The organism is Pseudomonas lactucae (genome assembly GCF_016937615.1).
GTDB lineage: Bacteria > Pseudomonadota > Gammaproteobacteria > Pseudomonadales > Pseudomonadaceae > Aquipseudomonas > Aquipseudomonas lactucae.
In genome coordinates, this window is record NZ_JAFHKI010000006.1 from 1 (window position 1) to 115,343 (window position 115,343).

Below are 115,343 nucleotides of genomic sequence, written 5' to 3' on the forward strand. Positions count from 1 at the left end.
CCCTAAACTTGGCTCAGCAATCGTTGGTTATTCTTTGATTTCTCGCGGAGTAACTTGTGATGCTGATAATCTTGTTGACTATCAGTCTGACTCCACAAGCACCCACACGAATTGCTTGATTCAGTTGTTAAAGAGCGGTTGGTTAAGATGTTTCGTCTCAACCGAGGCGCGCATTCTACAGCAGCCTCATTTGCTGTCAAGTGGTTATTTTCAGAAGCTTTCGAAGATTTCTTCAACAACTTCAACCACTTGCGCTTTCGATCTCTCGTCAGCGGGAGGCGAATTCTACAGCGTTACACGCCGCTGTCAACACCTCTTTTTCAACTTCCTTTTGGCTTCGATGAACTGAGCAACTTGCTGTCGAAAACTACTTAACTCATTGTTTACCAAGGAGTTTTCCGTTTCGACTGCGCCGGAAGTGGGGCGAATTATAGGCTTCCAGAATCTGTGGTCAAGCGTTAATTACGCTTTTGTTGCGGAAGGCGCTTTTTTCGTAATGAGACGAGGAATTCGGCGCATCAAGGACGGTATACGCAGCACCAGCAGCAGCGCACCTATAGAAGCATAGATAGCCCACTCCTTCAGATCAGCCCGCACAATCCACAGCATGTGCAGCAACCCAAGCCCCAGAATCACATAGACCAGGCGATGCAACTTCTTCCATCGACTGCCCAGCCGTCGCTGGCTATAACGGTTAGACGTGACGGCCAACACCAATAACGACAAGAAACCCAATGCACCCACAATAATGTAGGGCCGCTTGCGCAGCTCCACGCCCAACTGCGACCAATCAAGCCCCAGGACGAATACGCAATAGGCCGCCAAGTGCAGCACCACATAGGCAAAGCACCACAAGCCAAGCTGTCGGCGCACTGCGATCCACCCCGCCCAGCCGCTCAACTTCTGCAACGGCGTCATACATAAGGTGATCAGCAACAGAATCAACGTGCCCAAGCCCAATCGATCAACCAATACTTTGCCTGGGTCAGGTCCCAAGGCAAAACTCCACGCTTCATATAGCCACAACAACGGCCACAGGGCGGCGGCGATAAAGACACCAATGCGCCAGATGGGGTAACGCATCAATAGTTCTTCCGCAGATCGAGACCGGTATAGAGAGAGGCGACTTCATCCGAGTAGCCGTTGAACATCTGCGTCTCGCGTACATTGGGGCTGAATAGGCCGCTCGGCAAACGACGTTCCCGCGCCTGAGTCCAGCGTGGGTGATCGACCGTAGGGTTCACGTTCGCATAGAACCCGTATTCATCCGCCGCAATGCTCTGCCAGGTGGTTTTAGGCTGCTCACTGACAAGACTGATCCGCACGATGGACTTTACGCTCTTGAACCCATACTTCCACGGCACGACCAGCCGCAACGGCGCGCCGTTCTGATTGGGCAACTCCCGCCCATACATGCCAACCGCCAAAATCGCCAGCGGGTTCATCGCTTCATCCAGACGCAACCCTTCTACATAAGGCCAGTCGATCAAGCCGAAACTCGAACGCTGTCCCGGCATGCTCTTAGGATCCTGGAGCGTTTCAAAACGGATGTACTTGGCCTTGGAGGTCGGTTCGACCTGCTTGAGCAAGGCGGAGATTGGAAAACCCATCCACGGAATAACCATCGACCAGGCCTCGACACAACGCAACCGGTAGATCCGCTCTTCCAACTGATAGGGCTTCATGAAGTCTTCCAAGGCATAACGCCCAGGCTTTGCGACCTCTCCATCAATCACCACACTCCAGGGTTCAGTCTTGAGTGAGCCCGCATTTTTCGCCGGGTCGCCCTTGTCCGTGCCGAACTCATAGAAGTTATTGTAGTGGGTTGCATCCTTGAACGGCGTGATCGCCTCATCCTTGACCGTCACCGCCTGCCATTTCGTTGTGGGCAGTTTCTCGGCAAACCAATTCGGCGCCTTGCCCCGCTCAACATCGGCATAACGCGCAGCCTCGTCTGCACTGGCCCAGCGCGGCAAGCTGCTGGCAGCAATACCGGCAAGCGCACCACCGAGCAAGCTGCGGCGAGAAAGATAGAAGGATTCAGGTGTGACATCCGATTCGTGGCAATCGGACGCTTTGGGCAATTTGATTAACATGGCAACTCCGCAGCATTGGAGGACAGGTGCATCAATAGACTGCGGAGTATGGGGGAAATTACATTAAGGCAATGTTTTGTCCCGGCGCAGATGCAGCAAATATTGAATCGGCCCGGAAGCGGCATAGACAAGGAATGCCAGCAGCAGAATGCGCGGCGGATCACTGAACACCACGGCGAACACCAACACCACCACCAGGATCGCCACGAACGGCACCCGCCCCTTGAGGTCGAGCTCCTTGAAGCTGTTGTACTTGATGTTGCTGACCATCAGCATGCCAGCCGCCGCCACCATCAAGGCCACCAGGAATGACATTTTCGACCCCTGGATGCCGTAGTCACTGAATGCCCAGACGATACCCGCCACCACTCCTGCAGCCGCAGGGCTGGCAAGACCAATGAAGTAACGTTTGTCGGCAGTGCCCACCTGAGTATTGAAGCGCGCCAAGCGCAAGGCAGCACCCGCCACATAGATGAAGGCAACCATCCAACCCACCTTGCCCATATCACCCAATGCCCAGGCAAACGCCAGCAATGCGGGTGCAACACCAAACGCCACCATGTCCGACAGCGAGTCGTACTCGGCACCGAAAGCACTTTGGGTATTGGTCATGCGCGCCACACGACCATCCAGGCCATCAAGCACCATGGCCACGAAGATGGCGATGGCGGCAAAGCCGAAATACTTGCTGGCACTCGCCGCATCACCCGCCGCGAGCGCGCTCTGGGCACTCATGGAGTTGATGATGGAATAGAACCCGGCAAACAGGTTCGCCGTGGTGAACAGGTTGGGCAAAAGATAGATGCCACGATGCCGGACCTTGCGGCCTTCCGCGTCATGCCCTTCTTCGACATGCTCATCGATCGGCAGCAGGCTTTCGGCGTCAGAAGCCTGGTTTGGCTCTTCGGGACGTTCGCTCATGGACTTTACCTTGCAACGGTTTGAAAAAGTTCGACAAATACATGCGGTGCGCGTTCGCCCGCAAACGATGCAGCTTTATACCAGAACCCGCCTTGCAAACGAAAAAACGCGGCCTAAGCCGCGTTTTCTGTTGATGCGTACGACTTAGTTTTTGGCTTTGTCGACGATCTTGTTGGCACCGATCCACGGCATCATGGAGCGCAGTTGCTCGCCGATCACTTCGATACCGTGAGCAGCGTTGTTACGACGCTTGGCGGTCATCGAAGGGTAGCCGGTAGCGCCTTCGCTGATGAACATTTTGGCGTATTCGCCGTCCTGAATACGTTTCAGGGCGTTGCGCATGGCCTGACGGGACTCGGCGTTGATCACTTCCGGGCCAGTCACGTACTCGCCGTACTCGGCGTTGTTGGAGATCGAGTAGTTCATGTTGGCGATACCGCCTTCGTACATGAGGTCAACGATCAGTTTCAGTTCGTGCAAGCATTCGAAGTAGGCCATTTCCGGCGCGTAGCCAGCTTCAACCAGGTTTCGAAACCGGCTTTTACCAGTTCAACGGTACCGCCGCACAGAACGGCTTGTTCGCCGAACAGGTCGGTTTCAGTCTCGTCCTTGAAGGTGGTTTCGATGATGCCGGTACGACCGCCACCGACGCCAGCAGCGTAGGACAGTGCCACGTTCTTGGCGTTGCCCGATGCGTCCTGGTAGATCGCGATCAGGTCAGGGATACCGCCGCCTTTGACGAACTCGGAACGCACGGTGTGACCTGGCGCTTTCGGCGCGATCATGATCACGTCGAGGTCAGCGCGTGGCACTACCTGGTTGTAGTGAATCGCGAAACCGTGGGAGAAGGCCAGAGTGGCGCCCTTCTTGATGTTCGGCTCGATTTCGTTCTTGTACAGCGCGGACTGGAACTCGTCCGGGGTCAGGATCATGACCAGGTCGGCAGCCGCAACCGCGGACGCCACGTCGGTCACTTTCAGGCCATGGGCTTCAGCCTTGGCAACGGTGGCCGAGCCTTTGCGCAGACCAACAGTCACGTCAACACCGGAGTCTTTCAGGTTGCACGCTTGCGCATGACCCTGGGAACCGTAGCCGATGATGGCGACTTTCTTGCCCTGGATGATCGACAGGTCACAATCTTTATCGTAATAAACTTTCATGAGGTTCCTCTATATATCCAGGCCATCAGGCCATTCACTAATTTGGGTTAGATGCTGAGTACTTTGTCGCCACGGGCAATGCCGGTGACACCACTGCGTACGGTTTCCAGAATCGAGGCCGTCCCGATCGACTGGATGAAGCTGTCCAGCTTGTCGCTTGTACCGGTCAGTTGCACGGTATAAACGCTGGCGCTCACATCGACGATCTGCCCGCGATAGATGTCGGTGGTGCGTTTGATCTCGGCACGCTGGGCCCCCGTGGCCTTGACCTTGACCAGCATCAGCTCGCGCTCGATGTGAGCGCTTTCCGACAGGTCGACCAGCTTGACCACTTCGATCAGCTTGTTGAGGTTCTTGGTGATCTGCTCGATCACCTCATCGTGACCCACGGTGGTCAACGTCAGGCGCGACAGGGTCGGGTCTTCGGTCGGGGCCACGGTCAGGCTCTCGATGTTGTAGTTGCGTTGCGAAAACAGGCCGACAACACGAGACAGAGCGCCGGGTTCGTTCTCCAGAAGCAGGGAGATAATGTGCCGCATGATTAAGTACGCTCCGTCTTGTTCAGCCACATGTCGCGCATAGAGCCGTCTTTGATCTGCATCGGGTAGACGTGCTCGCTGGTATCCACCTTGATATCGATGAACACCAGGCGGTCCTTCATGGCGAACGCCTCTTCCATCTTCGGCTTGAGATCTTTCAGATCGGTGATGCGAATGCCGACATGGCCATAGGCTTCAACCAACTTGATGAAATCCGGCAACGATTCCATATAGGAATGGGAGTGACGGCTACCGTAGCTCATGTCCTGCCATTGACGAACCATGCCCAGCACGCCGTTGTTCAAGCAGACGATCTTCACCGGAAGACCGTACTGCAGGCACGTCGACAGTTCCTGAATGTTCATCTGGATACTGCCTTCACCGGTAACGCACGCAACATCGGCGTCCGGGAAACTCAGTTTCACACCCATGGCCGCAGGGAAACCAAAGCCCATCGTGCCCAGGCCGCCGGAGTTGATCCAGCGGTTAGGCTTATCGAACTTGTAGTACTGCGCGGCGAACATCTGGTGCTGGCCCACGTCGGAGGTCACAAAGGCGTCGCCCTTGGTCACTTCGCACAGGGTCTCGATTACGGTTTGCGGCTTGATGATGCTGCCGTCGCCCTTGTCGTAAGGGAACAGGCCACGATCACCGCGCCATTCGTCGATCTGCTTCCACCAGCTGGCAACGGATTCCTTGTTCGGTGTTTCGCCGATGTCCTTGAGCGCGGCGACCATTTCGGTCAATACGCTTTCCACTGGACCCACAATCGGCACATCGGCCTTGATGGTCTTGGAGATAGACGCCGGGTCGATGTCGATGTGAATGATCTTGGCATTCGGGCAAAACTTGCTCGCGCCGTTGATCACACGGTCATCAAACCGCGCGCCCACGGCCAGGATCACGTCGGCGTGGTGCATGGCCAGGTTGGCGGTATAGCTGCCGTGCATGCCGAGCATGCCGACGAACTGGCGGTCCGTACCCGGGAATGCGCCGAGGCCCATCAGGGTATTCGTTACCGGCAGGTTGAGCAGCTTGGCCAGTTCGGTCAGCGGCGCGGAACCACCGCCCAGAATCACGCCACCGCCCGAGTACAGCACTGGACGCTTGGCTGCCAGAAGCATTTCCGCCGCCTTGCGAATTTGCCCCGAGTGCCCGCGGACAGCCGGGCTGTAGGAACGCAGCTTGGCCTTCTTAGGGAAGACGTATTCGAACTTTTCCGCCGGGTTGGTCATGTCTTTCGGGATATCGACCACCACCGGGCCCGGGCGACCGGACTGTGCGAGGTAGAACGCCTTTTTCATGACTTCCGGGATTTCCGAGGCGTGCTTGATCATGAAGCTGTGTTTCACGATCGGCCGGGAGATACCGATCATGTCGGTTTCCTGGAATGCATCGGTACCGACCATGGTGCTAGGCACCTGGCCAGAGATGATTACCATCGGGATGGAGTCCATATACGCAGTCGCGATGCCGGTAATGGCATTGGTTGCGCCTGGGCCGGAGGTGACCAGTACCACGCCGGCTTTACCGGTGGCGCGGGCGTAGCCGTCAGCCATATGGGTCGCGGCCTGTTCGTGGCGAACCAGGATGTGGGTAACAGCCGGTTCCTTGAACAGTGCGTCGTAAACATGCAGCAGAGCACCACCTGGGTACCCGTAGATATAATCGACGCCTTCGTCACGCAAAAAGCGGACGAGCATCTCACCGCCAGATAAAAGCTCCACGTTGTTCACCTCTAAAACGCCAGAATACCGTCCGTTGAAAACCGACGGGTCTTAATAGGTTTACTTCTCAACAGAGCATGAGCGACGGTGGTCGCCGACTACGTCAGCACTGACTGAGCAAGTATTGGGATCGTCCCAAGTGTTGCGGGCTTTTCCCACCCAGCGCGAGGTAACGCGTTGCGGGTGTAACAGGTCGGCGCGGATATGCGCCTCATGATCTGCTGAGCGGGCCTGCTTCTGGCAGTCCCGATACAGCGGACTTTGGATTCTTCTGTTTCAGGCCGTTCAAGTCAAGCAATAATTGCGCTTTTTTCCAACTAAGCGCATGAGAACGTAGAAGAAAGGGCTTTGAGGAGGGATAAAACTCGCCTGAATGTCGTCAAGCGGTAGAAATGTGCGCAAGACTGCCGAAAAAACCGGCAGTCAGGCAATTAACGAGCGTCGACAATCAGTTGGTCGAACTTTTTCAGCGCATTGCGCAATCCAAGGCTCTCACGTGGCCGGTCGGCGTAGACCATTTCCGCCATTTCGAGAATCCCCGAGGCATTCGGCAACGGTAGGTCCTGTTCGAGGATCTGCTTCATGCGTGCCAGGAAGATCCATTGCAGCCACTGGTGAAAGTCCAGGGTGTCCACCGAAAACGGCTCGACACTACTGAGCGCCTCGGTGCTGGGGGGCACTTCGTCCCACCAGCCCTGCACGCGCAATTCGCGCTCGATCAACAATAACTGTTCGGCTATCGCGGGCAACCGTGAATCCATCAGAGGTTGACCTTGGCTTTTTGACGAGCCTGGGCGGCGCCGGCTGCATCGCCCTGGGCGGCGCGCGCATCACCGATCAACGCCCACAGGCTGGCTTGCAGATCGGGGCGACCGTTGGCCAGTGAAAGGCCACGACGGGCAAACTGCTCGGCCTGCGGTGCGTCCCCTTGGGCCATGCGAACCTGGGCCAGGCGATACAGCACTTGCGGTTCACGCGGCGCAACACGCTGCGCACGTTCAAGACTTGAGGAGGCGCCGTTCAAATCACCTCCCGCCTGTTGTTGCTGAGCGGTGGTGAGCAAGGCCAGTACCGGACCGTCCAGTTGCTCGTCAGCCGACAGGCCACCGGCGCTGGATGCCGATGGAATGCCGCTGGGCGTCGACGGCATGCTGTAGCTGCCCTGATTGACCGGCGCCGTCTGAGTCGGTGTCGCGTCGATTGGCCCGGAGCTGCTCGGCCCAGGCGTCCATGGCTCAGCGCTGATCGGTGCCGACGCGGCAGCGCCAGCACCCGGCACCATCACCACCACGCCCGAATCCTGCGGCATGGCCTGAGGCTTGGCCTGTGCCGGACGATTGGTCACGGTCTGGCGGAAACCGCCATTGGCCGAAATCCGATCGCTATTGGAGACGGCCGTGCTCGAATCCACCACAGGAATGGAGCCGCGCTGCACGCTGGAGCAACCGCTGAGCAAAGCCAGAGCTGTAATCGCTGGAATACACCACTTGTTCACTTGAAACCCTCTTTGCTTAATTCATCCAGCCCTTGACCCAATCCATCACCGATTCCGCGTCAGCCGGGGCACCGCCCCCGCACGCAGCACCGGGTGGTGGTTCGCTGCCGCGAATATACGGCATCTGTACCGCGCCCGGACAGTTGGCATCGGAGCCTTGACCGGTGTGCGGGTCAATCCAGGCCTGCACGATATTGTCCGGCTGCGGCATGTTCAACGGCAACGGATCGGCCTTGCGCATAAAACTGGTCCAGACCTGCAGTGCACCGGTAGCGCCGGTAAACGGCGTCTTGCCATTGTCATCACGGCCCAGCCACACCACCGCCAGCACGTCCTGACCGAAACCGGCGAACCAGCTGTCACGTGAGTCGTTACTGGTACCGGTCTTGCCCGCCAACGTCAGGTTGGAAGGCAGCACTTTATAGACAGAGCTGCCAGTACCTTCGCGCATCACGCGCTGCATGGCGTTCTGGATCAGGTAGATGGAGCCCGCATCGAAACGCTGTTGAATCTGGAAAGGGTAGCGTTTAAGCGGCTCACCCTCGGCCGTCAGCACACTCCGGATCCCACGCATCGGTGTGTTGAAACCACCGTTGGCGAGGGTCTGGTACATGGTCGCGACTTCCATCGGCGTCATTGCACCGGCGCCCAACAGGATTGACGGGAAGGCCGGGAACTCGCGGGTGATACCCAGTCGCGCCAGCGTCTTGAGCACATTCGGCACGCCCACTTCCAACCCCAGTCGAGAGGTGGAAATGTTGTAGGAATGCGCCAGGCCCTGGTACAGGAACACCGTGCCATGGGAGCGACGATCGAAGTTCTGTGGCGTCCACACCTGGCCATCACTACCCTTGACCGACAGCGGGTCGTCCGACAGCCAACTGGTGAGCGTGTATTTGCTCGGTTTCTCGAGAGCCGTCAGGTAAACCGCAGGCTTGACCAGCGAGCCAATCGGCCGCACCGCATCCAGTGCACGGTTGAAACCGGCGAAGCTTGCCTGGCGACTGCCGATCATGGCCTGGACTTCACCGGTCTCCGGGTTGGTCACCACCATCGCCGCTTCCACTTCGTCCGAGCCTTTGCGGCCGGTCAGGCGCTTGAAGGTGTCGTTGACTGAAGCCTCTGCCTTCATCTGCAGGATCGGGTCGAAGCTGGTGAAGATCCGCAGCCCCTCTTCGGTCAAGTCTTCGTCGCGATAGTCTTCACGCAGCTGGCGCTTCACCAGATCGATAAAGCCTGGGAAGGAACTGTCCGCCAACTTGCCGCGCGTGGTCACGCCCAGCGGCATTTTCTTCGCGGCTGCGACCTGTTCAGCCGTGGCAACGCCCTGCTGCTCCAGCACATCGAGCACCAGGTTGCGGCGCTCCAGCGCACGCTCAGGGTTGCGACGCGGATTGTAGTAGGAAGGCCCCTTGACCATGCCCACCAGCAAGGCGACCTGATGCAGCTTCAATTCAGACAGCGGCTGACCGAAGAAAAACTGGCTGGCCAGGCCGAAACCGTGCACCGCACGCTGGCCATCCTGGCCGACGAATACCTCATTGAGGTACGCCTCGAGGATCTCCTGTTTGCTGTAGTGCAACTCCAGCAACATGGCCATCATGGCTTCGGTGAGCTTGCGGGTCAGGCTGCGCTCATTGGTCAGGTAGAAGTTCTTCACCAACTGCTGGGTCAGCGTACTGCCGCCCTGAGTCATCTTGCCGCCTGAGGTGTTCACCCAAATGGCGCGGGCAATCGACTTCGGCGAAACGCCCCAATGGCTGTAGAAATCCCGGTCTTCCACCGCAACCAGGGTTTCCAGCAGGTACGGCGGCACCTGATCGAGCTTGATCAGGATGCGATCTTCAAGGTTTTTCGGATAAATACCGCCGATCATCAACGGTTCGAGGCGCACCACCGGCAGCTTCGAGCCGTTGAGGGACGACAGTTCGGCCACATAGTCACCGGAAAAGCGCACGCGTACCGGCTGGGCTTTTTCCAGGCCTTCATAAAACTGGAAGCCACGCGTGTTCAGGTCGACGGTATTACCGCTGACGGCTGCCGCACCCGGGCCATTGCTCACGGGTTCGCGGCGGTAGCCCAAGGCGTCGAGTTCGGTGAGAAAATCATCCTTGCTCAGCTTCTGGCCGGTGAACAACTCCAGCGGGCGTGCATACACCTTGGCCGGAATGGTCCAGCGCTTGCCGGAGAATTTTTCCTGGACTACGGCGTCGAGGTACACCGCGACGCCTGCGAGCACCACAAGGCCCACGAGGCCGAGCTTGAGCGCCCAGCCAAGCCACGGACGCAGGCCACTGGAGGGAGGTTTTTTACGGGAGCGGGGAGATCGGGTTCGAGTCATGGCGGCGGATTATACGCACTTTATTGATGATCAACATGAGCCGGACAGCGGTTTGCACGACCGGCCATAGCGGCCATAATGCCCGCCATGATTTTCCCCAGACTCTGAAGGATCGCCCGTGAGCCAGTCCCTGATCGCAGCCCTGCAAAACCCGGCTTTATATCCTCATCCGGTTGAAGCGTTCCAAGTCATCGAAACCCATATTTCCTGGGTGGTCCTGACCGGTCCTTATGCCTATAAGCTGAAGAAACCGGTGAACTTCGGTTTCCTGGACTTCACTGATCTGGAAAAACGCGGTCACTTCTGCCACGAAGAGCTGCGCCTCAACCAGCGCCTGACCCAGGATTTGTATCTGGAAGTATTGCCGATCACCGGCACGGCCGAAGCGCCTCAACTGGGAGGCGAAGGGCCGGTTATCGAGTACGCACTGAAGATGCGTCAGTTTCCGCAAAGCCAACTGCTCAGTACCTTGCAAGCCAATGGCGAACTGACCAGTGCGCACATTGACGAGATGGCCAAGCAAATCGCGCACTTCCACCTCACCGCGCCGAAAGTCCCGCAGGACCATCCCGCCGGCACCCCGGACGAAGTGATGGCCCCGGTAAGGCAGAACTTCGAGCAGATCCGCCCGTTCCTCAGCGACAAGGCCGACCTGGCGCAACTGGAAGCCTTGCAAGCCTGGGCTGAGAGCAGCTTCGAACGCCTCAAACCGTTGCTGGCGCAGCGCAAGGTCGACGGTTTCACCCGCGAGTGCCACGGTGATATCCACCTCGGTAACGCCACGTTGATTGACGGCCAGGTGGTGATCTTCGACTGCATCGAGTTCAACGAGCCTTTCCGCTTCACCGACGTGTATGCCGATACCGGCTTCCTGGCCATGGACCTGGAAGACCGCGGGCTCAAGTCCCTGGCCCGTCGCTTCATCAGTCAGTACCTGGAGCTGACCGGTGACTATCAGGGTCTTGAATTGCTGAACTTCTATAAAGCCTACCGTGCACTCGTGCGCGCCAAGGTCGCGCTGTTCAGCATGCCGAGCGAAGCCAGCCCGGTGCAACGCGCCACGACGCTGCGCCAGTACCGCAACTACGCCAACCTGGCGGAAAGCTATAGCACCATCCCGTCGCGCTTCCTGGCGATAACCCACGGGGTTTCGGCGGTGGGCAAAAGCCACGTCGCCATGCGTCTGGTAGAAGCACTGGGTGCCGTGCGCCTGCGCTCAGATGTGGAGCGCAAGCGCCTGTTCGGTGAGCAGCAGGTGGAAAATACACCACAAGCCGGCATCTATGCCGCCGATGCCAGCGCACGCACCTACGCACGCCTGAACGAAATTGCCGACACCGTGCTGCGCGCCGGCTACCCGGTGGTACTGGATGCCACGTTCCTCAAACACGCACAGCGCGACGCCGCAGCCAAAGTGGCCGAGGCCACCGGTGCGCCCTTCCTGATCTTCGATTGCAATGCGCCACACGCCGTGATTACCAGTTGGCTGGCGCAACGTCAGGCGGATAAAAACGATCCGTCTGACGCCACCTTGAGCGTTATCGAAGAACAGCACGCCAATCGCGATCCCCTGACGGCCGAAGAACTGCTACTGAGCAAACGCGTCGAAACCAATCAGAGCGGTACCCTCGATGCATTGGTCGCGCAAATTCGCCAGCGCATGCCGGGCCTGTAAGAAAAATTTCTTGGTCGTGTCGTCTACTGGGCGCACGACCCAGCAATAGTGGCACTATAATGGCGTCATAAATCCAACAGGAGTTCGTCATCATGAGTCACCCCAAGCTTCTTGATACCCCGCTCTACTCGCTCCTGCACAAAGACGATATCCGAGGCTTCAACAAGGAGCGCCCGAACGACGTCACCATCGACATGCGCGGGGGCGATTTTCGCGGGCTGGACCTGCGCGAATTGAATGCCGCAGGTGTGGATTTCACGGATGCCTATTTCCGTTCCGCCGATTTGCGCGGGCTGGATTTGCGCGACTGCTCGCTGGAAGGCGCCAGCCTGGCCCATGCACAGATTTCCGGTACCTACTTCCCGGCTGAATTGACTGCCGATGAGATTCTCATGTCGGTCAATTTCGGGACTCGCCTGCGCTACCGCACCAAGTAACCCCTACGCTCCATCCCCAGGCCTCGCCAGGCATGCCTGGGGCACGCGCGTGAGTACGTCAAAAACTTTCGCGCCATTCTTATAAGCTTTTGAACCGTTTCCGAGCAAAGAACTACACTTTTCCTACTGAGCGCTACACTCCTGTTCAGGTCTGCTGGTCACGATACCCACCGCACCATTCGGCCGTTGCAAGGAGGCTTGATGAACGATGAGCTGCAACACCTGAAAAACCTCGGCAAGACGTCAGCACAGTGGCTGCACGCGGTGGGCATCCACAGTGCGTCCGATTTGCGTCGGTTGGGAGCGGTCGATGCTTATCGAGCCGTAAGGAGTCGCGGGTTCCGAGCCTCGAAAGTGCTGTTGTATGCAATCGAAGGGGCATTGATGGACGTGCATTGGAACGACATTCCAGCCGAACGCAAAGAGGCGCTGAATCGCCAACTGGACGCCATTTCGGCGCGCCAGAAAAATTAACTGAGCCTGCACGCTCAATGTTCATGGGACTTTCAAACGAACGTTTGAGAAAAAACCCGACTCATTCAAACCAAAGATTGACTCACAAATGAGAATCGTTATGATTATCACAACTGGTCGCGAGATCAGCCGATAACTGGAAGACCATTGGTTCGGACTCTCAGATTATCTCCTCATCAGGCTAATCACGGTTATTTGACCCGGCTCTTGCCGGGTCTTTTTTTATCCATGGCAAGCTGTCCGTAGAAAGCGGTTCAATTTCAACGCGCAATGATCAACGGATGCCCCCGCTCCGGATGTGGCTGCACCAACACATCCAGGCCGAATACGGCTTTAAGGGGCTCAGGCCGCAACACCTGTGCCGGTGTGTCCAGGGCATGGGGGCGCCCGTGGTCCAATAGCAAAATGCGATCGCAGTAACGCGCCGCCAGATTCAGATCATGGAGAATCACCAGTACCGCCGCCCCCCGATCGGCAAAGGTGCGGATTGCCTGCAAGGTCGTATGTTGATGCAAAGGATCCAGCATCGACGTCGGCTCATCCAGCAGCAGCGTTTGCCCTGCTTCGCCCGGCCATAGCTGCGCCAGCACCCGCGCCAGGTGCACGCGCTGGCGCTCACCGCCGGACAACGCCAGATAACTGCGGCCACTCAAGTGCGCCACATCCGCCGCCTGCAGGGCTGCCTCTATAATCTCGTCATCGCGCACTCGCCCGGTTCGGTGAGGCAGGCGGCCCATGCCGACCACCTCTTCGACACGAAACCCGAAGTCCAGCGTCGAGGTTTGCGGCAACACCGCCAGTCGCTGTGCGCGCTGCGATCCGCTCCAGTCTTTCAGCGCACGCTTATCCAGACGCACCGAGCCTTCATCAGGAGGCAACTCACCGCATAACGCACCCAGCAACGTACTTTTGCCTGCACCATTGGGCCCGAGCACGCCGAGCACTTCTCCTGGCAGCAACTCAAGGGTGATATCCGCCAAGACCGTCTTGTGACTGCGGCGAATCTGTAGCGCTTGGACGCTCAGCATCAGGCTCGCCCTCGCAACAGCAGGTAAAGAAAAAACGGCGCGCCAATAAAGGCTGTGACGATACCGATCGGTAATTCCGCCGGCGCCAAGGCCAGGCGCGCAACCAGATCGGCAAACAGCAGCAGGCTCGCGCCCGCCAGCACCGATGCCGGCAACAGCACGCGATGATCGGGCCCAGCCAGCAGTCGCACCAAATGCGGCACCACCAGCCCGACGAAACCAATCATGCCCGCCGCCGCCACCGCAGCGCCCACTCCCAATGCGGTGCAAAACATCAGTTCGCGCTTGAGCCCTTCGACATCGATCCCCAGGTGACAGGCCTCGGACTCGCCGAGCAACAGCGCATTCAACGCCTTGGACCGGCGCGGCAACCACAGCGCCACCCCCGCACTCACCAGCAGCAGCGGCCACAACCGCGAATAACTCGCGCCGTTGAGGCTGCCCAGGTTCCAGAACGTCAAGGTCCGCAGGGTGGCGTCGTCGGCCAGGTAGGTAAACAGTCCCACCGCGGAGCCGGCCAGCGCGGTGAGCGCGATGCCGGCGAGCAACATCGTCGCCACATTTGTCTGGCCCTTATGCCGCCCCAGGCGATAGACCAGCGCCGTGACGCCCAGACCACCGAGAAAAGCGCACAGCGACAGCAGATACGGCCCGAACGCCTCCGGCAACCCACCGAAAAACGAACCGCCAACGATGGCAATGGCAGCCCCCAAAGCAGCGCCACTGGACACCCCCACCAACCCAGGGTCTGCCAGCGGATTGCGAAACAATCCCTGCATGGCCACGCCCGACAGCGCCAGCACGCCACCCACCGCCAAGCCGAGCAACGTACGCGGCAAACGAATTTGCCCCAGGATCAGTTCAGCCTGTTCCAGCCCCTGCGCCTCGATGGGCACGCCCAGCAAACGCAAGCCCGCCTTCAGCGTATCAAGCAATGGCAGGCTCACGGGGCCCAGCGCCAACGAGAGCCATGTAGCCAGCACACACAACAGCGCCAGCCCGATAAACAGCGTCTTCGGTTTAACCAGAGTGGTCATGGGGCAGGCTTAGCCTGGGCCGGATAAAAACCGGCGGATAACGTTACAAGGCGCTGCGGCAGGCGCGGCCCCAAGCCTCCCACCAACAAGGTCGGGTCCAGCTCGAACACCCGCCCGCTCCTGGCCGCCGGCGTCGAAGCAAGGATCGGGTTTTCCTTGAACAACGCCGTGCGCGCGGCATCGCCTGTGAGCGCACGGTCGGCGAACACCAGCACATCCGGGCTCAGGCCGGCCAGCGACTCCACGGAAAACGGTTTGTAGCCCGTGTGTGTCGCCAGGTTATGTCCGCCCGCCTGCCGCAGTACCCAGTCGCCAGCCGTGTCCTTGCCGGCGATCAACGGTTTGCCGCGGGCGTGGCCGATCAGTAGCAGCACACCCGGAGCTTTCTGCGTGGATTGGGCCTTGGCGACCCAGCGCTGTTGTTCAGCAAGCGCCTGTTCATATCCGGTAAACAATTGGTTGGCCTTGGGCTCGTCTCCGAGCAGCTTGCCCAAGTGCTGAAGGTTGCCTTTCAGCGTCGGCAAATCCGGCTGCGCCGAGAACATCTCCACCCGCACGCCCGCGTTGCGAACCTGCGCCAGCACCGGCGGGGGGCCCATTTCTTCGGTGCCTACCAGTACCTCAGGGCGTAGGCTCATAATGCCTTCGGCCGACAATTGCCGCTGATACCCGATACTCGGCAACGCCTTGAGGGACACCGGGTACTGACTGGTCGTGTCCACCCCCACCAGCTTCGATTCACCACCCAGTTCAGTGACCCATTCCGACAGCGCCCCACCGGCGCTTACCCAGCGCTGTGGCAGTTCGGCGGCTTGCGCCCACGGGTTGACCAGCAGTCCGACAACAAGCGCAATAACGCTGGTACTCAGGCGCATAACAGGGTTTCCTTCCAGGTGCATGGGCTTTTGAGCGCTCACGGATGTGACAGAAAATCCCTGCCAGGCATCGAACTGAGCACCCGGTCAGCAAACGGGCGAAGCCGGCATTTGATAATTGTTTGCATTTGAACGTCAAGGCACTTAAGGATTGTAATGAAGTTTCTCTGCCCTTCCGACGAGCTCACACCCGACAGCAGCCGTGGTTTTGATATCGACGGCTGCAAGCTGTTGGCCGTGCGCCGCAACGGCGTTGCCTACTTCTATATCAACCGCTGTCCCCATCGCGGCATCGCGCTGGAATGGCAACCTGATCGTTTCCTCGACGACAGCGCCAGCCTGATCCAGTGTGCCACGCATGGTGCGCTGTTCCTGATCGAAAGCGGCGAATGCATCGCAGGCCCGTGCGCCGGTCAGAGCCTCGTTGCCCTGCCCGGCCGCGAAGATGAACAGGGCCTGTGGGTGGCGATCTAGTCGAGCCGCACGTCCAATCGACGGTCGATGCAAATCTCGTTCGACGTTACGCGTGCGCCATACGCCAGCACTTGCACACCAGCAGCCTTGGCCTCGCGCAGGGCGGCGGCGTAGGCGGCATCGATCTCCACTGCCGGGCGCACTGCATCAATCCCCGACAGATTGACGCAATACAGTTGCACCGCTCGCACACCGTCACGCGCCAGATGCGCCAACTCCCGCAAATGCTTGGCGCCACGCTGGGTCACCGCATCGGGGAAAGCGGCAACACTGGAACCGTCAAAACCCAGGGTGACGCTTTTGACTTCGACATACGCCGCACCGTCCGGGTATTCCAGGCGAAAATCGATCCGACTTTTTTCCTGGCCGTAAGGCACCTCTCGCTTCAACGCAGTGAAACCATTGAGCTCCGTAATGACGCCGGCGCGTAATGCTTCTTCAACCAGCTGGTTGGCGCGTGCCGTGTTGACGCACGCCAGCCGGCCCTGGGGCGTTTCGGCGATTTCCCAGGTACCGGGCAACTTGCGCTTGGGGTCACTGGAACGGCTGAACCACACCTGCCCGCCTTCCACCATGCAATTGAGCATGGAGCCGGTGTTGGGGCAGTGTATGGTCAGCAACTCGCCGGTAACGGTTTCGATATCGGTCAGAAAACGCTTGTAACGGCGGATCAACCGGCCTTCTTCGAGGGGAGGATAAAAGTGCATCAGCTTGCCAGCTCCGCAAGCCACGGGCGATACGTTCCACCGCCTCCTGTAGTCGATCCAGGTTTTGGGTGTAGGCAAAACGCACATGATGCCCGGCTTTATAGCGGCCAAAATCCAGCCCGGGGGTGAAGGCCACATGCTGCGTTTCCAGGAAGTGCCTGCAGAACGCGAAGGCATCACCGCCGAATGCGCTGATATCGGCGTACAAATAGAAGGCGCCTTCGGGCTCAACGGCGATGCCGAAGCCCAGCTCGCGCAGAGCCGGCAGCAAGAAATCACGACGGCGGCCAAATTCGGCGCGGCGCTCCTCCAGAATGCTCAAGGTCTGCGGGGTGAAACACGCCAGCGCCGCATACTGGGCCATGCTGGGTGCGCTGATGTAGAGGTTCTGCGCCAGCTTCTCCAGCTCGCTGACGGCTGCCGGTGGCGCCACCAGCCACCCCAGGCGCCAGCCGGTCATGCCGAAATACTTGGAAAAACTGCTCAAGACGAAGGCTTCATCGTCCACTTCCAACACGCTGGCCGCGTCGGTGCCGTAAGTGAGGCCGTGGTAGATTTCGTCCACCACCAGATGCCCATTGCGCGCCTTGAGTGCACTCGACAGCTGCGCCAACTCATCGCGCGTGAGGATTGTCCCGGTAGGGTTGGCCGGAGAGGCCACCAGCGCGCCCACGCTGTCCTGGTCCCAGTGCTTGGCGACCAGATCGGCAGTCAGTTGGTAACGCACCTCGGGGCCCACCGGCACCAGTTGCGCAGCACCTTCCACCAAGCGCAAAAAGTGCCGGTTACACGGGTAGCCCGGGTCTGCCAGCAGCCAGTGCTTGCCGGGATCCACCAACAGGCTGCTGGCCAATAGCAAGGCGCCGGAGCCGCCGGGGGTGATCAGGATTCGCTCGGGATCGATGTTCAAGCCGTAGCGCTGCTCGTAGAGACCGCTGATCGCTTCGCGCAACTCCGGCACTCCACGGGCCGCGGTGTAGCGGGTCTTGCCATCGGCCAGCGCCGCCTGGCCGGCCTGGATGATCGGTTCGGCGGTGGTAAAATCCGGCTCGCCGATTTCCAGATGGATCACATCATGGCCCGCAGCCTGCAGCTCATTGGCCCGTGCCAGCAACGCCATGACATGAAAAGGTTCGATGGCGCGACTGCGCGCACTGTAGGGCTGAGCCATTGGCCTTCCTTAACGGTAAGAACAAAATCAGGATTCTACCGAACCCGCGCGGTAAAACATGCTCTATTGCCTACCCGGCCGGCTTTGCGGTCCGGGCAAGCACCGACAAAACGACTAAAATCAACATTCGAGACGCGACATACCCAGTCACGACGGGCTGCTGCAGTTTGCAACCCCGACGCGACAGGCTCGACAACCGGGAGTGGCGCACCCCGAATCTATCTGGTAAGTTCGCCCGCTTGCAGCCGCAGGGCCGGCAGGTGTCGGTGACGTTGCAATCCTGCGCAATGGATTAGAAGAGTGAGAGGCGGTCTATTCATGTCCACCCAAGACAAGCAAAACATCAGCGGCTTCGAACCTTACGTAGAGACGAAAGGTGAGGAGTACATGGGCGAGCCCATGCGCGCGCATTTCACCAAGATCCTGAACAAGTGGAAACAGGACTTGATGCAGGAAGTTGACCGCACCGTTGATCACATGAAGGACGAAGCAGCCAATTTTCCTGATCCGGCCGACCGTGCCAGCCAGGAGGAAGAATTCGCCCTCGAACTGCGCGCCCGTGATCGCGAGCGCAAGCTGATCAAGAAGATCGACAAGACCCTGCAACTGATCAAGGACGAAGAATACGGCTGGTGCGAATCCTGCGGCGTCGAGATCGGTATCCGCCGTCTGGAAGCCCGCCCGACCGCGGACCTGTGCGTAGACTGCAAGACCTTGGCCGAAATCAAGGAAAAACAGGTCGGCAAATAATCCCGCCGGGCTGAACGAATGGAGCGTGCGAACGCTCCATTTTTGTTTCTGGCGTTCAGCGATTTTCCAGTAATATCCGGCCCATGACAGCCTCTACCTATATCGGGCGTTTCGCCCCCACGCCCAGCGGCCACTTGCACTTCGGCTCGCTGGTTGCCGCCCTCGCCTCCTACCTTGACGCCCGCGCCAACAACGGCCGCTGGCTGATGCGCATGGAAGACCTCGACCCTCCCCGTGAAGAGCCCGGCGCCCAGGCGGCGATCCTTCATGCCTTGGAAAGCTATGGCTTCGAATGGGACGGGGAAGTGGTCCGACAAAGCGAGCGGCATGATGCCTACGCCAATGTGTTGAACGACCTGTTCAACCATGGCCTGGCCTACGCCTGCACCTGTTCACGCAAACAGCTGGAGCCTTACCACGGCATCTACCCGGGCTTGTGCCGCAATGCCGGTCACGATCAGCAGGATACCGCCATCCGGTTGCGCGTACCGGAACTCGAATACCACTTTACCGACCGCGTACAGGGCGTATTCCGACAGCACCTGGGGCGTGACGCCGGCGATTTCATCATCCGTCGCCGCGACGGGCTCTACGCCTACCAGTTGGCCGTGGTACTCGACGATGCCTGGCAAGGTGTGACCGATATCGTGCGCGGCGCCGACCTGCTCGACTCCACCCCGCGCCAGTTGTATCTGCAAGAACTGCTGGGCCTGCGCCAACCGCGCTACCTGCATGTACCGTTGATCGTCCAGCCGGACGGTAACAAGTTGGGCAAATCCTACCGCTCGCCGCCGCTGATGCCGGAGCAGGCAACGCCGCTGCTGGTCAGGGCACTGCGCGCCCTCGGCCAGCAGCCCGGCACCGAGCTGCTTCACGCCAGCCCGCGGGAACTGCTGGATTGGGGCATCCGGCACTGGGATGCCGCGCAGATACCGCGCACACTCACGCTGGCCGAAGCGCAATTGAGCTGAAGGCGCTTGCAGCTTGCCGGGCATCCGTTACCATCGCCGCAGTTTTTTAATCAGAGGCCAACATGTACATCTATCGATTGGTCCTGCTGCTGGTCGTCGGGATCTACCTGTTTTCCCCCGCCATCATGGATTGGTGGATCGACGCCACGGGCGCCTGGTATCGCCCCTATCTGCTGTGGCTGATCCTGATCGTCGTGACTTTCATCCTGCAGAGCCAAAAAGATGCCGATGAGCTTTAGCCTCACCCAGATGCTGCTGATCAGCGCCGCCTACCTGGCTGCGTTGTTCGGGGTGGCCTGGATCAGTGAGCGTGGAATGATTCCACGGGCGATCATTCGCCATCCGTTGACCTACACCTTGTCCCTCGGCGTGTACGCCAGTGCCTGGGCCTTCTATGGCACGGTGGGCCTGGCCTATCAGTACGGCTACGGTTTCCTGTCCAGCTACCTCGGCGTGTCCGGCGCTTTTTTGCTGGCGCCGGTGTTGCTGTACCCGATCCTGAAAATCACCCGTACCTACCAATTGTCATCCCTGGCGGACCTGTTCGCCTTCCGCTTTCGCAGCACTTGGGCCGGGGCGCTGACCACCGTATTCATGCTGATTGGCGTGCTGCCCTTGCTGGCCCTGCAAATCCAGGCCGTGGCCGACTCGATCAGCATTCTTACCCGCGAGCCGGTGCAGCACCGCGTCGCCCTGGCCTTCTGTGCGCTGATCACCTTATTCACGATTTTCTTCGGCTCGCGCCATATCGCCACCCGCGAGAAACACGAAGGCCTGGTGTTTGCGATTGCCTTTGAGTCAGTGATCAAGCTAATCGCCATTGGCGGCGTCGGCCTGTATGCGCTGTACGGCGTGTTCGACGGCCCGCAACAGCTGGAACTGTGGCTGCTGCAAAACCAGACCGCCCTCGCCGCCTTGCATACGCCCTTGCAGGAAGGCCCGTGGCGCACCCTGCTGCTGGTGTTCTTCGCCTCGGCAATCGTGATGCCGCACATGTATCACATGACATTTACCGAAAACCTCAACCCGCGCGCGCTGGTCAGTGCCAGCTGGGGCTTGCCGCTGTTCCTGCTGCTGATGAGCCTGGCGGTGCCGCTGATCCTGTGGGCCGGCCTGAAACTGGGCGCCACCACCAACCCCGAATACTTCACCCTCGGTATCGGCATTGCCGCCAATAGCCCGGCCCTGGCGCTGCTGGCGTACGTCGGCGGTTTATCGGCAGCCAGCGGACTGATCATCGTCACCACCCTGGCGCTGTCGGGCATGGCGCTCAACCACCTGGTGCTGCCGCTGTACCAGCCCCCGGCCGAAGGCAATATCTACCGCTGGTTGAAATGGACGCGCCGCGCGCTGATCGTCGCGATCATCATGGCCGGCTATGGCTTCTACCTGCTGCTGGGTGCCGGACAAGACCTGGCCAACCTCGGCATCGTCGCGTTTGTCGCAACCTTGCAGTTCCTGCCGGGGGTGTTGTCGGTGCTGTACTGGCCGACCGCCAATCGTCGGGGTTTCATCGCCGGGCTGCTGGCGGGGATCCTGGTGTGGGTCGTGACCATGCTGCTACCGCTGGTCGGTAACCTGCAGGGCTTCTACATCCCACTGCTGAACATGATTTATGTGCTGGACGACACCAGTTGGCACATGGCTGCAATTGCCTCGCTGGCCGCCAACGTACTGATGTTCACCCTGATTTCGTTGTTCACCAACGCCAGCCCCGAGGAAACCAGCGCCGCCGAGGCCTGCGCCGTGGATAACGTACGCCGTCCGCAACGCCGTGAACTGCATGCCGCCTCACCCCAGGAGTTCGCCACGCAACTGGCCAAGCCGCTGGGCGCCAAGGCCGCACAAAAGGAAGTCGAACAAGCGCTGCGCGATCTGTACCTGCCCTTTGACGAGCGCCGCCCTTACGCACTGCGCCGCCTGCGTGACCGAATCGAAGCCAACTTGTCCGGTTTGATGGGCCCCAGCGTGTCCCAGGACATGGTGGAAACCTTTCTGCCCTACAAGGCCGGCGGCGAAAACTACGTGACCGAAGACATCCATTTCATCGAGAGCCGGCTGGAGGACTACCACTCGCGCCTCACCGGGCTTGCCGCCGAACTCGACGCCCTGCGCCGCTACCATCGCCAGACGCTGCAGGAATTGCCGATGGGGGTGTGCTCCCTGGCCAAGGATCAGGAGATCCTGATGTGGAACAAGGCCATGGAAGAACTCACCGGCATCGCCGCGCAACGGGTGGTTGGGTCGCGCCTGAATACCTTGGGCGACCCTTGGAAAGAATTGTTGCAAGGTTTCATCAACCTGCCCGACGAACATTTGCACAAGCAGCACCTGGCACTCGACGGCCAGACCCGCTGGCTCAACCTGCACAAAGCCGCGATCGACGAACCCCTGGCCCCCGGTAACAGCGGCCTGGTGTTACTGGTCGAAGACCTGACCGAAACCCAGATGCTCGAAGACAAACTGGTGCACTCCGAGCGCCTGGCCAGTATCGGACGCCTGGCGGCGGGCGTGGCCCACGAGATCGGCAACCCGATTACCGGCATTGCCTGCCTGGCGCAAAATCTGCGCGAGGAGCGTGAAGAGGACGGTGAAATCATCGAAATCAGCGGGCAGATCCTCGAACAGACCAAGCGCGTGTCGCGCATCGTGCAGTCGCTGATGAGTTTTGCCCACGCCGGCGCCCATCAAAATCTCGATGAGGCGGTGTGCCTGGCCGAAGTGGCGCAGGATGCCATCGGGCTGCTGGCCTTGAACCGACGTAATTTCGAAGTACAGTTCTTTAACCTGTGCGATCCCGACCATTGGGTCGACGGTGATTCGCAACGCCTTGCCCAAGTGCTGATCAACCTGCTTTCCAATGCCCGCGACGCGACGCCGGCCGGTGGCGCGGTACGTGTCAAGACCGAGGGTTTCGAGCATACGGTCGATCTGATCGTCGAAGATGAAGGTAGCGGTATTCCACAGAACATCATGGACCGACTGTTCGAACCTTTCTTCACCACCAAGGATCCAGGTGAAGGTACCGGTCTGGGCCTTGCACTGGTCTATTCCATCGTTGAAGAGCATTATGGACAAATCACCATCGACAGCCCGGCTGACACCGAAAGCCAACGCGGCACCCGTATTCGGGTGACCTTGCCGCGTCATGTCGAAGCGACGTCCGCTGTGAACTGAGACCGTCGAGAGAATTGAATCAATGCCGCACATTTTGATCGTCGAAGACGAAACCATTATCCGCTCTGCCTTGCGTCGCCTGCTTGAACGTAACCAGTACCAGGTCAGCGAGGCCGGCTCGGTGCAGGAAGCACAAGAGCGTTTCAGCATTCCCACGTTCGACCTGATTGTCAGTGACCTGCGCCTGCCCGGTGCGCCTGGCACCGAGTTGATCAAGCTTGGCCAGGGCACGCCGGTGCTGATCATGACCAGCTACGCCAGCCTGCGCTCGGCGGTGGACTCCATGAAGATGGGTGCGGTGGACTACATCGCCAAGCCGTTCGACCACGACGAGATGCTTCAGGCCGTGGCGCGTATCCTGCGTGACCGTCAGTCGGCCAGCAGCGCACCGGCCGAACAACGTCCCGCCGGTAAAACCGCCAGCGCAGCCGACAAGCCGGGCGTCGACAACAGCAACGGCGAGATTGGCATCATCGGCTCCTGCCCGCCGATGCAGGACCTGTACGGCAAGATCCGCAAAGTGGCGCCAACCGATTCCAATGTGCTGATCCAGGGTGAATCCGGCACCGGCAAGGAACTGGTGGCTCGCGCGCTGCATAATCTGTCCAAGCGCGCCAAGGCACCGATGATCTCGGTGAACTGTGCGGCGATTCCCGAATCCCTGATCGAGTCCGAACTGTTCGGCCACGAGAAAGGCGCGTTTACCGGTGCCAGCGCCGGGCGTGCGGGCCTGGTGGAAGCGGCGGACGGCGGTACGTTGTTTCTCGATGAAATCGGCGAGTTGCCGCTGGAAGCGCAGGCACGATTGCTGCGCGTGTTGCAGGAAGGCGAGATTCGCCGCGTGGGCTCGGTGCAATCGCAGAAGGTCGATGTTCGCCTGATCGCGGCCACCCACCGCGACCTCAAGAGCCTGGCCAAGATCGGCCAGTTCCGTGAAGACTTGTATTACCGTCTACACGTGATCGCCCTCAAGCTGCCGGCCCTGCGTGAACGTGGCGCCGACGTCAACGAGATCGCCCACGCGTTCCTGCTGCGCCAGAGCGCACGTATCAACCGTACCGACCTGAAATTCGCCCCGGACGCCGAGCAGGCAATCCGACATTACTCGTGGCCGGGTAACGTGCGGGAACTGGAGAATGCGGTCGAGCGCGCGGTGATCCTGTCCGAGAGCCCGGAGATTTCCGCCGAGCTGCTGGGTATCGATATCGAACTCAGTGACCTGGAGGACGACGATTTCATCGGCCTGGCCCCGCAACAGGGCGGTAGCAATACCAGCCATGAGCCGACCGAGGATCTGTCACTGGAGGACTACTTCCAGCATTTTGTCCTGGAGCATCAGGACCATATGACCGAAACCGAACTGGCGCGCAAACTGGGCGTGAGCCGTAAATGCCTGTGGGAGCGCCGTCAGCGCCTGGGTATCCCACGGCGCAAGACCGGTGTGGCCAGCGAAAGCTGAGGGCGCGCGCCCACAGATAACACCCACAGATGTGAAAAAACTGTTACCGCTGATTTTTTGCGTAACAAAAGCCGGGGCTTACGGTAACGAACCCCCGGCTTTTTTTCGCCCGTCAAAAAGCCGAATCCGCCTCAACCCCCCGGTTTTATTGGGCGACACAAAAGTTGGCACGCACCCTGCTATATGCTTAGTACAAAAACAATAACAAGCTTTGTACAAGACAATAAAAATAAGACGAATCGACTCACGCATAACAAAAACAACACGGCGGAGGCGCAGCTAACTGATTCTTTTGGAGAGGCGTTGCATTTGGGGCTTGCCCCGCAACCAGGCCGAGAACAACAAAAACTGCCCTAAGGCAGAGCCTGAACTGGTTGGATCGTAGATCAGCAACACAGCGACCAAAGCAATCCGTTTGCTCTTGACTCTCGATTGAGAGTGCCATGAAGGTCAAAGCTCATGGCGAGGGCGATCAACAAAAACAAGAAGCCCGAAACCAATAATAAAAATAGAGCACGCAACTACTTCTGGGGGAGCTTCGGCTCCCCTTGTAGTTTCCGATAGATCCTCACAGGATTTGCCGCTCAAAGGCTTATGGCGCAAAGCCTGCAGCTTGTTCCTACACCATCCCCCGACTAAATGCTAGAATCCCGGCCCATCATGCGGTCATTCTTCGTTATGGCCGAACATTCCTTCAAACAGTGCATCCCATGCTGAAGAAGTTGTTCCAGTCATTCCGTTCGCCCTTGCGTCGTACGCAACACAAACGCAGCACGCCTGAAGTGCTCAACAGCAGCCAGCATTCGCTGCAACGCGCTCAATTCAGCCGTTATGCCGTGAATATCGTCGAGCGTTTGCAGAACGCCGGTTATCAGGCCTATCTGGTAGGCGGTTGCGTACGCGACATGTTGCTCAATATCACCCCCAAGGATTTCGACGTCGCCACCAGTGCCACGCCCGAGCAGGTGCGCGCCGAGTTTCGCAATGCGCGCATCATCGGCCGGCGTTTCAAGCTGGTGCACATCCACTTCGGTCGCGAAATCATTGAAGTCGCAACGTTCCGCGCCGGCCATCCGCAAAACGATGAAGAGGAAGACACCAATCAGTCTTCCCGCAACGAAAGCGGACGCATCCTGCGCGACAACGTCTATGGCACCCTGGAAGAAGACGCGCAGCGCCGTGACTTCACCATTAACGCCCTGTATTACGACCCGGTCAGCGAGCGCATCCTCGATTACGCCAACGGCGTGCACGACATCCGCAACAACCTGATCCGCCTGATCGGCGACCCGACGCAGCGTTACCAGGAAGACCCGGTACGCATGCTGCGGGCCGTGCGTTTCGCCGCCAAGCTGAACTTCGGTATCGAGAAACACACCGCTGCGCCGATTCGCGAACTGGCGCCGATGCTGCGCGAGATTCCTTCGGCGCGCCTGTTCGAAGAAGTGCTCAAGCTGTTCCTCTCGGGCTACGCCGCCGATACCTTCGAGATGCTCGTCGACCTGCAGTTGTTCGACCCGTTGTTCCCGGCCAGCGCCGAAGCACTGGAACACAACCCGACCTATACCCATACGTTGATCAGCGAGGCATTGATCAACACCGATTTGCGCATCAAGCAGAATAAACCGGTGACTCCGGCGTTCCTGTTTGCCGCGCTGTTGTGGCCCGCCCTGCCAAAACGTGTGCTGCGTTTGCAGGACCGTGGCATGCCACCGATCCCGGCCATGCAGGAAGCCGCTCACGAGCTGATCGCCGAACAGTGCCAGCGCATTGCGATACCCAAGCGCTTCACCATGCCGATCCGCGAGATCTGGGACATGCAGGAACGCCTGCCGCGCCGCAGCGGCAAGCGCGCCGACCTGCTGCTGGACAACCCGCGCTTTCGTGCCGGCTACGACTTCCTGCTGCTGCGCGAAAGCGCCGGCGAGCAGACCGACGGCCTGGGCGAATGGTGGACTGATTACCAGGACGCCAATGACAGCGGACGTCGCGAGATGATTCGTGAGCTGGGCAGCAAGGGTGAAGGAACCGGCGAAGGGCCGAAAAAACGTCGACGCAGTGGCACCAAGCGCAAACGCAGCGCAGCCGATGCCTCGGGCGCCGCAGGCGAATAAACGTGGAACGCATCTACATCGGCATGGGCAGCAATCTGGCCGCCCCGGAGCAACAATTGCGCAGCGCTCTCCAAGCGCTGGCGCAATTGCCCGGCACGACCCTCGCTGGCGTGTCCGCCTTTTACCAAAGTGACTCCCTGCTCCCGGGCCAACCGCGCTACACCAACGCGGTCGCCGCCCTGGACAGCAGCCTTGCGCCACTAGCGCTGCTGGATGCGCTGCAAGCGATCGAAAACGACCAAGGCCGCGAGCGCCTGGAACGTTGGGGCCCACGCACGCTTGACTTGGACATCCTGCTGTTTGGCGATCACCTGATCGATGAACCGCGCCTGAAGGTTCCCCACTATCAGATGCACTTGCGTGCGTTCGTGCTCTATCCGCTGGCCGAACTGGCGCCTGCGGCATTGCAACTGCCCGACGGCAACCGCCTCAGTGCCCTGCTTGAAGCCTGCCCGTTTGTCGGCCTGGAACGGCTCCCTGTTGCTGAATCGCATCAGTAACAGCGGTAACACCGTTATCGTAACAATGCGGTAACACATCCAATTGACTTCCCGTGTCCTCCTCACGACTATAGGCGTCCCGCTGCCGCCAACCGGCGCTAAAGGGCGCAATCAGGCCTTATAAGCACTGCTTTCAAGACAGTGCGCCTGTATAAACAAAGACTCACGCGCGTTACTCGCTGTTTCCAAGCGCCTGAACGAGGACCCTTTTCATGCCAGACATTACCCTGACCACCTTGCAGAGCCTCAAGCTCAAAGGTGAAAAAATCACCATGCTGACCTGCTACGACGCCACCTTCGCCCACGCCTGCTGCCAGGCCGGGGTTGAAGTGTTGTTGGTGGGCGACTCCCTGGGCATGGTTCTTCAAGGGAATGACAGCACCCTGCCCGTGACCACTGATGAACTCGCCTACCACACCGCCAGCGTCAAGCGCGGTAACGAGGGCGCCTTCATCATCGCCGACCTGCCGTTCATGGGTTATGCCACGCTCGAACAGACCTTTCTGAACGCCGGCAAACTGATGCAGGCCGGCGCGCACATGATCAAAGTCGAAGGGGCCGTATGGCTCGCCGAATCGATCCGCCTGCTGGCGGAACGCGGCGTGCCGGTATGCGCGCACATGGGCCTTACGCCCCAGTCGGTGAACATCCTCGGCGGTTACAAGGTGCAAGGTCGCAATGAAGCCCAGGCGCGCCAGATGCGCGCCGATGCCATCGCCCTGGAGCAAGCGGGCGTGGCGATGATCCTGCTTGAATGCGTGCCCAGCGAACTGGCTGCCGAAATCACCCAGGCCGTGAAAGTGCCGGTGATCGGTATCGGCGCAGGCGCGGACACCGATGGCCAGGTGCTGGTATTGCACGACATGCTCGGCCTGTCGATCACCGGCCGCGTGCCCAAGTTCGTGAAGAACTTCATGGCTGGCCAGGACAGCATTCATGCCGCCTTGAGTGCTTATGTCAGCGAAGTCAAAGCCGTTACTTTCCCAGGTGTCGAACACGGATTCTCTGCATGAACACCGTAAAAACCGTACGCGAACTACGCTCGGCCGTCGCCCACGCCCGCAAGGCCGGCAAACGCATCGGCTTCGTGCCCACCATGGGCAACCTGCACAGCGGCCACGCCACGCTGGTGACCAAGGCCGCACAACAGGCGGACTTCGTCGTGGCCAGCATCTTCGTCAACCCGCTGCAATTCGGCGCGGGCGAAGACCTGGACAAATACCCCCGCACCTTGGCCGCCGACCAGGAAAAACTCCTGCAGGCCGGCTGTAACCTGTTATTCGCCCCCACCGTCGAGGAAATGTACCCCGGCGGCATGACCGGCCAGACCCGCGTCAGCGTCCCGCACCTGTCGGAAGGCTTGTGCGGCGCCAGCCGTCCGGGGCACTTCGAAGGCGTGGCCACGGTGGTCAGCAAGCTGTTCAATATGGTCCAGCCCGACATGGCCGTTTTTGGCCAGAAAGACTACCAGCAACTGGCGGTGATCCGCGCCATGGTCCACGACCTCAACATGCCGATCCAGATCATCGGCGAACCCACCGTGCGTGCCGCGGATGGCCTCGCGCTGTCATCGCGCAACGGCTACCTCACCGAGGAGCAACGCGCCATCGCGCCGGTGCTGTACCGCGCGCTCAGCCAGATGGCGACTGCGATCAAAGACGGTGACCGCGATTTTGCCGGGCTGCGTGCCGAACAGATCCGCCAGATCGAAGCTGCCGGCTTGCGCATTGACTACCTGGAAGTCCGCCAAGGCGTGCACCTGCAGCCGGCCACGGCCGAAGATCGAGACATCGTGATTCTGGTCGCGGCATATCTGGGCGCCACTCGCCTCATCGACAACCTGCATCTGAACCTCAAATAACCCCCGCTGAACAGCCCGCCTGTTGCCCTTCACGCTGTGCCGGTATAAAAAAGTACCGGCCACAACGCAGACAAAGCCAAGACATATCGACACGCTAGGTTTAATGTAATCGCCCGGCGCTAAGGTTAGCGCTGTCTGGAACCCAATCCTTGATATAAGACTGGATGTTCCGGGCTTTGAAGTGTCCTAAAGGCAGTCCCCGTAATAAAAGGAAACCCGCAGCGATGGCGTACTACCGCACCCCTCATGACGTTACCGCTCTGCCTGCCTGGCAAGCGCTTAACCAACACCGCCAAGCCATGCAGGATTTCAGCATGCGCGACGCGTTCAATGCCGATCCCCAGCGCTTTTCCCAGTTCACCTTGAGCAGCTGCGGACTTTTCCTCGATTACTCGAAAAACCTCATCACCGGCGAAACCCGCGACCTGCTGGTGGGCTTGGCCAAGGAAGTGGGTCTCAAAGACGCAATCGACTCGCTGTACGCCGGCGAGCCGGTTAACTCGTCCGAAGGCCGCCCTGCCCTGCACACCGCCTTGCGCCGCCCGGTGGGCGACAAGCTGTCGGTAAACGGCGTGAACATCATGCCGGACGTGCACAAGGTGCTGAACCAGATCACTGATCTGGTCGGCCGCATCCACGACGGCCTGTGGCGTGGCTACACCGAGAAGCCAATCACCGACGTGGTGAACATCGGCATCGGTGGCTCGTTCCTCGGCCCGGAGCTGGTCTCCGAAGCGCTGTTGTCCTACGCCCATAAAGGCGTGCGCTGCCACTACCTGGCGAACATCGATGGCAGCGAGTTCCACGAGCTGACCATGAAGCTGCGCGCCGAGACCACGCTGTTTATCGTCTCGTCGAAATCCTTCAACACCCTGGAAACCCTGAAGAACGCCCAGGCCGCACGTGCCTGGTACCTGGCCCAGGGTGGCTCGGAAGCCGAGCTGTACCGCCACTTCATCGCCGTATCGAGCAACAATGCGGCGGCCGTGGCGTTCGGTATCCGCGAAGAAAACATCTTCCCGATGTGGGACTGGGTCGGCGGCCGTTACTCGCTGTGGTCGGCCATCGGCTTACCCATCGCGCTGGCTATCGGCATGTCCAACTTCAAGGAACTGCTGTCCGGTGCCTATACCATGGACCAGCATTTCCAGAACGCGCCGTTCGAGCAGAACATGCCGGTGCTGCTGGGCCTGCTGGGCGTGTGGTACGGCAACTTCTGGGGTGCGCAGAGCCACGCGATCCTGCCGTACGACCACTACCTGCGTAACATCACCAAGCACTTGCAGCAGTTGGACATGGAATCCAACGGCAAGAGCGTGCGCCAGGACGGCAAGCCCGTATCCACCGACACCGGCCCGGTGATCTGGGGGGGCGTGGGCTGCAACGGTCAGCACGCCTACCACCAGTTGCTGCACCAGGGCACCCAACTGATCCCGGCGGACTTCATCGTGCCGATCGTCAGCTTCAACCCAGTGTCCGACCACCATCAGTGGCTGTATGCCAACTGCCTGTCCCAGAGCCAGGCGCTGATGCTCGGCAAAACCCGCAGCGAAGCCGAAGCCGAACTGCGCGACAAGGGCATCGCTGAAGAAGACGTGCAGAAGCTGGCCCCGCACAAAGTGATCCCGGGCAACCGTCCAAGCAACACTCTCGTAGTGGAGCGCATCAGCCCGCGTCGCCTGGGCGCGCTGGTGGCGATGTATGAGCACAAAGTGTTCGTGCAGAGCGTGATCTGGGGCATCAACGCCTTCGACCAATGGGGCGTGGAGCTGGGCAAGGAGCTGGGCAAGGGCGTGTACAACCGCCTGACCGGCGCTGAAGAAACCCTGGCCGAAGACGCTTCGACCCAGGGCCTGATCAACTACTTCCGCGGTCGTCACCGCGGCTGATACCGGTAACGCAAGGCCAACGTCCGTTTGGACGTTGGTCTTGAACCCGCCTGCCACAGGGTGCATCTTTATCACTTGTCGCAAAAACAAGAATAAGGAACGCTCATGTTCGATATCAGCACGTTTCCTACCGCCGATGCCGTCCGCAGGGCTGCGCAACTCAGTCAAGAGGACTACCAGCGCCTCTATCGTCAATCCATTGAGCAACCCGATACGTTCTGGGCCGAACAGGCCAAGGGCTTTCTCGACTGGATCACACCCTGGCATACCGTGCATCGCTCGGATATCAACACCGGCGCCGCCCAATGGTTTGCCGGCGGCCAACTGAACGTCAGCTATAACTGCATCGACCGTCACCTGGCGCAACGCGCCGATCAGCCGGCCTTCATCTGGGAGGGCGATGATCCGACAAAATCCTCCACAATCACCTACCGCCAACTGCACCAGAACGTCTGCCGCCTGGCCAATGTGCTGAAAAGCCGTGGCGTGAAGAAGGGCGACCGCGTGTGCATCTACATGCCGATGATCCCGGAAGCCGCCTACGCCATGCTCGCCTGCACGCGAATTGGCGCGGTGCATTCGGTGGTGTTCGGGGGCTTCTCGCCGGACGCCCTGCGCGACCGTATCCTGGACGCCGATTGCCGCACCGTGATTACCGCCGATGAAGGCGTACGTGGCGGCAGGCCGGTGGCCTTGAAACAGAATGTCGACAAGGCGCTGGCCAGTTGCCCGAACGTCAGCACGGTGCTGGTGGTGGAGCGCACTGGCGCGGCCGTGAACTGGCGAGAAGGCCGAGATATCAAGTACCAGCAAGCGCTGGACGCCGTCGGCAACGACTGCCCGTCCGAGCCGATGGACGCCGAAGACCCGCTGTTCATTCTGTACACCTCGGGCAGCACCGGTAAACCCAAGGGCGTGCTGCACACCACCGGCGGCTATCTGCTGCAGGCGGCGATGACCTTCAAGTACGTGCTCGATTACCGTGATGGCGAAGTGTTCTGGTGCACCGCCGATGTGGGCTGGGTTACTGGCCACAGCTATATCGTCTACGGCCCGCTGGCCAATGGCGCGACGTCGTTGATGTTCGAAGGCGTGCCGAGCTACCCCGACAGCTCACGTTTCTGGCAGGTGATCGACAAGCATCAGGTGAATATCTTCTACACCGCGCCAACCGCCTTGCGCGCCTTGATGCGCGAGGGCCATGGCCCGCTGGAGAACACCTCCCGCGCGAGCCTGAGGCTCTTAGGCAGTGTGGGCGAACCGATCAACCCGGAAGCCTGGGACTGGTATTTCAACGCCGTAGGCGAGCAGCGCTGCCCGATTGTGGATACCTGGTGGCAGACCGAAACCGGCGGCATCATGCTCAGCCCCCTGGTCAGCGCCCAGCGGATAAAACCGGGTTGCGCCACCCAGCCGATGTTTGGCGTGCAACCGGTGCTGCTCGACGAGCAAGGCAAGGTCATCACCGGAGCAGGCAGCGGCGTACTCGCCATTAAATCAAGCTGGCCGGGGCAGATCCGCAGTGTCTACGGTGATCCGCAACGCATGATCGACACCTATTTCAAACCCTATCCCGGCTACTACTTCACCGGTGACGGCGCCCGCCGCGACGAGGACGGTGACTACTGGATCACCGGGCGCATCGATGACGTGATCAACGTGTCCGGCCACCGCATCGGCACCGCCGAGGTGGAAAGCGCATTGGTCCTGCATGATCTGGTCGCCGAGGCCGCAGTGGTGGGCTACCCGCACGATGTCAAAGGCCAGGGCATCTACGCCTTTGTCACGCCGATGAACGGCGTGGAGCCCAGCGATGAACTGAAAAAACACCTGTTGGAGTTGGTCAGCAAGGAAATTGGCAGCTTTGCCAAGCCGGAACTGATCCAATGGGCACCGGCCCTGCCGAAAACCCGCTCTGGCAAAATCATGCGCAGGATTTTGCGCAAGATCGCCTGCAACGAACTGGACAGCCTCGGCGACACCTCGACCCTGGCCGACCCCAGCGTGGTGGACGGCCTGATCGACAAACGCCTGAACCGCTAGGAACCCTCAAGTCGCCATGGAATTTATCCGCAGCCGTATCGAAACCCAGTTGATGAGCCTCACCGGTTTGTCGCTGGGCCAACTGGACCTGGAAAACCCCAAGGGCGATCCAGGCCTGTTCGGACCGAATTCGGTCAGTTGGCAGGTCCATGGCGACTTCAGCAGCATGCTCATCGGCGGTATCAGCGCCTTGATGCTGCAAGCCTTGCACCCACTGGCCCTGGCAGGCGTGTGGGACCACTCGAATTTTCGCCAGGACATGCTCGGGCGCCTGCGCCGCACCTCGCAATTCATTTCCGGCACCACCTTCGGCTCGCGTAAAGACGCCGACTGGCTGATCGAAAAAGTGCGCACCATTCACCTGCAGGTGGTCGGCCACGCGCCTGACGGACGGCCGTATGCGGCCAGCGATCCCGAGCTGTTGACCTGGGTGCATGTGGCGGAGGTGAGCAACTTTCTCGCCGCTCACCTGCGCTATCGCAACCCGCGCCTCTCTGGTCACGACCAGGACCGTTACTACAGCGAAATCGCCGTGGTGGCAGAACGCCTGGGCGCGCGGCATGTGCCACGTTCACGGCAGGAAATTTCTGATTACCTGGCGCGCATCCGCCCGCAATTGCTGTGCGACGAGCGCAGCCGCGAAGTACTTCGGCTGCTGCTCAATGCGCCCTCCCCCAGCACCTTGGCCAGCCCTTTGGCGCGCTGATGATGCAAGCCGGGATCGACCTGCTGCCGGACTGGGCCAGCGCGATGCTTGAGCAACACCAAAGCCCGCTGCAACGCCAAGTGATCCGCGCCGGGGTCAGGCGTAGTGCGCCGCTCCTGCGCTGGGCGATGCGCAACGGCTCGGTACAACGCGCGCACCGGCGGATGGGGTTGATATAGGCAGCGCCTCCATAGCTGTTAAACTCCGCGGCCTTATTGCTCTCACTTACCCAGCAAGGCGCGCTCCATGTCTTCCCTGAATCAGCGCTGCGCGCCGCCCTCGATCAACGCCAAGACCTGATCAACGAACTGCATGCCCAAGGCACCGACTGCTACCGGTTGTTCCACGGCAGCCAGGAAGGCGCCGGCGGCCTGACCATCGACCGTTACGGCCCGCAGTTGCTGGTGCAAAGCTTCCACCAGTCGCTGGAAACCGCCGATCTGCTGGACCTGCATCAACTGATCAATCAGTACATGGGCCTGGAGCTGCTGCTGGTGTACAACGACCGCTCTCGCGGCAACTCACGCATCGACCGCGAAGATTCGATATACCGCGCCGAACCGGCTGCGCTGGAAGATCTGATCGGTCACGAATGGGGTCTGAACTACCGTGTGCGCGGGCGGCATGCCGGGCAAGACCCGCTGCTGTTTCTGGACCTGCGCAATACCCGTGGCTGGGTCAAGGACCACAGCGCCGGCAAAAGCGTACTTAACCTGTTCGCCTATACCTGTGGTGTGGGCCTGAGCGCCGCCGCCGGTGGCGCACGTGAAGTGTGTAATCTGGATTTTGCCGAGGGCAACCTGGCGGTCGGTCGCGAGAATGGCCTGCTCAATCCATCGTTTCCCACCATGCAGTTCGTTCAGTCCGACTATTTTCCGGCCATTCGCCAATTGGCCGGCCTGCCGATCACCCAGCGCCGCGGGCAAAAATTGCCGAGCTATCCACGCCTGGAGCAGCGTCAATACGACCTGGTATTGCTCGACCCACCGGCGTGGGCCAAGAGCGCATTCGGCACCGTCGACTTGTTGCGCGACTACCAGAGCCTGCTCAAGCCCGCGCTCCTCGCCACGGCCGACAATGGCGTGCTGATCTGCTGTAACAACCTGGCAAAGGTCAGCATGGAGGATTGGCGTGAACAGGTGCTGCGCTGTGCGGAAAAAGCCGGACGCCCGGTACGCGACTGGAAGATCATGACACCCGGCGCGGATTTCCCATCCCAGGATCAACAGCCGCCGTTGAAGACGTTGATACTCCAACTGTAAGTAACTTCCGAAAGCCCCTGCTCTTCGGAACCGAAAACCCGTGCCATACTCCAAGGCACTCCTGTTCGACATAGATGGCGCCGCCCCATGCCCAAAGGATTGATCCGCGCCGTTGGCGCCCTGTTGACCGCCCTTGCCTTGTACAGCTTGCTGGGCTTCTTGATTCTGCCGGGCATTGCCCTTCGTATCGCCAACCAACAGTTGGCCCATTACGCCACGGTGCCGGCACGGATCGAGCGCATCGAACTCAACCCGTTCAGCCTGGAAGTGACAGCATGGGGCTTGAAGATCGGCGACCCTGGCAAGGAACAGGTGGGTTTCGAGCGCCTCTACGCCAACTTGCAGATCGACAGCCTGTGGACCCGCGCACTGCACCTGGCCGATGTACAACTGGACCAGCCCAAGACCGAACTGCTGTTCGACAAATCAGGCCAACTGAACCTTGCGCAGTTGTTCAAACTGCCGCCGAGTGAGCCCACTCCGGCCGACCCCGAGGCCAAACCGTTCCCGCTGCGCGTCGATAACATCAAGCTGGCGGGCGGCTACGTGCACTTTCAGGATTTGCGTCCCAGCGAGCCCATCGAGTTTCTCTACGACAAGCTCGACTTTGAACTGAAAAACCTCAGCACCCTGCCTGAGGACAATGCCGACATGACCCTGGTCGCAGCTGGCCCCGAAGGCGGGCAGATTGACTGGAAAGGCAATTTCAGCCTGATACCCATCACCTCAAAAGGCACCCTTAAAGTCACCGACGGCAAGATGAAAGCCTGGTGGCCCTATGTGCGTGACGCACTGCCCCTGGTGCTCGAAGACGGCGTGCTCAATTTCAGCACCGATTACACCTTCAGCCTGGCCAAGGAAACCGAACTGAACCTGACCAACACCGCCGCCAGCATCGCGCCATTTGCCATCAAGGCGCCGGACGGACGTCCATTGGTGCGCCTGGAGCGCCTGGATGTCAGCGAGACCACGGTAGACCTGGCCAAGCAGCACGTGGTGGTCGGCAAAATCCGCAGCAACAAGCTGGAAACCTGGGCCGCCCGTGAAGCCGATGGGCAGTTGGACTGGCAGAAACTGTTCGCCGGCCAACCGAGCAAACCGAGCAAGGCGCCAGCGACCGCACCGGCAACCGCCGACTCCCCCAAGCCTGCACCCGCAGCGCCAAGCAAACCCTGGCAGGTACTGCTCAAGGATGTGCAACTGCGCAACTATCAGGTTCACCTGGCTGACCGTCAGGCCAAACCGGCCGTCGCGCTGGAACTGGGCCCGCTGAACGTCGATATGCAGAACTTCGACAGCCTCAACGCAAGCCCCTTTACACTCAAGGTCGACAGCGGCCTGGGCAAGCAAGGCAAGATCCAGGCGGCTGGCGAGGTCAACCTCAACCCCGTCAGCGCCAGGCTGAAAGTGAATACCAAGGACATCGACCTGCGGGTCGCCCAGTCCTACATCAGCCCGTTCATCCGCCTGGAACTGCGTAGCGGCATGCTCGGCAGCGATCTTGATGTGAACCTCAAGAGTACCGAGCCGTTGGCATTGCAGATCACCGGCCGCGCACAAGTCGACCAACTGCATACCCTCGACACCCTCAAGACCCGTGACTTCGTCAAATGGCAGCGCCTGATGATCGAAGGGCTGAACTACCAGCACGGCGACAGCCTGTCGATCGCCAAGGTCAGCCTGCTGCAGCCTTATGCGCGTTTCATGATCAACGATGACCGCACCACCAACGTCGACGATTTGCTGATACCGCAGCCGGCCGACAGTGGCGCCAAGCCACCGGCGCAAAAGACCGCAAGCAAAGAAAAACCGCTGGGCATTCTTATCGGGCAGATCGCAATCAATGACGGCTCGGCCAACTTCGCCGACTTCAGCCTTACCCCCAACTTCGCTACCGCGATTCAGCAGCTCAACGGGCAAATCGGCACGATTGACAGCCGCCAGGCCAAACCTGCAAGCGTGGATATCAAGGGCAAGGTGGACCGCTACGCGCCAGTCACTATCAAGGGCAGCGTGAACCCATTCGATCCGATGGCAGCCCTGAACATCGCGACCAGCTTCAAACGGGTCGAGCTGACCACCCTGACCCCTTACTCAGGTAAGTTCGCCGGGTTCCGTATCCGCAAGGGCCGGCTCAACCTCGACTTGCACTACGTGATCACCAAGGGCCAGTTGAAGGCCGAAAATAAAGTGGTGGTCGAGCAGCTGCAACTGGGTGAAAAAGTCGACAGCGCCGATGCCGTGGATTTACCGATTCGCCTGGCTGTTGCCCTGCTCAAAGACAGCGACGGCAAGATTTCCATCGAACTGCCGGTCACCGGCGACCTGAACAACCCGCAATTCAGCGTGATGCCGATTGTATGGCAGACCCTGCGTAACCTGGTGGTTCGCGCAGCTGCCGCACCGTTCAAGTTCATCGGCGGGCTGGTCACCGGAGGCGGTGCGGAAGACCTGGGCAATGTGTCGTTTGCCGCAGGCTCCAGTGAACTGGATAAAGATGCCGAGGGCGCACTGAACACCCTGGCCAAGGCGCTGAAAGAACGCCCTGCCCTGCGCCTGGAAATTGAAGGGACGGCGGCCGCCAGCAGCGATGGTCCATTCCTGGCCGCCCAACGCCTGGAACGGGAATACCAGTACAACTATTACAAAATCCTGCAGCGCCGTGGCGATAAGGTGCCTGCCCAAGCCTCCTTGCTGGAGGTTCCGGAACGCGAAAAAGCACCATTGCTCGAGGGCATCTACCGTACCCGCGTGAAACAACAGCCACCGGCAGAATGGAAAGACCTGAGCAGCGATGAACGCAGCGCCAAGTTGCGTAACGGCGTGATCGCGTTCTGGAGCAACAGCGACGTGCTGCTGCGCAAACTCGGCCAGGACCGTGCCAGCACGATCAAGGATTACCTGGTGGACAAGGGGCAGTTGGAAGATGACAGGGTGTACTTCATCGATGCCAACCTGGGCCAGGCCGAGAAAGATGGCCGGGTGGTGACGCCGATGCATCTGGATGCCGAATAACTGCCCACAATAGAACAGGCCCCGGCACAAGTGTCGGGGCCTGTAATGACCACATCCGTGTGGTCGGTCGCATGAACCTCAGAGGTGCATTGAGTGGATATCTGACTCACGCGCCGCCGCCGCTAAGTTGTTCAAACGAACTGTCCAGCGTTACTCGGCTTTCAGGCCATCAGCCGATACAGCCTTCACGCCTTTGATTTTCTTGGTGATCGCAACAGCAGTGGCTTTCTGCGATTCAGTCACAGCAGTAGCGGACGACAGGGACACCACACCTTTGTTGGTTTCGACCTTGATGTCAGTGCCAGGAATGCCCTTCTCAGTCACTAGATCAGCTTTCACTTTGGTAGTGATCCAAGTGTCGCTGGTGGTTTCTTTAGCGTCATGAGCTGCACTTTTGGTTTTGTCGATACCGTCAGCTTTAGTAGCGCCGCCAGCCAGCAGGCCATCAGCGGATACCGCGGTCACACCTTTGATTTTCTTGGTGATGGCTACAGCAGTCGCTTTCTGCGAGTCCGAGATAGCTACGTCCGAAGACAGGGAAACCACACCTTTGTTGGTCTCAACCTTGATATCCGAACCTGGGATGCCTTTTTCAGTCAGCAGGTCAGCTTTGACTTTGGTGGTGATCCAGGTATCGGAAGTGGACTCTTTGGCCTTGGTCATTTCGCCTGCGGCCAGGGTCATTGGCGCTTGGGTAGGCTGGGCAAAGGCGGCGTTAGCCATGGCCAGGGTCAGGGCAGTAGCAGTGGCGGTAGCGAGAGCGAACTTCTTCATACGAGTAACTCCTGTTTTATTAAAAGTCTGCGGCGTGTGAACCTTGATGCTGCAGCGTTAACAGGGTTATTGCAGGCGGTGTGCCAACTCTCGAATACAAACAAAACCCTTATAAAACAATGATTTAAAAATTATGCAGATTTTTGGAATCGTGCAACTTGCATGAAGCCGATCGTGCCTGCATGCAAGTTGCGGCTTTTCGGGTCTATTTAAGCGACTGATTTTTAGGTACTTTCCTGCGCCCATAAAAAAAGGACTCCGAAGAGTCCTCTTTTTCAGCGTAAGACTGGGGTGATTAAACGCCCGAAGCCTTGGCTGCTGCTACGTCCTTGATGGACAGCTTGATACGGCCGCGGTTATCCACGTCCAGTACCAGCACTTCCACTTCCTGGCCTTCTTTGAGAATGTCGGTGACTTTCTCAACGCGAGCGTCGCTCAGCATCGAGATATGCACCAGACCGTCCTTGCCCGGCAGGATGTTGACGAATGCGCCGAAGTCGACGATGCGCTCAACCTTACCGACGTAGATCTTGCCGATCTCGGCTTCAGCGGTAATACCCAGAACGCGCTGACGTGCTGCTTCAGCTGCTTCCTTGGTTTCGCCGAAGATCTTGATCGAGCCGTCGTCTTCGATGTCGATCGAAGCCTTGGTCTCTTCACAGATCGCGCGAATGGTCGCGCCGCCTTTACCGATGACATCACGGATTTTGTCGGTGTCGATTTTCATCGCGATCATGGTCGGAGCATTTTCCGACAGCTCGGTACGCGACTGGCCAATGATCTGGTTCATCTGGCCGAGGATGTTCAGGCGCGCTTCCAGGGCTTGGCCCAGGGCGATCTCCATGATTTCTTCGGTGATGCCTTTGATCTTGATGTCCATCTGCAGCGCGGTAACACCTTTAGCGGTACCGGCTACTTTGAAGTCCATGTCGCCCAGGTGGTCTTCGTCACCCAGGATGTCGGTCAGGATGGCGAACTTCTCGCCTTCTTTAACCAGACCCATGGCGATACCGGCAACCGGTGCCTTCATCGGCACACCGGCGTCCATCAGGGCCAGGGAAGCGCCGCAAACGGAAGCCATGGAGCTGGAGCCATTGGACTCGGTGATTTCCGACACAACACGGATGGTGTACGGGAACACGTCAGCAGCAGGCAGCATGGCCTGAACCGAACGGCGGGCCAGACGGCCGTGACCGATTTCGCGGCGACCGGCACCGCCCATGCGACCACACTCGCCCACCGAGAACGGAGGGAAGTTGTAGTGCAGCATGAAGGGGTCTTTTTTCTCGCCTTCCAGGGTGTCCAGCAGCTGTGCGTCGCGGGCAGTACCCAGCGTCGCAACGACCAGTGCCTGGGTTTCACCACGGGTGAACAGGGCAGAACCGTGAGTCTTGGGCAGAACACCGACTTCGATGTTCAGCGGACGCACGGTGCGGGTGTCGCGACCATCGATACGTGGCTTGCCGTTAACGATGTTTTCGCGAACGGTGCGGTATTCGATTTCACCGAATGCAGCTTTGACGTCGCTGGCGGAAGGCTGGCCTTCTTCACCGGACAGCTTGGCTACAACCTGCTCCTTCAACTCGCCCAGGCGAGCGTAGCGGTCGGCCTTGACGGTGATGGTGTAGGCATCGGAGATAGCAGCGCCGAACTCGGAGCGGATAGCACCCAGCAGTTCAGTCGCTTCGGCTTGTGGAGCCCAGGCCCAGGTTGGCTTGGCAGCTTCGGCAGCCAGTTCTTTAACCGCGTTGATCACGGACTGGAACTCGTCGTGAGCAAACAGTACCGCGCCCAGCATCTGGTCTTCGGTCAGCTCTTTGGCTTCCGATTCAACCATCAGTACGGCTTCCGAGGTACCGGCAACGACCATGTCCAGGCTCGACGCTTTCAGTTGCTCGTAAGTCGGGTTCAGCAGGTAGCCGGTGCTTTCGTGGAAAGCTACGCGGGCGGCGCCGATCGGGCCATCGAAAGGAATGCCGGAGATGGCCAGGGCCGCCGACGTACCGATCATCGCAGCGATGTCCGGATCGGTCTTCTTGCTGGTGGAAACGACGGTGCAGACGACCTGCACTTCGTTCATGAAGCCTTCTGGGAACAGCGGACGGATCGGACGGTCGATCAGTCGGGAAGTCAGGGTTTCTTTCTCGGAAGGACGGCCTTCACGCTTGAAGAAACCGCCAGGGATCTTACCGGCAGCGTAAGTCTTTTCCTGGTAGTGAACGGACAGAGGGAAGAAGCCCTTGCTCGGATCAGCGGTCTTGGCGCCAACAACGGTCACCAATACGGTCACGTCGTCATCAACGGTAACCAGCACTGCGCCGGAGGCTTGACGGGCAATACGGCCTGTCTCGAGGGTAACGGTCGACTGACCGAACTGGAATTTTTTGATAACCGGGTTCACGGTGTCCTACCTTCTTTGTGGCTCTTGGGGAACTTGTCTTCTTGCGAAATTCTTGGGCAATGTCGGGAATCGGCCCAACCCTTGTCCAGGGTAAAACGTGTATCCAGATAAAACTTGAGGCTGGGAGCCTGCCATGGGCCAACGGGAATCCCGATGACACACGGCAGACAACCAACCTCTAGCGCAATCGCTGATTAGCGACGCAGACCCAGGCGACCGATCAGAGCCTGATAACGACCCAGATCCTTGCCTTTCAGGTAGTCCAGCAGCTTACGGCGCTGGTTTACCATGCGGATCAGACCACGACGGGAGTGGTGGTCTTTACCGTTGGCCTTGAAGTGACCTTGCAGCTTGTTGATGTTGTGGGTCAGCAGTGCAACTTGCACTTCTGGCGAACCAGTGTCACCAACAGCTTGCTGATAGTCAGCTACGATTTGTGCTTTTTCTTGAACGTCGAGAGCCATGAGGCAATCCTTTTTTCAGGAAACCACCCAAAGGGCAGTTTCAACAGGCCAGGGACAAATCCCTGTATCTAAAAATGAGTGTTGACCATGCCTGTTAACAGCCACACTCGTTCGGTCATTCTGACCGAATCAGTCGACGCGGCGCGATGCGCCCGTCTTCGCTCACTTCACCGATACCGATAAAGCGACCGTTATGATCCTGTACTCGCACCATGCCGAACTTCGGGGCATCCGGGGCGCGTACCGGCTGGCCGTTGAGCCAGTAGAACGCGCTGTGCTCCGAGAAGTGCAGCAATGGCCAATCAAGCAAACCGCTGTCCGAAGGCATCAGGAAGCGATCAACCGCTTCGTTGCCGCCTTCGGCGTGTACGGCTTCCAACTCTTCCAGCGTGACCGTCTGGGCCAGGGTGAAAGGGCCCGCTTGTGTACGTCGCAGTTCGGCAACGTATGCGCCGCAGCCCAGTTGCTCACCAATATCCTCCACCAGGGTACGGATATAAGTGCCTTTGCTGCAGTCCACCGCCAATCGGGCGGTGTCACCCTCACAGGCGAGCAAATCCAGCCGGGCAATAGTAACAGAACGCGGTTCACGCTCCACCACTTCGCCTGCACGTGCCAGCTTGTAAAGAGGCTGGCCATCACGCTTGAGCGCCGAGTACATCGGCGGTATCTGACTGATTTGCCCACGAAAAGCGGGTAAAGCCGCCTCGATATCAGCACGACCAACGGTCACGTCGCGAACCTGCAAGACATCACCTTCGGCGTCTGCCGTGGTGGTGGTCTTGCCCAGTTGCATCAGCGTTTCGTAACCCTTGTCGGAATCGAGCAGGTATTGCGAGAACTTGGTGGCCTCGCCGAAACACAGCGGCAACACGCCGGTGGCCAGGGGGTCGAGGCTGCCGGTGTGCCCGGCCTTCTCGGCATTGAGCAGCCAGCGGACCTTCTGCAAGGCGGCATTGGAGGTAAAACCAATGGGCTTGTCGAGCAGAATGATGCCGCTGACGTTGCGACGGATACGTTTGACCTGAGCCACCGCTTACTCCTTGGCGTCTTCAGGTGTGGACGGGTGCTGGCTGTCTTCAGCCACCGCGCGCTCGATCAGCGCTGACAGGTGCGCGCCACGCACGACGCTTTCGTCGTAGTGGAAATGCAACTGAGGCACGCTGCGCAGCTTCATTTCACGGGCCAACTGCATGCGCAGGAAGCCTGCAGCCGAGTTGAGCACCTTGATGCTCTGCGCGATTTCCTCGCTGTTGTCCTGACCCATCACGGTGATGAAGATCTTGGCGTGACCTACGTCACGGCTCACTTCAACAGCGGTGATGGTAACCAGGCCAACGCGCGGGTCTTTGACTTCGCGACGGATCAGTTGGGCCAGCTCGCGCTGCATCTGATCGCCGATACGCTGGGTACGGCTGTATTCTTTTGCCATGTCTTGTTACCTGTTACTGCCACACGGTGAAACCCGTGGGGTCTGAAAGCGGCAAACGCCCGGCCTGACAAAAGCCAGACCGGGCGTTGCGTTTAGAGTCCTTACGCGGCGCGGGGCATGTGCATGCCCACACGCTGCGTGGCTCCTGAAGTGCGCGAGTCAGAGGCTGCGAGCAACCTGAACCTTCTCGTAGACTTCGATCTTGTCGCCAGCTTTGACGTCGTTGTAGCTCTTGACGCCAATACCGCATTCCATGCCGGCACGCACTTCGGAAGCGTCATCCTTGAAGCGGCGCAGGGATTCCAGCTCGCCTTCAAAGATAACGATGTCTTCACGCAGTACACGGATTGGACGGTTACGGTGCACAACACCTTCGATAACCATGCAACCGGCGATCGCGCCGAATTTCGGCGAACGGAACACGTCACGCACCTCGGCAACACCCAGGATATTCTCCCGAACGTCGCTGCCAAGCATGCCGGTGAGGGCTTTCTTGACGTCTTCGATGATGTCGTAGATGACGTTGTAGTAACGCATGTCCAGGCCTTCCTGCTCAACGATCTTGCGAGCGCCAGCATCGGCACGCACGTTGAAGCCGAACAGTACAGCGTTGGAAGCCAGTGCCAGGTTGGCATCGGATTCGGTGATACCACCGACACCGCCACCCACAACACGCACTTGCACTTCGTCGTTACCCAGGCCGTTCAAGGCGCCGTTCAACGCTTCGAGAGAACCACGGACGTCAGATTTGAGGACGATGTTGAGCGTCTTCTTCTCGGCCTGGCCCATGTTCTCGAAGATATTTTCCAGCTTGCCGGCGTGGGCACGAGCCAGTTTGACTTCGCGGAACTTGCCTTGACGGAACAGAGCCACTTCACGGGCTTTCTTCTCGTCCGCAACCACGCTCATCTCGTCGCCAGCGTCCGGGGTACCGTCCAGGCCGAGGATCTCGACAGGGATGGAAGGACCGGCTTCCTTGATTGGCTTGCCGTTCTCATCGAGCATGGCACGTACACGGCCATAGTTCGAACCGACCAGCACCATGTCGCCTTGGCGCAGGGTACCGTCTTGAACCAGTACGGTTGCAACCGGGCCACGACCTTTGTCGAGACGCGATTCAACCACAACACCGCGACCTGGCGCCGATGGGGTTGCTTTGAGCTCAAGGACTTCAGCTTGCAGCAGGACCGCTTCGAGCAGTTCGTCTACGCCAGTACCGACTTTCGCCGAAACCGAAACGAACGGCGTATCACCGCCCCACTCTTCGGAAGTCACGCCGTGAACCGACAGTTCGCTACGAATGCGATCCAGGTCCGCGCCCGGCTTGTCGATCTTGTTCACTGCAACAACCAGTGGAACGCCGGCAGCCTTGGCGTGCTGGACAGCTTCAATGGTCTGCGGCATCACGCCGTCGTCCGCTGCAACGACCAGGATCACGATGTCAGTCGCCTTGGCACCACGGGCACGCATCGCGGTAAACGCGGCGTGACCCGGGGTGTCGAGGAAGGTGACCATGCCGCGCTCGGTTTCAACGTGGTAAGCACCGATGTGCTGGGTGATGCCGCCGGCTTCGCCTGCAGCTACCTTGGCACGACGGATGTAGTCGAGCAGCGATGTCTTACCATGGTCAACGTGACCCATTACGGTCACAACCGGCGCACGGGAGAACGTCTCACCTTCAAACTTCAGGGACTCGGCCAGGGAGTCTTCCAGGGCCGTGTCGCTGACCAGGGTCACTTTGTGGCCCAATTCTTCAGCCACGAGCTGAGCAGTTTCCTGATCAAGCACTTGGTTGATGGTCGCTGGAGTACCCAGTTTGAACATGAACTTGATGATTTCAGCAGCCTTGACCGACATCTGATTGGCGAGATCGCCAACGGTGATGGTCTCGCCGATCTGGACATCACGCACGACAGGGCCGGTTGGGCTCTGGAAACCGTGGGCGTTGCGCTTTTTCAGCTTGGCCTTGCCGCGACCACCACGACGGAAGCCATCGCTTTCTTCGTCGGTAGTACGTGGGGCAACGCGTGGCGCAGGCGCCTTCTCTTTGACCGAAGCACGATGCGGAGCGTTTTTGCGCTCGCCATCGCCACCACCGCCACGACGGTTGTTATCGTCGGCACGTGGTTTGTCCGGACGACGAGGCTCTTCGCGTTTGCGCGCATCAGCGGCGGGCGCTGGTGCGGCGGCAACCGGAGCGGTCTCGCGCACTGCTTCTACAGGAGCGGCGACCGCTTCAGTGGCAGCAGGTTGCGCAGCAGCAGGCTGGCGACGCGCTTCTTCTTCGGCGCGACGCTTGGCTTCTTCTTCAGCCTTCTGACGAGCAGCATTTTCTACTGCGCGACGCTCTTCCAGTTCGCGTTTGCGCTCGGCTTCGATTTCTTCCGGGCTGCGCTGTACGAAGACTTTCTTCTTGCGTACTTCAACACTGATGCTCTTGCTACCAGCAACACGCAGGGTGCTGGTGGTTTTGCGCTGCAATGTAATCTTGCGCGGTTCTTCCACTTTCGCCTTGTGGCTGCTCTTCAAGTGAGTCAGTAAAGACTGTTTCTCACTATCGCTCACACCTTCATCGGCGGCGGTGTGCGGCAGACCTGCCTCACGCATCTGCTGCAACAGGCGCTCTACCGGTGTTTTGACCTCATCGGCCAGTTGTTTCACCGTGACTTGCGTCATGCACTTCTCTCCTCAGGCCGCGCCTAATTACTCGAACCAATGGGCTCGGGCGGCCATGATCAACTTGCCGGCACGATCATCGTCAATGCCGTCGATGTCGAGCAGATCGTCAATAGACTGCTCGGCCAGGTCTTCGCGGGTAATTACGCCGCGCACCGCCAGTTCCATCGCCAAATCCTTGTCCATACCCTCAAGCGAGAGCAGGTCTTCGGCCGGATGGGCGTCTGCCAGCTTTTCCTCAGTAGCGATGGCTTTGGTCAACAAACGATCCTTGGCCCGAGCGCGAAGCTCGTTGACGATATCCTCGTCAAAGCCGTCGATGTTGAGCATCTCCTCCACCGGTACGTAGGCAATCTCTTCCAGGCTGGTGAAGCCTTCGTCCACCAGCACCTGCGCCAGTTCTTCATCGACTTCAAGCTCTTCGATAAAGTTGCGCAGAATGTCACCGGTTTCAGCTTGCTGCTTAGCCTGGATGTCCGATTCGGTCATCACGTTCAGGGTCCAACCGGTCAACTGGCTGGCCAGACGCACGTTCTGACCACCACGACCGATGGCCTGAGCCAGATTGTCTGCGCCAACGGCGATGTCCATTGCATGGGCATCTTCGTCAACGATAATTGCCGCCACTTCAGCTGGCGACATGGCGTTGATCACGAACTGCGCCGGGTTATCGTCCCACAGGACGATGTCCACACGCTCACCGCCCAATTCGCCCGACACTGCCTGGACGCGCGAACCGCGCATACCAATGCAAGCGCCTTGCGGGTCGATGCGTTTGTCCTTGGAACGAACCGCGATCTTGGCGCGCGAACCCGGGTCGCGGGACGCAGCCATCACTTCGATCAGGCCTTCGGCGATTTCCGGCACTTCGATACGGAACAGCTCGATCAGCATTTCCGGCGCGGTACGCGACAGAATCAACTGAGGGCCGCGGTTCTCGGTGCGGATTTCCTTGAGCAGCGCACGCAGACGCACGCCGACACGGAAGGTTTCGCGAGAGATGATGTCTTCGCGGGCCAGCAACGCTTCAGCGTTGTTGCCCAGGTCGACGATCACATTGTCGCGGGTCACTTTTTTCACGGTGCCGGAGATGATTTCGCCCAGGCGCTCACGATAAGCGTCAACAACTTGAGCGCGCTCGGCTTCGCGAACCTTCTGCACGATGACCTGCTTGGCGGTCTGTGCAGCAATACGGCCGAACTCGATCGATTCGATCTTTTCTTCGACGACATCACCCACCTGGGCGCCAGGGTGCGTTTGTGCAACCTTGCTTGGCCAGGTTTCGATAGCCGGATCATCAAGATCGTCCTCTTCGACCACCGTCCAGCGACGGAAAGTCTCATAGGCACCAGTGTGGCGATTGATTTCCACACGCAGATCTACTTCGTCTTCAAAACGTTTCTTGGTGGCAGTGGCCAGGGCCAGCTCCAACGCTTCAAAAATCACGCTTGCCGGTACACCCTTTTCATTGGATACCGACTCAACAACCAGCAGTACTTCTTTGCTCATCGTACGCCTCGCCTTTCGCAAGCCATTGGATCCGCGGGATCCGCGTCTCAGTCAAAACTGGGAATAATGTTGGCCTTGTCGATCATATCGATCGGCAACAGGAACTCATGGTCTTCTACCTGCACCACGACGTCCTGCTCTTCTACACCGCGCAGAAGGCCCTGAAAGTTGCGTCGCCCTTCGAACGGGGAGCGCAGCTTGATCTTCACTTGTTCACCGGCAAATTTTGCAAACTGCTCAATAGTGAACAGTGGGCGTTCCATGCCTGGCGAGGAAACTTCGAGGGTGTATTCAACGGAGATTGGATCTTCAACATCCAGCACACCGCTGATTTGACGGCTGACAATGGCACAATCGTCCACCAGCACACCGCCCTCTTTATCGATATAAACGCGCAACATTGAGTGGCGACCTTGAGCCGAAAACTCAATACCCCAGCATTCATAGCCTAGGGCCACGACCACCGGGGCCAGCAAGGCCTGCAACTCTTCTAGCTTGCTCGACACCTGAACCCCCTCGTGCATGTATGTGCATGCTGTGCAAAATAAAAAAATGGGCGAAACGCCCATCCTTGAAACGCCGTCGAACAGCGGCGTTGAAAGTGTCCAGCTAACAAAAAGCCCCTTAAAAGGGGCTCCGCTAAAACTGGTTGCGGGGGCCGGATTTGAACCGACGACCTTCGGGTTATGAGCCCGACGAGCTACCAGACTGCTCCACCCCGCGACAAAGCTGGGGCGGAAGTATACGACCGATCCCTTGCAGGGTCAATGTAACCTTCCACCTACAAGAAAGCCCGCAACAGCGGGCTCTCCTGATAATTGGTACCGAGAAGGGGACTCGAACCCCTACACCCTATGGGCACAACCACCTCAAGGTTGCGTGTCTACCAATTCCACCACCTCGGCAATACAGCGCTTACAACTCTTCTTACTTCTGCTCTTGAGCTGGAGGTACGTCAGTCGCTGGAGTAGCCGACTTTTGCTCTTGAAGCACCGGGACATCATCAGAAGCCGGTTTTGCTTTTGGTACTTCCAACACTGCTGGGTTTGGCAAACCTACTTGAGTCAGCACATGAGCTTTCTCTTTAGCAAAGTAACCTAACCCCAAGCTGGTTATGAAGAAACCGGCGGCAAGTATAGCAGTAAACTTACTAAGAAAGGTAGAGGAACCTTGGCTTCCGAACACAGTATTTGAAGCACCTGCACCGAAAGACGCACCAGCATCCGCACCTTTGCCCTGTTGCAACAAAACCAGGGCAACTACGCCCAGGGCAGCCAACAGATGAAAAACGACTACGACTGTTTCCAGCATTTTTTCAGTTTCCCGCGGCGCGACAGATCGCACCGAACTCATCTGCATTCAGGGAAGCTCCACCAATGAGCCCCCCATCGATATCCGGCATGCCGAACAGTTCGACCGCATTGGCCGCCTTCACGCTGCCGCCGTATAGAAGACGCACACCTTGTGCGACTTCAGAATTCTCTGCCGCCAACTGGGCGCGGATGGCTGCGTGCACATCCTGCGCCTGTTGCGGTGTAGCAGTCAGCCCGGTACCAATGGCCCAGACTGGCTCGTAAGCAATCACTGCCTTTGCAAACGCACCCACACCCAGCTCTTCAATGATGCTGCCCAGCTGACGCGAGACAACTTCAAGAGTCTTGCCCGACTCACGCTGCTCCAGGGTTTCCCCTATGCACAACACGGGAATCAAGCCACTGGCTTGTGCGGCTGCGAACTTGCGATTGAGCGTCCCATCCCGCTCACCCATCATCTGACGGCGTTCGGAGTGCCCGACAAGCACATAGGAACAACCCGCATCAACCAACTGACTCGGAGAAATCTCACCGGTCAAAGCACCTTGCATGGCTTCCACTGCGGAATTCTGCGCGCCGACCTGAATCGACTTGCCTTTCAAGCCATCAACCACTTGGGTGATATGCAAGCAAGGCGGGAAAACCGCAACATCAACACCGCTAGGCAAGGCCAAGTGACGAAGGCCATTGATCAGCTCAGCGACACTGGCGCGGGTACCGTGCATCTTCCAGTTACCAGCTACCATAGTGCGACGCATGCTGTACCCCGTCGGTCAAAGTGGGCGCAGATGTTACCCAACCACATCCTTACTGGCAAGCCGAATTCAGGCGCAAACTTCAGTTACCAGTTTTGCCAAGTCTTCGGCATGACCGCGGACCTGCATTTCGTCGTCACCTTCGACCATGACACGCACCAAAGGCTCTGTACCGGACTTGCGCAGCAATACCCGACCACGCCCCGCCATTGCCAGGGTTACACGCTCGCATGCCTCTTTCACAGCCGGGTGATCGATCGGGTTTTCGCCGCCACCAAAACGTACGTTCAGCAGCACCTGTGGACACTTGCGCAACGCCTGACGCGCCTGAGCAAGGCTTTCATTGCGACGACGCAGGGCCATCAGCACCTGCAGCGCAGCAATGATCGCATCACCTGTCGTGGTGTGCTGGAAGCAGACCACATGGCCGGAGTTCTCGCCGCCCACCAGCCAGTTGCGCTCAAGCAACTCAGTGATGACATAGCGATCACCGACATTGGCACGCACGAAGGGAATCCCCAGGTCCGCCAAGGCCAGTTCCAGACCCAGATTGCTCATCAGAGTACCGACAACGCCGCCCTGAAGCTTATTACGCTCATGCATGTCGCGCGCGATGATGAAAAGCAGATCGTCGCCATCCACAATCGCACCCGTGTGATCCACCATCAGGACCCGATCACCGTCGCCGTCGAAGGCAATCCCCAGATCCGCATGCTCTGCCAGAACAGCGACCTGCAACTGTTCCATATGGGTGGAGCCGCAGTTTTCGTTGATGTTCAACCCATTAGGTTGAGCCGACAGCACTGTGACTTGAGCGCCCAACTCCTTGAATACGCTCGGCGCGACTTTGTAGGTCGCGCCATGCGCACAGTCGACCACCAACTTGAGCCCGGCAAAGCTGGTGCTGCTCGGCACACTGCTCTTGCAGAACTCGATGTAGCGACCCGACGCATCATTGATACGCGATACCTTGCCCAGCTTGCTGGACTCAACCACCGTCATCGGCGCATCCAGCAGCTCTTCGATCATCAGCTCGATCTCATCGGGCAGCTTGGTACCCTGACCCGAGAAGAACTTGATGCCGTTGTCATCATGAGGATTGTGCGAGGCACTGATCACGATACCGGCTTCAGCGTGAAAGGTACGCGTCAGGTAAGCGATGGCGGGCGTCGGCATCGGCCCCAGCAGCATGACGTCAGCACCAGCGGCAGACAAACCCGCCTCAAGCGCAGATTCAAACATATAACCCGAAATTCGCGTGTCCTTACCCACCAGGATGCGGCAGGCGCCCATGCTGCGGAACGCCATACCTGCCGCCCAACCCAGCTTGAGCATGAAATCAGGAGTAATGGGATATTCGCCGACCCGCCCACGAATGCCGTCGGTACCAAAATACTTTTTAGTCATAGGTGCTCCATCATTCTTATTCGGCTGATTCTACTGCGGCAATCATGCGTACTACATCCACCGTCTCGGCTACATCATGCACCCGCAGAATACGCGCGCCCTTGGTCACCGCAAGAGTGGCGAGTGCGAGTCCGCCATAAAGCCGCTCACCCACCGGGCGATTCAAGGCCAGCCCTATCATGCTCTTGCGCGAAACACCGACCAACAAGGGCCGACCAAGGGTATGCAAGGATTCCATGTGCTTGAACAGGCTTAAATTGTGCTGCAGGGTCTTGGCGAAACCGAACCCCGGATCAAGGATGATTTTTTCCGGCGCAATACCCACCGCTGCACACGCAACAATGCGACCAGAGAGAAAATCACTCACCTCGCCGACCAGGTCATCATAGTGAGGGCTGTCCTGCATGTTGCCGGGCTCACCCAGCATATGCATGAGGCACACCGGCAACCCAGTGGCCGCCGCCGCATCCAGGGCCCCCTCTCGTCGAAGGGAGCGCACATCGTTGATCAGCCCAGCTCCCAGGCGCGCAGCTTCGCGCATCACGGCAGGTGTCGAGGTATCAACCGAGATGATCACATCCAGCTCTCGAGCAATACGCTCAACGACCGGAGCCACCCGCTCCAATTCCTCAAGCGGAGAAACAACACGAGCACCCGGCCGAGTCGACTCGCCCCCAATATCAATCAAGGTCGCGCCGGCCATAACCATGGCCTCGGCATGACGCAGCGCGGCATCCCGCTGACTGAAGCGGCCGCCGTCGGAAAAGGAGTCGGGGGTTACGTTAAGAATGCCCATGACATGCGTATGGGCCAAATCAAGAACCCGGTTGCCGCAAGGCAACCGGGTGGAGGTCAACACTGAAGTCATTTCAAACCTTAGTGGTCAGCCGCAGGGCCGCCGATCGGGGTTTCAGGGCGCTCGCTCTGAATGACTGGCGGGGTGCCAGAGGTGCCCGAACCGCCCTCCCAATCGCGAGGCTCACGCGGCTCGCGCCCTGCCATGATGTCGTCAATCTGGTCGGCATCAATGGTTTCGTATTTCATCAGCGCGTCAGCCATTGCATCCAGCTTGTCGCGGTTATCGGTCAGGATCTGTTTGGCCGTGCCATAGCACTGATCAATGATGCTGCGCACTTCGGAGTCGATCAGCTTGGCTGTCTCACCGGAGAAACTCGCATTTTGACCGCCGCCGCCACGCCCCAGGAATACTTCACCCTCTTCTTCGGCATACATCAACGGACCGAGTTTTTCCGAGAGTCCCCACTTGGTCACCATATTTCGTGCGATCTGGCTGGCACGCATGATGTCGTTGGAAGCGCCCGTGGTGACACCGTCGAAGCCCAGGGTCATTTCTTCTGCAATTCGACCACCGTACAGCGAGCAGATCTGGCTGATCAATGCGCGCTTGGAGAGGCTGTAACGGTCCTCTTCAGGCAGGAACATGGTCACACCCAGAGCCCGACCACGCGGAATGATCGACACCTTGTAGACCGGGTCGTGCTCAGGCACAACGCGACCGACAATGGCGTGGCCGGCTTCGTGATAAGCGGTGTTCTGCTTCTCTTTCTCGGACATGACCATGGATTTGCGCTCAGCGCCCATCATGATCTTGTCCTTGGCCAGCTCGAATTCCTTCATTTCAACGATGCGCTTGCCGGTACGGGCTGCAAACAACGAAGCCTCGTTCACCAGGTTGGCCAGGTCGGCACCGGAGAAACCCGGGGTACCACGAGCAATCACAGCCGGAGCCACGTCGTCGCCCATTGGTACTTTGCGCATGTGCACCTTGAGGATCTGTTCGCGACCGCGTATGTCCGGCAGGCCCACTACCACCTGGCGGTCGAAGCGACCTGGACGCAGCAGCGCTGGGTCCAATACATCCGGACGGTTGGTTGCGGCGATGACGATGATGCCGTCATTCATCTCGAAACCATCCATTTCCACCAGCAATTGGTTGAGGGTCTGCTCACGTTCATCGTGACCGCCCCCCATACCGGCGCCACGATGGCGACCGACGGCGTCGATTTCGTCGATGAAGATGATGCACGGCGCATGCTTCTTGGCCTGCTCGAACATATCGCGAACACGACTGGCACCGACGCCGACGAACATCTCGACGAAGTCAGAACCGGAAATGGTGAAGAACGGCACCTTGGCTTCACCGGCGATCGCCTTGGCCAGCAAGGTTTTACCGGTACCCGGAGGGCCGACCATCAGTACGCCGCGAGGAATGCGGCCGCCCAGGCGCTGGAACTTGCCCGGATCGCGCAGGAACTCGACCAGCTCGCCCACTTCTTCCTTGGCTTCGTCGCAACCGGCGACATCCGCCAGGGTCGTCTTCACCTGATCTTCGGAGAGCAGGCGAGCCTTGCTCTTGCCGAAACTCATCGGCCCGCCCTTGCCTCCCGCACCACCCTGCATCTGGCGCATGAAGAACATGAACACGGCAATGATCACCAGGATCGGGAAGCTGGCCACCAGAAGCTGGGTCCAGATACTTTGCTGCTCAGGCTGCTTGCCTTCCACAACGACCTTGTTATCCACCAGGTCGCCGATCAGGCCATTGTCCTGAATAGCCGGACGAATGGTTTTGAAGCTATCGCCGTCAACGCGCTTGCCGGTAATCACATAGCCATCAACCGCTACGCGCTCGACCTTGCCATCCTTAACTTGCTGGATGAAGTCGGAATAGTTGAGGGTCTGCGGCTCGTTAGGGCTGGAGAAGTTGTTCATCACCGTCACCAGGACTGCCGCGATGATCAACCACAGGATCAGATTCTTTGCCATATCGTTCAATTAACTACCCTCTGAAGCAAGCTCCGCTAGTGGCGCGCGCTTCGCATGATATTCACCGGCCTAACTTACTACATTACCTACAACACTGGCAGGCGCCGTCTGTAACCCTTTGTGAAACTTTGACTACACAATATTCGTAAAGCTTCGTGACGAAAGCGATATAAAAAAACCTATCGACTCTCTTCAATCCTTCAAAGACGCTCATCACTGGCGGCGCCTTCGATGCCACGGAACCCCCGAGCCAACAGATACTGCTCACGCGACCGGTCCCGCGAAGAGTCAGGTTTACGCATCTGCACCTTGTCAAACAGCTTGCGGATGTTCTTGTGGTACTCGTCAAAGCCCTCACCCTGGAAGACCTTGACCAGAAAATCACCACCCGGACGCAATACCCGCCCCGCCAGATCCAGTGCCAATTCACAGAGGAACATAGCGCGCGGCATATCGACAGCCGGTAATCCACTCATATTGGGGGCCATGTCGGAAATCACAAGGTCTACCTGTGAATTTCCGACGGCTTCCAGGATCTGCGCCAGTACCGCGTCCTGGGTAAAGTCGCCGTGCACAAAGGTCACATCCGGAATGCTGTCCATCTCAAGGATGTCGGAAGCAATCAACCGGCCTTGCCCGCCAATCAGACGACTGGCCACCTGGGACCAGCCACCCGGGGCGGCGCCGAGGTCGATCACGCTCATGCCGGGGCGAAATAATTTGTCCTTGTCCTGGAGCTCCAGCAGCTTGTAACTGGCCCGGGAACGGTAACCGTCCTTCTGCGCCTTTTTGACGTAAGGATCGTTGAAATGCTCTTGTAGCCACTTAAGGCTGGTTTTGGAACGGGCCACGGGCCACCTCGAAAATAAAACGGGTCGTGATTAACTGGGCGGTCCCGGACTCGCTCGGGTAAACTGGCCGCCGCTTTTTACAAGATCAGACGCAGGGGTCAGATTATGCCGCTCACTCAAGAGCAGAAGAAACAGTACAAATCCATTGGCCACCATCTGAAACCAGTTCTGATTGTGGCAGACAACGGTTTGACTGAAGGTGTGTTAGCCGAATTTGAACGCGCACTCAATGATCATGAACTGATCAAGATCAAGGTCAATATCCTTGATCGCGAAGCACGCCTGGCCGCCGTTGCAGAACTGTGCAAGGTGGGCAAGGCGGACTTGGTTCAGGTCATCGGCAAGATGGCGCTGCTGTATCGCAAGAACTTCAGCGTCAACAAGCAATTGTCGAACGTTCATCGCTTCAAATGATTAAAAGGGTCACGGGCGTGCTTCGCGCGCCCCGCCACTCCATCCCGGCGCAGGCTGCATGACCAGCACCAGACCAGAGAACCCTAGCACAAGATAGCTGAATAACTGCCAGCGCAACGCTTCCGGCAGCCAGACATGCACGACGCCAAACATCGCGCACGCATACAGCGCCATCAACAGCAGTTGGCCGCGAATATCCCGCCACAAACTCCCCAAACCCTCGGCCTTGACCAGCACCACGGCCTGGATTGTCACGCACGCCGCTGAAAACCCCACCAGCAATGCACTCAGCAATCCGTCCAGCTCATCGATGAGCAACGGCGCCAGCCCAATCAGGCCCAGCGCCGGAAGCACACCCACGTGCAGTAACCACAAACCGCCCACCCAAAGCATCTGGGAGAGCTGCCAAAGCATGGCGCCCGCACGAAGCGGGCGCCGCCTTTCAGACGTGACGAACTTCGACAATCTCGTACTCGATCACGCCGCCTGGCGTTTTGACAGCCACCACATCTCCCTCTTCCTTGGCAATCAACGCGCGGGCCAGCGGCGACCCCACAGATATCTTGCCGAGCTTGAAGTCAGCTTCGTCTTCGCCAACGATGTGGTAGACCACGCTTTCGTCAGTTTCGACGTTGGCAATTTCCACGGTCGTACCGAAAATCACTTTGCCGGTGTGAGGAATGGTCGTCACGTCGATCACCACCGAGTTCTGCAGGCGGCCTTCGATGTCACGGATGCGTGCCTCGACCATACCTTCTGCTCGCGAGCAGCGTGGTATTCGGCGTTTTCCTTCAAGTCGCCCAGCTCGCGGGCCGTACCGATGTCCTGGCTCAGCTTTGGACGTACGACCTTGGTCAGATGGGCGTGCTCCTCCTCCAGGGCCTTGAAGCCCTGGACGGTCATTGGGTATTTGGTCATGCCTTCAATCCTGCGTGTAGATCCTGCAAGCGACGCACGGTCTTTTCCGGACCGAACTTGAGCGCTTCGCAGATAGCTTCGCCAGCAGCAATGGTGGTGGTGCAGTAAATCTTGTGCTGCAAGGCATTACGACGAATGGAGTAGGAGTCCGCGATCGACTGGCGACCTTCGGTGGTATTGATGATCAAGGTGACTTCGTCATTCTTGATCATGTCGACCACGTGCGGACGGCCTTCCGTAACCTTGTTTACGCGACGCACTTTCAGGCCGGCCGCTTCGATCAGCTTGGCGGTCCCGGCGGTGGCCACGATTTCGAAACCCAAGTTGATCAGATCACGCGCCACGCCTGCAACCAGTGGCTTATCGTCATCACGCACGCTGATAAACGCGGTACCACCGGTCGGCAGCACTTCGCTGGCGCCCATCTGGGCCTTGGCGAACGCCTCGCCAAAGGTATCGCCGACGCCCATCACTTCACCCGTGGACTTCATCTCCGGGCCCAGGATAGGGTCCACACCAGGGAATTTGGCGAATGGGAACACCGCCTCTTTCACGCTGTAGAAGTTCGGAATGATTTCCTTGGTGAAGCCGATTTCCTTCAAGGTCTTACCAGCCATCACGCGAGCAGCGATCATGGCCAGGGAGACACCGATGCACTTGGAAACAAACGGTACGGTACGCGAAGCGCGCGGGTTGACTTCGATGACGTAGATGTCTTCGCCTTGCAGCGCCAACTGGACGTTCATCAGGCCGACAACGCCCAGTTCCAGGGCCATTTTCTTGACCTGTTCGCGCATCTCGTCCTGAATGTGCAGCGGCAGCGAGTACGGCGGCAGCGAGCAAGCGGAGTCACCGGAGTGAACACCCGCCTGTTCGATGTGCTGCATGATCGCGCCGATCACCACGTCAGTACCGTCGCAAACTGCATCCACGTCCATTTCGATGGCGCAGTTGAGGAAGTGATCCAGTAGCACGGGGCTATCGTTGGACACTTTCACCGCATCACGCAGGTAACGCTTGAGCTCTTCTTCTTCGTAAACGATTTCCATCGCACGACCGCCCAGCACGTAGGACGGACGCACCACCAGCGGGTAGCCAATCTTGCTGGCTGCACGGATGGCTTCGTCTTCGCTGCGCACGGTGGCGTTAGGCGGCTGACGCAGGTTCAGGCGCTCGACCATCTGCTGGAAGCGCTCACGGTCTTCGGCACGGTCGATAGCATCCGGGCTGGTACCGATGATCGGCACACCGGCGGCTTCCAGGGCACGCGCCAGTTTCAGCGGGGTTTGTCCGCCGTACTGCACAATCACGCCTTTTGGCTTCTCGACGCGCACGATCTCAAGCACGTCTTCCAGGGTCACCGGCTCGAAGTACAAGCGATCGGAGGTGTCATAGTCAGTGGAAACAGTTTCCGGGTTGCAGTTGACCATGATGGTTTCGTAGCCGTCTTCGCGCAGGGCGAGCGCGGCATGTACGCAGCAGTAGTCGAACTCGATACCTTGGCCAATGCGGTTTGGACCGCCACCCAGGATCATGATCTTGTCACGACCCGACGGCGCGGCTTCGCACTCTTCCTCATAGGTGGAGTACAGGTAGGCGGTATCGGTGGAGAACTCGGCCGCGCAGGTATCAACGCGCTTGTAGACCGGGAAGATCTCCAGCTTGTGGCGATGGGTACGCAGGTTTTTCTCGGTCACACCCAGCAGCTTGGCCAGGCGCTGATCGGAGAAGCCCTTGCGCTTGAGACGGAACATCATGTCGCGATCGATGCTGGCCAGACCCAGGGTCTTGACCTTTTCTTCTTCCTTGATCAGGTCTTCGATCTGCACGAGGAACCACGGGTCGATCATGTTCATGCCGAAGATGTCTTCGACAGTCATGCCGGCACGGAAGGCGTCAGCCACGTACCAGATGCGCTCGGCGCCCGGCACGGTCAGCTCGCGCTTGAGGATGCTCATGCTTTCCGGATTGCTCAGGTCGAGCTTCTCATCCAGGCCGCAAACGCCCACTTCCAGGCCGCGCAGGGCTTTCTGCAGGGACTCCTGGAAGGTCCGGCCGATGGCCATGACTTCACCCACCGATTTCATCTGGGTGGTCAGACGCGCGTCAGCCTTGGCGAACTTCTCGAAAGCAAAGCGTGGCAGCTTGGTCACAACGTAATCGATGGACGGCTCGAAGGACGCCGGGGTCTTGCCGCCGGTGATGTCGTTCGACAACTCGTCCAGGGTGTAACCCACAGCCAGCTTGGCCGCGACCTTGGCGATCGGGAAGCCGGTGGCTTTCGAGGCCAGCGCCGAAGAACGGGAAACACGTGGGTTCATCTCGATCACGACCATGCGGCCGGTGTCCGGGCAGATGCCGAACTGAACGTTGGAACCGCCGGTTTCCACACCGATCTCACGCAGCACCGCCAGGGAGGCGTTACGCAGGATCTGGTATTCCTTGTCGGTCAGGGTCTGTGCCGGGGCAACAGTGATCGAGTCCCCGGTGTGCACGCCCATAGGGTCGAAGTTTTCGATGGAGCAGACGATGATGCAGTTGTCGTTCTTATCGCGAACAACCTCCATCTCGTATTCTTTCCAGCCGATCAGGGATTCGTCGATCAGCAGCTCTTTGGTCGGCGACAGGTCCAGACCACGGGCGCAGATTTCTTCGAACTCTTCACGGTTATACGCGATGCCGCCACCGGTGCCGCCCATGGTGAAGGACGGACGGATGATGCACGGAAAGCCCAGGGTCTCAAGAACCGCGTTAGCTTCTTCCATGCTGTGGGCGATACCGGAACGCGGGCACGCCAGGCCGATGGACTTCATAGCCTTGTCGAAACGCGAACGGTCTTCAGCCTTGTCGATGGTGTCGGCGTTGGCGCCGATCATCTCTACGCCGAACTTTTCCAGTACGCCTTCGCGCTCCAGGTCCAGGGCGCAGTTCAGAGCAGTCTGGCCACCCATTGTGGGCAGCAACGCGTCCGGACGTTCTTTCTCGATGATCTTGGCAACGGTCTGCCACTTGATCGGCTCGATGTAGGTCGCGTCCGCCATGGCCGGGTCGGTCATGATGGTGGCTGGGTTGGAGTTTACCAGGATGACGCGATAGCCCTCTTCGCGCAGGGCTTTACAGGCCTGGGCGCCGGAGTAGTCGAACTCACAGGCCTGGCCGATCACGATCGGGCCAGCGCCGAGAATCAGGATGCTTTTTATGTCTGTACGTTTTGGCATGGGTTTGTCACTCAAATCCGCAGGTCAGTCGGCAAGCCGTCTTGAACAATCTTTGAAGAGCCCGCGGGAGCCACCGGAGTTCGGGGCCGCCCGCAAGCCGATCAGTCAGCGTCGCTTGGCCATCTCATTGATGAAACGGTCGAACAGCGGCGCTACGTCGTTCGGGCCCGGGCTCGCTTCAGGGTGGCCCTGGAAGCTGAACGCGCTCTTGTCGGTGCGCTCGATGCCTTGCAGGGAGCCGTCGAACAGCGACTTGTGAATGGCGCGGACGTTGCCCGGCAAAGTCGCTTCATCCACCGCAAAACCGTGGTTCTGGCTGGTGATCATCACGACGCCTGTGTCCATGTCCTGCACCGGGTGGTTGGCACCGTGGTGACCATGGCCCATTTTCAGAGTCTTGGCGCCAGAGGCCAGGGCCAGCAGTTGGTGACCGAGGCAGATACCGAATACCGGAATTTCGGTGTCCAATACGCCCTTGATGGCCTGGATAGCGTAGTCGCAGGGCTCCGGATCGCCCGGACCGTTGGACAGGAACACACCGTCCGGTTGCATGGCCAGTACATCGCTGGCCGGGGTTTGTGCCGGCACCACGGTAACGCGGCAGCCGCGCTCGACCAACATGCGCAGGATGTTGTACTTCACACCATAGTCATAAGCGACCACGTGATAAGGCAGGTCCGCGGACTCGATGGTCGCGTGGCTGTCAGTCTTCAAGTCCCAGACGGTGGAGCGCCACTCGTACTGCTCCTTGGTGCTGACGACTTTCGCCAGGTCCATGCCCTTCAGGCCAGGGAAGCCTTGCGCTGCGGCAATCGCCGCCTCTTCGGAGATAGCGTCACCCACCATGATGCAGCCGTTCTGCGAACCTTTTTCACGCAGGATGCGCGTGAGGCGGCGCGTATCGATACCGGCGATCGCCACGACGTTGTTGGCTTTCAGGTAATCGGACAGCGACATCGTGTTACGCCAGTTGCTGGCAACCAGTGGCAGGTCACGAATCACCAGACCGGCCGACCAGACACGATCAGACTCGACGTCTTCCGGCGTAGTGCCGGTGTTGCCAATGTGCGGATAGGTCAGGGTAACGATCTGTTGGGCGTAGGAAGGATCGGTAAGGATTTCCTGATAGCCGGTCATGGCGGTGTTGAACACCACCTCTCCAACGGTTTGACCGTCGGCTCCAATGGCTTCGCCGCGAAAAATGCTGCCATCAGCAAGGGCGAGTATGGCTGGCTTAGTCAAGAAGACCTCCCGTAAATAAAGCCTGAAAGGGCGATCGCAGGTTGCAAAAAAGCGGAGTGACGTATGGACACGTCACCCCGCTTCTTCACTGAATTATTCTGCGCGCTTTTAGTGGACACACTAAAGCTGTAGCTTACAGAAAAAGGCTTTTTGGGTCCACCGCTAATAAGCCTTAAAGGCAGGAGAATGCGACAGGACGTCGCTTAGCGGGTAAAAACGGGGCCTAAGGATAATCCCGAGGCGTTTTAGCTACTGATTAGTGTAGATCCAGCACATCACGCATGTCGTACAGGCCCGGCTCACGACCTTCCAGCCACAGTGCAGCACGCACCGCACCTTTGGCGAACGTCATGCGACTGGACGCCTTGTGCGTGATTTCCAGGCGCTCACCCTCGGTAGCAAACAACACGGTGTGATCACCGACGACATCGCCGCCGCGCACGGTCGCAAAGCCAATGGTGTCAAGCGCACGCGCACCGGTGTGACCCTCACGGCCGTACACGGCCACCTTCGACAGGTCGCGACCCAGCGCATCCGCAATAGCCTCACCCATGCGCAGCGCCGTACCGGAGGGCGCGTCGATCTTGTGGCGATGATGGGTTTCGATAATCTCGATATCCGCCTCATCACCCAATACACGGGCAGCCATATCCAGCAACTTGAGCGACAGATTCACACCGACACTGAAGTTGGCGGCGAAAACCACGGGGATATCCTTGCCCGCCTCCACCAACACCTGCTTCTGCTCGGCCGTCAGCCCTGTCGTACCGATCACCATGGCCTTGCCCGCCTTGCGGCAAAACGCCAGGTTTTTCAGCATCACTTCCGGCAGCGTGAAGTCGATCAATACGTCGAACTCGTCAGCCACCTGCTCCAGATTGCCGGACAGCGAAACGCCGATACGCCCCAACGAGGCCAATTCACCGGCGTCCGCACCGATCAAGGTGCTGCCGGGGCGAACGATCGCCGCGGTCAGCCCCGAAGCAGGCGAGCGTTGCTGCACCGCCTCGACCAGCGTCTTGCCCATGCGCCCTGCAGCGCCCATTACGGCTATACGTCGCATATTCACTTCCTTACAGATCGCCGAAGAAGCGCTTCACGCCATCGAAGAAGCCAGTGGTCTTCGGAGAGTGGGATTCGTCCCCCTCCAGCGAGCTGCGGAACTCTTCAAGCAATTCACGCTGACGGCGATTCAGGTTGACCGGCGTTTCCACCGCAACACGGCACATCAGGTCCCCGGCGCCACCACCGCGCACCGGCGCAACACCCTTGCCGCGAATACGGAACTGCTTGCCGGTCTGCGTGCCTTCAGGAATCTTGAGCTTCACACGCCCATCAAGCGTCGGAATCTCCAGCTCGCCGCCCAAGGCCGCGTCAACAAAGCTGATCGGCACTTCACAGAACAAATGTTTGCCATCGCGCTGGAAGATCGAGTGCTCACGCACATTGATCACCACGTACAAGTCGCCAGTCGGGCCACCCTGCGCTCCCGCCTCGCCTTCGCCCGACAGGCGAATGCGGTCACCGGTGTCCACACCGGCCGGCACTTTGACCGACAGGGTCTTGTACTCTTCCACGCGACCCTCGCCGTGGCAGGCGTCGCACGGGTCGGAAATGATCTTGCCCTGGCCATGGCAACGCGGGCAGGTCTGCTGCACCGAGAAAAAACCCTGCTGCATACGCACCTGGCCGATACCACCACAGGTCGGGCAGGTAATCGGCGAGGAGCCTTTCTTGGCACCCGAACCGTCGCACGGCTTGCAGTTGACCAGCGTCGGCACACGGATATTGACGCTGGTGCCGCGCACGGCCTCTTCCAGGTTCAGCTCCAGGGTGTAGCGCAAGTCACTGCCACGCTGGGCGCCACCACGCTGACCACCACGGCCGCCGCCGAAGAAATCGCTGAATACATCGCCGAAAATATCGGAGAAATTCTGACCACCAAAGCCGGCACCGCCGCCGCCCATGCTTGGGTCGACACCAGCATGACCATACTGGTCGTAAGTCGCGCGCTTATTGGGATCAGACAGGCATTCGTAGGCCTCGTTGGCCTCCTTGAACATCTCTTCGGATTCTTTGCTGTCCGGATTACGGTCCGGGTGGTGCTTCATCGCCAGGCGACGGTAAGCCTTTTTCAGGTCCGCCTCGCTGGAGCCGCGCTCCACACCCAACACTTCGTAATAGTCACGCTTTGCCATAAGTCTTTGCACTCTTAAGGACGTTCAGCCAGACCCTCCTGAGCCTCGCCAAACTCGTTGAGCCCCAATACAGGCCCGGACCCAACTCACGTCAATTCAACGATCCTGGTCATCACTACTTTTTAGCCAGGAACCCGGCCAAAAACGCGGTATTTATTGCTCGAAAAGCAGGAGCATTTCCGATCACACCGCCAGCACCCGAACGCGGTCGCATGCTGTAAAAATTCGCGTACCCCAGACACACCAACGCGGGAGCAAGCTCCCGCGCGGCGACATCCTACCAGTCACCGCTTGATAGCGGTCAACCGGGCGACAACTTACTTGTGGTCTTTGACTTCTTCGAACTCGGCATCGACAACATCGTCAGCCTTGGCTTCAGTCTCTGCGTGTTGCGCAGCACCGTCAGCCGGCTGGCCTTGCTCGGCGTACATTTTTTGAGCAACCGGTGCGGAGACTTTCGACAGCTCTTCGATCTTGGCTTCGATGGCAGCCTTGTCGTCGCCTTTGACAGCGGCTTCCAGGGCAACCACGGCAGCTTCGATCGCGGCCTTCTCTTCAGCGGTCACTTTATCGCCTGCATCCGCGACCATTTTGCGCGTGGAGTGAACCAACGCATCACCCTGGTTACGTGCGCCGGCCAGTTCTGCGAACTTGGCATCCGCATCAGCGTTGGCTTCCGCATCACGAATCATCTGTTGAATTTCTTCATCAGACAGACCGGAGTTGGCCTTGATGGTGATCTTCTGCTCCTTACCGGTTGCCTTGTCCTTCGCGCCGACGTGCAGGATGCCGTTGGCATCGATATCGAAGGTCACTTCGATTTGCGGCACGCCACGTGGTGCTGGTGGGATCTCAGCCAGGTCGAACTTGCCCAGGGACTTGTTCTGCGCGGCTTGCTTACGCTCGCCTTGCAGCACGTGGATGGTCACAGCGCCCTGATTGTCGTCGGCCGTCGAGAACACCTGGGATTTCTTGGTAGGAATCGTGGTGTTTTTCTCGATCAGCGCCGTCATCACGCCGCCCATGGTTTCGATACCCAGAGTCAGCGGGCTGACGTCCAGCAGCAGCACGTCTTTCACGTCACCAGCCAATACCGCGCCCTGGATGGCAGCACCCATGGCAACCGCTTCATCCGGGTTCACGTCTTTACGAGCTTCTTTGCCGAAGAACTCGGTGACTTTCTGCTGTACCAACGGCATACGGGTCTGGCCGCCGACCAGGATCACATCGTTGATCGAGCCAACGTCGATGCCGGCGTCTTTCAGTGCAATGCGGCAAGGCTCGATGGTGCGCTGAACCAGGTCTTCAACCAGGGCTTCGAGCTTGGCGCGAGAAATCTTCACGTTCAAGTGCTTAGGACCGGTAGCGTCTGCAGTGATGTACGGCAGGTTCACGTCCGTCGACATGCTCGACGACAGTTCGATCTTGGCTTTCTCAGCGGCTTCTTTCAGGCGCTGCATCGCCAGCGGGTCACCCTTGAGGTTCATGCCGCTTTCTTTCTTGAATTCGTCGACGAGGTAGTCAATCAGGCGAATATCGAAGTCTTCACCACCCAGGAAGGTGTCACCGTTGGTGGCCAACACTTCAAACTGGTGCTCACCGTCGACTTCAGCGATCTCGATCACGGAAACGTCGAAGGTACCGCCACCCAGGTCATAAACGATTACAGTGTGATCGCCCTTGGCCTTGTCCATCCCGTAAGCCAATGCGGCTGCGGTAGGTTCGTTAATGATACGTTTTACATCCAGACCCGCGATGCGGCCGGCATCTTTGGTCGCCTGGCGCTGACTGTCGTTGAAGTAGGCCGGAACAGTGATCACCGCCTCGGTGACTGTTTCGCCCAGGTAGTCTTCGGCAGTCTTCTTCATCTTCTTCAAGACTTCAGCCGAGATCTGAGGCGCGGACATTTTGCTGCCGTTTACTTCAACCCAGGCGTCACCGTTGTCAGCCTTGGCGATTTTGTACGGCACCATCTTGATGTCTTTCTGCACGACTTCTTCGTCGAACTTACGACCGATCAGGCGCTTTACCGCGTACAGGGTGTTATGTGGGTTGGTCACTGCCTGGCGCTTGGCCGACTGGCCAACCAGGATTTCGCCATCGTTGGCGTACGCAATGATCGACGGCGTGGTACGCGCGCCTTCAGCGTTTTCGATAACTTTAGCCTTGCCGTTTTCCATGACCGAGACGCACGAGTTGGTGGTCCCCAGGTCGATACCGATAATTTTGCCCATGATTTACTCTCCCGAAACTTGAATTTGGTTGCCGCAGCAGTGGTGGTGGCTAACTGCGGTAGCACTTAAACGCTTGACTTATAGATGGGGGCCTTGCGGCGGATTTCAAGCCTGCTCATCAATAGAAGGTGCAACAGGTGCAGGCGCCTTGCTCACTACCACCATTGCCGGACGCAACAGGCGGCCGTGCAGCAGATAACCTTTCTGGAATACTTTCAATACGCTGTTAGGCTCCAGGTCATGGCTTTCCTGCATGGCCATCGCCTGGTGATGCTCAGCATTGAATGGTTCGCCACCTTGCGGATCGATCGCTTCGAGCTGGTAACGCTTCAGGGTGTCCTGGAACATTTTCAGCGTCAGCTCGATACCTTCGCGCATCGGACGGATGTTTTCGTCGTCCGGGTTAGACAATTCAAGACCACGCTCCAGGCTGTCGATGATCGGCAGCAAGTCATTGGCGAATTTTTCCAACGCGAATTTGTGAGCTTTCTCCACATCCTGCTCGGCACGGCGGCGGACGTTCTGCAGATCGGCAGCAACACGCAAAGATTGATCCTGCGCAGCGGCCAACTGCTCTTCGAGCACTTGCACACGAGTCGCCAGTTCATCGCCGGCAGCCTGATTGGCTTCTGGAGTTTGCGTATCCTGAGTCTGTTCGTCAGCCATAGATTTCTCCTTTCAAAATCATGCGCGAACTCAACTCGCGCTTCTGATCCGGTATATGGGGCCACAATTTTCAGGTTCAAGGGCACGACTGTGTCCAAAAGTCTTCCTTTGACGCCGATCAATTCCTACCGACTCATTCCTCGTAGCGCTAAAAAAAGCGCCGATACAAGCAAATCGAGCTAAGCATCAGGATTGTCAGCCTCAAACAAAACACTGTATAAATAACCATACCTAAAGCCTGGGAGCGTCCGTCATGCTCGTGCACCTGTCCGTACATAATTACGCCATCGTTGAACATCTGGATCTTGAACTGGATCGCGGGATGAGCGTAATCACAGGCGAAACCGGCGCCGGCAAATCGATCATGCTCGATGCCCTGGGCCTCACGCTCGGTGATCGCGCCGACAGCGGCGTGGTACGCCCCGGCGCAGACAAAGCCGATATCCTGGCGACGTTCGACCTGGCCGACATTCCCGAGGCTGAAACCTGGCTGGCCGAGCGCGACCTCAATCATGAAGGGCCATGCATCCTGCGCCGTGTGATCACCGCCGAAGGACGCTCCCGCGGCTATATAAACGGCACGCCCTGCCCCCTTGGCGACCTGAAGGCATTAGGCGAACTGCTGATCGACATCCACAGCCAACACGAGCACCAGTCGCTGCTCAAAACCGATACCCATCGCCGCCTGCTCGATGAATACGCCGGCGCCACCGACCTGGCTCGCCAGGTACAACTTGCCGCCCAGCGCTGCGCCAGACGCGTCAGGAGCTGGAGCGCCTCTCCAATTCCGGCGATGAGCAGCGCGCTCGTCATCAACTGCTCAGCTATCAACTTGAGGAGCTCGAAAGTCTGGGCCTGGGAGAAACCGAGCTGGAGCAGCTCGAGCAGGAACACAAGAACCTCACCAATGCCGAAACCTTGCTGGGCATCTGCCGCCAGGTCGTTGAACAATGCAGCGAGAGCGATTCCGGCAATGTGCTCAACGCACTCACCGCCAGCCTCAACCGCCTGTCCAGCGTGAACAACGCTTCCGGTTCCCTGAGTGAAGCCGCCACGCTGCTGACCAGCGCACAAATTCAGGTTGAGGAGGCCGTCGGTGAGCTGAACCGTTTCCTGGACCACTTCGATGCCGACCCGGCACGCCTGCAGGAAATCGAGGAGCGCCTGGACACCATCTACACCTTGGCGCGCAAACATCGAATCCAGCCCACCGAAGTGGCAACAATGCAGCAAAAACTGCTGAATGAAATCGAGACACTGAACGCCAACGACGAATCCATTGAGCGATTGGGCGACGAACTCGCCTCGTTTGCCCGCCACTATCAAGAGAAGGCCCGCGAGCTAAGCGACTTGCGCCAACAGGCCGCCACTGGCCTGGCCAATGCCGTTGAGCTGGAAATTCAACGCCTGGGCATGCCGGGTGGACGCTTCACCATTGAATTGCGCGCTAACACCAGCAATGAATTGCAGCCCCACGGCCTGGAACAGGTCGAGCTACTGGTCAGCGCCAACCCTGGGCAACCGCTCAAGGCATTGGCTAAAGTGGCGTCCGGCGGCGAACTGTCTCGGATCAGCCTGGCAATCCAGGTGATTACCGCGCAAACCTCCCGCGTGCCGACACTGGTATTCGACGAGGTGGACGTCGGGATCGGCGGGCCGACCGCAGAGATCGTTGGCCAGCTGCTGCGCCGCCTGGGGGACCGAGGCCAGGTCCTCACGGTCACTCACCTGCCACAAGTGGCAGCCCAAGGGCACCAACACTTGTTTGTACATAAAGTCAGAGGCAGTGATGCAACACACACTGCGGTATCCAAGCTGAACAAGTCGGAACGCGTGGAAGAAGTGGCGCGTATGCTCGGCGGCATTGACTTAACCAAGGAGTCTTTGGCCCACGCAAAGAAAATGGTTGTCGCTGCCAAGGCCTGAACCGAGTTTTCCCCATTGGCATAGAAAGCACGAAGGCGACCCTGAGGTCGCCTTCGATCGTTTCGCAGAGCAAATCTGCGTTTTTTACTTTTTCTTACGGATGTACAACACGAGATTGTGGTCGATCAGATCGAAACCATGCTCCTCGGCAATTTCGTGTTGGAGCTTTTCGATTGCCGGGCTGGTGAACTCGATAACCTCATTGGTATCCAGGTCAACCATGTGATCGTGATGACCACCGTCGGCTAATTCGAACACTGCATGACCGCCGTCGAAATTATGACGAACCACCAGCCCTGCGGCTTCAAACTGGGTCAGCACACGGTAAACCGTGGCCAAGCCGACGTCCTCGTTAGACTCCATCAGCGCCTTGTAAACATCCTCGGCACTCATGTGGCGCTGCTCAGCAGAATCGAGCATTTGTAGAATCTTGACTCGTGGCAGAGTCACTTTGAGACCGGCTTTGCGTAGTTCGCTATTTTCAACCATGGTTAGCTTTCTCGCGGATGCTGCTTCGCAGCTTCTCTTAATACGGGTATGATCGGCGTTTACGTTGTCCCAGCCAAGATAGTGGAAGTCGCCCACCGATGCAAAACACCAAGCTCTTGCTAACCAGTTTCACCTTTGTGGGACTGCTCGCACTCGCCGGTTGTTCATTCCCCGGGGTTTACAAAATCGACATCCAGCAGGGCAATGTCGTCACGCAGGACATGATAGACCAGTTACGCCCCGGAATGACCCGACGGCAAGTACGGTTTATCATGGGTAACCCCCTGCTGACCGACACTTTCCATGCCGATCGTTGGGATTATCTCTACAGCCTCCAGCCTGGCGGCGGTGAGCGCCAGCAGGAACGCGTCAGCGTCATCTTCAATGGCAATGACCAACTGGTCAGCCTGTCGGGTGACTTCATGCCAGGCGTAAGCCGTGATGACGCCCTGCTCGGCAAGGACAACGGCACCAACGTGACTGCGCCAGCGCAGGAAAGCGAGAAGCCGAAGTCTGAAGTGCCGGCCAAGCCAGGCTCATTGCTGGACAAGATCCAGAAAGACGTCGACGGCGTAGAAACAGTTCCCGTCCCGACGCCACAGCCTCTGGACACCAGCCCGCAGTAAACTTGCGGCGCTCAACAAAAAGCCCGGCACGCCGGGCTTTTTGTTGCCTGCCATTTGGCTGGCCTAGGAATTCTGTTGCTTGGCCAGGGCCGCCTTGGCCGCGCGCAGTCGGCGCACCTCTTTAGGATCGGCCAACAGAGGCCGGTAAATCTCGATACGGTCACCTGCCTGCACGGCACGCACCTCGGCGTCCGCGACCACCTTGCCAAATATACCCAAAGGGCAATCAGCCAGATCCACCCCAGGGAAGTGTTCGGCTATCCCCGACGCCAGCACCGCCATCCGCAGGCTAGCCCCTTGCGCCACCGTCACCGCCAGTAAAACCTGACGATCCTCGGCCGCATACACCACCTCAATCTCAACCATGCAGCTGCTTGGCCCGCTGACAAAACGCATCCACCAGCGTATTGGCCGCCTGATTGAACAAGGGCCCCAACGTCGCCCGAACAATCGGCCCTGCGTAATCGAATGACAGGTCCAGGCTGATTTTGCAGGCCTTGTCGGTCAGTGCCTTGAATGCCCAAACACCGTGCAGTTCGGTAAACGGCCCTTCCTCCAGATTCATTTCAATGGACTTGCCGGGGACCAGCACATTTCGCGTTACAAAATGCTGACTGAGCCCGCCCTTGGCCACTCCGACACGGGCACGCATGTGCTCATCACCGCTCTCCAGCACTTCAGCTGTAGAGCACCACGGCAGGAATTCCGGGTAACGCGCCACGTCGTTGACCAGGTCATAGAGCGCCTGCGCCGGATAAGGCAGCAGGGCCGAACGTTGAATATGCGTCGTCATGTGTGCGTTATTTCCACAGCTGAGCAGCAAACATCGCGAAAGAACAGACCGATTCGCGAGAGAAAAAAACCAAAGAACTGCCCGCATTGTCCGGGATTCGTCCAACACGCTCAAGCACGCAGGTTGACCGTAGCCGACTCGCTCGCAACTCCCTATAATGCCGCCCCTATGGCTAAACAAAAGAAACACCCCACAGGGACCATCGCGCAAAATAAAAAAGCGCGACACGATTACTTCATCGAACATCGGTTCGAGGCTGGTCTGGTCCTGGCCGGCTGGGAAGTAAAAAGTCTGCGCGCCAGCAAGCTGCAACTGGTCGACAGCTACGTGCTGCTCAAGGATGGCGAGGCATGGCTGCTCGGCAGTCATATCACCCCGCTGACCACCGCGAGCACCCACGTGATTGCCGACCCGGTACGCACGCGCAAGTTGTTGCTCAATGCACGCGAACTGGAAAAGCTCGCCGCCGCCGTACAGCAGAAGGGCTATGCCTGCATCTGCCTGTCCTGGTATTGGAGCAAGCACTTGGTCAAATGCGAGATTGCACTGGGCAAAGGCAAGAAGGAATACGACAAGCGTGATACCGAGCGCGAGCGGGATTCCAACCGCGAACTGCATCGCGCGGTGCGCAACAAAGGCAAGGAAGAGTAGTACTTGTAACGGTGTAGCCTCGGAATCGTCCCCGGCTACATCCCTTTGCGCCGCTCCGCACGCGCCACACGCTGAACCTCCTGACGCACTTCCTCCAACACTTCCTGCACATATTCCAGGTGACGTGTTGAGACCTCCCGCGCCTGCTCGGCCCGCCCCTCGATAATTGCCAGGTACAAATCCCGGTGCTGACTGATCAGCATGTCGCGGGTTTCCGTACGTTGCTGGTACATGCCACCAATGTTGGTCACCACGTTACGCTTGAGCAGATCGAACAAGCCGCGAATGGTGTGCAGCAACACTGCGTTATGACTGGCTTCAGCAATGGCCAGGTGAAACCTCGCATCCGCCGCGCCCTCTTCCGCTCGGCTCACCTCATCGACGCGGGTATAGCAATCCTGCAGCGCATCGAACGCAGCGGTCAGCCGCTCGCGATCGACCTCGGTCGCACGCAAGGCTGCGTAATAAGCGCAGGACGCTTCCAGGGTTTGCCGAAACTCCAGCAGATCACGCTGCGCCTCGGGATTGTTTTCCAACAGGTGCAGCAGCGGATCACTGAACGTCGAACCCAGAGACTCTGCAACATAATTGCCACCGCCCTGACGACTCACCAGCAACCCTTTGGCCGCCAACTTCTGGATCGCCTCGCGCAACGACGGGCGCGACACGCCAAACCGCTCAGCCAACGCACGCTCCGCCGGCAATCGCTCGCCCGACTTCAGCGTGCCCTCAAGGATCATGCCCTCAAGCTGCTCGACAATATCGTCAGACAAACGGCGCTGACGCACCAGATCAAAACCCATCACTCACCCTCCCGCATCCCGACCACACGCCAGGCCTCTATTCTGGCCTATCGCCGCCCTTCCAGCACCTATCAGAACGCCTTCGCTTTACCCGATCAGGTGCCTTCGGCCACCGGCTTACGACCAAAGTTTCGCAGGCGGCAAATTGACACATCCCCAGAAGGCTTTTAACCTAGCCCACAGCGATTGTAAATTGGTATTACCAATTATCCAAGCTGACCAAACAACAACAATCAGGGGCCACCCCATATGCAAACCTGGCAACAGCTTTACAGCCCACTCGGCAGCCTCGGCCTTTCCGCACTGGCCGCCGTCATTCCGATCGTGTTCTTCTTCCTGGCCCTGGCCGTGTTTCGCCTCAAAGGTCATGTGGCCGGCAGCATCACGCTGGCGCTGTCGATCCTGGTGGCGATCTTTGCTTTCAAGATGCCGGTGGACATGGCATTCGCCGCCGCGGGTTACGGCTTTGCCTATGGCCTGTGGCCCATTGCGTGGATCATCGTCGCGGCGGTGTTCCTCTACAAACTCACCGTCAAGAGCGGCCAGTTCGAAATCATTCGCAGCTCGGTCTTGTCGATCACTGACGACCAACGTCTGCAAGTGCTGCTGATCGGCTTCTGCTTCGGTGCATTCCTCGAAGGTGCCGCCGGTTTCGGCGCCCCCGTAGCGATCACCGCCGCCCTACTGGTAGGCCTGGGTTTCAACCCACTGTATGCCGCCGGCCTGTGCCTGATCGCCAACACCGCACCGGTTGCGTTCGGTGCCCTGGGCATCCCGATCATCGTTGCAGGCCAGGTGACCGGCATCGATGCGTTCAAGATCGGCGCCATGACTGGTCGTCAACTGCCCCTGCTGTCGCTGTTCGTGCCGTTCTGGCTGGTATTCATGATGGACGGCCTGCGCGGCGTGCGCGAAACCTGGCCGGCAGCACTGGTGGCCGGCTTGAGCTTTGCCGTCACCCAGTACTTCACATCCAACTTCATCGGCCCGGAACTGCCGGACATCACCTCGGCCCTGGCCAGCCTGATTTCCCTGACCCTGTTCCTGAAAGTCTGGCAACCCAAGCGCACCGCCGGCGCACAGATTGCCGGCGCCACCTCCGGCGTAGCGATCACCGCCAGCGCCGGCGGCTTCGGCTTGCCACGCAGCACCGTTGCATCGCCTTACAGCCTGGGGCAGATTTTCAAAGCCTGGTCGCCGTTCCTGATCCTCACCGTACTGGTCACCATTTGGACACTCAAACCGTTCAAGGCCATGTTTGCCGCGGGCGGTTCGATGTACAGCTGGGTGTTTAATTTCGCGATCCCGCACCTGGACCAACTGGTGGTCAAGGTCGCACCCATCGTCACCAACCCGACCGCCATTCCGGCAGTGTTCAAGCTGGACCCGATTTCAGCGACCGGCACCGCGATTTTCTTCTCTGCCGTGATTTCGATGCTGGTACTGAAGATCAACGTAAAAACTGGTCTTACCACTTTTAAAGAGACCCTTTACGAGCTGCGCTGGCCGATCCTATCCATCGGCATGGTGCTGGCATTCGCCTTTGTCACCAACTACTCCGGCATGTCCTCGACCATGGCGTTGGTATTGGCCGGCACCGGTGCGGCATTCCCGTTCTTCTCGCCATTCCTTGGTTGGCTGGGGGTTTTCCTGACAGGCTCCGACACTTCGTCCAACGCCCTGTTCAGCTCGCTGCAAGCCACCACGGCACACCAGATCGGCGTCAACGACACCCTGCTGGTGGCCGCCAACACCAGCGGCGGCGTGACCGGCAAGATGATCTCACCGCAATCGATCGCCGTGGCCTGCGCCGCCACCGGTTTGGTGGGCAAGGAATCCGACCTGTTCCGCTTCACCCTCAAGCACAGCCTGTTTTTTGCCACCATCGTCGGGCTGATCACGCTGGCCCAGGCCTACTGGTTTACCGGCATGCTGGTGCACTGAGCCCCGCACGTAATAGGGTAAGAACCGACGCCGGCCCCTTATTCCGGCGTCAGCTATTTCTGGAGGACCCATGAGCCTGCCTGCCGCTTTCCTGACTGACGTCGCACAGCTGATCCCGAACGATCGGCGCTTCGACGATCCGCTTTCTACCCTCGCATTCGGCACTGACGCCAGTTTTTACCGACTGATCCCACAGCTGGTTATCCGTGTAGAGTCGGAAGACGAAGTGGTCGCACTGTTGCAACTGGCCCAACGTGACCAGGTGCCGGTGACCTTTCGCGCGGCCGGCACCAGCCTGTCCGGACAGGCGATCAGCGACTCGGTGCTGATCGTGTTGGGGGATAACTGGAACGGCCGCGAAATTCGCGGGAAAGGCACGCAAATCCGCCTGCAACCAGGCGTCATCGGCGCCCAGGCCAACGCATGGCTGGCACCGTTCGGCCGCAAGATCGGACCGGACCCGGCATCGATCAATGCCTGCAAAATCGGCGGTATTGTCGCCAACAATGCCAGCGGGATGTGCTGCGGTACTGCGCAAAACACCTATCACACCCTGGCGGGCATTCGTCTGGTGCTGGCCGACGGCAGCCGCCTGGACACCGAAGATGCGGCCAGCGTCAGGGCCTTTCGTGAGCAGCATGGCGTGCTGCTTGAGCGCTTGGCGAAATTGGGTCGCGAGACGCGGGCAAACGCCAAGCTGGCTGCAAAAATACGCCACAAATACCGCCTGAAAAATACCACCGGCCTGTCACTTAATGCCTTGGTGGATTTCGACGAGCCGCTGGATATCCTCAGTCATCTGCTGGTGGGCTCCGAAGGCACCTTGGGATTCATCAGCGCAGTCACTTACGACACCGTGGTCGATCACCCAAACAAAGCGTCGGCGCTGATCGTGTTCCCGGACGTCGAGACCTGCTGCAACGCGGTCACGGTGCTGAAAACCCAGCCAGTATCGGCCGTGGAGTTGCTGGATCGACGCAGCATGCGCTCAGTGCAGAACAAACCCGGCATGCCCGCTTTCGTACAGCAACTGTCGGAAGATGCCTGCGCATTACTGATCGAATCCCGCGCCGCTTCGCCCTCGTTACTGCATGAACAACTGGCGCTGATCATGGCATCGCTGGCCGCTTTCCCGGTTGAAAAACAGGTCGACTTCACCGAAGACCCGATAGAAAACGCGCGACTGTGGGCAATTCGCAAAGACACCTTTCCCGCCGTCGGCGCCGTGCGCAAAACCGGCACCACGGTGATCATCGAAGACGTCACCTTCCCGGTCGAGCAACTGGCGATCGGCGTGAATCGCCTGATCGAACTGTTCGACAAACATCACTACGACGAAGCCATCCTTTTCGGACACGCCCTGGAAGGCAATCTGCACTTTGTGTTCACCCAAGGCTTCAATAGCGCGCAAGAAGTCGCACGCTACCAGGCGTTCATGGACGACGTGGCGCAATTGGTGGCGGTGGAGTTCGGCGGTTCACTGAAAGCCGAACACGGCACCGGTCGCAATATGGCGCCCTTCGTGGAATTGGAGTGGGGCAGCGATGCCTACCAATTGATGTGGCAGCTCAAGCGCCTGCTCGACCCCAACGGCATTCTCAATCCGGATGTGGTGCTCAGCGAAGACCCGCAGATCCACCTCAAGCACCTCAAGCCACTGCCTGCCGCCGATGAGCTGGTGGATAAGTGCATCGAGTGCGGCTTCTGCGAGCCCGTGTGCCCGTCCAAGGGGCTGACCCTGAGCCCGCGCCAGCGCATCGTGATCTGGCGCGATATCCAGGCGAAAAAACGCGCGGGCGTCGACACCACGGACCTGGAAGCGGCCTATCACTATCAAGGCATCGACACCTGCGCCGCCACCGGCTTGTGCGCCCAACGCTGCCCTGTAGGCATCAACACCGGCGACCTGGTGAAAAAGCTACGCAGTCGCGACGCCAACCGTACGAAAACCGCCGATTGGCTCGCCGCCCATTTCGCCACCGCACTGCAAGGTGCGCGCTTTACCCTGCATGTCGCCAACGGTGCGCGCATGCTGCTGGGCGCCCCTCGCCTGACGAAGCTGTCGGTCACCGTGAGCAGACTGTCCAAGGGACAAATCCCGCAGTGGACCAACGCCATGCCACAGCCGGAAAAAGCCATCCGCTTCAGCCCGCCGATAACCGACGAACGTCCGCGAGTGGTTTACCTGGCAGCCTGTGTGTCGCGGGCAATGGGCCCGGCCGCCGGTGATAAAGAACAAATGTCGCTGTACGACAAAACCCGCGGTCTGCTGGAAAAAGCCGGTTACCAAGTTGTCGTTCCAGACAACCAGGACAACCTATGTTGCGGCCAACCTTTTGCGTCCAAAGGCTACGCCGAACAGGCTGAGCACAAACGCCAGGAACTGATCGGCGCCCTGCTCCACGCCAGCCGCGGCGGCCTAGACCCCATCTATTGCGACACCAGCCCGTGCACCTTGCGCCTGGCGCAAGACCTCGGCGATACGCGCTTGGACCTCTACGACCCTGTGCGTTTTATCCGCACACACCTGATGGACCGTCTTGATTTCACACCTCAAGAAGCGCCGATCGCGGTACACGTCACCTGCAGCACCCAGCACCTGGGCGAAAGCCAGGCATTGATCGACCTGGCTCGACGCTGCGCTAAAACCGTGGTCATCCCGGAAGGCATCCACTGCTGCGGGTTTGCCGGCGACAAAGGCTTCACCACGCCGCAACTCAACGCCCACGCACTGCGCTCCCTAAAGGACGCGGTGCAATATTGCAGCGAAGGCATCTCGACCAGCCGCACCTGCGAAATAGGCCTGAGCCAGCATGGCGGCATCGATTACCACGGCCTGGTATACCTCGTGGACCGGGTCACCCAGCCCCGCGTCCATTAATCTGGAAAAAAACAGAACCCCTGCGCGCCAACGCAGTCACTTGCATAGGCCCCGGCGAACGGGGCTCAGCAGTGATGTCGCTGGCAAACTTTATGATCGTCAGCAACATCGAGCCCTTTTTCGCAAGGAGACATTCTTATGAAGCGTTCCACTTTTGCTGGCTTGTTTATTACCGCTGCGATGTTGGCCTCCCCCGCTTTCGCGGCCGGCGAGCCGGACCTGTGCAAGATCAACCTGGATAAGATCAACAACGGCAAGGCACTGCTCGCGACCGACACCAGTGGCAAAAGCGGCGAAATCGACACCGCAGTCTCCCAGGCCAAGGCCGCCCACGCCGCCGGTGATGACAAGAAGTGCATCGAGATCACCTCCAAGGCTCTGCAAGACCTGCAGAACAACGAGAAAGGCGGCCAGTAAACGCCAGGGCCAACCTACGGGTTGGCCTTCCGTGAGCATTTGGCGTACACTGCACAGGCTTGTCACTCACTAAGAAACAACGAGTTACAAGCACGGGGCCGTTTAGGATTCGACGCCGGTCGCGAAACTTTAGGTGCATGCCGAGTTGGTAACAGAACTCGTAAATCCACTGTTGCAACTTCTTATAGTTGCCAATGACGAAAACTACGGCCAGGAATTCGCTCTCGCTGCGTAAGCAGCCTTAGCCCTGAGCTTCTGGTACCTTCGGGTCCAGCAATCACCAGGGGATGTCTGTAAACCCAAAGTGATTGTCATATAGAACAGAATCGCCGTGCAGTACGTTGTGGACGAAGCGGCTAAAACTTACACAACTCGCCCAAAGCACCCTGCCCTTCGGGTCGCTGAGGGTTAACTTAATAGAAACGGCTAAGCATGTAGTACCGACAGCGGAGTACTGGCGGACGGGGGTTCAAATCCCCCCGGCTCCACCACTTCATCATCTAAAGACGTCCACGGACGTCTTTTTTTGTGCCTGGAATCCGTTAAATATGGGGGCTTCAGGGCTATTGGGTGCTTTCGAGGCTTTTAGAGTTCCAGGCGATTTGGTATTCCCAATGGTATTCCCGGCTACCTGGCGCTAATCTTGGGAATACCAAAAGGTGTCATGGAGTACTTCTCATGTGCGCTCAAACCACCCGCCTCTCCGACCGCCAGCTCAAGGCAGTCAAACCGAAAGACAAAGATTACGTCCTCACCGATGGCGACGGGCTCCAGCTGCGAGTCAGAGTCAATCGCTCGATGCAGTGGAATTTCAACTACCGGCATCCTGTCACCAAGAATCGAATCAACATGGCACTCGGCTCTTATCCCGAGGTTTCTCTTGCGCAAGCAAGGAAGAAAACCGTCGAGGCCAGAGAGCTGCTTGCACAGGGCATCGACCCAAAAGCTCAGCGCAATGAGCTGCAAGAAGCCAAACGAGCGGAAACGGAACATACGTTCGAGAACGTAGCCACCGCATGGTTCGAATTGAAGAAGGACTCCGTCACCCCGGCGTATGCTGAAGACATCTGGCGCTCGCTTACACTGCACGTTTTTCCAAGCATGAAATCAACGCCGTTATCGGAAGTGAACGCGCCGATGGTAATCAAGCTGCTTCGTCCGATTGAAGCTAAAGGCAGCCTCGAGACAGTTAAGCGATTGAGCCAGCGCCTTAACGAGATCATGACCTACGGGGTCAACTCCGGAATGATCTTTGCCAACCCTCTCAGCGGCATTCGAGCGGTGTTCAAGAAACCGCAAAAAGAAAACATGCCAGCACTTCCCCCCGAAGAACTACCTGATCTCATGGTGGCGATTGCCAACGCCAGCATCAAACGCATCACCCGCTGCCTGATCGAATGGCAACTGCACACCATGACCCGTCCTGCAGAGGCTGCCGGAACGACCTGGGCAGAAATAGATTTCGAGAAGCGTATCTGGACTATCCCAAAGGAGCGCATGAAAAAACGCCGTGCGCACCCCATCCCCCTGAGCGATCCGGCGCTCACGCTACTAGAGACACTCCAGCCCTACAGCGGCCACCGAGAACATGTGTTTCCGGCAGATAGAAATCCTCGTACCCACGCCAACAGCCAAACCGCGAACATGGCGTTAAAGCGTATGGGTTTCCAAGACCGGTTGGTCAGCCACGGTATGCGATCGATGGCCAGCACCATCCTCAACGAACATGGATGGGACCCTGAGTTGATCGAGGTCGCCCTCGCCCACGTCGACAAAGACGAAGTCCGAAGTGCGTACAACAGAGCGCACTACATCGAGCGTAGGCGTCCGATGATGGTTTGGTGGAGCGAGTACATTCAAAAGGCTGCTACCGGTAATTTGTCGGTGACGGCGATTCATGAAAACAAAAACGGCAAAATCATTCCGTTTCGTTAATCACCTCCTGCTGGCGACAATGGCGACAGCGGCGACAACCTATGTATTTAGCGGTGCGGCGTATGGCGACAACGTGGCGACAGTCGCCACCAGCCGCATCGCCCATAACCTTTTCAGGCCCAGCCCCTGAGGGCGGGAAGGCTTGCCGTCCTGCCCTCAGGGGCTCACTTTAAAAACCGACGAACGACCTATCATCCATCTGATGGCCACCTTCTCCCATACACGTCCACTGCCTATAAACGCCATCCCACCCGCCGAGCACGCGCTACACCTGAGCCGAAAAGCGCTGTCATCGACAGCATTGCCAAAGTAGCAAGGGGTCTTTAAGCCCAGCCCATGCGCGCTCGCTTCCGATAAGGCACAGGCACGCTCAACGTAGCGAAGCCCACTTACCCACAGTGCAGTAGCGGCAGCCGGCCCTCCCGTCTCTTTTTCCTGGAAAGAGATGGGAGGGCCGGCTGCCGCTACTGCAGTCCGACTCGTACATGGACTTTGGGTTACTTCAGCCCTGGCCTTCTAGAGTCAGATAAATAGTTCCTGTACATTTTTCATCGCACTATCGGCAAAGCTTTGCAGGAAAGCCTCGAACGCTGGCACGTCTTCCTTGCCGCCAGTGTAGGGCTGGCCAATGATAGTCCAGGTCGCCAGGCTCTGGCGCTCGCCTTGAGGAGCAACCTGCATTACTGCCCATAGGTTGCCGATATTCAACGACGTGTAGATCAGTGACCAGGTCATGGCCATCGCTTGGTCGTCATGCGTATTGAGTTGCTCAATCACCACATTACCGTCCTTGAACAGCTTCTTGCGTACCGAACGTACGCCCTCGCCGGTCATTTCAATGTGGGAAAGCGCAGGGATAAACTTGGCGAAACCGGAGAAATCTCCGACGACTTTCCACACGCTGCGAGCATCGCCGTTCACGATCACGCTGGCGACGACAGGGTTGCCCACTGGGTTGCGGACCAGGGTATCGGGTTCAAAATGTTGCATGAGAAAGCTCCTTTTTTGTTTAGATGAAATCGATTTGCTTGAGGTAGTCACAGCCTTTTTGCAGCAGCGCACTGCTCTTGGCCGGGTAGTCTTCCCCCATGCTCTGGATGCCTGAGAGCGCATTGCGGTACTCGATCATCGAGATATCACCAATGTCTTCTTCAAACCCATTAAGGTAAAAACCGACCACCCCGAACAGTGCGTTATTACTGTCGATGGCCGACAGGCGCTGTTGCCATTGCGTCACCGGGACCATCTGGAAGTCGTGACCGGCAGCGCGAAACGCCTCCACATAGTGAGTCCATGATAGGGGCTGCGGGTTGTGCAGGTTGAACACCGCTTTGGAACGGTTATGGCGGCTGGCATGAAAGGCAATGAACCGGGCGAGGAAATCCACCGGCATCAGGTCGAAATTAAGCGCCAGTTCGGGCACTTCCTTAAGCTGCAGTGAGCCTTTGAGCATCAACATCAAGCGGTTCTGGTGCGGCTGACACACCCCGGTTCGCGTATTGAATGCAATGTTTCCCGGCCGGTAGAGGTTGACCCAGACGCCCGACTCGCTGGCATTCCACAAAATGCGCTCAGCCACCCACTTGGAAAGGTTGTAACCATTGCGAATGTAGATCGGCGGCGTGAACGCCGGTGGCTCTTCCAACACCCGCCCCTGTTCATCCACTGTGCTTGAAGCTGACAGGGTGGAGATGAAGTTGAAAATCTTCTTGCTGCGCCCTTCACACAGTTGCAGGCATTCGAGCACAGGCGTGACGTTGTCCTTGACCAGCGACTCGTAGTCGAGCACGTGGTTGACGTTGGCCGCGTTATAGATCAACACGCCATATTCACGGTCCAGCCATTCATAGTCCTGCTCGGATAACCCCAGGCGTGGCTTGCTGATATCCGCCGCCAATACCTTTACGCGGCTCAGGTCCAGATGCTCGAGACGGTTCTGGATCAGCGCCTGCTCGAAGCGCTGCTGGGCGCTCATCCCCGCCGACTCGCGAACCAGGCAAGCCACTTCGGTACTGCCCAGTTCCAGCAGTGCCTCGACAATATGCACGCCGAGAAAACCATTGGAGCCGGTCACGATGACCTTGTGTATGTTGCCCAGCCGACTGATCGGCAACACGTCCAGTTCAGGCCGAATCATCGCGTCCTGCAGCGCTTGAGGGCTGACCGTAGCGGTGGCATCGACGTGCTGGTCGATCAGGTTGGCAAGGTTGATCAGGGTGGGCTGTTCGATAAAACGGTTGATCGAGACCCCCTTGCTAAACGTTTCGCGAATGCCCATGAGCATCTGCGACAAAAGGATCGAATGCCCCCCCAGATTAAAGAAACTGTCATCCACGGAGATGTCCTCCGCGGGTAGGTCCAACAGCCTGGACCACAGCTCCAGCAACTGCTGCTGGGTGATGTTCTGGGGTGCCAGGTGCGGCCCTTGGGTCTTGTAGTTGACTGGTAAGTCTCTCAAGGCTTTGCGGTCGATCTTGCCATTGGCCGTGGCCGGCAAACGCTCCAGCAGGCAGTAGGCGCTGGGGCGCATGTAGTCGGGTAAATGCTTGAGCGCATAAGCCTGCAACTTTTCGCTGGCCACTTGGCCTTCGGCATTTTGGGGCTGAGAGAAAAAGGCCAGGATGCGCCGCTGATTATCGATGACCACCGCCAGTTGACGGAACAGTTGGCTCGATTGCAGCAGGTGCTCGATTTCTTCCGGCTCGACCCGGAACCCGCGAATCTTCACCTGGTTATCCAGGCGCCCGATGATCTGGATGCCTTCGCGGGTCCAACGCGCCAGATCGCCGGTACGGTACAGGCGCACCCGTTGACCGTCGGGCAACTCATGCAGGCGGTAACGTTCGGCAGTCATTTCCAACGCACCGAGGTAGCCAGCACCTACGCCGGGCCGCGATGTGAATCTCACCGCTGTCCGCTTCGCCTACCGGTTGACCGTGTTCATCCAGCAGGTAAACCGAGGTATTGGCAATCGGCACGCCCAGGTTGCGATTGTTGTCTGCGGGCTGGAAGGTGCGGCAGGTGGCGAGCACCGTGGTCTCGGTGGGACCGTAAATATTGTGCAGCGCACAATGGCCCACCAGTTGCTCGATCACCTGGGGCTCGCACACATCACCGCCCGTCACCAGGTGCTGGATGCCGTACAGCGATTTGAGCTGAATAATGCTGAGCAAGGCCGGCGCAAGAACGCATGGGTAACCTGTTCTTGCTGGATCAACTCGGCAAGCGCCACCGGGTCGCGGCGCTGGTCTTCGGTGGGCACGATCAACTCGCCGCCCTGGATAAGCGTGGGGAAGATATCCAGCAACGACGCATCGAAGTTGATGGTGGAAAACTGTAAGGCTCGACTGTCATGGCTCAATTCCACATAGAGGGCATACCACGCACAGAAGTGGCTCAGGTTATCGACCGTCAGCAACACGCCCTTGGGTTGCCCGGTGGTACCCGAGGTGTAAATCGCCACGCAAGGAGCCGAGCCGCTAAGCGCTACTCGCAGCAGGCGCTGATCCGGGGCCAGGGCGACCCGGCTGTAACCCTGGGCGCCGTGGTGGAAGAAATCCAGGTGGCTGATGTCCAGGGTGGCCAGGCCCGGCAGTGGGTCGTCTGCCTGGGTGTCCTGAATCAGCAAGCAGGCGCCGGAATGCTTGAGGATCGCCGTGCGGCGCTCGACAGGATGGTTCGGGTCCAGGGGCAAGTACACCGCGCCACACCCGAGCACCGCCAGGATCGCCGCGTAGAGCGCCGTGCCTTTAGGCAACGAGATAGCGACCACCGTCACCCCGCCGGTGGAGATTTCAAGCAAAGGCTGCAAGCGCTCTTGAATCGCCACGCTATAGGCATGCAATTGCGCGTAGGACATGCCACGCCCCTGCACTTTCAGGGCGTTGCGCTCGGCATTGATCAGCAGGCTATCGGCCAGGCGTTGTATAAAGGGGCGCTTGGCGTCCTCCAGGATCCCGGTGTTGACAGTTGCATTGTGGTGATGGCACCACACCAGGCTGTCGATCAGCGTCAGGCTCGACAACCGGTCGAGCGCCCGTACCGGCTCACGGGGCACCTCAAGATAGTCGGCGCTACGTGAGAAACGCCCAATGTGCATACTGGCCATCTCCACCACCTGCGCAACCGCTTCGTGCGCCAGGTCGGCGCCGTTGCCAGCGGCATCGGCGCACACCTCGAGGCGCCCCAGCAACATCCAGTCGCCGTCACCAGGACGCCATAGGCAGTCCACCCGCACGGGCGCAAAGACATCGCTGGCATTATCGGAGTGCGCCCGCAAAGACAGGCGCTGACACGACGGATAATGGGGCAGTTGCGCCGTGCTGGCGTCATCTATCAGCAAGTCCGGCACCGGTAACCGGCAAAGATCAATCGCGTTATCACTGGTCAACAAGTGGGCGGTGTGGCCCATCTGCTCCAGCTCTTGCGTAAGGCAGGCAAGCGCATGGCTGCGCCCGCACAGAACGATATCAAGATGTCTCATTGAAGTTGTCCTCTAGCGCAGATAATCGGCGAGCGCTTCCTGCATGCAAGGAGCGTCGAGCAGGGCGCTGTGTTTGAAGAATCGGACGATGTTGCCTACCAGCGGGTGAGACGGCGTGATCGGAAAACTCATGCCTTCGACCTCCTGACGCAAGGCTGCCTTGACCCCGGGGCTTACCTGGAGTTGCTCGATCAGCGCGAAATCAAAGCCCTGCTGGATCTCGTTGGTCAGGTACTCACCCAGGAACACCGGCATGATCGAGGCCAGCACACGTTTGTCCTCCTCGCTCGCAGTGCTCCAGTAGATACGTGTCAACTTGGCCCAGAAGCCCGAATGTCGCCCCTCATCAGCCAGGTGGTCTGCCATCAGCCCCTTGACTGACGTCTTGACCGAGTCGTCGCGGGCAAAGGCCGCGACATCGTTGGTCAGGGTGTTTTCCGCGATGGCGACACAGATCAACTCGACAGCCGCCTTGAGGTGCTCGGGCGCCATGGCCAATGCCTTGGGAATCGAACGGCTGAGTTCGATTTCCGTTGGCAAGGCAATCGGTTCGATGCCGGTCAGCTCGATGGTCTGTTGCATGTAGTCCATCGCCACGAGCGCGTGATAGTCCTCATCGACCACCACGGTCATCGCGTCATATCGACAGGCGAATGGAAAACGTATAGCGAAGTTATCTTTCGCAATGCTCCTGGCAGTCTTGTCGACAATTTCGGTTTCAAAAATCACTACATCATTAATGAACTTGTACAAACTTTGAGCAAGCACAAAGTGCTGCAAGTGAGCGCATTCCCGTATAAATGTCGCGCCCATGACCAAGGGTTGGCGGCTGATCGGAAATATCAACTTTCCATCATCTTCCAGGCGCCGTCTCGGCCGCGTACGAATGGTCGCCCGCTCCTCCCACGACTCGGAAAATGACTGGTATTCTTCAGCTCTCATGAATCGTTCCCTTTGTTCATGACGATCAGTAGTAATGCACTTCAAACAACAGGCATCCGTCCTTTGAATTAAACGGTCCGTGCTCGGTGTGCGCCGCCCTGAAGAAGTAACTACCGTCGCGATAGGTCTTCTCGGGACGATCCTTACTTGCCAACTCGGTCTGGTCGCCCTCAATCAAATACACTTCTTCGTGATAATCATGGGTGTAGATTTCACGCGTGCCGCCCCCAGGATGGAAACGTACCAACCGCGTACGAACACCGGTTTTCGTCACAGGGTCCAGTGTGTCCTTGAATACCGTCAGGGTAATGTTGCGCTCCGACGTCACCTCAAACCACTGGGCCTGTTCAGCCTCGATGACTTCGAAGTTCATGCTACGCACTCACTGACAGTTTCGCGCATGGACAAACGCAAGTTGTCCCACAAGGCCAAACGGCTTCGCACTGCAGCAATCGCGGACACGTAGACTTCGTCCTGACGCTGGGCATCGCCATTGACCAGTCGCGCCAACAGGCTTTCCGCCGCTGGGCCGTGGTCTTCCGAGTCGACTTCGATGTGACGTTGCAGGTAGTAGCGAAAGGTGGGGGCGTCGTCGGCGGTGATGTCCCAATCATCAAGGATTCGCTGGAACATCTCGGGGATGACGCTTTCACGGCCATGCAGGAAGGCGGCGGCAACACTGTGGGTGGAGGCGTTGATAGCGGTTTCGATGGTGTCGGTGACGAAGGCAGAGGCTGCCAGGCCAGCGCCGCAACGCGTGAGAGCCGTTTGCAGGTCGACGCCGTCGCGCATCAGTTTGACAAAATGTTCGATCTTGTCAGTGCTGGCGCCCACTTCCCGCATAGCGTGCAGGTAAAGTTCGAAGTGGCTGTAATGCCCGCCTTGCAGATTCTGGTCAGACTCCTCGCCTAGGATGATCTCATTGATAAGGTGCGCTGCCGCCGGGTCCAACGGCGGCAGCCAAGGCAGGCGAGTACAGGTCAGGTCCTGTTGCAGGCGCTTGGCCAGAGACATGAAATCCCACACCGCGAATACATGGGTTTCCATAAAGACACGCAACACCGGCAAGGAATTGATTTCAGCAAAGATCTGATGGTTGCCCAGTTCTAATTTCTTTGCGCTCAATAGCGACTTTTTATCTTCCATGTTGCGCTCCTTATCAGGCGTTAGTCAGGTCTGGCCACGCGAGACTTACCTGGCTATCTTTTTCCAGGCATAAGCAGGCCTATCTCGCCATTGCCGGCCAGCACTTAAGTCTTATTCAAGTTAGTTATAGTCTCATGCTTCGTTAGCGCGAACTCTAAACCGCCAAAGCAAGACAAAACTTAGAGGAAGTTCATGACACTCGGCAAGTGTTTTTTTGAAAATTAATACAATTTATTTCGAAGCTATAAATACGCAAACAACAGAAGCCCGACCGAAGTTAATAACATCAACTTCGTCAGGCAATAGTTAGCCGACACCCCTTTTCCTGAGTGCAAACCACCTATATGTCATTGCTAAGTTAGCAATCAATCAATCTATGAAGAGGCCATGCGCCTTTTTACCATTCAAGTTCCCTCTTGCTCATTGACAAAGACCCGCTCATTGCTGGCGGACAGAATTTGGTCAACTCTTTACGTGTTGCCGTAATGCGAGCGCCGCCACACCGCACAAGATCAAGGCAATACAGGACACATAGAACGCATCGCTGTAGGCCATCAGATACGCCTCGCGACGCACGGTGTGGATCAGACCCTCGATGAGCTGCTGCTGGGCAGGCAGCAATTGGTTGAATATGAAATCTTCGCTGTCTGCCATGCTGTCGCGCAGCCGCTCCTGCAGCGACGGGGAAAACAGCGTGATCGACTCTCCCACCCGCTCTGAGTGAAAGCGCTCGCGCATCGCGACGATTTGCGTCAGCCCTGCGGTACCCACGGCCCCGCCAAGATTGCGCAGCATGGAAAACAAAGCAGATGCGGAACCGGCTTCATCTTTGGCCAGCCCGGAAACCGCCAGAACAGAAAGCGCCACCATGATCAACGGCTGTCCGATCCCCCGTACCACGGTGGAAGGAATGATTACGTTGGCGGCGCTATCGACGTCCAGGTGCGCGCCGAGGTAGCAACCCAGGGCCATGATGAAAAAGCCGCTGGCGACCATCAGTTTCGGGTTGAGCCACTTCATTAGGCGCGGCATGAACGGTGCCAGTACCAATTGCACCATACCGTAGGCAATCAGACTGATGCCGATTTCCCGGGCGTTGTACCCCTGCAGTTGGGAAAGGTAATTGGGCACCAGGAACACCAGGCCGAAGGTAGCCCCGCCGAAAATGAACATCGCCGCACTGGCCACTCCGAAGTTGTAGCTCTTGAGCAGGCGCAGGTTGATGAAGGAGCGGCTGCCGTACAACTGCGACAGCACGAAGTACACCAGAGCGAGCCCGGCGATCAGCGACATCCACACAATGAAATCGGAGCCGAACCAGTCCTTGCGCCCACCTTCCTCCAGCACGATCTGCAAGCCTCCCAGGCCGACGATCATGGCGAGGATGCCGCCCCAGTCACCGCGTTTGAGCAGGCTCAACTGCATGGGCTTGGCATCGATGGACCATGCCACCGCCAGCAACAAGAGAATGCCCGGCGCCAGTTGCAGGTAAAAAATCCAGCGCCACGAATAAGCATCGGTCAACCAGCCACCAATGGATGGCCCGGCGGCCTGGGCAACGCTGTTGGACAAGGCGAACAAGGCCATGCCCATCGCGATCTTGCTGGGCGGGAGCTCGGTGATGATCAACTGGAATGACAAGGGGATCAGCACTGCGCCGGCGGCCCCCTGGATCACTCGAATGATGATCATCACTTCCAGGTTGGCGCCCAGGAGCAGGCAATGGACGCCATCAGGAATACAAACGATCCCACCAGCATCACTCGCCGCAGCGAGAACACCTGGACCAACCAGGCCGTCAGCGGAATCATCACGATTTCCGCAACCAGATAAGCCGTGGAAATCCACGAGCCCTCCTCGAAGGTCGCACCCAGGGAACCCTCGATTTCAGGCAGCGCGGCGCTGGTCACATGCACGTTCATACCGGCCATGAAACAACCGAACAGCCCGCCGATCACCGCCACCCAGGCGCGAAAGGAGACGGTTTTTTCAACGGTCTCAGTCATGCGTCATGCCCTGGGTGCCGGACCGGGTGTCAACGGTGGTGATCACCGACATGCCAGGCAAAATAGGCCCGCCCTCGTCATGCTCATCGATGACGATCTTCACTGGGAAGCGCTGCACGATCTTGGTGAAGTTACCGGTGGCGTTATCCGACGGCAACAGCGCGAACACGGCCCCGGAACCTGGCGAAAAGCTCACCACATGACCCTTGAGCTTGCGTCCCGAATAGCTGTCCACGCTGATATCCACCGGTTGACCGGCGCGCATGTCGCGCAACTGGGTTTCCTTGTAGTTGGCCACCACATAGGCCTGCTGCAGGGGCACCACCGCCAGCAACGGCAAGCCCGGCGCGACGTATTGGCGAGTACGCACTTTGCGCTGCCCCACGACCCCGTCGATGGGTGAGCGGATCAAGGTGTCTTCCAGCGCATGAGACGCAAGGCTCAACTGCGCCTCGGCTTGGCTGCGCCGGGCAACCTGTTGTTGGAGCGAGGCTTCGGCCAGTTGGCGCCGGGTAATGGCGACGGTCAACCGGGTTTCCTGTTGACGCTGCATCGCCTTGGCGATTTCCACCGCGGCGTTGGCCTGGGTGTAGCTGGCAGCCGCCGTTTCCAGACGCTGAGCACTGGCGGCGTGTTCGCGCACCAGGCCCTGGTAGCGGCGCTGGTCAAGGCTCGCGCGGCGCAACTCGGCCCCGACGCTGCGGGTGTGGGCCTCAGCCTGGTTTACCCCGGCCTTTTGCTGAGCGATCAGGCTGTCGGTCACTTGCAGGTTGGCCTGTTGGGCCGCGACCGAGGCCTGGGTTTCCGCCAATTGCGCACGCGCCTGCGCCAGCCGCGCCTGGTAATCGCGGTCCTCGATGCGCACCAGCACATCCCCGGCCTTGACGGGCTGGTCATCCTCCACCAGCACCTGGGCCACATACCCGGAGACTTTTGGGCTGATGGGAATCCAGTCGGCACGCACATAGGCATCATCGGTCTGTTCCAGGTAACGTCCAACCGTCATCCAATACACCCCGAACGCCACCGCCGCGATCGACAGCACAACGCCTCCCAGCAGGATAAGGTTGCGTTTGCGGCGTTGCTTGCGCGCATGCATGAGCTGCTCGACCACCTTCTCCTGCTCGTCCTGGACAGCGATTTTTTCATCGACAGCGATATTCATGGCTGGGTACCGGAAAAATTGACGGAAGTGCGGCTGAGGGCAGCGGTCGCGGGGGCAGAAGACTGCCAACCGCCGCCAAGCGTGCGAAACAGGCTGATCTGGCGCTGCAATAGCTGGCCATCGGCATCGGCGAGCGTGGCCTGCAGGCGGATCAGCTCACGCTCGCTGTCCAGCACGTCGAGAAAGTCGATAGACCCGGCGTCGTAATTGAACTGGGCCAACTTGTAGGCTTGACGACTGCTGTCCAGGGCCTGGCTCAACGCGGCGTGGCGCCGGCGTTCGCCGTCGTATAGCGCGAGAGCCTGGCGTACCTCCTTGAGGGCCTTGAGTACACTGGCCTCGAATTGAGCCACTTCCACCCGCTCCAACGCCCTGGCCTGGTTGACCCGCGCGCGATTGGCACGCCAGTTGGGGAATTGCCAGGTAATCAGCGGGCCGACGCCAAACATCACCGCGCTACTGTCTCCCAGCTCATGGGGTTTGTTGGCGGATGAGGACACTGAAGCGCCAAAGGTCACCTTCGGATACAGGTCGGCCTGGACGATATCCACTTGCAGCGTGGCCGCTTGTAGCGCTCGCTCGGCCTGACGGATATCGGGGCGGCGCGCCAGTAATTGCCAGCCATCGCCCACCGGCAGCTCGGCATTAAGTTGCGGCACGACCTCACAGGTCGCCGCGCTAGTGCCTTGTTCCAGGTCGGCCACGCCGGTCAGCATCGCCAGCTCGTACAGGGCAGCTTGCCGGCGTGCTTCCAACATCGGCAGCAATGCCAGGGTTTCACCCTGCAACGCCTGCATACGGGTGTATTCGAGATCCGTCACCACGCCGGCCTGGCGCTGCCGATCGGTCAATGCCAGGCTGTGCCCGACCACTTCCAGCGAATGGCGCTGCACCTTGGCACGTGCCCCCAGGGCGCAGGCATTGACATAGGCGCGGGTGGTTTGCGCCACCACCGTGATGCGCAACAAGTCTTCGGCGTCCTGCGCCGCGGCCGCCTGGACCTGAGCCCGCTCGATACTGCGCTGGACCTGGCCCCAGACATCCACTTGATAAGCCAGCTCGAAGCCTGGGTTGAACGCCCACTGGGACGGCGCATGGCTATCGGTGGCTTTGGCCAGGGTCTGATCATCGGCTGTCTTGCCGTACTCGGCGCCCAGTGACGCCTGGGTCGACGGCCAGCGCTCGGCATCGGCCTGCATGATCCCGGCCAACATCGCCTGCACATGGGACTGGGCTGCGGCCAGGTCGCGGTTATGCATCAATGCCTGCTGCACCAGCGCGTCAAGTTTCGGATCGTTATACAACTGCCACCAATGGTCGGGTAACGCTTGGGCCGAAACCCCCTGCGGCAGGTGACTTAGGGCATTAATGCGCTCCGGGTGTGGCTGCGCGGGTGTGCGGGCAACCCAGGAGGAACAACCCGCCAGCAAGACGACCGCCACAGTCAGGAGCGAAAGACGACCATGCCGTGCATATAAAAAAGGCGAACCCATCGAAAAAACCCAGAATGCCAAGTAGAAGCGCAGGTTAAGAGAGCACCGGGCCGCACATCTCCCGAGTTCCAGACAACCATCGTTTCGATTTGGACAATGTGCCTGTAGACCGCCTTATCGCAGGCGTCCACGGGCCGGGCACGCGCAAAGACATGGCCCTGCCTGGAGGCGGGGCCATGTACGCTTGGGGGTCGCGCGCTCGCCGGGGCGTATCAGACCAGGCGGCAGTTGCTCGGGGTGTAGCCCATTGTGCGCTTGAACATTGCAGTAAACGCACTTGGGCTCTGGTAGCCGTGCTCCAATGCCACTTCCAGGATCGATACGCCGCAGGCCAGCCGTTGCATGCTGAGTAGCAGCCGAGTGCGCTTGCGCCACTCCCCGTAACTCATGCCCAACTCTTTCTGGAACAGCCGCGCCAGGGTGCGCGAACTCATATTGAGTTGCACCGCCCAACTCTCCAGTTTCGACTCCTGTGACGGGTTGTCGATAAAGTCGGCACACAGCGACTTAAGCCTTGGCTCATCAGGGATCGGCACATGCGCCGGCACCCTCTGCGCAATGTCGAGTTCAGAGAAAATCAGATCGACAATCTGCACATGGCGCAACAGGGCGGGTTCAGTGTCATGTTCATCGGCCGCGGCGATGATCAACTCCCGCAGCAACGGCGAAACCTTGAGAACGTGGCATTCCTCCGTCAACGCCCGGTGTGCGCCCGGCGAGATCAACAGGGTGCGCATGCGCACCTCGCCGGTCATGCGGATTTGGTGCTCCGCCCCCGAAGGGACCCAGAGCGCATGCCCGGAAGGCACCACCCAAGTGGTCCCAACGACCGATACCAGCATCACACCGTTAATGGCATAAACCAGTTGACCTTCTTCATGCCGATGCGAAGCCACTATGTCGCCATGGCCATAGTTACCGGCGAGCGCCGCCAATGCGGTGTGCGCCATCATATCAGGAAGGCACCGCGATGCTCGCCACGCTGAGCAGGCCCAGGCGCGATGCGCGGTTGACGGCACTGGTCACCGCGTTGAGGGAAGCCAGCAAGCTGCTACCGTCGCGGGCGGCACCGAACAGCAACTGGTTGCCCACGCGAATTTCCACATAGGCCAGTGCTTCAGCCTGGGCCCCGTCGCAGGTGGCATGCTCGTGGTAATCAGCGATATCGAAGTGAATGCCGCGCTGGGCAAAGGCATCGACAAGCGCCGCCAGTGGGCCGTTGCCCTCGCCATTCAGGTCGATGTGCTGCGCACCGTGTTCAAGCGCGGCTTCCAGATAGGTCACATCCCCCTCGCTGACCAGTTTTGGCATCCGCAACGCGTAAGGCTTGCCCTGTTCCAGGTAATGCCGGGTAAAGCAGGCAAGGATCATTTCCCCACTGATTTCTTGGCCGGAGCCATCCGCTTCCTGTTGGACCAGGCTGCTGAATTCCATCTGCAAGCGACGCGGCATCACGATGCCATGCTGCTCCAGCAAATACGCCACGCCACCTTTGCCCGACTGACTGTTGACGCGGATCACCGCTTCATAGCTGCGGCCCATATCGGCGGGATCGATTGGCAGGTACGGTACTTCCCATATTCCGTTCGGGTTGGCTTGGCGTGCCGCAAAGCCTTTCTTGATCGCGTCCTGGTGCGAACCGGAGAAAGCCGTGAACACCAACTCACCGGCGTATGGGTGGCGAGGATGGGTCGGCAACTGATTGCAGAACTCCACCTCACGCTGGACATGAATGATGTCCGAAAAATCCAGCCGAGGATCAATGCCACTGGTGTAGAGGTTCATCGCCAGCGTCAGGATATCCACATTACCGGTTCGCTCACCGTTGCCGAACAACGTGCCCTCGACACGCTCAGCGCCTGCCAGGCATGCCTGCTCCGCCGTAGCAACGCCGGTGCCACGATCGTTATGGGGATGGACGCTGATGACCACGCTGTCACGGCGGCTGAAATGCCGACAGAACCATTCAATCTGGTCGGCAAACACATTTGCGGTGGAGACTTCCACCGTTGTCGGCAGGTTCAGGATCATTTTGTTGGACGGGGTCGGCCCGAACGCGTCCGTCACCGCCTCACAGACCTCCAGCGCAAACTCCAGCTCGGTGAAGCAAAAGGTTTCCGGGGAATACTGGAATGTCCATTGCGTACCGGGATTGTTGTCCATGTGGCGCTTGATCTCGCGCGTCGCTTGGGTGGCAATCTCGATACAGCCGGCACGATCCACACCAAAGACAACATCGCGAAACACCGGAGCGGTGGCGTTGTATACATGCACAATCGCCCGTGGAGCCCCCTTCAGCGCCTCGAAGGTGCGCTCGATCAGATGACTGCGCGCCTGCGTCATCACTTGAATCGTGACATCGTCAGGAATCGAGCCGCTGTCGATCAGCTCACGCACATAGTCAAAATCGGTCTGGGAGGCGGCGGGAAAACCCACCTCAATTTCCTTAAAGCCCACCTTGACCAGCAAATCAAAAAAACGGCGTTTGCGCTCGGCATTCATCGGTTCAATCAAGGCTTGGTTACCGTCGCGCATATCAACGCTGCACCAAGTGGGAGCTAGCGCCTGCACGTTGCCGGGCCATTGGCGGTCGGGCAGGTCCACGGTATTAAAATGGCGATATTTGCTGGACGGATCCTTGAGCATCATGACGGTTTCTCCTTTTTTCGACAGTTACGACAGTGGGCAGCCGAAGCGGCCGTTCACCCTCGCTCGCTAGAACAAACACTAAACGAAACACACGAAAACCAATTGCTAATCCTCCCAAAAAAACCATAAAAACAAGCATAAAATGTCATTAATTATAATTTTGTTGGCGATTTACATCGCCAAGGAAAAATTAACTGCAACCCAAGCACACCAACAAATACCCGCCAAAAAGGGTCGACCAACCCTCTCTCACCTCTGGTAAGAACGCTCGCTCGGGCGCCGAAGGCGTTCCAACGCCGTGCTAACGACCCGCTTCAGCGCTACTTGACAGAGCTGGATTGTAAAATTATATATTGGATCCAGGATCCATAAACAAGCCTGTCAGCGAGACAAAATTGAAAGCCACCGTAGACCTTAAAGCAGCTTTTCCTGAGATAGATGCTCAATCTCCGTTATCACGAAACTTGGTGGAAAAGACATTGAGGGATGGGATTTTGAACGGAACCCTTGCAGGCGGAACGGCCTTGCGACAGGAAGAGCTAGCGAGCTTGTTCGGTGTCAGCAGAATGCCAGTCCGAGAAGCGTTGTTGAAACTTGAAGCCCAGGGATTAGTACGCAACACCCCCAACAAGGGAGCCGTCGTGTTGCAGATGAACGTCAGCGATGCGGTGGAGACATACTGCCTGCGACTGCTACTCGAGCCAGAGGCGCTGCGTCAGTCAATTCCAAACCTGCGTGACGAAGATTTCGCGAAAGCCCGCAAATACGTCGCCGCTATGGAAAACGAAACCGATCTGGCCAACCTTGGGCGCCTCAACGGGTTGTTTCATATGTCGCTCTATGGACGTTCGACGAACCGGAAGCTGCTCAACCTGATCAACGTTGAGTTGCAAGAAGAAGAGCGCTTTTTGCGCTTCCATCTGGCGGCCATGGGACTGGAAGAAATGGCCCAGGATGACCACAAAAAATTGATATCGCTTGCCGAGGCCAGAGCCCCCGAAGAGGCGGCTGCTGTTTACGCCAGCACCTGCAAAAGGCTTGCGACACATTCAAAAATTATCTGGAAAAACAGATGACCCGTTAGAACACGATCCACAAACCCGCGAGGTGTCAAATGGAAGAACAGGTACGTTCCACTGAACTGGATTTTAGTCTCAGCCAAAGTGAATTGGAGAAGTTCCACCGCGACGGTTACATAGGGCCTTTCGACCTTTATCAAAAGGACGAAATGGAGCGTAGCTTACAAGCCCTGCGCCCCAAACTGCTCAACACCAAGAAAGCGATCTACAGCCAGGACAAGGCGGTATCCGGGATAACCAATCTGTCCAACTATGACCGGCACCTGGATGTCGACTTCCTCGCAGCGCACATTACTCGTCCGGAAATCGTCGATCGGGTGTCGAGCATCCTTGGCCGTGACACGCTTTGCTGGCGCTCCGAGTTCTTTCCCAAATACCCCGGCGACGAAGGCACCGACTGGCACCAAGCCGACAATTTCTCTAACGTTGCCGGCTCCAAGCATCCTCAAATAGTCTGGCCAGAAGACGCGCAGTTCGGCGGCACCATCACGGTCTGGGCCGCATTCACCGAGGCCACCATTGAAAATGGTTGTCTGCAGTTCATTCCCGGTACTCACCGGACCATGAACTACGACGAATCGAAGACCATGGATTACCAATCCGACGCCATCAATAAAATGGAAAAAGACGGCGTCCGTCGGGGCTTCTTCGGTTATGACTATCGACAACTGCAGAAAGACCCGAACTGGAAGCCCGACGAGTCCCAGGCCAAATCCATGGTCATGCGCCAAGGCCAGTTCATCATTTTCTGGTCGACCCTTATGCATGCCTCGCACCCGCACAACGGCCTGACCGACCAGATGCGCCTGGGCTTCGCCGCCCGTTATCTGCCGACCTCAGTGCAAGTCTATCCGTACTCGAACACTCTCGAGGAATTCGGCGGCCAGGCCAGCCTGGACAAGTTCGGTTGCGTATTGGTGTCCGGGGATAATCGTTTCCCTCACAACCGTTTTGTCGATCGCACCTGCAACGGCTTCCAATTCCCTCGGCGCTGAGCCAGATAAAGAAGGAGAACAGAGCATGAGCAACGTAGGAGAAATCGGCAAAATCGAGTTCTGGCTGATTAATACCTGCCGCGAATTGGGGCTAGGTGTGGAAAATGCCAGCAGCGACTTCTTCGCCGCAGGAGGCACGTCACTCAGCGCCATCCGTCTGATTGCGAAGGCTGAGGAGCATTTTGGCGAGGACAGTTTGCCCCCCGAGGATCTCTTCGCACAGAGCCTTGTAAGTGACATTGCTACCTGCATTCAACGTAACGCAAAACACTTTAACTCCCTGACGGAGATCTGAGGATATGTCCGGGCAAGCATACGATGAGCGCTGGCTTCTGGTGCCCCGCCCCCGGATTCGTCCGCGCTTGCGTCTGATCTGCTTCCCTTATGCGGGAGGTAACCCCGATCTATTTCGCAGTTGGGTGAATGATTTGGACGCAGACGTGGAACTGCTCGCCGTACGCCTGCCCGGCCGAGGTTCCAGAATCAAGGAAACGCCGTATGAGGAATGGTCGCCACTGATCGAGGACTGCCTCGAGGTGCTGGCACCCTATCTTAATGCACCCCATGCGCTCTATGGGCACAGCTTCGGCGGACGCCTGGCCTACGAACTGGCTCAGAAAATCCGCTATCGCCATCCCGGCCAGACCCACCGTTTGTTCGTCAGCGGCTGCCGCAGCCCGGCCAGCCGACAAGCGCAGCCTTATCTGCATCAACTCTGCGCCGAGGATTTCCATCAAGCCCTACACACCATGGGCGGGACGCCGCTGGCGGTACTACAGAGCGAGATTCTGATGCGCCTTATGCTCCCAGCACTGCGCAGCGACATGCGGCTCTCGGAAATTTGGGAGGACTGGCATGAGCAACCGTTGGAGATTCCCATACACGCCTATTTCGGCCGCCACGACCCGATCGACCGACAAGCCAGCATGGCAGGTTGGTCCATGCATACCTCGAAAGAATTTGAGCTGATCGAGATCGATGGCGATCACTTTTTCCTCGACAGCCATCGCCATCAACTGCTGCACAGCTTGACCACTCGAATGAGGAATCAGCATGCAAACGCTTGAGCTAACCCCTTCAGCCTTGGCGCTGCACAAACAAGTCAACCAAACCCACGTACCTTATCCGGACCACCTTTCGGTCGGCGAGTTGTTCTCCCGCACCGTAGCGCGCCACCCGAACGCCATTGCCATATGGCATCAGGATCATGAGTGTAGCTATCAACAGTTGAACATCCACGCCAACCACTTGGCGTGGTACCTGCTCGCCAAGGGCGTGCAACCTGGCGATGTAATAGCCGTCAGCCTACCGCGCAGCACCGAACTGATCGTGGCGCTCCTGGCGATCCTGAAGGCTGGAGCGAGCTACCTGCCCATCGATGCGGGTTGGCCGGAGCAACGTATTCATGAAGTGCTAGGCCAAGCATGCTGCGACTACCTGATGGGAAGCGAAAACACCAGACACGACACCCGCTTTTCCCGCTACCACGTGTTGGCACCCAGTGCTGTTGCAGAAGCGACTGAGGATCGAGGCGACCCGCCGCTCACAATCGAAGCCGACGCCATCGCCTACATCAACTTTACCTCCGGCTCCACAGGCAAGCCCAAAGGCGTGCCTGTCCCACACCGGGGCATTACCCGCCTGGTATACAACGCCCGCTACGCCTGCCTGGACGAGAACAGCAGGTTGCTGCAAATGGCGCCTGCGACCTTCGACGCGGCTACCTTCGAAATCTGGGGTGCCCTGCTGCTAGGCGGCACCTGTGTGCTTTACCCGGACGTGTACATTCGCGCTTTGCGGCTACAGCACATCCTGCAGACGCAAAAGATCAGCGTGCTGTTTCTGACCACAGCCCTATTCAATACCCTGATCGACGAAATGCCACAGGCGTTGGACAGTGTCGGTACCGTCCTCACCGGCGGAGAAGCACACTCTCTGCGGCATATGGCCAAAGCCCTGGAGCGATACGGGCCGGGACGGATCGTCAGCGTCTATGGCCCGACAGAGAGCACAACATTCGCGACGTACTATCCGCTCTGCGAGCTGCGCAACGAGGATACCGCCCTCCCCATCGGCTTCCCGATCCAGAACACCCGCGTCTACCTGATTGACCAGGATCGCCTCTGCGAACAGGGTCAAAGCGGCGAGGTTTGTCTCGCCGACCCGGCCTTTCGCCAGGCTACCTCGGACTGCCAGACGTCAACCGCGAGCGCTTCTTTGAATGCCTGATCGGCGAACGCCAGGAACGGCTCTATCGCACCGGGGACCGAGGCTACTTCCGCGGAGACGGTGCCATAGTGTTTCAAGGACGTACTGATGACCAGGTGAAGATCAACGGCTTTCGAATCGAACTGGGGGAAATTGCCTACCATCTCAACCGCCATCCGCAGGTGCGGCAAAGCGTCATTACCGTTACTGAATCACCGCAGGGCGAGAAGTCGCTGGTCGCCTTCGTGATCGCCGTCGACCCCTCATGTTGCCCGGAGCAACTGCGTCTTAGCCTGGCTACGCAGCTGCCGGCCTACATGGTTCCACGCCACATCCAACTCTGCGAAATCCTACCGCTGTCCGCCACCGGCAAGATCGATCATCGGCGACTGCTATCTACGCTTCATCCATTGGGAGAACCCGCTTATGACAATCAGTAAACGCGCTCAGCAATTCCAGGACACCCTTCACGAGCGCGGCCTCGACCTGACCGTTCAGGAGTTGCCGGACTCGACCCGCACTGCCGACGATGCCGCCCAAGCGCTGGGATGCGAAAAGGCCCAAATCGTCAAGTCGCTGATTTTTCGCACCCGCGACAATATCCCGGTGCTGGTACTGGCAAGCGGGCCGAACCGAGTGAACGAAAAGACCATTTCGCGGCTGGTCGGCGACAAGATTTTCAAGGCAGATGCTGACTTCGTCAAAGAGGTGACCGGCTTCACCATCGGTGGCGTTCCGCCTCTCGGACATAAGCAAGAGCTGAAGCTGTTCGTCGATGAAGACCTGCTGACGTTCGACGAAATTTGGGCCGCAGCCGGTACCCCTAACGCCGTATTCAGAATTCCTGGCTGTCTGACAGACATCATCTCGGCACACCAAGTGATCTCGGTGAAATAAAAGCGAACCGACTATGCCCAGCCCCTATCTGAGCGACAGCCATCGCAACTTCGCCCTACAGGTGCGCCAGATCCTGCAGAGCCAGCTTCTGCCAATAGCAGACGCTGCCGAAGAACGTGGACATCTGTGCGAAAACGCCTGGCAGACCCTGGCCGAGCACGGCCTGCTAGGTTTGCCACAGCGTGGCGAAGGCTTTCTGGAAAGCGCTGTGTTCCTTGAAGAGCTGGGCGCGCTGGGGTACGCCGGTATCCGTGCGTCGGTTGGGGTGCATGCCTACATGGCCAGCGCCTACCTGGAGTTGTTCGGTAGCGAAGAACAAATCCAGCGCTACCTTCCTGGCATTCGCCAAGGACGGATCATTACCGCCTTGGCTATCAGCGAAGAACACGCCGGAAGCGATCTCAGCCAGATACAATGCAGAGCGCTACCCTCGGCTAACGGTTTTATCGTTGAGGGCAGCAAACGCTATATCGCTAATGGTTCCCGCGCCTCCTTGATCGTGACCCTGGTGCGCAGCGGCGAAGGCCAGCACGCACTGGGCAGCAGCAGTCTGTTGCTGATCGATGGCGACAGCCCGGGGCTGGTGCGCACGCCGCACCCCATGCTTGGCTGGTGCAGCGCCGACGTCTGCGATCTCGACTTCACCCATCTGGTGGTGCCGGCCTGCAATGTGCTCGGCAAATCCGGCAAGGGCCTGCTCTACCTGATGCAGGGCCTGGATTTCGAACGCCTGGTCGCAGGTCTTCTAGCCCTCGGTGGGGCCCACCACAGCATCCGTGTACTCGACGGGTGCGTGCGTCGACATCAACTCCAGGGCAGGCCACTCAGCGACAAACAAAGTGTCCGGCACCGTCTGGCAGACCTCGTAGGCGAACAACAAATCCTACGGAACTACGCCTATCAGGTGGCATGGCAGCACAGCAAAGGCCAACTCGACACGCGCTCCGCCTGCATCCTCAAACTGCGCGCCACCGAACTCGCTCTCAGCGCCGCGCAGGCTTGCGCGCAACTGCATGGTGCGCAGGGCTATCAACTTAACTCCGAGGTGGCACGCGTATATCGAGATGCCATGGCCGGCACTATAGCCGCCGGTGCGAGTGAACTGATGCGCGACATGATCTTCGACAGTACGCCAGCAAGTTGAATATCCAAAGAGGCAATCACCATGGACATGGTCAATTTTCTCGGACTTTCACTGCTGCCAATTTTATCGCCCGGCCCCTCGACGATCCTCGTGGTACGTAACAGTCTGCGTTACAGCTGGATGTTTGCCGTACGACGCCTGCTTGCCGACCTCGGCGGTACATTGATCACCGCCACTCTTCTGCTTTATGGCCTGGGCGCAGTGATTGCGGCTTCAAACCTGCTCGTCGTAGGCATCCAGTTAGCAGGTGCCTGCTACGTTCTCATCATCGGCATAAGGATTTTGAGGCATGCATATTGGCCAAGCCCCTATAGCCTTGACACGGCAAACCGTTTCCACGGTTCTTGGCTAGAGGCTTTTTTTGCGGGATTGCTCAATCCCAAGACCTTGGTATTTTTCTCCCTTCTGTTTCCCTTGCTACTCGGGGAAAACAGGTCCCATTTGACGATCGCATTACTATATTCACTAAGCTATAGCCTGCTCAAAGGACTGGTTTTAGCGGTTGCCTCTGGAGTTTTCCTGCTCGCTAAAAACCGGTTGCGCCCACACTTACGCCCAGCCAATGGGACTCTTGGTGCCATATTGGTCGCTGCGAGCTCAATCTTTCTGGTGAAAATATCGATCAACCTGTGGTGAATAACTGCCCTTAGAAATCACCTACCCTATTCTGATGATAAGGACGATGTTCCCCTATTTAAAAATATGCCCCCTCTTGGTCAGTCACGGCATCCGCTCCATGGCTAACACCATCCTGAACGAGCGTGGGTAGCGTCCGGAGCTAATCGAAGTCGCGCGGCGCATGTTGATAGAGATGAAGTCCGAAGTGCCATACCGGGCTAATTACAGCGACCCCGACACCCAGTGAATACTGCGCACTCCATCCTCACGGGCTCACGCTTAAGGTCTATCAGACAACCGCGATTTTTGCCTTTCTACGGCGGATCAACCCTGCTGTTAACTCGTAGTAGTAGATGGTAGCTGGAGCTGAGCATCGCAAATAGTGCTCCAGAAACCATCTCACGTGCTTTTCTCTCCAGGACCAGGGAGTCGCGCACCCCCAGCGTTCACGAATCATCTCGTGCATCCTTTCTGCTTGCCTGATGTGCCGCTGCTGCGTGGCATGTGCACCTTTGAGCACTGGACTCAGAAACAACGCTATGTCGAACTCAAACGTCATCGCCGACCTCCGATGTAGGCACTCACCACATCGATGCGGTTATGCCCCAACTCGTGGCTGATCTGCTGTCGCGCCCGCAGATCAAGCTCTCGATCTTCACGATGAACACGAACGCCATTTAGAGGTGCAGGAAAGCCGGTCATCTGCTCATAGCGCTCACAGGCGTAAGCCGCCCGCAGCTCATGAAAGCCTTTCAATCCATGCTCATGCAAGATGTCCCGTGCCGGTCGCACAACTGCCCGCATAAAGTCTTTGTAGCTTTCGTCGGGCGCCAACAAATTCCGGCTGCCATTGGGTGAGGTCGCGCGGGCCCAATCCAGGGCATCGCGAACTTGATCCGTTACCGTAATCCAGCGCGGTGCAGATGCCCCTGACCGACCACCTTTGGTGCCATCCTGAATGTTGATCTTGCCCAATCGTTCTGCCTCTCGTTGCAGCCGAGGTAGGTCCGCCAAGATCGCTTCACGCAGGCGCATACCAGTATCCCGGGCGAGGACCACAATGGCACTCACCCTATCCTGCTGACGATCTAACAGCGCCCGCGCGATCAACTCGACCTGCGCACGGTCTTGGCCTTGCGGAGCCTCACTACGCACGCTTGAGCGCTGCAAGCCAAGCGCCTTACTCGGGCTCGGGATTTTGACGTACTGATCACCGCGCAGCGCGGCCATCGTTCGGTTCACACTGGACAGGCGGTTCTGCGCGGTGGCAATGCCGATGTTGCCCTGATCAACCTGCTCCCTCACATAAGTGGCGTACCGCATGAGGATGTCACGGTCGATCTGTCGCGCGTCATTCAGCCTCGGCCCTTCCTCGGATCGACACCAATTCACGAATGCCTGCCAGCGATCACTATGGGCTTTGACGGTAGCAAAATGACCGTCGCCAAACAGGTCTTTTAGTGCTTGCGGTCCAGCATAGCTAAGCTGGCGACCGAAGCCGAAATTGCGCCCCGCTCGCTTACCGACCCGAGCCATTTTCCTGCTCCTGATCGACTGCCGCGAGATCATGCAAAAGGGCTCGCCAGTTCGCACTCACGATGGCGAACTGAGCCCAATCAGTCGGGCGAAAACACAGCGTGTTGTCGGTGACGTAGAGATGCGCGCCCTCCTCTTTCAACAACTGAATGATGGCTGTCGTCGAGGTGACAGTTTTGCGGGTGGTGGCGACAGCGGCGACAGTGGCGACACCCCTTGCCCTGCCTGGCTTTGAGCGTGGCGACAAAGTGGCGACAGTAGCGGCGACAAATCGCGCTTTCGGCTCCTTTTGGCGCTGAGCCAGATGGTTGCGCAGCGCTTCATCAAGATTGAACATGGCGCACCTCGAAGGTGTGGCCGTCGGTAATGAGCCACTGATGATCAATCAACTCGACCAACAGTTTGGCGGTATGACGACTGCTCTTACGGGCAAAACGGGGACCGTTGCGGTTCAGCTCCCGAATACTGAAACGCTTCCAATCTTTGACCTGTAGCCATCGCAGCAGCCGGTCTGCCTCCTCTTTTACTCGACACACTGGCTCCTGCTCAGTCAGGCGCTGGATCTCGGTGAGGTAGTAGCCGACTAGAGCGGAGGCCCGTTGGATATGGTCGACCTCCACGACGCTGCTCTCCTCCACAACTGCAAGAATGCCGGCGACGCGCAGCAGGTTATCGGCGGCCTTTGATCCGCTGGGCCGTACGCTGGCCAGCTCGCCAAACTCCCCCAGCTGAGCTTCGATAGCATCATGCAAATCAATCCAGCGACGACGCGCCAGCGGACTGAGGCTCAGCTTTGACAGCTGCAAGGCTCCGTCAGCGGAAAGTGACCAAGGCTGATAAAACAGAGCCGAAAGGCGATGATGATAGCGCTTGAGGGCAGCGTCTTTGGACAAGTCGACAGCCTGGTAGCTACGTTGCCCGGCTAGACTGGTGGGCCAGGTCATCAAGCAGCGCCCTAGAATGCCTTGCCCCTGCAGCAACGGATCACAGAGTAACTGCATGGCCAAATACGGTTGCAGCATCAGGTGCAGGCTCAAGCGTCGGTCATAGGCTCGCAAGCTTTCACCAACCATGGAACGCGCGCGATCTATCGGGCTGCCATCCCAGAGTGACGACAAGGTCGTGACCGCTTTCAAACGGTTATCCCGACTCATGGTGCTGCTGCCGAGGAATTGTCCACCCTCATCACAGAACAGACCCATGCTAGGCAGGTCATGACAGAGCCCCTTGATCAGGGCCTCGATAGTCGGGTCGGTGGTGATCAGTCTAGGGGCTGAGGGCTCCGCTTCGAGCGACATTCCGTTTGCGGGCTCAGGATCGCCAGGCTTGATACGCTCCGCCTGTCGCTGTGCGGCACGGTACCGGGCAAGTTGTTCGCTATAGCGCTGCCACTGTTCACGCTCCCATTGCCGTGCCGGCAGCAATGCACATCGGTCTGCGGCGGTCTTGCGATCACCTGACGCGGCCACCGTGATCAGGTACAGCGACAGGGGATAATTTCTCCCGTCGAGCTGTAAGCCCGCATGACCTTGAGTGGCCAGCGCCGAGGCAGCCAACACTGATTGCGCGGCCAGTGCCTGGGGCACGCCGATGACGTCGGCCATGCGCTGCACCGCAGGTCCAAGAATCCCACCCAATGCCTGGACTGGATAAGGCTCGGCCACGGGATTCGACTCGATCAGCGGTCGAGGTGGCCGTGGGAGTTCAAGCTTTGGATCTAACTGCTGCATGGGCACTCTCCTCGTTCATTACTGGTTGTCCTCACGTAGTCCCGCCACGGCTGTTGAGTGTTATCAGGGATCAAGGCCCCTGCGGCCTGTGAGGTGTTCACTGACGCGGAACGACGGCTCCTTACGACCGGGAGCAAGGGCATAACCCCATGAATCTGGCCTCCTTAGACGCATCCGAAGATACGGGCGGGTGGAGGCTGTGCCGACTGACGAGTTCGGCACCTGGAGATCCTGGGTGGGAGAAGGCAACAACATCGACGCCTGGGGCATGCCTGACTGTCAGTCAGGTGCAGCTTTTCCATAGGCTGCGGCACCGGTGCCTGTGTCGTTGCGGATGGCGACGAATCGGATTTGTCAGGCCGATTGTCACGAGGAGAGTTGCGGCAATGCCTTGTACGACGTGGCTTGCAGCAGTGGTACGAGCGCCCGTCTCTTTCCAGAAGAAAGAGACGGGCGCAGTCTGGCGCAGCGAGGAAGGTCCATCGTCTGCCGCAGTGGGCAGATCAGTCGAGTAGGCATCCATCACTCTTGTGGAGTGACCGTGCGAGCCGCCGGACGCTAATCGCACTTCGGGAGAACCACCACACAAGTGGCGTAGCCTTAAAGGTTCTGGCTACCTGGGCAGGTGCTGTCAACGACAGCGATCCGTGCGCCAATTTTTATACTCACTCGAAAAAGCGGTCAAGCGTCACTGCCGAAGTGCTCAGAAAGTGGCGACTGTCGCCAGTATTGTCGCCATGCTCCAGGCCACGTTCTACGTGGGTTGTCGCCAGCGTCGCCGCTGTCGCCACTCCTACATCCATGCCCAACGAAAAGATCCGCACATACACTGAAATGGCGCTGCGCTTGATAAAGGTTGCAGGGAATTACTGACGTGGGAAAGCAAGTGTGGCGTTCGTCAAATTGAAAATGGGAGGGTGGAACGCCGCAGCTTCGAGAAAAGCGAGTGAACCCTCCGATCGGCGCGATCAAAGATCGCTTGATCGGAGGGTTTGGCGGGAAAAGCAAATCTCAAACGTCAATTACAGACTCAGGCATCAAAGCGGGTTGATTGAGAAGTGACGGCCTCACGTCGCATGATCAGTGTCTGCTGCAACCGCAGCAGAAAACCTGCTTCAAATGCTTCTTGGGGATCACCTGGACGATGATGCTTTCGATTTTGCGCCAGTGCCCACCACAGCGGCAATGATGAACCATCGAGCCAGGTCTCAGCGCACCGAACGCCGTCCTCAATCATCGGGCGGAATTCATTGCCCCATGGTGTTCGAAGACCAGGACAGCCTTCAGCTGAAGGGACAGAGACGTACTCACCAACCTGTTGATGAACGCGCTGAGCTGGGATACCGGACAAACATCGAAACGCCTTGTCGAACAACACAGCCGCGCCGTCCAACAGCTCTACCGCCAGCTCAACATCCTGTGGAAAATGAAGCAGGACGCTCTGTGCTCCATTAAGCCGAAGTATTGCAGCCTGCCGTAGTTTAATCGCTGCATCTTCAGGGGTAAGCGATGAAGTATCGATGCTGTTAGGTTTGGGGAGGCCAATGAGAAGCGAAAGATCAAACATCGCGGAATCCTCCGAGATGGTTTGCAGCTTGAATCATTTGACCGGGGTGGCGCACGAGCTTAAAAGGGGGACAGGTCATTTTCCTTATCTCCTCGGACAGTTAAGGAGCCGTCCACCCAGCCGTTCTGACACGAAATGGGTGGCGGACCGTACGGGGGTCAGAAACCGGCGTCCGAGGGAACCGGCCAGGCCGAAGCCTGCCCCGCACGGACCGCCATAGAAAAGCAGCAGCTAAGCCTATGTAAGCACCTAATAACTGGCTATGGCGCTATGCGCCTCGAACAATTCAGGTTCTGACACCCGTCCACGGGATTGACCGTGGCGGGACAAAGCGTAAATGTGAAGCAGTGATAAAACAAGCATGCAGTATCAATAAGCTATACATCGAATGAAGCTGCCAGCCAGATGATGACGCTCCACGTTGACTGGTGGCCCTGCACCGCTTCAGGTCTGACCTAGCGACGAATAATGCAGAGTCCGACCACGCTGATAGAATCTGCATGGTTGTACATAACGCCCTTCTGAGAAATGTTATGAATACAGAATTGACGGAAGAAGAGATGCGCCGGGCGCTATTCGGTGACTCTCAGCCCCCTGCGCCAGCATTTAACACACACGGAAGTGCTCACAAAACGCGTGCATCATCATTTTCGAGTTATGGGCCTCGGTGAGCTCTACGCTGCATAAGCTGCCAGTGAAATGGCAGATATCTCTTATTCGCTTGAGGAGGTCGGAGCTAGCTCAGGCCCCGATGGGGTTCGCCAGCATCTTGATGGTCAATTTCGTTCGCGATACGCCCGTGACACCAACTCTTGGAAAACTTCCCTGTACGAAGGGCTCAGAGACTCAGACTGGTTTTGCATTGAAGGCTACCGACTCATCCGTACCCCCCGCGCATAAATGGCATGTCCTATGCGCTGACGAAAATCAGCTTCTACTCTATTGAGAAACCGAAATCATCGGGCACATCCTTGTTTCCAATTGCGCCTTTGACATTGTCAGATTTTTAGTACTAATATCTGACAATGTCAAAACCGGTATTCACTGGGGGCTGGACGAAATGAGCGATGGGCCACATAGAAGCTTGAAGCTGCGAAAGCCATGGAAAGAACTGGCAAAGCGTGCGGACAAAGACACCTACGATGCCTCCCAGATAGCTGAGGCTACGAAGCATGCAGTTGCCAGTGACTTCAAAATGGAGGTCTCGTGGCTCCTGATGGAAGCCCTGAAAGCAGTGTTTACCGGTTGTGATAACTCTCTGGAAATTCGAGAAATCGCGCTTACGCAACTTGAAGATGCGAAAGCATTTGCAGCAGCCTCCGTTTTTGGAACGAATCTTGTGGAATGGAGCATCGCCCTTATCCATGAAGGGAAATTTGGAATTGAAGCATTCCATGAGGCAGTAGGCCTCGCCGCCAAAGACCGCTGCCACGCGAACATACGGTCGATTGAAGAACACTACCTTCGCGACTCAAACGAGCGAAGAGCAGAGCACGTGAGTAAGAGACTACAGAATGCCATTTCTACTCTATCGAGCACCCAGCTCGGTCTGGATCTTGTGGGCCCAGAGCCCGTACGAATCGCTCCACCGAGGAAGATGGAAGGTCTTGATGACGGGGTATCGTTGTGATGAACACCTTCCCGCCTAAGGAAATAGCTGTAGATATACTTGAACCTGGCGCCCGCAAAAGAAACGGCGTAATCCCGTGTTACATCGAGAAGAACATCGAGTTCGACCTCGAGGCTCTCGCATCCTTCTCATCCCATGACAAATGGGAGCCCGTAACGTATGACGCACTACTCATATCAGCTGCAGTTGAGTTCTGTGATCGCTACCTTGTCCGCAGTTCCATGAATTGGGGCCGTCGATTCATCGTTCACGCTCCAGTACACGACGTTGAGCGGTGGTCGAGTAACAAGGTAAACCGAGCGCTCGTCAACGCACTGAACCTTTTGACCGGAGACGACTGGCATTTCAATTTTGGACCTCGAAAACAAGCTGCACAGAGACCGCCGCAAGGCCAAATAGCTTTTCCTTCCGATGCAGAGGCTGTCATTGCCTTCAGTGATGGAATGGACTCACGTGCGGTCTCTGAGCTTGAGAGCAAGCGCCTAGGTAAACGCCTGATTCGTCTTCGAATAGGGAGCAAACAACACGACATTTCAAAAAAGGAACGCCAAAGGATTCCATTCACGGCCATCCCATATTCAGTCAAGCTTGATGATGCAAGAAGCGCTGAGAGAAGTGCACGCAGCCGCGGATTCAAATTCAGTATCATATCGGCAGTTGCGGCGTATCTAATTGATGCTCCAATGGCCATCATCCCCGAAAGCGGACAAGGTGCACTTGCACCTGTGCTCCTTCCTGTTGCACATGGGTATGAGGACTATCGAAATCACCCCGTCTTCACCAAGCTGATGGAGCGCTTTATCGAAGCACTTCTTGGTTACCGATTCCAGTACACCTTTCCCAGGCTTTGGATGACGAAAGGCGAGACCCTGCGCGAGTTTGTGGAAACCTGTGGCCCTAACGTGAATTGGATAACGACCAGGTCGTGCTGGCAGCAATCCCGGCAGGTAGCCGTTTCAGGCGCAAGAAGACAGTGCGGCATATGCGCCGCGTGTATGCTTCGCCGCCTTAGCGTTCACGCTGCAGGATTGGAAGAGCCACCAACGAATTATGTGTGGGAATCCCTAGATAGTCCGACCTGGAAGTCAGGCGCAGCAAAAGAATTCACCAGCTTTACCGAAGCCTTGCAACAATACGCTATCGCAGGGGTACTTCATTTCGAGCACCTTTCTTCGATTCGGGAATCTTCGCAGTACGAACTGATCAAACGCCGCAGAACGAGCGAACTGGCTCGAGCTCTGGCCGAGTCGCCACATGCCGTGGCGCAGAACCTTGACAGGCTCTTGCAGCAACATGCCAAGGAATGGTCAGCGTTCACGAGCGATATGAGATCAGAGTCGTTCGTGAGGAAGTGGATAGATGGCGCATCATGACCAAACCAAACTATGAACTGAACCCAGGTGAACTGGGTGAACGACTAAAGGTCGCGCGCGAAACCGCGGCCATGACCCAAGACGCAGCGGCCAAAGCAGTTGGCTTTGCTCGAACCACTCTTGTGGCTATTGAAAAAGGACAGCGCTCTGCAAAGCTTGACGAGATCCAGATGCTTAGCCGCTGTTATGGAGTATCTGCTAACTCTTTGCTACGCCGAGAAGCGGTCCATGTGGACCTTGTTCCTCGCTTCCGCTCACTCCCAGACACTGGTGATGCAGGCATCGACCAAGCTGCTCGGATGTTGAATGATCTCGTCAGGGCGGAAGTAGAACTTGAAAACATTTTAGGTGTTCGGAAAACCTCGAATTATCCGACCGAAAAAAGCATCTTACCAGGCGATGTACGCAAACAAGCAGAGCACGATGCTCATAGCCTCCGAAGCTGGCTAGGGCTCGGCGAGAGCCCCATCCAAGATCTGTTTTCACTCATAGAGATGCAACTTGGAATTCGTGTCTATAGCCGGAGACTTGAATCGAAAGTGTCTGGGCTATTTGCCTATGACGACGCCGTTGGCGCCTGTATGCTAATAAATGCAGTACATCGGAAGGATCGTCAAACCCAGACTGGCGCCCACGAGCTCGGGCACTTTATAGCGACGCGACGTCAGCCCGAGATCTATCAAGCCGAAAAGCATGAGAACTCGCGTGAAGAACGTTACGCGAATGCTTTCGGTAGTGCTTTTCTGACGCCTGCCCGCACTGTCATGGAAAAGTTCAAGGAAGTGACCATTGGATCAACCCACCTCACTCGTCGGCACATCATCCTGCTCGCTAGTTTCTTTGGCATTTCACGCCAGGCAATGGTGATGAGGCTTGAAGAATTAGATCTGACGAAAAAGGGAACGTGGGATTGGTTCATGGATAATGGCGGTATAACCGACGACCAAGCCCAGCAGGTACTAGGCACGATAGCTCAAGATTCCACGCCTATGGAAGGCGCGCAATCAACTAGGCTTTTTTTGTTAGCTATCGATGCCTGGAAAAAGGATCTAATCAGCGAAGGGCAAATGTCGGATTTGCTTAAGCTAGATAGGGCGAAAGTACGCGAGTTGCTTGATGAGGCAGAAGAGGATGAGGTTGATGACCTTTTCAAGCTGTCTCACTGATCGAGATAGCATTCTCGTTCTCGACGCCAGTGTCATCATAAACTTGCTGGCGACCGGCTATGCAAGCGCAATCCTGCAAGCAGTTCCGACTCCTATTGTTGTCACTGACAATGTAATACGGGAGATTGAGCTAGGAACGGTAAACAGCCGGCCTGAGCCGAAACAGCTTTTGGAGCTAATCCATAATCAAATTTTAAAGACAGAAGAGCTTTCTGGCATTGCATTAGAGCACTTCTTCGACTTGGTATCCGGATCCACAGCGGCCTCGCTCGGAGACGGAGAAGCCGCGACACTCGCGCTTGCACATAGCAACGGGTTTACCGCAGTCATTGATGAAAAAAAAGCGACTCAAATTTCCTCCCAACGTTTTGAAACACTGCGACTCATTACAACAGTCGATATTCTTGCTTACGAGCCCGTGCGTATTTCAATCGGAGATAAAGCCTTAGCCGTTGCAACGCTTCAAGCGCTGAAACACGCCAGAATGCAAGTCCGAGACAGCCAATTCGACTGGATTGAAAAGGTGATCGGACGCGAAAACGTAGGTTTATGCCCAAGCCTTAGGAGGCTTGCAAAGCTTAAGCTGGCCGGGCGTCGCAGTGTTAGCCAGTAATGCTGGGCCGACCTATACAGCTAATTTTTAGCTGTATAGGTCTGAGACTTCAGCCAACAGAGGGCCGCACTAGGAGAAACAAATTTCTCTTTGCTCGAGTAGCAGCAACGTGCAGCAGACATCTTTCAGAAGTTTCAGTGTCTTCGGTTACCCCGGCATCTTCATCACGGCTAAATTGCCCTGCATAAGTAGTGGCTCCCTTGTAGGCGGCAACAATCACTACGCTAAATTCAAGCCCCTTGATGCGGTGCATAGTGGCTAGACGGACGCCCAATAGTGCCGAATCGTCCGAGGTTGCGTTATCTAGTTTCAAGTGAATAATATTGGCTTGCTGCAGAGCTCTAGCAATGTTTTCCAGATCCTCGTTAGTACGTGCGGTGATGCAAATCTGTCGAGGCTCCATGCCATCGTCCTGCAGTTGTTTAAGGATCGTTTGTATATGCGGCATATCCTCATTAACGGAAGACGACTCAATGATATCCGGCACATCACCATGGGTAAGCGAACGGTAACCGCGCAGAGAATCCGCATTCCCGTCCAGGTCGTCGACAGCACATCCTTCAAGCTGAGCACAGGCCCATTGACGGATTTCGTCTGTGGTGCGGTAGTTCACCTTAAGGTTACGGCTGCGGCCACGAACCTCAATGCCCACCCGGCTCAGTACGACTTTGTGCCGGTAGATACGCTGGTGAGCATCGCCAACGATAAACAGGTCGTTTTCAGCTTCCTCTACGGCTGTGCGAATAAGCTCAAAACCTGCGTTGCTGATGTCCTGGGCTTCATCTACCACCATGGACCGAACTCCGAGTGCGGGCTGCTCTGTCCTTAACAACTGACAGGCTTCACGGAAGGCCTCTTCAGGCTCGCGCAAATTGGCGGCTTGCAGCTGGGCACGGTATTCGGCAAACACCGGCCAAATAGACTTACGCATCGCACGGCCGAGCTGACCGCCACGGCCGACTCGACTGGCACGCATATAGTCCTCAGCAGTTTCACAAGCTTGAGGCAGCACCACTCGCTCATACTCCGCACGCATGAACGTTAGGCTGAGATCAACCGATGTCGGCATCGCAGACAGAGCTGCTTGCCAGAAACGGCGACGATCGCCTTCGTTGTACAGCAGGTTATGTGGGTAGCCAAAACGACGCAGAAGGCTGGAAGCCCACTGATCCAGGTTCACTACTTGAATTTTCTCCAATTCCTGTGGGGTGCACAGCAGCGCCAAATGCTGGCGGATGTCCTCGGCAAGTGTTTTGGTGAACGTGGTAAACAAGACCGGACGACCAGGCAAGTTCGAATATTGTCGAGCAAGTCTTGCAGCGCGATGCATGGCGACAACAGTTTTACCAGTACCTGCACCACCGGTCACCTTCACTGGACCATTCCAGTCACGCTCCACCAACTTGCGCTGAGTTGGGTGCAGGAAGACCCTCCAGCGTTCTAGAGGTGCAGCCAGTAAGGCCTCCAGATCGCTGTCATCAGTCAGTACCACGAAATGACGACGCGAGCTATCGCGCTCCAGCGCAGCCCCGAAGTCTGCAGGGTCGACAGACTCTGGCGCGGCCTGATCACTGATGATCTTGTCGAAAAGCTCGCCGGCAGCAAATAGATACAACGCCTCGAATGCCTCATCGGGCAATTGCGCTTCCAGCGCCTCAAGTTCGCCTTCATTAGTTACGGCACGCACCGCTTCCAGCCGATCATCGGGTACGCCCAGCCGGCGAATCTCACGATCCTTGAGGGCATCGAACAGTCCCACTGCACGCACCTCGGCCGAGGCGTCAGATGCTTTCGTGTTAGCCACCTCCTGCACTGCATAAACCTGGATGCTGCCAACATCCGGATGGATCGCGACTCGATGGCGACGTGCCCACTGATAGGCATCGTCATGTTGGTCAACCCACAACAGGCAGTAAACGTTGCCCACATCAGGTTTAAGCACGATTCCACGCATATTGTCGTTGATCCGAACCGAGCGCATGTTCGGATCGGCGGCATCATGAATGCGCTCATAATTGATGCCGGTCGCCATTGGGTTCTGACGAAACTTTGCAACGAAGGTCAGTACCGCCTGCTGATGAGAACGTGGAACTACCGAAAACGACTTCAGAAAGTCATCGGACATTGCAATCTTGAGTGCCAGCGTCATGCCAGTGTCTCCATCAAAAGGGTTCTCAGCTCATCAGGCAACTCACTGCCATCAGCGGTAAAAGAATGCCAACCTTGGCCAGCAAAAAGCGCAGCCACTGCTCCAGAATCTGGCAGTAGTACGGCGGTACGAACATCTGGCCAAGCCAATTCGGCTTCTGCTATTACGCGGCCTTTCTCATCCATCAACTCATAGCCCACTTCTGGGGCGGTTACGTCCAGACCAGCCAGAGCCAAGCCCCAAGACTGTACTTCATGTGCAGCTAGACTCAGCGCTTCCTGCCAGGCTTCAGACAGTCCGCCGGATTTTGCTTTGAGCGCAGAACAATCCTGCAGCGCAGGTAACCCTGGCATTTCAGCGTTGCCAACCCAAATCTGACTCAGCGGCAACAATAAGTTAAGTGCCTGCCAAAGTTGCTGCCAGCGTAACTGCAGCTCGCTTTCGGGCAGGCCATCTTCTTTCCACTCGCCAACCAGAACAGGCTCAGAGTCTGCAGAGCCATTGCCCGTCATCACTTGCTTCAGATGCTCCGGGTGCATGGCAATGGCCAGCATCCAGGCTGTACCGAGCTGACGCAGGCTCAACCTATGCAGTTGCAGGTCAGGTAGCAGACCCAGCTCATCCAAACGCTGCCAGAAAGCCCCTTCGCGCAGGACTTGAAGCGCAGTAGTGTCACCCGGTGGCATCAACATTCCCGCAGCCAGGCAGACGGCCAATTTGCCGAGCGCTTGATGTTGCCCATGGGCTAAACGCTGATGCATCTGGCTAAAGGACGGCAGCGATTTGAAATTGGAGAGTGTTGCGATGCCCTGTGCCGCGCACAGCTTCTGCACTACCTGCTGTGGATCATCATTAAGCAAAGTTGCCCAAGGCGATGGCGTAGGTAATACCTGGTTTTGCAAAGCGCATTCGACATCATCCCAGGTTAGCGTCCAGACTGAGAACTTCCCGCTCCTGGCCACCGCCATACGTTTGGCTATATCGGTAGTAATGATGTCTTTGTGGTACTGCCAACCATCAACAAAGACCGCCACGGGCAGGTCGTCGGCGGCATCGTCTGGCCAGAATACGAAGTCAGGCTTGCACGGAATCAACACACCTTCGCTGGCTCCCAGATTGACCTGCAACTCCATCCGCCAGCGACGCGAGCCAGCCTGTATCTGATAGCCCGCCTTGCCCTTGAACAATAGCTCACTCAGCTTGAACTTCTCACCTTCATGCTCACGGCGCAGCGCTTCGACAAACCGCCTCTCCAGCATGCTATCCAGTAACTGGTTAGCTGGCTGGACGTCGGCCAGATGGGTAACTGGCTTCAGTGCTCCCTTGTACTGCATCACCTCACCCAACAATTTCTGTGCTGTACGTCGCGAGATAGACTTACGATCATGGCTGTTGTGATAGCGGTACACACAGCGATAACAGCCATCGGTGTCCGCATTCTGGTTGCAAGTACAGGTATTGAGGGCTTGCAGTGCAATGTCGAATACTTCCAACAGCGGTTCGGGCGCGCGCATCAATTCCTTGAGATAGCCGGTGCCACCTGGCACGCTGTCGTAGATCACCAGATAACAACGCGGCGTATCTGAGCCCGCAGCCATACGCATATCTAGAGCAATACGCAGATGGTCCACTGCTCCCCTAAACCGCCGCGCCAACCCCAACTCCAGAGCCGACACAAAGCTCAGCAGGGCCTCGTTGGTATCGGCAAAACCCACCTCGGGCAAAAACAGACGAATGCCCTCACTAGTGAACTCGCGGTAGAGGAACACGCACTGCTGCGTGCTCGCCTCGGGGTTCTTGCGCTTCGCGCACCAGGACGAATGGTTTCGATATAGCTCCTCGGCCTTGCGCTTGCGCTGTAAGGTGCCGCACTCGGGGCAGATGCTAAAACCAGGGCGGCTGAGTTCCTTCCCGCCGATCTCCATCGGCATGCCTTCCGCTGACTGCTCGCCAAAGTTCACCTCGCGAAAAGTCACCCGATCGAGAAACTCGAAGCCGAAAGGAAATGTTTGCTCGTCAATCACAAAGGCCTGACGCACCGCATCAGGCGGGCTATCCACCAAAGCTTGGCGCACATAAAAACCGCGCTGACGCTCGTCTGAGTCGTCAGCAATACGGCTATCGCGATCCAGCGTTCGGGCAAACACCGTGGTCAAACGCAACATCTCGTGCACCCGGCCACTGTCGCGCCACAGCGTATCGCCACAGCGTGGGCAGTTAGAGTGTTGATCACCTGAGGATAGCGGCTCGGTATAGGAGCACTGCCTACAGAAACGCCAGTGCTCCGGCTTGATCTTCGATACGTCGATCTGGTTGATCACCACCCGCCTGCCTTCGGCATAAAAGGTGTTGTTCGGTGCCAACTCAGTGATGGCCGTTGATCCAGGACGCTCATATTCGAAGGTCAGAGGATCAGGAGCGGATGTCCCGGCCTTTGAATCGCGCACAATGATCGAGCGCAACAGCACACCTTGCTCCGGGAACGCATAGTTGGGTAGCAAGCCCTCATCAGTCAGCACATTGAGCGTAGCCTTACCCTCAATGCTGCCAATCAAACGCGAAAGCGCAGTTCGATCCTGAAGCAGTCGTGCCAACTCCAGCTCCTGATCCTCACCACGCACCGTCAATGCCTGCAGCTTATCGATCTCCTTCACTGCGGCCTCACGCTTACGCTTGATGCTTTCAACATCACTAGCAATGCTCTGCAAACGGTTGACGATCTTATACGCCAACGGGCTGCTATCACCGTTGCTGCCCTGAATGAAATTAGCCAGCCATTGGCACGTACCGTCGCTCAAAGGGCACATATCTCCCTGATTGAACAAGCGCAAGAACCGTTCAAGAAGCGACGCTTGGTGCTGCTCCACATAACTCAACCAAGGGTAAGGAAACTTGCTGTTGGTCTGATTATTGATCGCAGTGAACACCCCACGAATTTCCTGAGGGATCTGCGCCGCCCGCCCGTTCTCATGCACCCAGCAATCTAGAGTGAACGCTGTAAGTTGACGCTCAAGTACCGCCGAGGCGTTAAGGAAAACCCCAGGTGCCTGCACGGAACCTGCAATCATGGTTTTCGGGTCATCCCAGAAATACAGGTCATGCGGCTTGCTGGTCGCCATGCTCATCAGCAACGCATTACCAGTGCTACGCCCTGCCCGACCGGCTCGCTGAATGTAGTTTGCCTGCTGTGGAGGAACCGAACATTGCAGCACGCTGGACAAGTCGCCAATATCGATACCCATCTCAAGAGTGGGTGTCGCGGAAAGCACATTAATGCCCCCGGGGCGATCACTGTTGGATTTAAAGTTGCGCTCTACTGCCTCGCGCGTTTCGCGCGGCAGTAAACCAGTATGCTCGTGCGCCACTACCCGCCGAATGTCCGCATTCAGGTAGAGTTTGCGATAAAAATCACCGGGTACATCTAGTGCGTGCAACTCGCCCCGGCAATCGACGCGGCGACACGCTTGCTCAGAAAAATCATCCTCTGGGCCAGAGAGTGTTGTGCTGTGGCAGCTGGCACACCGCCACACCTTGCCACCCAAGATAACGTGGAAAGCAGAGGGCTCCAGCCCCCATACACGGATATCCGGCTTCTCGGTAGCCTCCTCAAAACCTGCTAAGCCAACGCTTTCCAATGCCTCAAGAGCAAGCCGATAAAGCGGCGCAATCAAGGCATCCGTACCCAGCGCCAGATCATGCAAAGCAGGCAATGCCTTGAACGCCCAGTCGCTAAACAAACGGGCATGGCTCTTAGTTATACTGACACAGCGACCAAACTCTGCCAGTGTCAAAAACCTCGGAGGCCGCGGGCTGGTTAGAAGCTTGAACTGGCTTGGATTCTTCTTATACCCCCAAGGGCTGCTACCCATTCGCGCATAAAACCCTAGCTCCTGATCACGCCAAGCCCCGATGCGCTGCATGTTTTCCAGTAGCCCGCGCAGTAAAACAACAACTTCTTCCAGCTGCGCGGCGGCTAACGGTTCAAGCGTGTCACGTAGACGTGGCAACAGCCATTGAGCGGCTTCGTCTAACTTGCCCGCAAGTGGCACTACGCATGCAGTTCCCGTCGCTACCAGAGTGCGACCAATATGAGCATCCTGGCCAAACTCTGCATTGAGGACCCAAGGCAACACCCTCGCCAACTCGCTAGGTAGGTTGCTGCTTTCAGGCAGCGCCCCCTCTTCCATCAGGGTCTCGTAATCACGTAGCCACTGCATTTGCGGCGGCAGGAAGTTAGCAATGTAATGACCATCACCTAGCGCCGTGCGCCAACGTTGCGCGAATGCTGTTGGCAAATTTTCTAGTGTCACAGGTCGCCCAGCTGCATAGGCATCAGCAATTACCTGCGCCAACGCCGGGCGTAAGTTCATTCGCCAGGTTCTCGCGGCAAGGAACCCTGCACGATGCGCCGCATCCTGTACCGAGTCCGAGAAAGCAATCAGCTTCTTGTCCGGATTGAAGCGCGTTGCAAACAACTGTCCCACCATCACCGCCGCCAGACTGGCCGCTTGCGAACCAACAATTGTCAGCGTTTTATAACCGGCACAAAAAGGACAATCATGGTGCGACTTGGTGTACTTCGCGCCATTGCGCGTACCTTCACGCAGGTTGCTGGCAATATCTATAGCCAGCAAAGGCTGATCCTCACAGTGTGAGCATTCGGTTTGTGATGCCTGATGCAAGGAGCCGCAGGCAGGGCATACCTGCTTGCGCTCGAACACTGCTGGGTTCGCCCCCGCACTGGAGGGAAAGATAAAACGGGTACTCACATCCTCGGCGAAGAACGCGCTGTAAAACGCTTGCAAATCATGAGTGAGTTGATTGGGGCTGATCTTTTGCTGCGTAGAACCCCAGCCGGTGGCGTGGCACTCGCGGCAATGGATCACCGGCAGATGCAGCCGCTCCATATCGGCTTTACGTAAGTCATCGTGATGCCGAAGCTGCGGTTCAGCATCCAGAACAGCCACCATGCGGCGCAGCTCACGTAGCCAGATTTCCACCTTTACCTGCAAGAAAAAGTTCTGATGTGCATCCTGGCGTGCATGCGCCACCAACGACAGCAGGCTAGACAACCAAAGCAGCGCAAAGCGCTCATCATCGCAGCTCGGCAAACGGCGCTTGAGCAG

89 protein-coding genes, 2 tRNA genes, 1 other RNA gene and 8 pseudogenes (1 of these 100 running past the window's edge) are annotated in these 115,343 nt (G+C 58.1%); 41 read left to right on the plus strand and 59 right to left on the minus strand.

The features are described from left to right. Positions 1 to 349, plus strand: a 349-nt coding sequence (locus JWR98_RS01135; RefSeq protein WP_225908496.1) for a hypothetical protein, incomplete at its 5' end; no start/stop codon positions are given. A 113-nt stretch (positions 350 to 462) separates the two neighbouring features. On the opposite strand, the gene msrQ is transcribed toward JWR98_RS01135, so the two are convergent. The 9 genes and pseudogenes from msrQ to mrcB all read right to left on the minus strand — a co-directional run bounded on the left by msrQ (position 463) and on the right by mrcB (position 10,279). Beyond that, positions 463 to 1,083: a protein-methionine-sulfoxide reductase heme-binding subunit MsrQ gene (gene msrQ, locus JWR98_RS01140; RefSeq protein ID WP_205489150.1), complete on the minus strand. Its 621-nt coding sequence runs from the start codon at positions 1,081 to 1,083 to the stop codon at positions 463 to 465. Continuing rightward, on the minus strand, positions 1,083 to 2,096 hold the full coding sequence (msrP, locus tag JWR98_RS01145; RefSeq protein WP_205489151.1) for a protein-methionine-sulfoxide reductase catalytic subunit MsrP: 1,014 nt from the start codon (positions 2,094 to 2,096) through the stop codon (positions 1,083 to 1,085). The genes msrQ and msrP overlap by 1 nt, the downstream gene beginning before the upstream one ends. 63 nt (positions 2,097 to 2,159) lie before the next feature. Further along, complete coding sequence (pssA, locus tag JWR98_RS01150; RefSeq protein ID WP_003176097.1) at positions 2,160 to 3,017, minus strand: CDP-diacylglycerol--serine O-phosphatidyltransferase; 858 nt, start codon at positions 3,015 to 3,017, stop codon at positions 2,160 to 2,162. A 144-nt stretch (positions 3,018 to 3,161) separates the two neighbouring features. Next, positions 3,162 to 4,177, minus strand: a pseudogene (ilvC, locus tag JWR98_RS01155) (ketol-acid reductoisomerase). Positions 4,178 to 4,224: 47 nt separating this feature from the next. Continuing rightward, entirely contained in the window at positions 4,225 to 4,716 is a 492-nt protein-coding gene (gene ilvN / locus JWR98_RS01160; protein WP_003176102.1) for an acetolactate synthase small subunit, read from the minus strand. 2 nt (positions 4,717 to 4,718) lie between these two features. Then, positions 4,719 to 6,443, minus strand: a complete 1,725-nt coding sequence (locus JWR98_RS01165) for an acetolactate synthase 3 large subunit (RefSeq protein ID WP_003176103.1) — start codon at positions 6,441 to 6,443, stop codon at positions 4,719 to 4,721. A gap of 431 nt (positions 6,444 to 6,874) precedes the next feature. Beyond that, positions 6,875 to 7,204 (minus strand): YqcC family protein, encoded by a 330-nt coding sequence (locus JWR98_RS01170; RefSeq protein WP_078734667.1) that lies wholly within the window; start codon positions 7,202 to 7,204, stop codon positions 6,875 to 6,877. Further along, positions 7,204 to 7,938 (minus strand): tetratricopeptide repeat protein, encoded by a 735-nt coding sequence (locus JWR98_RS01175; RefSeq protein WP_078734668.1) that lies wholly within the window; start codon positions 7,936 to 7,938, stop codon positions 7,204 to 7,206. The genes JWR98_RS01170 and JWR98_RS01175 overlap by 1 nt, the downstream gene beginning before the upstream one ends. Positions 7,939 to 7,954: 16 nt before the next feature. Next, entirely contained in the window at positions 7,955 to 10,279 is a 2,325-nt protein-coding gene (mrcB, locus tag JWR98_RS01180; RefSeq protein WP_078734669.1) for a penicillin-binding protein 1B, read from the minus strand. Positions 10,280 to 10,397: 118 nt separating this feature from the next. Here mrcB and JWR98_RS01185 point away from each other — a divergent pair, with 118 nt between their 5' ends. From JWR98_RS01185 to JWR98_RS01195, 3 genes are all read left to right on the plus strand, one after another. Continuing rightward, the gene (locus JWR98_RS01185; protein WP_205489152.1) at positions 10,398 to 11,954 is read left to right on the plus strand and encodes an AAA family ATPase; all 1,557 of its coding nucleotides are present in this window, start codon (positions 10,398 to 10,400) and stop codon (positions 11,952 to 11,954) included. A gap of 92 nt (positions 11,955 to 12,046) precedes the next feature. Further along, a complete protein-coding gene (locus JWR98_RS01190; protein WP_078734671.1) occupies positions 12,047 to 12,391 on the plus strand; it encodes a pentapeptide repeat-containing protein in 345 nt (114 codons plus the stop codon). A 201-nt stretch (positions 12,392 to 12,592) separates the two neighbouring features. After that, positions 12,593 to 12,865, plus strand: a complete 273-nt coding sequence (locus tag JWR98_RS01195) for a TfoX/Sxy family protein (RefSeq protein WP_003176109.1) — start codon at positions 12,593 to 12,595, stop codon at positions 12,863 to 12,865. A 260-nt stretch (positions 12,866 to 13,125) separates the two neighbouring features. Here the strand turns inward: JWR98_RS01195 and JWR98_RS01200 are convergent, their stop codons facing one another. The 3 genes from JWR98_RS01200 to JWR98_RS01210 are packed head-to-tail and all read right to left on the minus strand — an operon-like array spanning position 13,126 to position 15,805. Next, entirely contained in the window at positions 13,126 to 13,893 is a 768-nt protein-coding gene (locus tag JWR98_RS01200) for a heme ABC transporter ATP-binding protein (protein ID WP_078734672.1), read from the minus strand. Continuing rightward, positions 13,893 to 14,876: an iron chelate uptake ABC transporter family permease subunit gene (locus tag JWR98_RS01205; RefSeq protein WP_205489196.1), complete on the minus strand. Its 984-nt coding sequence runs from the start codon at positions 14,874 to 14,876 to the stop codon at positions 13,893 to 13,895. The genes JWR98_RS01200 and JWR98_RS01205 overlap by 1 nt, the downstream gene beginning before the upstream one ends. 50 nt (positions 14,877 to 14,926) lie before the next feature. After that, a complete protein-coding gene (locus tag JWR98_RS01210; protein ID WP_205489153.1) occupies positions 14,927 to 15,805 on the minus strand; it encodes a heme/hemin ABC transporter substrate-binding protein in 879 nt (292 codons plus the stop codon). 156 nt (positions 15,806 to 15,961) lie between these two features. Here JWR98_RS01210 and JWR98_RS01215 point away from each other — a divergent pair, with 156 nt between their 5' ends. Continuing rightward, on the plus strand, positions 15,962 to 16,279 hold the full coding sequence (locus JWR98_RS01215) for a Rieske (2Fe-2S) protein (RefSeq protein ID WP_078734675.1): 318 nt from the start codon (positions 15,962 to 15,964) through the stop codon (positions 16,277 to 16,279). Here JWR98_RS01215 and sfsA read toward each other — a convergent pair. Further along, entirely contained in the window at positions 16,276 to 16,986 is a 711-nt protein-coding gene (gene sfsA, locus JWR98_RS01220) for a DNA/RNA nuclease SfsA (RefSeq protein ID WP_078734676.1), read from the minus strand. The two genes, JWR98_RS01215 and sfsA, sit on opposite strands and share 4 nt — an antisense overlap. A gap of 4 nt (positions 16,987 to 16,990) precedes the next feature. Beyond that, positions 16,991 to 18,157: pseudogene (locus JWR98_RS01225) on the minus strand (pyridoxal phosphate-dependent aminotransferase); the annotation flags it as partial. A gap of 318 nt (positions 18,158 to 18,475) precedes the next feature. On the opposite strand from JWR98_RS01225, the gene dksA reads away from it, so the two are divergent. The 14 genes and pseudogenes from dksA (at position 18,476) to JWR98_RS01295 (ending at position 37,904) form a co-directional block, all read left to right on the plus strand. Continuing rightward, positions 18,476 to 18,907: an RNA polymerase-binding protein DksA gene (gene dksA / locus JWR98_RS01230; protein ID WP_003176116.1), complete on the plus strand. Its 432-nt coding sequence runs from the start codon at positions 18,476 to 18,478 to the stop codon at positions 18,905 to 18,907. 83 nt (positions 18,908 to 18,990) lie between these two features. Beyond that, the gene (gene gluQRS / locus JWR98_RS01235; protein WP_205489154.1) at positions 18,991 to 19,878 is read left to right on the plus strand and encodes a tRNA glutamyl-Q(34) synthetase GluQRS; all 888 of its coding nucleotides are present in this window, start codon (positions 18,991 to 18,993) and stop codon (positions 19,876 to 19,878) included. Between the two features lie 62 nt (positions 19,879 to 19,940). Further along, positions 19,941 to 20,117: a hypothetical protein gene (locus JWR98_RS01240; RefSeq protein WP_003176118.1), complete on the plus strand. Its 177-nt coding sequence runs from the start codon at positions 19,941 to 19,943 to the stop codon at positions 20,115 to 20,117. Further along, positions 20,101 to 23,055: a sensor histidine kinase gene (locus JWR98_RS01245; RefSeq protein ID WP_179119956.1), complete on the plus strand. Its 2,955-nt coding sequence runs from the start codon at positions 20,101 to 20,103 to the stop codon at positions 23,053 to 23,055. The genes JWR98_RS01240 and JWR98_RS01245 overlap by 17 nt, the downstream gene beginning before the upstream one ends. A gap of 22 nt (positions 23,056 to 23,077) precedes the next feature. Further along, positions 23,078 to 24,514, plus strand: a complete 1,437-nt coding sequence (locus tag JWR98_RS01250; protein WP_205489155.1) for a sigma-54-dependent transcriptional regulator — start codon at positions 23,078 to 23,080, stop codon at positions 24,512 to 24,514. 710 nt (positions 24,515 to 25,224) lie between these two features. Further along, complete coding sequence (locus JWR98_RS01255; protein ID WP_078734681.1) at positions 25,225 to 26,628, plus strand: polynucleotide adenylyltransferase PcnB; 1,404 nt, start codon at positions 25,225 to 25,227, stop codon at positions 26,626 to 26,628. Positions 26,629 to 26,630: 2 nt separating this feature from the next. Then, positions 26,631 to 27,128, plus strand: coding sequence for a 2-amino-4-hydroxy-6-hydroxymethyldihydropteridine diphosphokinase (gene folK / locus JWR98_RS01260; RefSeq protein WP_003176122.1), 498 nt, complete (start codon positions 26,631 to 26,633; stop codon positions 27,126 to 27,128). Positions 27,129 to 27,340: 212 nt separating this feature from the next. Further along, positions 27,341 to 28,141 carry a 3-methyl-2-oxobutanoate hydroxymethyltransferase gene (gene panB / locus JWR98_RS01265; RefSeq protein ID WP_078734682.1) on the plus strand — a complete coding sequence of 267 codons (801 nt, stop codon included), beginning with the start codon at positions 27,341 to 27,343 and terminating at the stop codon, positions 28,139 to 28,141. Then, positions 28,138 to 28,989, plus strand: a complete 852-nt coding sequence (gene panC, locus JWR98_RS01270; RefSeq protein WP_078734683.1) for a pantoate--beta-alanine ligase — start codon at positions 28,138 to 28,140, stop codon at positions 28,987 to 28,989. The genes panB and panC overlap by 4 nt, the downstream gene beginning before the upstream one ends. Before the next feature lie 224 nt (positions 28,990 to 29,213). Further along, the gene (pgi, locus tag JWR98_RS01275; RefSeq protein ID WP_003176125.1) at positions 29,214 to 30,878 is read left to right on the plus strand and encodes a glucose-6-phosphate isomerase; all 1,665 of its coding nucleotides are present in this window, start codon (positions 29,214 to 29,216) and stop codon (positions 30,876 to 30,878) included. A 105-nt stretch (positions 30,879 to 30,983) separates the two neighbouring features. Beyond that, positions 30,984 to 32,921: an acetate--CoA ligase gene (gene acs / locus JWR98_RS01280; protein ID WP_078734684.1), complete on the plus strand. Its 1,938-nt coding sequence runs from the start codon at positions 30,984 to 30,986 to the stop codon at positions 32,919 to 32,921. A gap of 16 nt (positions 32,922 to 32,937) precedes the next feature. Further along, a pseudogene (locus JWR98_RS01285) lies at positions 32,938 to 33,806 on the plus strand (oxygenase MpaB family protein). A 67-nt stretch (positions 33,807 to 33,873) separates the two neighbouring features. Continuing rightward, positions 33,874 to 34,889 (plus strand): annotated as a pseudogene (locus tag JWR98_RS01290) (class I SAM-dependent rRNA methyltransferase). An 87-nt stretch (positions 34,890 to 34,976) separates the two neighbouring features. Further along, positions 34,977 to 37,904: a DUF748 domain-containing protein gene (locus tag JWR98_RS01295; RefSeq protein ID WP_205489157.1), complete on the plus strand. Its 2,928-nt coding sequence runs from the start codon at positions 34,977 to 34,979 to the stop codon at positions 37,902 to 37,904. 150 nt (positions 37,905 to 38,054) lie between these two features. Here JWR98_RS01295 and JWR98_RS01300 read toward each other — a convergent pair whose 3' ends face one another. The 16 genes from JWR98_RS01300 to rlmE all read right to left on the minus strand — a co-directional run bounded on the left by JWR98_RS01300 (position 38,055) and on the right by rlmE (position 54,273). Beyond that, positions 38,055 to 38,678 (minus strand): BON domain-containing protein, encoded by a 624-nt coding sequence (locus JWR98_RS01300; RefSeq protein WP_003176132.1) that lies wholly within the window; start codon positions 38,676 to 38,678, stop codon positions 38,055 to 38,057. 295 nt (positions 38,679 to 38,973) lie between these two features. Beyond that, positions 38,974 to 41,079 (minus strand): polyribonucleotide nucleotidyltransferase, encoded by a 2,106-nt coding sequence (gene pnp / locus JWR98_RS01305; protein WP_003176133.1) that lies wholly within the window; start codon positions 41,077 to 41,079, stop codon positions 38,974 to 38,976. 194 nt (positions 41,080 to 41,273) lie between these two features. After that, positions 41,274 to 41,543, minus strand: a complete 270-nt coding sequence (gene rpsO / locus JWR98_RS01310; protein WP_003176135.1) for a 30S ribosomal protein S15 — start codon at positions 41,541 to 41,543, stop codon at positions 41,274 to 41,276. 115 nt (positions 41,544 to 41,658) lie between these two features. Continuing rightward, the gene (gene truB / locus JWR98_RS01315) at positions 41,659 to 42,576 is read right to left on the minus strand and encodes a tRNA pseudouridine(55) synthase TruB (RefSeq protein ID WP_078734686.1); all 918 of its coding nucleotides are present in this window, start codon (positions 42,574 to 42,576) and stop codon (positions 41,659 to 41,661) included. A gap of 3 nt (positions 42,577 to 42,579) precedes the next feature. After that, positions 42,580 to 42,975, minus strand: coding sequence for a 30S ribosome-binding factor RbfA (rbfA, locus tag JWR98_RS01320; protein WP_003176137.1), 396 nt, complete (start codon positions 42,973 to 42,975; stop codon positions 42,580 to 42,582). Between the two features lie 159 nt (positions 42,976 to 43,134). Further along, positions 43,135 to 45,651 (minus strand): translation initiation factor IF-2, encoded by a 2,517-nt coding sequence (infB, locus tag JWR98_RS01325; RefSeq protein WP_003176138.1) that lies wholly within the window; start codon positions 45,649 to 45,651, stop codon positions 43,135 to 43,137. 27 nt (positions 45,652 to 45,678) lie between these two features. Beyond that, positions 45,679 to 47,160 carry a transcription termination factor NusA gene (gene nusA, locus JWR98_RS01330; RefSeq protein ID WP_003176139.1) on the minus strand — a complete coding sequence of 494 codons (1,482 nt, stop codon included), beginning with the start codon at positions 47,158 to 47,160 and terminating at the stop codon, positions 45,679 to 45,681. Between the two features lie 47 nt (positions 47,161 to 47,207). Continuing rightward, on the minus strand, positions 47,208 to 47,666 hold the full coding sequence (rimP, locus tag JWR98_RS01335) for a ribosome maturation factor RimP (RefSeq protein WP_038843818.1): 459 nt from the start codon (positions 47,664 to 47,666) through the stop codon (positions 47,208 to 47,210). A 140-nt stretch (positions 47,667 to 47,806) separates the two neighbouring features. Then, a tRNA-Met gene (locus JWR98_RS01340) sits at positions 47,807 to 47,883 on the minus strand. A gap of 96 nt (positions 47,884 to 47,979) precedes the next feature. Further along, positions 47,980 to 48,065, minus strand: a tRNA-Leu gene (locus JWR98_RS01345). A 22-nt stretch (positions 48,066 to 48,087) separates the two neighbouring features. Then, positions 48,088 to 48,471: a preprotein translocase subunit SecG gene (secG, locus tag JWR98_RS01350; protein WP_010206600.1), complete on the minus strand. Its 384-nt coding sequence runs from the start codon at positions 48,469 to 48,471 to the stop codon at positions 48,088 to 48,090. A gap of 4 nt (positions 48,472 to 48,475) precedes the next feature. Continuing rightward, the gene (gene tpiA / locus JWR98_RS01355) at positions 48,476 to 49,231 is read right to left on the minus strand and encodes a triose-phosphate isomerase (protein WP_078734687.1); all 756 of its coding nucleotides are present in this window, start codon (positions 49,229 to 49,231) and stop codon (positions 48,476 to 48,478) included. A 66-nt stretch (positions 49,232 to 49,297) separates the two neighbouring features. Continuing rightward, entirely contained in the window at positions 49,298 to 50,635 is a 1,338-nt protein-coding gene (gene glmM / locus JWR98_RS01360) for a phosphoglucosamine mutase (RefSeq protein ID WP_078734688.1), read from the minus strand. A 16-nt stretch (positions 50,636 to 50,651) separates the two neighbouring features. Then, positions 50,652 to 51,503 (minus strand): dihydropteroate synthase, encoded by an 852-nt coding sequence (gene folP, locus JWR98_RS01365; protein WP_078734689.1) that lies wholly within the window; start codon positions 51,501 to 51,503, stop codon positions 50,652 to 50,654. A gap of 8 nt (positions 51,504 to 51,511) precedes the next feature. Beyond that, the gene (ftsH, locus tag JWR98_RS01370) at positions 51,512 to 53,422 is read right to left on the minus strand and encodes an ATP-dependent zinc metalloprotease FtsH (protein WP_078734690.1); all 1,911 of its coding nucleotides are present in this window, start codon (positions 53,420 to 53,422) and stop codon (positions 51,512 to 51,514) included. Between the two features lie 200 nt (positions 53,423 to 53,622). Beyond that, positions 53,623 to 54,273, minus strand: a complete 651-nt coding sequence (gene rlmE, locus JWR98_RS01375; protein ID WP_003176145.1) for a 23S rRNA (uridine(2552)-2'-O)-methyltransferase RlmE — start codon at positions 54,271 to 54,273, stop codon at positions 53,623 to 53,625. A 105-nt stretch (positions 54,274 to 54,378) separates the two neighbouring features. On the opposite strand from rlmE, the gene JWR98_RS01380 reads away from it, so the two are divergent. Continuing rightward, positions 54,379 to 54,687: a YhbY family RNA-binding protein gene (locus JWR98_RS01380; protein ID WP_003176146.1), complete on the plus strand. Its 309-nt coding sequence runs from the start codon at positions 54,379 to 54,381 to the stop codon at positions 54,685 to 54,687. 9 nt (positions 54,688 to 54,696) lie between these two features. Here JWR98_RS01380 and JWR98_RS01385 read toward each other — a convergent pair whose 3' ends face one another. The 8 genes and pseudogenes from JWR98_RS01385 to grpE form a co-directional block, all read right to left on the minus strand. Further along, positions 54,697 to 55,101 carry an MFS transporter gene (locus tag JWR98_RS01385; RefSeq protein ID WP_205489158.1) on the minus strand — a complete coding sequence of 135 codons (405 nt, stop codon included), beginning with the start codon at positions 55,099 to 55,101 and terminating at the stop codon, positions 54,697 to 54,699. 28 nt (positions 55,102 to 55,129) lie between these two features. After that, positions 55,130 to 55,605 (minus strand): annotated as a pseudogene (greA, locus tag JWR98_RS01390) (transcription elongation factor GreA). Then, entirely contained in the window at positions 55,602 to 58,823 is a 3,222-nt protein-coding gene (carB, locus tag JWR98_RS01395; protein WP_003176149.1) for a carbamoyl-phosphate synthase large subunit, read from the minus strand. The pseudogene greA and the gene carB overlap by 4 nt, the downstream one beginning before the upstream one ends. 105 nt (positions 58,824 to 58,928) lie before the next feature. Next, positions 58,929 to 60,065: a glutamine-hydrolyzing carbamoyl-phosphate synthase small subunit gene (gene carA / locus JWR98_RS01400; protein ID WP_205489159.1), complete on the minus strand. Its 1,137-nt coding sequence runs from the start codon at positions 60,063 to 60,065 to the stop codon at positions 58,929 to 58,931. A gap of 256 nt (positions 60,066 to 60,321) precedes the next feature. After that, on the minus strand, positions 60,322 to 61,128 hold the full coding sequence (dapB, locus tag JWR98_RS01405; RefSeq protein ID WP_205489160.1) for a 4-hydroxy-tetrahydrodipicolinate reductase: 807 nt from the start codon (positions 61,126 to 61,128) through the stop codon (positions 60,322 to 60,324). Positions 61,129 to 61,138: 10 nt separating this feature from the next. After that, on the minus strand, positions 61,139 to 62,263 hold the full coding sequence (gene dnaJ / locus JWR98_RS01410) for a molecular chaperone DnaJ (protein ID WP_205489161.1): 1,125 nt from the start codon (positions 62,261 to 62,263) through the stop codon (positions 61,139 to 61,141). A gap of 317 nt (positions 62,264 to 62,580) precedes the next feature. Next, positions 62,581 to 64,497, minus strand: coding sequence for a molecular chaperone DnaK (dnaK, locus tag JWR98_RS01415; protein ID WP_205489162.1), 1,917 nt, complete (start codon positions 64,495 to 64,497; stop codon positions 62,581 to 62,583). A gap of 105 nt (positions 64,498 to 64,602) precedes the next feature. After that, positions 64,603 to 65,163: a nucleotide exchange factor GrpE gene (grpE, locus tag JWR98_RS01420; RefSeq protein WP_078734695.1), complete on the minus strand. Its 561-nt coding sequence runs from the start codon at positions 65,161 to 65,163 to the stop codon at positions 64,603 to 64,605. A gap of 253 nt (positions 65,164 to 65,416) precedes the next feature. On the opposite strand from grpE, the pseudogene recN reads away from it, so the two are divergent. Continuing rightward, positions 65,417 to 67,089, plus strand: a pseudogene (gene recN / locus JWR98_RS01425) (DNA repair protein RecN). 84 nt (positions 67,090 to 67,173) lie between these two features. On the opposite strand, the gene fur reads toward recN, so the two are convergent. After that, positions 67,174 to 67,578 (minus strand): ferric iron uptake transcriptional regulator, encoded by a 405-nt coding sequence (gene fur / locus JWR98_RS01430; RefSeq protein ID WP_003176156.1) that lies wholly within the window; start codon positions 67,576 to 67,578, stop codon positions 67,174 to 67,176. A 98-nt stretch (positions 67,579 to 67,676) separates the two neighbouring features. Between fur and JWR98_RS01435 the strand changes: the two genes are divergently transcribed. Beyond that, positions 67,677 to 68,204, plus strand: coding sequence for an outer membrane protein assembly factor BamE (locus tag JWR98_RS01435; protein ID WP_003176157.1), 528 nt, complete (start codon positions 67,677 to 67,679; stop codon positions 68,202 to 68,204). Between the two features lie 63 nt (positions 68,205 to 68,267). Here JWR98_RS01435 and JWR98_RS01440 read toward each other — a convergent pair whose 3' ends face one another. Continuing rightward, positions 68,268 to 68,570, minus strand: coding sequence for an RnfH family protein (locus tag JWR98_RS01440; protein ID WP_078734697.1), 303 nt, complete (start codon positions 68,568 to 68,570; stop codon positions 68,268 to 68,270). Then, on the minus strand, positions 68,563 to 68,997 hold the full coding sequence (locus tag JWR98_RS01445; RefSeq protein ID WP_078734698.1) for a type II toxin-antitoxin system RatA family toxin: 435 nt from the start codon (positions 68,995 to 68,997) through the stop codon (positions 68,563 to 68,565). Before JWR98_RS01445 ends, JWR98_RS01440 begins: the two co-directional genes overlap by 8 nt. Before the next feature lie 168 nt (positions 68,998 to 69,165). Here JWR98_RS01445 and smpB point away from each other — a divergent pair, with 168 nt between their 5' ends. After that, positions 69,166 to 69,648 carry an SsrA-binding protein SmpB gene (gene smpB, locus JWR98_RS01450; RefSeq protein WP_003176160.1) on the plus strand — a complete coding sequence of 161 codons (483 nt, stop codon included), beginning with the start codon at positions 69,166 to 69,168 and terminating at the stop codon, positions 69,646 to 69,648. Positions 69,649 to 69,683: 35 nt separating this feature from the next. Here smpB and JWR98_RS01455 read toward each other — a convergent pair whose 3' ends face one another. Then, positions 69,684 to 70,451 carry an FCD domain-containing protein gene (locus tag JWR98_RS01455; RefSeq protein WP_003176161.1) on the minus strand — a complete coding sequence of 256 codons (768 nt, stop codon included), beginning with the start codon at positions 70,449 to 70,451 and terminating at the stop codon, positions 69,684 to 69,686. A 249-nt stretch (positions 70,452 to 70,700) separates the two neighbouring features. Here JWR98_RS01455 and JWR98_RS01460 point away from each other — a divergent pair, with 249 nt between their 5' ends. The 5 genes from JWR98_RS01460 to JWR98_RS01480 all read left to right on the plus strand — a co-directional run bounded on the left by JWR98_RS01460 (position 70,701) and on the right by JWR98_RS01480 (position 77,628). Beyond that, positions 70,701 to 72,395, plus strand: coding sequence for a lactate permease LctP family transporter (locus tag JWR98_RS01460; RefSeq protein WP_205489163.1), 1,695 nt, complete (start codon positions 70,701 to 70,703; stop codon positions 72,393 to 72,395). Between the two features lie 70 nt (positions 72,396 to 72,465). Next, positions 72,466 to 75,276: an FAD-binding and (Fe-S)-binding domain-containing protein gene (locus JWR98_RS01465; RefSeq protein ID WP_205489164.1), complete on the plus strand. Its 2,811-nt coding sequence runs from the start codon at positions 72,466 to 72,468 to the stop codon at positions 75,274 to 75,276. A gap of 138 nt (positions 75,277 to 75,414) precedes the next feature. After that, on the plus strand, positions 75,415 to 75,693 hold the full coding sequence (locus JWR98_RS01470; protein WP_078734701.1) for a hypothetical protein: 279 nt from the start codon (positions 75,415 to 75,417) through the stop codon (positions 75,691 to 75,693). 94 nt (positions 75,694 to 75,787) lie between these two features. Continuing rightward, positions 75,788 to 76,184, plus strand: a transfer-messenger RNA (tmRNA) gene (gene ssrA / locus JWR98_RS01475). A gap of 187 nt (positions 76,185 to 76,371) precedes the next feature. Then, the gene (locus tag JWR98_RS01480; RefSeq protein WP_205489165.1) at positions 76,372 to 77,628 is read left to right on the plus strand and encodes an integrase domain-containing protein; all 1,257 of its coding nucleotides are present in this window, start codon (positions 76,372 to 76,374) and stop codon (positions 77,626 to 77,628) included. A 522-nt stretch (positions 77,629 to 78,150) separates the two neighbouring features. Here JWR98_RS01480 and JWR98_RS01485 read toward each other — a convergent pair. The 10 genes and pseudogenes from JWR98_RS01485 to leuA all read right to left on the minus strand — a co-directional run bounded on the left by JWR98_RS01485 (position 78,151) and on the right by leuA (position 91,512). After that, on the minus strand, positions 78,151 to 78,618 hold the full coding sequence (locus JWR98_RS01485) for an SRPBCC family protein (RefSeq protein ID WP_154974212.1): 468 nt from the start codon (positions 78,616 to 78,618) through the stop codon (positions 78,151 to 78,153). Between the two features lie 19 nt (positions 78,619 to 78,637). Continuing rightward, a pseudogene (locus JWR98_RS01490) lies at positions 78,638 to 82,111 on the minus strand (amino acid adenylation domain-containing protein). 12 nt (positions 82,112 to 82,123) lie between these two features. Then, positions 82,124 to 83,053, minus strand: coding sequence for a diiron oxygenase (locus JWR98_RS01495; protein WP_154974272.1), 930 nt, complete (start codon positions 83,051 to 83,053; stop codon positions 82,124 to 82,126). 25 nt (positions 83,054 to 83,078) lie between these two features. Beyond that, positions 83,079 to 83,426: a DUF4437 domain-containing protein gene (locus JWR98_RS01500; RefSeq protein ID WP_205489166.1), complete on the minus strand. Its 348-nt coding sequence runs from the start codon at positions 83,424 to 83,426 to the stop codon at positions 83,079 to 83,081. Beyond that, a complete protein-coding gene (locus JWR98_RS01505) occupies positions 83,423 to 84,199 on the minus strand; it encodes a DUF3050 domain-containing protein (protein ID WP_205489167.1) in 777 nt (258 codons plus the stop codon). Before JWR98_RS01505 ends, JWR98_RS01500 begins: the two co-directional genes overlap by 4 nt. Before the next feature lie 462 nt (positions 84,200 to 84,661). After that, positions 84,662 to 86,205: pseudogene (locus JWR98_RS01510) on the minus strand (MDR family MFS transporter). Continuing rightward, positions 86,198 to 87,370 carry an HlyD family secretion protein gene (locus JWR98_RS01515; protein ID WP_154974220.1) on the minus strand — a complete coding sequence of 391 codons (1,173 nt, stop codon included), beginning with the start codon at positions 87,368 to 87,370 and terminating at the stop codon, positions 86,198 to 86,200. Before JWR98_RS01515 ends, JWR98_RS01510 begins: the two are co-directional and overlap by 8 nt. Then, positions 87,367 to 88,863, minus strand: coding sequence for a TolC family protein (locus JWR98_RS01520; protein WP_205489168.1), 1,497 nt, complete (start codon positions 88,861 to 88,863; stop codon positions 87,367 to 87,369). Before JWR98_RS01520 ends, JWR98_RS01515 begins: the two co-directional genes overlap by 4 nt. 212 nt (positions 88,864 to 89,075) lie before the next feature. Further along, entirely contained in the window at positions 89,076 to 89,816 is a 741-nt protein-coding gene (locus JWR98_RS01525; RefSeq protein ID WP_145336603.1) for an AraC family transcriptional regulator, read from the minus strand. A 1-nt stretch (position 89,817) separates the two neighbouring features. Next, on the minus strand, positions 89,818 to 91,512 hold the full coding sequence (gene leuA / locus JWR98_RS01530; RefSeq protein WP_154974225.1) for a 2-isopropylmalate synthase: 1,695 nt from the start codon (positions 91,510 to 91,512) through the stop codon (positions 89,818 to 89,820). Positions 91,513 to 91,907: 395 nt separating this feature from the next. Between leuA and JWR98_RS01535 the strand changes: the two genes are divergently transcribed. The 9 genes from JWR98_RS01535 to JWR98_RS01570 all read left to right on the plus strand — a co-directional run bounded on the left by JWR98_RS01535 (position 91,908) and on the right by JWR98_RS01570 (position 98,471). Then, the gene (locus tag JWR98_RS01535) at positions 91,908 to 92,588 is read left to right on the plus strand and encodes a GntR family transcriptional regulator (RefSeq protein ID WP_341870846.1); all 681 of its coding nucleotides are present in this window, start codon (positions 91,908 to 91,910) and stop codon (positions 92,586 to 92,588) included. 38 nt (positions 92,589 to 92,626) lie between these two features. Continuing rightward, a complete protein-coding gene (locus tag JWR98_RS01540; protein ID WP_057711101.1) occupies positions 92,627 to 93,586 on the plus strand; it encodes a chlorinating enzyme in 960 nt (319 codons plus the stop codon). Between the two features lie 25 nt (positions 93,587 to 93,611). Next, a complete protein-coding gene (locus JWR98_RS01545) occupies positions 93,612 to 93,881 on the plus strand; it encodes a phosphopantetheine-binding protein (protein WP_154974229.1) in 270 nt (89 codons plus the stop codon). Between the two features lie 4 nt (positions 93,882 to 93,885). Then, complete coding sequence (locus tag JWR98_RS01550) at positions 93,886 to 94,653, plus strand: thioesterase II family protein (protein WP_154974231.1); 768 nt, start codon at positions 93,886 to 93,888, stop codon at positions 94,651 to 94,653. Next, a complete protein-coding gene (locus JWR98_RS01555) occupies positions 94,640 to 95,815 on the plus strand; it encodes an AMP-binding protein (RefSeq protein WP_341870847.1) in 1,176 nt (391 codons plus the stop codon). The genes JWR98_RS01550 and JWR98_RS01555 overlap by 14 nt, the downstream gene beginning before the upstream one ends. Positions 95,816 to 95,910: 95 nt before the next feature. Further along, complete coding sequence (locus JWR98_RS29200; RefSeq protein WP_341870848.1) at positions 95,911 to 96,234, plus strand: AMP-binding enzyme; 324 nt, start codon at positions 95,911 to 95,913, stop codon at positions 96,232 to 96,234. After that, entirely contained in the window at positions 96,221 to 96,691 is a 471-nt protein-coding gene (locus tag JWR98_RS01560; protein WP_057711097.1) for a YbaK/EbsC family protein, read from the plus strand. Before JWR98_RS29200 ends, JWR98_RS01560 begins: the two co-directional genes overlap by 14 nt. 13 nt (positions 96,692 to 96,704) lie before the next feature. After that, complete coding sequence (locus JWR98_RS01565) at positions 96,705 to 97,835, plus strand: acyl-CoA dehydrogenase family protein (RefSeq protein ID WP_154974235.1); 1,131 nt, start codon at positions 96,705 to 96,707, stop codon at positions 97,833 to 97,835. Between the two features lie 21 nt (positions 97,836 to 97,856). After that, the gene (locus tag JWR98_RS01570) at positions 97,857 to 98,471 is read left to right on the plus strand and encodes a LysE family translocator (RefSeq protein WP_154974236.1); all 615 of its coding nucleotides are present in this window, start codon (positions 97,857 to 97,859) and stop codon (positions 98,469 to 98,471) included. 271 nt (positions 98,472 to 98,742) lie between these two features. Here the strand turns inward: JWR98_RS01570 and JWR98_RS29205 are convergent, their stop codons facing one another. From JWR98_RS29205 to JWR98_RS01590, 5 genes are all read right to left on the minus strand, one after another. Further along, a complete protein-coding gene (locus JWR98_RS29205; RefSeq protein ID WP_057711094.1) occupies positions 98,743 to 99,012 on the minus strand; it encodes a hypothetical protein in 270 nt (89 codons plus the stop codon). Next, entirely contained in the window at positions 99,009 to 99,989 is a 981-nt protein-coding gene (locus JWR98_RS01575) for an integrase domain-containing protein (protein WP_057711093.1), read from the minus strand. Before JWR98_RS01575 ends, JWR98_RS29205 begins: the two co-directional genes overlap by 4 nt. Next, entirely contained in the window at positions 99,973 to 100,326 is a 354-nt protein-coding gene (locus JWR98_RS01580; RefSeq protein ID WP_205489169.1) for a hypothetical protein, read from the minus strand. Before JWR98_RS01580 ends, JWR98_RS01575 begins: the two co-directional genes overlap by 17 nt. Further along, on the minus strand, positions 100,313 to 101,719 hold the full coding sequence (locus tag JWR98_RS01585) for a YfjI family protein (protein WP_057711091.1): 1,407 nt from the start codon (positions 101,717 to 101,719) through the stop codon (positions 100,313 to 100,315). The genes JWR98_RS01580 and JWR98_RS01585 overlap by 14 nt, the downstream gene beginning before the upstream one ends. Before the next feature lie 1,030 nt (positions 101,720 to 102,749). Beyond that, entirely contained in the window at positions 102,750 to 103,286 is a 537-nt protein-coding gene (locus tag JWR98_RS01590) for a LasR-specific antiactivator QslA (RefSeq protein WP_205489170.1), read from the minus strand. A gap of 1,084 nt (positions 103,287 to 104,370) precedes the next feature. Here JWR98_RS01590 and JWR98_RS01595 point away from each other — a divergent pair. From JWR98_RS01595 to JWR98_RS01610, 4 genes are read left to right on the plus strand one after another with little or no spacing between them, the layout of a single operon-like run. Continuing rightward, entirely contained in the window at positions 104,371 to 104,916 is a 546-nt protein-coding gene (locus JWR98_RS01595) for a hypothetical protein (protein ID WP_201020189.1), read from the plus strand. Further along, positions 104,916 to 106,289 carry a 7-cyano-7-deazaguanine synthase gene (locus JWR98_RS01600; protein WP_169850664.1) on the plus strand — a complete coding sequence of 458 codons (1,374 nt, stop codon included), beginning with the start codon at positions 104,916 to 104,918 and terminating at the stop codon, positions 106,287 to 106,289. Before JWR98_RS01595 ends, JWR98_RS01600 begins: the two co-directional genes overlap by 1 nt. Beyond that, on the plus strand, positions 106,286 to 107,455 hold the full coding sequence (locus JWR98_RS01605) for an XRE family transcriptional regulator (RefSeq protein WP_169850665.1): 1,170 nt from the start codon (positions 106,286 to 106,288) through the stop codon (positions 107,453 to 107,455). The genes JWR98_RS01600 and JWR98_RS01605 overlap by 4 nt, the downstream gene beginning before the upstream one ends. After that, on the plus strand, positions 107,430 to 108,068 hold the full coding sequence (locus tag JWR98_RS01610; RefSeq protein WP_205489171.1) for a PIN domain-containing protein: 639 nt from the start codon (positions 107,430 to 107,432) through the stop codon (positions 108,066 to 108,068). Before JWR98_RS01605 ends, JWR98_RS01610 begins: the two co-directional genes overlap by 26 nt. A gap of 49 nt (positions 108,069 to 108,117) precedes the next feature. Here the strand turns inward: JWR98_RS01610 and JWR98_RS01615 are convergent, their stop codons facing one another. Next, positions 108,118 to 110,217, minus strand: coding sequence for a UvrD-helicase domain-containing protein (locus tag JWR98_RS01615; RefSeq protein ID WP_205489172.1), 2,100 nt, complete (start codon positions 110,215 to 110,217; stop codon positions 108,118 to 108,120). Further along, on the minus strand, positions 110,214 to 115,343 hold the 3' portion of the coding sequence (locus JWR98_RS01620) for a DEAD/DEAH box helicase (RefSeq protein ID WP_205489173.1). 1,203 nt of this gene lie beyond the right edge of the window; only the last 5,130 of its 6,333 coding nucleotides appear in the window; its start codon lies off the right edge, out of view — the gene reads right to left on this strand; its stop codon occupies positions 110,214 to 110,216. The genes JWR98_RS01615 and JWR98_RS01620 overlap by 4 nt, the downstream gene beginning before the upstream one ends.

Excerpts from the sequence above, each read along its gene's own strand:
- msrQ (WP_205489150.1), bottom strand. The coding sequence starts at position 1,083 with ATGCGTTACCCCATCTGGCGCATTGGTGTCTTTATCGCCGCCGCCCTG.
- msrP (WP_205489151.1), bottom strand. The coding sequence starts at position 2,096 with ATGTTAATCAAATTGCCCAAAGCGTCCGATTGCCACGAATCGGATGTC.
- pssA (WP_003176097.1), bottom strand. The coding sequence starts at position 3,017 with ATGAGCGAACGTCCCGAAGAGCCAAACCAGGCTTCTGACGCCGAAAGC.
- ilvN (WP_003176102.1), bottom strand. The coding sequence starts at position 4,716 with ATGCGGCACATTATCTCCCTGCTTCTGGAGAACGAACCCGGCGCTCTG.
- JWR98_RS01170 (WP_078734667.1), bottom strand. The coding sequence starts at position 7,204 with ATGGATTCACGGTTGCCCGCGATAGCCGAACAGTTATTGTTGATCGAG.
- mrcB (WP_078734669.1), bottom strand. The coding sequence starts at position 10,279 with ATGACTCGAACCCGATCTCCCCGCTCCCGTAAAAAACCTCCCTCCAGT.
- JWR98_RS01190 (WP_078734671.1), top strand. The coding sequence starts at position 12,047 with ATGAGTCACCCCAAGCTTCTTGATACCCCGCTCTACTCGCTCCTGCAC.
- JWR98_RS01195 (WP_003176109.1), top strand. The coding sequence starts at position 12,593 with ATGAACGATGAGCTGCAACACCTGAAAAACCTCGGCAAGACGTCAGCA.
- JWR98_RS01200 (WP_078734672.1), bottom strand. The coding sequence starts at position 13,893 with ATGCTGAGCGTCCAAGCGCTACAGATTCGCCGCAGTCACAAGACGGTC.
- JWR98_RS01210 (WP_205489153.1), bottom strand. The coding sequence starts at position 15,805 with ATGCGCCTGAGTACCAGCGTTATTGCGCTTGTTGTCGGACTGCTGGTC.
- JWR98_RS01215 (WP_078734675.1), top strand. The coding sequence starts at position 15,962 with ATGAAGTTTCTCTGCCCTTCCGACGAGCTCACACCCGACAGCAGCCGT.
- sfsA (WP_078734676.1), bottom strand. The coding sequence starts at position 16,986 with ATGCACTTTTATCCTCCCCTCGAAGAAGGCCGGTTGATCCGCCGTTAC.
- dksA (WP_003176116.1), top strand. The coding sequence starts at position 18,476 with ATGTCCACCCAAGACAAGCAAAACATCAGCGGCTTCGAACCTTACGTA.
- gluQRS (WP_205489154.1), top strand. The coding sequence starts at position 18,991 with ATGACAGCCTCTACCTATATCGGGCGTTTCGCCCCCACGCCCAGCGGC.
- JWR98_RS01240 (WP_003176118.1), top strand. The coding sequence starts at position 19,941 with ATGTACATCTATCGATTGGTCCTGCTGCTGGTCGTCGGGATCTACCTG.
- JWR98_RS01245 (WP_179119956.1), top strand. The coding sequence starts at position 20,101 with ATGCCGATGAGCTTTAGCCTCACCCAGATGCTGCTGATCAGCGCCGCC.
- JWR98_RS01250 (WP_205489155.1), top strand. The coding sequence starts at position 23,078 with ATGCCGCACATTTTGATCGTCGAAGACGAAACCATTATCCGCTCTGCC.
- JWR98_RS01255 (WP_078734681.1), top strand. The coding sequence starts at position 25,225 with ATGCTGAAGAAGTTGTTCCAGTCATTCCGTTCGCCCTTGCGTCGTACG.
- panB (WP_078734682.1), top strand. The coding sequence starts at position 27,341 with ATGCCAGACATTACCCTGACCACCTTGCAGAGCCTCAAGCTCAAAGGT.
- panC (WP_078734683.1), top strand. The coding sequence starts at position 28,138 with ATGAACACCGTAAAAACCGTACGCGAACTACGCTCGGCCGTCGCCCAC.
- pgi (WP_003176125.1), top strand. The coding sequence starts at position 29,214 with ATGGCGTACTACCGCACCCCTCATGACGTTACCGCTCTGCCTGCCTGG.
- acs (WP_078734684.1), top strand. The coding sequence starts at position 30,984 with ATGTTCGATATCAGCACGTTTCCTACCGCCGATGCCGTCCGCAGGGCT.
- JWR98_RS01295 (WP_205489157.1), top strand. The coding sequence starts at position 34,977 with ATGCCCAAAGGATTGATCCGCGCCGTTGGCGCCCTGTTGACCGCCCTT.
- JWR98_RS01300 (WP_003176132.1), bottom strand. The coding sequence starts at position 38,678 with ATGAAGAAGTTCGCTCTCGCTACCGCCACTGCTACTGCCCTGACCCTG.
- rpsO (WP_003176135.1), bottom strand. The coding sequence starts at position 41,543 with ATGGCTCTCGACGTTCAAGAAAAAGCACAAATCGTAGCTGACTATCAG.
- rbfA (WP_003176137.1), bottom strand. The coding sequence starts at position 42,975 with ATGGCAAAAGAATACAGCCGTACCCAGCGTATCGGCGATCAGATGCAG.
- infB (WP_003176138.1), bottom strand. The coding sequence starts at position 45,651 with ATGACGCAAGTCACGGTGAAACAACTGGCCGATGAGGTCAAAACACCG.
- nusA (WP_003176139.1), bottom strand. The coding sequence starts at position 47,160 with ATGAGCAAAGAAGTACTGCTGGTTGTTGAGTCGGTATCCAATGAAAAG.
- secG (WP_010206600.1), bottom strand. The coding sequence starts at position 48,471 with ATGCTGGAAACAGTCGTAGTCGTTTTTCATCTGTTGGCTGCCCTGGGC.
- tpiA (WP_078734687.1), bottom strand. The coding sequence starts at position 49,231 with ATGCGTCGCACTATGGTAGCTGGTAACTGGAAGATGCACGGTACCCGC.
- glmM (WP_078734688.1), bottom strand. The coding sequence starts at position 50,635 with ATGACTAAAAAGTATTTTGGTACCGACGGCATTCGTGGGCGGGTCGGC.
- folP (WP_078734689.1), bottom strand. The coding sequence starts at position 51,503 with ATGACTTCAGTGTTGACCTCCACCCGGTTGCCTTGCGGCAACCGGGTT.
- ftsH (WP_078734690.1), bottom strand. The coding sequence starts at position 53,422 with ATGGCAAAGAATCTGATCCTGTGGTTGATCATCGCGGCAGTCCTGGTG.
- JWR98_RS01380 (WP_003176146.1), top strand. The coding sequence starts at position 54,379 with ATGCCGCTCACTCAAGAGCAGAAGAAACAGTACAAATCCATTGGCCAC.
- JWR98_RS01385 (WP_205489158.1), bottom strand. The coding sequence starts at position 55,101 with ATGCTTTGGCAGCTCTCCCAGATGCTTTGGGTGGGCGGTTTGTGGTTA.
- carB (WP_003176149.1), bottom strand. The coding sequence starts at position 58,823 with ATGCCAAAACGTACAGACATAAAAAGCATCCTGATTCTCGGCGCTGGC.
- dapB (WP_205489160.1), bottom strand. The coding sequence starts at position 61,128 with ATGCGACGTATAGCCGTAATGGGCGCTGCAGGGCGCATGGGCAAGACG.
- dnaJ (WP_205489161.1), bottom strand. The coding sequence starts at position 62,263 with ATGGCAAAGCGTGACTATTACGAAGTGTTGGGTGTGGAGCGCGGCTCC.
- dnaK (WP_205489162.1), bottom strand. The coding sequence starts at position 64,497 with ATGGGCAAAATTATCGGTATCGACCTGGGGACCACCAACTCGTGCGTC.
- grpE (WP_078734695.1), bottom strand. The coding sequence starts at position 65,163 with ATGGCTGACGAACAGACTCAGGATACGCAAACTCCAGAAGCCAATCAG.
- fur (WP_003176156.1), bottom strand. The coding sequence starts at position 67,578 with ATGGTTGAAAATAGCGAACTACGCAAAGCCGGTCTCAAAGTGACTCTG.
- JWR98_RS01435 (WP_003176157.1), top strand. The coding sequence starts at position 67,677 with ATGCAAAACACCAAGCTCTTGCTAACCAGTTTCACCTTTGTGGGACTG.
- JWR98_RS01440 (WP_078734697.1), bottom strand. The coding sequence starts at position 68,570 with ATGGTTGAGATTGAGGTGGTGTATGCGGCCGAGGATCGTCAGGTTTTA.
- JWR98_RS01445 (WP_078734698.1), bottom strand. The coding sequence starts at position 68,997 with ATGACGACGCATATTCAACGTTCGGCCCTGCTGCCTTATCCGGCGCAG.
- smpB (WP_003176160.1), top strand. The coding sequence starts at position 69,166 with ATGGCTAAACAAAAGAAACACCCCACAGGGACCATCGCGCAAAATAAA.
- JWR98_RS01455 (WP_003176161.1), bottom strand. The coding sequence starts at position 70,451 with ATGGGTTTTGATCTGGTGCGTCAGCGCCGTTTGTCTGACGATATTGTC.
- JWR98_RS01460 (WP_205489163.1), top strand. The coding sequence starts at position 70,701 with ATGCAAACCTGGCAACAGCTTTACAGCCCACTCGGCAGCCTCGGCCTT.
- JWR98_RS01465 (WP_205489164.1), top strand. The coding sequence starts at position 72,466 with ATGAGCCTGCCTGCCGCTTTCCTGACTGACGTCGCACAGCTGATCCCG.
- JWR98_RS01470 (WP_078734701.1), top strand. The coding sequence starts at position 75,415 with ATGAAGCGTTCCACTTTTGCTGGCTTGTTTATTACCGCTGCGATGTTG.
- JWR98_RS01480 (WP_205489165.1), top strand. The coding sequence starts at position 76,372 with ATGTGCGCTCAAACCACCCGCCTCTCCGACCGCCAGCTCAAGGCAGTC.
- JWR98_RS01485 (WP_154974212.1), bottom strand. The coding sequence starts at position 78,618 with ATGCAACATTTTGAACCCGATACCCTGGTCCGCAACCCAGTGGGCAAC.
- JWR98_RS01495 (WP_154974272.1), bottom strand. The coding sequence starts at position 83,053 with ATGAGAGCTGAAGAATACCAGTCATTTTCCGAGTCGTGGGAGGAGCGG.
- JWR98_RS01500 (WP_205489166.1), bottom strand. The coding sequence starts at position 83,426 with ATGAACTTCGAAGTCATCGAGGCTGAACAGGCCCAGTGGTTTGAGGTG.
- JWR98_RS01505 (WP_205489167.1), bottom strand. The coding sequence starts at position 84,199 with ATGGAAGATAAAAAGTCGCTATTGAGCGCAAAGAAATTAGAACTGGGC.
- JWR98_RS01515 (WP_154974220.1), bottom strand. The coding sequence starts at position 87,370 with ATGAATATCGCTGTCGATGAAAAAATCGCTGTCCAGGACGAGCAGGAG.
- JWR98_RS01520 (WP_205489168.1), bottom strand. The coding sequence starts at position 88,863 with ATGGGTTCGCCTTTTTTATATGCACGGCATGGTCGTCTTTCGCTCCTG.
- JWR98_RS01525 (WP_145336603.1), bottom strand. The coding sequence starts at position 89,816 with ATGATGGCGCACACCGCATTGGCGGCGCTCGCCGGTAACTATGGCCAT.
- leuA (WP_154974225.1), bottom strand. The coding sequence starts at position 91,512 with ATGATGCTCAAGGATCCGTCCAGCAAATATCGCCATTTTAATACCGTG.
- JWR98_RS01540 (WP_057711101.1), top strand. The coding sequence starts at position 92,627 with ATGGAAGAACAGGTACGTTCCACTGAACTGGATTTTAGTCTCAGCCAA.
- JWR98_RS01545 (WP_154974229.1), top strand. The coding sequence starts at position 93,612 with ATGAGCAACGTAGGAGAAATCGGCAAAATCGAGTTCTGGCTGATTAAT.
- JWR98_RS01550 (WP_154974231.1), top strand. The coding sequence starts at position 93,886 with ATGTCCGGGCAAGCATACGATGAGCGCTGGCTTCTGGTGCCCCGCCCC.
- JWR98_RS01555 (WP_341870847.1), top strand. The coding sequence starts at position 94,640 with ATGCAAACGCTTGAGCTAACCCCTTCAGCCTTGGCGCTGCACAAACAA.
- JWR98_RS01560 (WP_057711097.1), top strand. The coding sequence starts at position 96,221 with ATGACAATCAGTAAACGCGCTCAGCAATTCCAGGACACCCTTCACGAG.
- JWR98_RS01565 (WP_154974235.1), top strand. The coding sequence starts at position 96,705 with ATGCCCAGCCCCTATCTGAGCGACAGCCATCGCAACTTCGCCCTACAG.
- JWR98_RS01570 (WP_154974236.1), top strand. The coding sequence starts at position 97,857 with ATGGACATGGTCAATTTTCTCGGACTTTCACTGCTGCCAATTTTATCG.
- JWR98_RS29205 (WP_057711094.1), bottom strand. The coding sequence starts at position 99,012 with ATGACGTTTGAGTTCGACATAGCGTTGTTTCTGAGTCCAGTGCTCAAA.
- JWR98_RS01575 (WP_057711093.1), bottom strand. The coding sequence starts at position 99,989 with ATGGCTCGGGTCGGTAAGCGAGCGGGGCGCAATTTCGGCTTCGGTCGC.
- JWR98_RS01580 (WP_205489169.1), bottom strand. The coding sequence starts at position 100,326 with ATGTTCAATCTTGATGAAGCGCTGCGCAACCATCTGGCTCAGCGCCAA.
- JWR98_RS01585 (WP_057711091.1), bottom strand. The coding sequence starts at position 101,719 with ATGCAGCAGTTAGATCCAAAGCTTGAACTCCCACGGCCACCTCGACCG.
- JWR98_RS01590 (WP_205489170.1), bottom strand. The coding sequence starts at position 103,286 with ATGTTTGATCTTTCGCTTCTCATTGGCCTCCCCAAACCTAACAGCATC.
- JWR98_RS01600 (WP_169850664.1), top strand. The coding sequence starts at position 104,916 with ATGAACACCTTCCCGCCTAAGGAAATAGCTGTAGATATACTTGAACCT.
- JWR98_RS01605 (WP_169850665.1), top strand. The coding sequence starts at position 106,286 with ATGACCAAACCAAACTATGAACTGAACCCAGGTGAACTGGGTGAACGA.
- JWR98_RS01610 (WP_205489171.1), top strand. The coding sequence starts at position 107,430 with ATGACCTTTTCAAGCTGTCTCACTGATCGAGATAGCATTCTCGTTCTC.
- JWR98_RS01615 (WP_205489172.1), bottom strand. The coding sequence starts at position 110,217 with ATGACGCTGGCACTCAAGATTGCAATGTCCGATGACTTTCTGAAGTCG.